Raw genomic sequence first — 113,728 nt, 5'->3', positions numbered from 1 at the left:
TCAACGACGACTTCTGATCATCTGGGCCGTTTGAGGACGGGGCCTCCGCCGACGATGCCGGAGGCCCTTCGTCATGTCAGCTTCTCGGCCCTGAAAGGCCGAGCTCACAGCTCTTCACCACACCTGGCGGGTGTGGTTCAGGCCGCGTCGTCGGCAGCGTGACTCACTGCCCAGACCGCCTCACCGCGCTGGGCGATGGTGCAGCCTGCGTTCACATCGGCATGCTCAGCGAAGCCACACGACGTGCAAAGAAAAGTGGACTGATCAGGCCGGTTGCCCCGGCTGATGTGATGGCAGCGGCTGCACTCCTGCGAGGTGTGTCGGGGATCGACGAACACCACCGGAACCCCGCCCAGGGCGGCCTTGTAGGAAACGAAGGCGCCCAGTTGCGCGAACGACCAGGAATGCAGCGTGACCCGCTGGGGCTTGCGGAGCCGTACCCTGTCGCGGATACCGCCCAGGTCCTCCAGGGCGATACCGCGGCAGGTGCGTTGAGCCTCGGCCACGATCTTCTTGGCGACGCGGTGATTGGTGTCGGCCGCAAAACGAGCCTCCCGGCCCGACAGCTCGCGCAGCAACCGTTTGGCGGACTTGGTGCCCTTCTTCTGCAGCTTGCGGCGCAGACGCCGGTTGCGGTGGCGGACCTGGTTGAGGTGTCGGCCTGCGTGCCGGTCGCCGTCGCTGGTGGTGGCGATGTTCACGATGCCCAGATCCACGCCCAGGAAGCCGACCGGGTCACCCAGTTCGGGCTCAGGGATCTCGCAGGTGGCGTACAGATACCAGTTACCGCCCCTCACCACCAGGTCGGACTCCCCACGCCGATGCTCGGTGAGCATCTTCCACCGGGCCGGCGAGCACTCGAACGCTATGTTCTTCACGCGGCCGCAGACGGTCCAGATCGAGACGGTACGGGCATCTGACTGCCAGGACAGGCAGCGGTCGTCGAACGGCTGGGCGGCGTCCCTGCGGAAGCGCACCGGCTTGGACTCCACCGCCCGGCGACGCCTGGAGCCCACCGGACCGTAGTTCCCGCCCTTCAGGTTCGCTTTCAACGCAGCATAGGCACCGGCGGTCTTACGCACCGCGTGCAGGGCGGGCTGGGCGGACAGGCCCATCGCCTTCACCTCTGCGTACACCAACCGCTGCAATGCCCGGCTGCTGGTGACGCCGGTGTCGAACGCGCGTCGGGAGACATGGTCGGCGGCCCGGTTGCAGGCGTGCAGCGTCTCCCGCAAAGCCACCACGGCGGCCTCGTCCGGGAGCAGCTTCACCTGCACCACCAGCTTCACACACCCAACGTAGCGTCTCGAACACAACACCGAGACGGGTTTCAGTCCCCGGCGTGCACAGAAGAGGACGAAGCGTCGTCTACGACCTGCATGTCCCTCTTGTCTTCATCACCCAATACCGGCGCGGAGTCCTCACCAACGACAAGAGGTATCAGCGCACTACCTGCGCAAAGAGTTCCACCAGCACGTCCGCCGCTACCTATAGGGGCGATCGCTTCTGGTCGCCGTCGTACTTCGCCGCGTCCTGCGGCGGCGCACCACCGACCATCATCGATGAAGTACATCGAACAGCAGAAGCGCCCCAACTAACAGGAGCTACCGGAGCTGCTGTTCGGGCAGACCCGGTGCGCGGCGCTTGCCCCCGCTCCGCGGGGAGCAGTTCCTCCGGGCCGTGGTGAACGGCCGGGATTCCTTGCTGGATCTCGTTGAAGATCGATTACGTCTCCTCGAGGCTGTCATGGCGTCCGGGTGGAGAGATCAGTAGCGCACACCTGATCCCTTCTTCCGGGAGCGAAGAACATGAAAGCACTCTGCGGCGCGGCCACGGCTCTGACCTGCATGGGGGCGATGGTCTCCCTGACCGCCTCCCCCGCCGCCGCCGGGCCCGATCCGCGGACCCTCGGGCCCTCGTTCGTCTACGACGACCGCTACGCGGAGGTACTGACCGCGGTGACCGTGCGCGCCACACAGCGGGCCACCGTCGTCACCCTGGAGGCCTCGAACTTCCCGCGCAGCGCGTACGGCCGCACCTTCGGGGCGCACGTGCACGTCGACCGGTGCGGGCCCCACCCCACCGACGCCGGCAAGCACTACCAGGTCCGCGACGGCAAGGGCTCGCTGCAGGACCGGGAGGTGTGGCTCGACCTCACCGTCGACCAGCAGGGCCGCGCCCTCGCCCGCGCCGAGCGCCCGTGGGCCATCCCGGCCGGCGCCGCCAACTCGGTGGTCGTGCACAGCAAGCCGACCGACAAGGGCGGCGACGCCGGAGACCCCGTCCTGTGCACCACCGTCCCCTTCGCGGGCCACCGGGCCAAGACCGCCAAGGAGCCCGGCAAGGCCGTCGAGAAGCACGTGAAGAAGGACGAGAAGTCCGCCTTCCGCGCCGACGCGAAGTCGCCCGAGCCCAGGGCCGAGCACCACGCGCACGACCACGAGGGCCGTGACCACCACGACCACGACGGACGGGACCACGAGGGACGCGACCACGACTGGCGCGGCCACGACGGGCGCGACCACGACTGGCGCGACCACGACTGGCGCGGCCATGACCACGAGGGACGCGACCACCACGACCATGACGGGTGGGACCACGACGGACGCGACCACGACTGGCGCGGCCACGACCGCGACCACGACGGGCGCGACCACGACTGGCGCGACCGCGACCACGACGGGCGGGACCACGACGGGCGGGACCGCGACTGGCGCGGCCACGACCACGGCCGTGACGGGCGGGACCACCGCGGGTACGAGGGGCGCGAGCACCACGAGGGGCGGGACCACCACGAAGGGCGGGACCACCGCGACGGTCGTGAGCACCGCGGGGAGGTGCGGCGCCAGGAGCCCCGGGAGCACCGCGAGCACGCGCGGGACCGCCGTGAAGGGCTCGCGGACCAGGCCCGCGCGCACGCCGACGCCCAGCAGAAGCAGTGGACGAAGCCCTACCAGAGCGTGCTGGACCTGGTCCGCGGCCAGTGGCAGGGCCAGCGGCTGGCCGGCGGCTAGAAGTTCGCCGTCACGTTCGCGATGACCTTGTCGATGCTGGCGGCGTCGCTGGCGTCGTAGGACTGGGCGTCCGTCGCCTCGGCGATCCGCTTGAGGCCGGCGTGGTCGGCTCCTCCGGAGAAGCCCACGGTGAACAGGCGGACGCCGCTCTCCTTGTCCAGCTTGCCGAGCAGGGTCTCCAGCGAGATCGAACCGGCGTCGTCGTTGACGCCGTCGGTGAGCAGGACCACGGAGTTGATGGCTCCGTCGACCCGCTGGTCGCGGACCTTCTCGAAGGCGGCCAAGGCGGTGTCGTGCAGCCCGGTGTCGGACACCGGCTGCAGGGCGCCGACCTTGGCCTTCAGCTGCGCCCGGTTCTGCGAGACGGGACCGATCGGCACCAGCTCCCGGTGGTCCCTGCTCCCGTCGAGCCGGGTCGCGAACTCCCACAGGCCGACCCGGTCGACGCCGATGAACTGGTCCATGGCCGAGACCAGCGAGGCCTTCGCCAGCTCCATGCGGGTCTTCCCGGTGCCGGGCACCTGCTCCTTCATCGAGCCCGACACGTCCACCACCCACAGCACGTTGGAGCGCTTGCGCAGCGCCTCCCAGCCGTCCAGCGCCCTGGCCAGCACGTCGGGCGCGGGCGGCGCGATCATCTGGGCGGGCTGGTCGGGCAGCAGCCCGTTCTCCTGGGTGATGGCGGGGGTCACCTGGTTGGCGTAGCCGCGGAAGGCGTCGCGGGCGAACCGCTCCTGGCCCTCGCCGCCGCGCAGGTACTGCAGGAAGTCGGCGGCCAGGGCGCGCTTGCGGGGCTCCATGGTCTCGAGCGCGACGTAGGGGTGGTCGGAGACGATCGACCCCTCCTTGGGGTAGATCGCCACCAGCGGCACCTTCGGCGGCGCGTGCCCGCCCTCGGCGGCGGGGTCGCCCGTCGGGTTGCCCTGGTTGTAGTACCGGACGGACATCTCCTCGACGGCGACGGCCGACACGTAGTTCAGCGCCTGCCCGGCGTCGTCCGCGCGCTGCAGGCCGGACAGGAACGTCAGCGTGGTGTCGCCGTAGTGGACGATGCTGCTCTCCACGTCGCGGACGAAGGAGCGCACGTCGGCGCGGTCGAGGTCGGCGGCGGTGAGCTCCTTCCCGCCGGTGGCGGCGAAGTAGGCGCCGGCGGTGGCGTTCAGCCCGGACGTGGAGTAGTTCGGGTTGGTCTTGCCGAGCTTGAACTTGCCCCACTCGGGGTGCTCGTACAGCCCCCAGCCCTTGGGGTCGCGGGCGAGCTTGAGGATGTCGGCCCAGCCGATCTGCGCCGACGGCCAGCCCATCGCCTCGGCCATCGGCCGGGGCATCGCGATGACCAGCGGGGAGACGGCGACGCCGGGCGTCTCGTCGGGGACGACCCCGCTGCGGCCCGCCTCCTGCAGGCGCTGGCGCAGCAGCGCCACCCAGGTGCCGGCGGCCGGGCTCCACACGTCGGGCTGGACGGAGCCGTCGGACGCCGGGTTCCAGCCGCGGGCCAGCGCGGTCATCGCCTCGCCGGAGGACTTGGAGGCCACGGCGACCTCGACGCAGACGCCGTCGAGGTCGCGACCGCTGTACCGGGCGGCGAGGTCCTTCATCACCCCGTACTTCTCGGGGGAGGACACGACGTTGAGCCGCACGCCGTCCGGGCCGCACGAGCCGCCCTTGCCCCAGGGGTCCAGCACCAGCACCACCGCGCCCACCCCGATCGCGATGCCCGCCACCAGCGCCGCCAGCGCGAGGACCAGCGGTCGGCGGCTGCGCGGGGCGGGCGGGACCGGAGGGTAGTACGGGGCGGGCGAGGGAGGGGGGGTGTACAACGGAGGCCTCCAGACCGGGGAGCAGGGCGCCGGGACCTTCTACGGCTTTGCGGAGTCTGACGCCAAAGTTATACAGCCGGTTCCCTGGAGGAACATCCCGAAATCGCCGGCCCTCGCCCGCCGCGGGTCAGCGTTCGGCCACCGCCCCGGACGCCAGGAGCTCCTCCACGTCCTTGAAGCCCAGGTCGGTCAGCACCGCGCGGGTGTCCCGGCCGGGCAGCGAGGGCGGTCCGGTGATCTCGCCGGGCGTGCGGGAGAAGCGCGGCGCGGGCGCGGGCTGCTTGGCGCCGTAGCCGGTGTCGACGAACACCTCGCGCTCGGTGTTCCACGGGTGCTCGGGGGCCTCGACCATGCTGAGGACCGGGGCGACGCACGCGTCGGACGGCACGAAGATCTCCGCCCACTCGTCGCGGGTCTTGGTCTTGAACTTCTCCGCGAACAGTGCCCGGTTCTTCTCCCAGTTGGGGATGTCGTACTGGCCGGCCTCCTCGGGGGAGATGCCGAGGCGCTCCAGGAACACCGCGTAGAACTGCGCCTCGATCGCGCCGACCGCCATGTACTCGCCGTCGGCTGTCTCGTACACGTCGTAGAACGGCGCGCCGGTGTCGAGCATGTTGGCGCCGCGCTTGTCCGTCCAGGTGCCCGAGGCGAAGAAGGCCTGGATGAAGGTGGTCAGGTGCGCGGTGCCGTCCACGATGGCGGCGTCGACGACCTGTCCCCTGCCGCTGGTCTTGGACTCCAGCAGCGCGGCCAGCACGCCGACGATGAGGTACATGCTGCCGCCGGCGAAGTCGCCGAGCAGGTTCAGCGGCACCTGCGGCGGACCGCCCGCCTTACCGATGGCGTGCAGCGCGCCGGTGATGGCGATGTAGTCGATGTCGTGCCCGGCGGTGTGGCTGAGCGGGCCCTCCTGGCCCCAGCCGGTCATCCGCCCGTACACCAGCCGCGGGTTGCGCTCGTGGCAGGCCTCGGGGCCGAGCCCGAGGCGCTCGGTGACGCCGGGGCGGAAGCCCTCGATCAGCACGTCGGCCTGTTCGACCAGGCGCAGGACGACCTCGAGGCCCGCCTCGCTCTTGAGGTCGACGGCGACCGAGCGCTTGGACCGGTTGGTCATGTCCTTCTCCAGGGCGGGGCCGCCGGGCCCCGCGCCGGGCCGGTCGATCCGGATCACCTCGGCGCCCAGATCGGCCAGCAGCATTCCCGCGAACGGGCCGGGACCGATCCCGGCCAGCTCGATCACACGCACTCCGGACAGCGGACCGGCCATGTGCACTCTCCTCGACTCGTCGGCTGACGAGGACAGTGTGCCATGTCGGATAAGTGCCGACTGACATCGCCCGGCCCCGGCGGACTCAGCCTTTCAGCAGGGCGATCTCGCGCTCCGGCGCCCGCTTGCCGCGGGGGCCGGGCACCGTCCACAGCGCGCCCTTGCGCCGCCCCTGGGACACGGCCATCTCCGTGCCCTTCTCGGCCGCGGCCAGGTAGAACCAGCGCCCGGCGGGCGAACGCCACCACAGGCCGGTCCTGCCGTCGGCGCAGTCGCGGGCCGGGATGCTCTCGCCGCGCCACACCAGCAGGCCCCGGCGCTCGAAACCGCCGCCGGGCAGCGGGTCGTGCCGGCACAGCAGCTCGCCGGTGCCGCCCTTGCCGGGCAGCCTGCCCCGCCAGTAGCGCACGTCCTGGGGCTCGGGCGGCGCGGGCGCCGCCGCCGGGGGCGCGGGGATGCGCACCGCCGCCACCGGCACGTCGCTCTCCTGGACCACCGCGACGCCGGCCAGCACACAGGTGGCGGCGCAGGCCGCCAGGACCGGCAGCCCCGAGCGGCGGCGGCGCCCGACCCGGACGGCGACGGCTGGCGCGACCACGCGCAGGTCGTCCATGGCGTCGACGCGCTCCAGCAGCTCCCGGCTGCCGGGGACGCCGAGGTCGGCCAGCAGCTCGCGCACCACGTGGCGGCGCATCCCGGCCACCCGGCTCAGCACGTAGGCCACCCGCTCCTCGGGACTCAGCGCCGCCAGCGCCGCGTTCCCCGGCGGGGCGCCCGCGCGCAGCCGGACCGCGGCCCGCAGCCGCCGCGGGGGGCGCATCGACTGCCGGAAGACCTGGACCCTGGCCTCGGCGTGGGCCTGCGGTCCCTGGGGGCGGCGGGGGAGGCTGCGCTCGACGATCCGCCGCGCCAGGACCAGCCGCGCCTCCTCGGAACCTCCTCCGGGGAGGATCAGGTACGAGAGCCGCACCAGCTCCCGGTGGCGCCTGTGGGCTGTGCTGTCCGTCATCGTGACCTCTCTGGACTCTGCCGAATCGACGGTCAGGCTAGGAAGAGGTCAGGTGGAGGCGTGCCGAATTGGGAGTTCGTTTACCCTGCGCGGCGGTGGTCCACGACGAAAGGTCTGGGCTTCGTGGGATTTGTCTGCCGCCTCGCCGCGCCCGGGGCGCCCGCGGGCTCTGCGGCCGCGGGCACCCCGGGCACGGGCGCTCCGGGCGCGGGCTCCTCGACCAGACCGAGGCGCAGCGCGGCCAGGAGCGCCTGCGCCCGGTTGGCGGCGCCGAGCTTGTCGTAGACGCGGGCGGTGTAGGTCTTGGCCGTCGAGTGGCTCAGGTGCATGCGGCGGGCGATCTCGGCGATGGGCAGGCCGTGCGCCATCAGCTGCAGCGTCTGCAGCTCGCGCGGGCTGAGCAGCCGCTCGCGCTCGCCGCGGCGGGCCAGCACGGCGGCCAGGCCGCGGGCGGTGAAGGAGGCGGGGGCGACGGCGGCGTGCCGGATGGCCGCCAGGAGCTCGGCCGGCCCGGCCGAGCGGGGGACGTGCGCGCTGGCACCGGCGTCCATCGCGCGGAACAGCGGGGCGTCGCCGTCGGAGGAGGCCAGCACCACCACGCCGGTCGCGGGGTGGCGCTCGCGGATCTCCCGGCACAGCCCGAGCCCGTCCCCGTCGGGCAGCGCGGCGGCCAGCACCACGGTGTCCGGCCGGTGCTCCTCCAGGTGGGCGCGCCCCTCGGCGAGGCGGGACGCCTCGGCGACGAGTTCGAGGTCGGGCTGCTGGGCCACCACCCCGGCCAGCCCGTGGCGGCGGAGCGTGCGGCCGTCGACCACGGCCAGCCGAAAACCCATCGGACCCCTTCACTCGCCTTGCGTCCCGGCAATTTCAAGATTAAACATTTCATTCGCCCGGAACGGTAGGGAATGTACGGCCGGTGACCCATCCGTGATCCCGCCGCGACCCCGCGGTCACCGCAGTCCCGAGCCGGACAGGTAGGCGATGATCCCCGGGCCCAGCAGCACCAGGAAGATCGCCGGGAACAGGCAGAAGACCACCGGGACGGTGATCTTCACCGCCAGCTTCTGCGCCCGCTCCTCGGCCCGCTGCCGCCGCTTCGTCCGCATCTCGCCGGCCTGCTCGCGCAGCACCTTGCCGATCGGGATGCCCAGGTCCGACGCCTGCACCAGCGCGCCGACGAACGTGCGCAGCTCCGGCACCGACGAGCGGTGCGACATGGCCCGCAGCGCCTCCTCGCGGGACTTGCCGATCTGCACCTCCTGCATGACCCGGACCAGCTCGGCGGCGAGCGGACCGCCGGTGCTCTGGCCCACCCGGGCCAGCGCCGCGTCGAAGCCCAGCCCGCTCTCCACGCTGACCACCAGCAGGTCGAGGATGTCGGGCAGGGTGCGGCCGATGCTCTCCTGGCGCTTCAGGCCCTGGTTGTACAGCAGCACGTCGGGCAGGAAGAAGCCCGCGGCGCCCAGGAGCAGCACCGGCAGCGGCCCGTAGACGGGGGCGCGCAGGAGCAGCAGCAGGCCGGCCGCCGCCCCGGCGACCAGGCCGCAGCCCTTGAACGACAGCAGCCGCTCGGGCGTCCAGCCGCCGGGGTTGCCCGCGCGGTCCAGCCGCTCCTGCATCCGCCCGGCCACGCCCGCCGGCGACAGCCGCAGCGCCAGCGCGCGGAACCGGCGCATGAGCGCGGACTCGCCGCCGCCCCGCGCCGGGGCGCGGCCCCGGCCCGCGTAGTCGCGCTCGATCGCGCGGACCGCCCCCGACACGCCCTCCTCCCCGTCCCGCCGTGCCGGGACCAGTGTCAGCACCAGCAGCACGAGGCCGAGGAACACCCCGGCCAGCCCGCCGTAGAGCACGCCCTCACCCATGTCAGGCCTCGATCCTGATCATCCGGCTGATCCAGAACCAGCCCACGGCCACCGAGCCCGCGCCGAACACCAGCAGCAGCACGCCCAGGGGCGACTCGAGCATCGGCGCCAGGTAGTCGGCCCGGAAGATCAGCAGCCCGGCGGCGAGCAGGATCGGCAGCGCGATGAGCACCTGCGCCGACAGGCGCCCCTCGGCCGACAGCGCGCGGATGTGGCGGCGCAGCCGCGAGCGCTCGCGCATCGTCTCCATCGTGGTCTCGATGACGTCCGCGAGGTTGCCGCCGACCTCCCGCTGGATCCGGATGGTCATCACCACCCAGCGCAGGTCGGGGCAGTCCATGCGGTCGGCGACCTGGTCGAGCGCGTCCTCGACGGAGACGCCGATCTTCGTCTGCGCCAGGGCGCGGGCCATCTCGACGCCCAGCGGCTGCGTCTCCTGGGCGCCCAGGCGCTCCAGCGACTGCGACACGGTGAACCCCGAGCGCAGGCTGCCCGCGATCATCGCCAGCGCGTCGGGGAGCTGGTCGGCGAAGGCCTGCACGCGGCGGTCGCGCGCGCCCCCCAGGACCGCTCTCGCGACGCCCAGGGGCAGCGCCAGGCCCAGGAGCAGCGCCACCGGGAGGCTCCCGGTGGCCAGCCACAGGCCGACGATCACCAGCAGGCAGGCCACGCCGCGCAGCAGCCCCCACTCGTGCGGCGCCAGGGCCCAGCCCGCCTCGTCCAGCCGTGCGGCGATCTTCTCGGTGCGGCCGCTGGCCCGCACCACGCGGCCGCTGAGCTCCAGCAGCGCGCCCAGGAGGCCGCCCGCCCGGCCTCCGGCGCCCGCCCCGCCGCCCCTTCCGCGCGGACGGTGCTCCTCGATCCGGTGGGTGATGTCCGAACGCGGCGTGAAGAAGGCGTCGGCGAGCAGGTAGACCGCGACCGCGATCACCACGAAGCACAGGCCGAGCAGCGCGCCGAGGGAGAAGTCCACCGCGTCGGCCGGGGGCGCGGCGCCCACCCGGCTCACCACGGCGCCTGCTCCTGGCCGAAGGCGTCGTGGGTCAGCGGGACGCCCATGTCGCTCAGCTTGCTCAGGAAGCGCGGCCGCAGCCCGGTGGAGCGCAGCGTGCCCTGGAACCGGCCGGACCGGTCGACCCCGGCGCGCATGTCGAACAGGAACAGGTCCTGCAGGGTGATGATGTCGCCCTCCATCCCCGACACCTCGGTCACGTGGGTGATGCGGCGGGTGCCGTCCTTCAGCCGCGCCTGGTGCACGATGAGGTCGATCGCCGAGGCCATCTGCTCGCGCACCGCGCGGACCGGCAGCTCCATGCCCGACATCAGCACCATCGTCTCCAGCCGGGAGAGCACGTCGCGCGGGGCGTTGGCGTGGACGGTGGTGAGCGAGCCGTCGTGGCCGGTGTTCATCGCCTGGAGCATGTCGAGCGCGGCGCCGTCGCGGACCTCGCCGATGACGATGCGGTCGGGCCGCATCCGCAGGCAGTTGCGCACCAGGTCGCGGATGGTGACCTCGCCGCGGCCCTCGACGTTGGCCGGGCGCGCCTCCATCCGGAGCACGTGCTCCTGGCGGAGCTGGAGCTCGGCGGCGTCCTCGATGGTCACGATGCGCTCGTCGGCGGGGATGAACGACGACATCGTGTTCAGCGTGGTCGTCTTGCCCGAGCCCGTCCCGCCGCTGATGACGATGTTGAGCCGGGCCCGCACGCACGCGGCGAGCAGCTCGGCGACCTGCGGGGTCAGCGTCCCGAAGCCGACGAGGTCGTGCACGGTCAGCGGGTCGCTGGAGAACTTGCGGATGGTCAGCAGCGATCCGTCGACGGCCACCGGCGGCACCACCGCGTTGACCCGGCTGCCGTCGGGCAGGCGGGCGTCGACCATCGGGCTCGACTCGTCGATGCGCCGCCCCACCCGGGAGACGATCTTCTCGATCACCCGGCGCAGGCTGCCCTCCCCGGCGAACGCGCCCTCGGCCAGGTGCAGCCTGCCGCCGCGCTCCACGTAGATCTGGCCGGGGCCGTTGACCATGATCTCCGAGACCTCGGGGTCGTTGAGGTAGGGCTCCAGCGGGCCGAGGCCGAGGATCTCGTCGAGCACCTCCTGCTGCACCCGGCCGCGGTCCAGCAGGGTCAGCGGGGTCTGCTCCTGCTCGATGACGTCCTGGAGCGTGGCGCGCACCCGCTGCTCCAGCTCGCCCTGGCTGAGGTTGGCGTCGTACAGCTTGGGCCCCAGCGCCTCCACCAGGGACTGGTGCACCCGGCGCTTGAGCCCGGCGAACGGGTCGACGGGGCGGCCCGTCCTGCTGCCCGTGCGGCCCGGCGGGGAGACCGCCAGCGCGGCGCCCGGCCGGGGCGCCGCCGGTTCGGCGCCCTCCTTGATGGCGGCGTTGAGACGGGCCAGCCGCTCCCCCAGCGTGCTCATCCGCGGCCCGCCTTGGAGCGCCGGAAGAACCCGCGCCGCGCCGCGCCGCGCACCGCCTCGTTGCCCTCGGTGACGGCCAGCGCCACCCGGCCGACCGCCTGGCTGAAGGCGTGGCCGGGGTCCTGGCGCACCAGGGGGACCCCGCGGTTGACCGACGCCGGCACGTCCTGGCTGTGCGGCAGGAGCACCGTCGCGGGGGCGCCGACGACCTTCTCGACGTCGGCGACGGACAGGCCCGCCTTGATGTCGGCGCGGTTGAGCAGGAACGAGCGCGCCCCCGCCGGGTAGCCCAGCAGGTCGAGCATGTCCAGGGTGACCCGCAGGCCTTTGAGGGCCGTCACCTCCGGGACGACCGGCAGCAGGTGCCGGTCGGCGACGTCCATCGCGGCCAGCACGTGCTCGCTGAGCTGGGAGGGGGTGTCGACGATGACCACGTCGAAGCTGCGCTTGAGCATGCCGAGCAGCTCGGTCACCAGCGGCCCGGAGATCTGCTCGGACTCCCCCGGCGAGACCGGCGCCAGCACCGTGGCCAGCCCCGTCTCGTGCCGCACCAGCAGCGACTGCACGCCCGTCTCGTCCATCCGCCCGGCCATCGGCACCGCGTGCACGATGGTGCGCTGCGGGCTCAGCCGCAACGTGATCGCCACGTCGCCGAACGCCAGGTCCAGGTCGACCAGGCACACCTGGAGGCCCTCCCGCTCGGCCAGCGCCACGCCCAGGTTGGTGGCCAGGACGGTCTTGCCGCAGCCGCCCTTGGCCGCGAACAGCACGACGATCCTGCCGTCGCGGCCCGGGGACGGCGCCGCCTCGGCGCGGCCCGCCCGCTGGATGCCGCGGGAGACCTCCCAGCAGCGGCGGCAGGCGTCCATCAGCGCCTGGAAGTCGCGGTCGGGCACCACCTCGCGCACGCCCGCCCGCATCGCCTCCCCCATCACGGCGACGTCCACCCGCTCGCGCACCAGCACCACCCCGACGTGGGGGTGGTCGGCGCGGCGGGCCGCGGCGAAGGTGATCGCGCCGGTGAGCTCCACGCTCGGACCGATGATGACGACCAGCTCCTCGGGGTCGGCGGCGAGCCGCTCGTCCACGGCCCGCAGGGTGCGCACCACGTGCGCGTGCTCGCGGAACCCCGCGGCCAGCCGCCGCGCGGCGGAGTCGTCGGGTTCACAGATGACCGGCATGCCTCCCCCGGTTCACTTGACGATGGTGAAGTTGCTGATGCCGGGGCTCTTGACGTCGAGCTCCGAGGTCTCGGTCTGCAGGCCCATGTACAGGGCGTTGCCCTCGCCCTCCCCGGTGCCCTGGGTCGCGCCGAGGATCAGCCGCTCGGCCTGCTCCTGGGTCACCGCGAGGGTGACCAGCGAGCGGTCGCCGCGGGGGTTCTGCTCGGTGCCGTCGGTGCTGGCCGGGCCGACCGCCAGCACCGGCACGTCGGACATGAGGATGCGGACCCGCTGCTCGGGGGTGCCGGCGCCGCCGCCGCGGGCCTTGACCTGGCGCAGCGAGATGAAGATGACCACCTTGCTGCCGGGCTTGGCGTAGCCGGCGACCCGCTGCGGTTCGCCCATCTCGACGGTGAGGGCGATCCTGCCCTCGGGGACGGCGAAGGCCTGGCTGGCCTCCTTCTCCTCCATCAGCGACCGGGTGATCAGCGCGCCCTCGCCGACGGCGGTGTTGACCACCAGCCCCAGGTGGGCCTCGGTGAGCCGGGAGAGCGCGTCGTCGGGGACGGCTCCGGCCGGGTAGTTGCGCAGCCGCAGGTAGCCGCCGTCCCGCAGCCCCGCCACCGGGGTGCCGGCGGGGATGGCGCGGGCGGCGACCAGCACGCTCACCGGGCGGTTGCGCTCGGCGGCCCGGTCGTCGGCGGTGCGCGCGTAGGCCAGGACGGCCAGGGTTCCCGCGCCCGCCAGCACCAGCGCGGCGATGATGGAGAGGAGCCGACGGTTCATGCGTCCTTCATTCGCTCGTCAGCCCGCCAGCTTGAGGCTGCTCAGGCCGTAGTTGCCCTGCCCGCCGAACGGGCCCTCGATCGTGTCCTTGACGAAGTGGCCGGTCAGGCACGGCGCGGGGGTGCAGGGCATCGGCCCCTGACCCAGGGGCGGGTAGCGGAAGCCGATGCCCAGGAAGGTGAGGTTCACCCCGGTGATGACGAAGGGCGCCAGGCCCACCGTGTGGTAGCGCTCGAACATCAGCAGGGCGGGTTCGGAGCCGTCGTAGACGGGGACGTGGACGATGCGGGGCTCGGCGGTGGTGCCGAGGATCAGCCCGCGCAGGAAGGCGAAGAGGTCGTCCGCGGCGACGAGGAGCTGGCAGCCCGTGGACAGCAGGCCCGCCGTGATCACCCCGACCAGGTTCTCCAGGTCGAAGCCGTAGTAGTCGCGGCCCGTCTCCAGCTCGTCGATGCAGGTGGCCCACTGGGGGCCGATGAAGAAACCGAGGTTGCCGCCGCCGCAGCCGGCGACGTCCTGGGAGAGGGTTACCTCATCCTCCTCTGGAGGGTTCCAAGGGAACTGAGTGGGTTTGGCGGCCACCCGGGTGCCGTTGCCGGTGAGCTGGTTCCAGGCGCACTGCGAGACCATGAACTTGAAGGCCTCCGGCGTGCTCAGCGCCGCGCCCCAGGCGACGCGGGCGCAGGCGGCGACCGTGGTGCCGGCGGCCTCGCCCGCCAGGGCGCGGGAGAAGACGGCGGGCAGCAGCCGGGAGCCGTCGGCCTGCCGGGTGCTGGCCTGGATCTCCAGGTAGTCGCCCGCGTCGGGACGGTCCCCCACGCAGCCCGAGAGGTTGTCCGGCGGGGGCAGGCACTCCCCGAGCAGGGCGGCGCCGCGCTGCCTCCCGCACGTCGGCAGGAGGTCCACCGCCCCGTCGGAGGCGTTGCGCTCGGCGACCGGCCGCGCTGCCGCCAGCAGCAGTTCGGGCGGGCACGGCTGGACGCCCGCCTGCCGGACGCAGGCGGTGACGGCGGCGAGCGCGGCGGCGTCGGCGGCGGTGTGCAGCTCCTCCCGCTCGGCGTAGATCCGGCCGACGTCCACGACGACGGCCGCCGCGCCGAGCAGCACGCCGCCGGTGAGCAGGACGGCGACCAGCGGTGCCATCGACCCGCGGTCCCCGCGCAGCCGGGTCATCAGTCCTCGCATGGCGCCTCCGCCCGCCCCCCGATTTCCATCGAGTCCCAGCCGGGGATGAAGCCCACGGCCGCCTCGGACTCGTAGCCGAAGTCCACGGCCGCGGTGCTCACCGTGCCGCCGTCCACCGGCGCGCACGGCCGGAAGCGCACCGCGCCGGGCGGCAGCTCGCGCTCCAGCAGCCGGTTGATGACCTCGCGCCCGGCCGCCGCCCGCGCGGCGGGGGCGCCCTCGCTCAGCAGGTAGGTGCGCAGTCCCTGGCGCGCGGCGTTCGTCGCGGTGATCTTCTGGTTCAGCCAGAGGCCGGTGTCGATCATGCCCAGGACGACGACCAGCAGGACCGGCAGGACCAGCGCGAACTCCACCGCGGCGGCTCCGGCCTCACGCTCGGGGGGACGCACGTTCACCTCCTGCCGGGATCGTTCCGATATGACGGTTCACTGGGATCACGGCGGTGTCGCCTCGGCGCTCACCTGGCCGGCCTTCCGGTCGACCAGCCCGTCCAGGCCGTCGCCCAGCGCCCGCGCCGCGCCGACGGCGGCGACCACCAGCAGCGCGCACAGCAGGGCGTACTCGACCGCCGTGGCGCCCCGATCGCCCCGGCGGCCGCTCGTTCCGGACGGTGTCACGGTCAGGGCGCTGCCGGCGCCTCGGGGGTGATCTCGTCGTTCACGTTCGTGAAGATGTCCACGATCGTCTCGCCCAGGGTGGCGACGATCGCGACGATCGCGACCGCGATGAGGGAGACGATGAGCGCGTACTCGACCGCGGTCGCGCCCCGGTCCCGGGAGAGCTCCTCGCCCCGTTCCAGGAGCGCGCGGTAGCCGGACTGCAGCAGGATCACTGCCTGACTGATCATTTCGGGGGGTCCTTCCGGAAGCCGCCCGGACGTTGTCACCGCCCGGACTCCGACAAAGGCCCAGCTTGGAGACTGTCCGGCTTTGAGGAAAGACACCTTTTGGACTTATGTCATCACCCGAACGGACGACATGTCACCCGAAAGGAGGGTTGTCAGAGAGGCCCATAACAGATCACGCTCCCCCCGCGCCATATCAATGTAGCGACAGTTCAGAGTGGGCGATGCTGAGATTGTTCTGAGTGGTACCAGGTAAACCGGTGGTTTGCGTTGGGCGTCTTTTGTCTGAGAATGGGCCCGACCCCTGGGAGGTCCACAGTGGTAGTGCGTGTCGTGGTGGTCGACGACCATGTGTTGTGCCGGCTCGGCCTCGCCCGGCTGGTCGGCGAGCAGCCCGATCTGGAGCTCGCCGCCGCGGCGGCGTCGGCCGAGGAGGCGCTGGAGCGGGTGCGGGCCGACCGGCCCGACGTCGTCGTCACCGCGGTCTCGCTGCCCGGCGGGGACGGGCTCGGCCTGACCCGGCGGCTGCGCGCCGACGACCGGATCGGCGTCGTCGTCCTCGGCGACTCCGAGGCCGAGGACACCCTGTTCCAGGCGATGGAGGCGGGCGCCAGCGCGTACGTCGACGCCTCGGCGCCCATCGCGCAGATGGTCGCGGCGATCCGCCACGCGGCCGTCGCGCCCGGCTCGTTCACCGCGGAGGGCCTGGCCGAGGCGCTGGAGCGCCGCCGCAGGGACCGCGAGCTGCTCACCCCCCGGGAGCGGGAGACGCTGGGCCTGCTCATGCAGGGCCTGCCGATCGCCCAGATCGGCCACTCCATGAACCTCAGCCCGCACACCGCCAAGACCTACACCGCCCGCATCTACGACAAGCTCGGCGTCACCAACCGCACCCAGGCGGTCATGGCCGCGCTGCGGCTCGGGCTGGTCCGCGACGGCGAGGACGACGCCAGGAGCTCCGGCTGCCGCGCCACGAGGCGCCGTTGAACCCCCTGCTCCCCGCGCTCGCCCTGCTCGTCCTGCTCGGCACCGCGGCCTGCCAGTCCAGGCCCGCGCCCGCGCTGCCCGAGGCGTCCCCGGCCGTCGACGAGGCCGCGCTCGAGCGCTTCTACCGGCAGAAGGCGCCGTGGCGGCCGTGCAAGGGCCACCGCGGCTTCCAGTGCGCCGACGTCGAGGTGCCGCTGGACTACCGGGACCCGGAGGCCAGGACGCTGCGGATCGCGGCGGTCCGGCTGAAGGCCGCCGGCTCCCGGCTCGGCTCGCTGCTGATCAGCCCCGGCGGGCCGGGCGCCTCCGGCGTGGAGGCCGCCTACGCCGCGCGCCGCTCCTTCACCCCCGCCGTGCGCGAGCGCTACGACATCGTGGGCTTCGACCCGCGCGGGGTGGGCCGCAGCAACGGCATCCGGTGCCTGGACGACGACCAGCTCGACCGCTACCACGCCACCGACTCCACCCCCGACACCCGGGCGGAGCGGACGCGCCTGCGCACGATGTCGCGCCGCTACGCCGAGGAGTGCCAGGACAAGGCGGGCTGGCTCCTGCCGCACATGGGCACCGGGAGCACCGCGCGCGACCTCGACGTCCTGCGCGCCGTGCTGGGCGACGACCGGCTGAACTACTACGGGACCTCCTACGGGACGCAGCTCGGCCAGGTCTACGCCGAGCTCTTCCCCGGCCGGGTCCGCCGGATGGTGCTGGACTCGGTGATCGACTCGGCGTACTGGGCGGGCGAGGTGCAGGAGCGGCAGCTCCTCGCCCTGGACGAGGAGTTCGACCTGTTCCTCGACAGCTGCGTCCGGCACGGGTGCGCGCTGGGATCCACCCGGGCGAAGGCCCGCGCCAACGTGTGGAAGCTGCTCGAGCGGACCGACCGGCGTCCGCTGCGCGCTCCGGACGGCCGGAGGGTGAGCGACACCGACATCCACACGGCGTCCGTCCTGCTGGCGATGGAGCCGCGGCTGTGGAGCACGGGCCGGCGCGCCTTCGCCGAGGCGGCGCGGGGCGAAGGCCGTACGTTCCGGCGGCTCGCCGACACCGCGCGGGGACGCTCGCCTCGCGGGCTCTACGACTCCAGCATCCCGGCCTGGATGGCCGTCACCTGCCTGGAGACCCCCGAGGAGATCCGCCGGGAGCGCGCCACCGACCGGCAGATCGCCCGGATGGCGGGAAGGTCGCCGGTCTTCGCCGACGTCAACACCACCATCGCCTGCTCGTACTGGAAACCCGCCTCAATACCTCAGAAAGCGATCAAACCACGCAATATCGGTCCGATTTTGCTGCTCGCCAACACCCGCGACCCGCGCACTCCGCTGAAGTGGGCGCAAGCCGTTGCGAAACGGTTCACCGGCTCGGCGCTCCTGGTCAACGAGGCGGCGGGACACGGCGTCTACGGACGCGGTTCCTGCGTGAACCGGGCCGTGGACGGCTATCTGATCGGCGGAACGGCGCCCGCCGCCGCGCGCTGCTCCGACAGGGGACCCGACTACTGACCGGCCGCGGGTCAATCCGGTGTGCACTTGTAACCCTATGGACCGGGACAATAGCCGTGAAAAGTTTTACGCTTCGCCAATGGAGTGGCTGGAGCGCATCACGAGGTTGCGGCGCTGGACCCGCGGCGGAGAACGGGACCCCCACAAGGCGCTCCTCCTGCTGTACGCGATCGGCCAGCTGCAGCGCACCGGCTTCAAGCCGATCCGCTTCCGCGAGGCCGAGCCCGCCTTGGAGCTGCTCTTCGCCGAGTTCGGGCCGCCCAAGCCCGTGGGCCCGGCCCAGCCCTTCCACCACCTGGCCACCGACGGCCTGTGGGAGGTCGCCGCGGCCGGCGGGCGGCCCAGCCCCGGACCCGACCGCGACCTGATGACCGCCGGAGACGTGCACGGCAGGCTGATGCCGGAGTTCGTCAAGGAGATGCTGGCCGACCCCGTCCTGCTGTCGCAGATCGTCCGCATCCTGCTGGACACCAACTTCGAGCCCGGCCTGCACCTGGACCTGTGCTCGGCGGCCGGGCTCCTGCCCGAGGTGGCGCAGACCGCCACGGTCGCCCGGTACCTGGAGGGCCACCTGCCCCGCGCCGAGCGCGACCCCACGATCCGGCAGAAGATCCTCGTCGCCTACGACTGCCGCTGCGCCTTCTGCGGCTACGAGGGCTGGATCGGCAACAGCGTGATCGGCCTGGAGGTGGCGCGGCTGCGCTGGTGGGCCTTCGACGGGCAGGACGACCTGACCAACTGCCTGTGCCTGTGCTCGCTGCACCACCGGTTGTTCGACAAGGGCGTGCTGGGCATCGTCCCGTCCGGCAAGATCCTGGTCTCCCGGCACTTCGTCGGCACCACCGAGGCCTCCAAGCGGATGGTGAACGAGCTGAACGGCCGCACCGCCAGCCCCCCGCAGCCGGGTTTCGCCCGGCCCGACGTGCGCAACATCGACTGGCACACCCGGCAGGTCTTCCGGGGACCCGCCCGGATCTGAACGCCTGGACGGCGCGACGCGTCATATCTTGGGCGCACGAAGGGCGGGAAAACAGAGCATGACGGAATTCAGTGACCTGTGGGAGTCGCAGGCCGATCCCGAGTTGTGGATCGTGGCGGCCGCGGCCGCGCTCGCCCTGTTCCTGGTGGCCTACGGGCCCGCCTGGCGGGTGTCGCGCAACGTGGTGACGATCGCCCACGAGGGCGGCCACGCGCTCGTGGCGCTGCTCACCGGACGCAAGCTCGACGGCATCCGGCTGCACTCCGACACCTCCGGCGTCACCGTCTCGCGCGGCAGGCCCGACGGGGCGGGCATGGTGCTCACCGCGCTCGCCGGCTACGCCGCGCCGCCGCTGCTCGGCCTGTTCTTCGCCTGGCTGCTGGAGCTCGGGCGGATCACCCTCATGCTGTGGGGCGCGCTGGTGCTGCTCGCCGGGATGCTGGTGATGATCCGCAACGTCTTCGGGGTGGTCTCGGTGCTGACCACCGGCGGGATCGTCTTCGCGATCTCCTGGTTCGCGCCGACCGACGTCCAGGCCGCCTTCGCCTACTTCGGCGCCGCCTTCCTGCTGCTGGCGGGCGCGCGGCCGGTGATCGAGCTGCAGCGGCTGCGCGCCCTCCGGCAGGCGCCGAGCTCCGACGCCGACCAGCTGGCCCACCTCACCGGGGTGCCGGGGCTGGTGTGGGTCTGCCTCTTCGGGCTGCTCGCCCTGGCCTGCCTGCTGCTCGGCGGGAAGCTGCTCATCCCCGCCGAGGCCTTCGGCACCTCCTTCTTCGGCGGGACGTCCCCGCTCTGACGCTCACCCGCCGGTCGTCCCGGGACCGGGGTCCGACGGCTCCGGCTCCGCGGGACGGGTGGCCTGCTCGGACTGCTGGGGCCGGGTCTGCTCGGGCTCGGGGGCGGGCACCGTCGTCCCGCCGGCCGGCTCGTCCGGCCCCGCCGCCTCGGCCGGCTTCTCCGTCCCGGTGGCCGGGGCCTCCTCGGCCTCCGCGGTCGGGCTCTTCTCCGGCACCCGCACGCCGGGCGTCGCGGACGGCTTCCCGGTGGCGCCGTCCTCCGTGGCGCTCTCCTCGGGAGCCGGGGAGTCCGTCGGGGAGTCCGTCGGGGTGCCGGTGGGCGTGCCGCTCCGCGTCGGGGTGACGCCGCCGCTCGTGGCGGGGCCGCTCGTGGCGGGGCCGGTGGTCTGTCCGCTTGTGGACAGCGGAGGCTCGGAGCGGGCGGCGGGCGGGATCGGCACGGCGGCGCCGTCCCGGTCGCCGCCGGACCCCGCGGGGCGTTCGAAGGCGGTCTCGGTCTCGGAGTCGACCAGCGTCAGACTCTTCACCTCTTGCTCCGGAGTCGCGATCACCGTCACTTTCCCGCCACTGAACTGTGGCCATGAAGCGCCGCGGAAATCGCTGTTCTTCGGATCTATTTCCGCATCAGGAGGGGTCAGGGGATTACCGCAGTTGCATTTCACCACCGGAACCCCGTGCCGGTCGACCAGCACCGCGATCCCCGCCTGCAGCACGGCGGGGATCGCCGTGGCCGTCCCGTCCCGGTAGCCGTGGTTGGTGACCAGGGTGTCGACGCGCAGCACGGCGGGCGTCAGGTCCGCCACGAAGCCGGGGATCTCCGCGACGGTGATGCCCAGGACGCCCGACCACGCCCCGGCCTTCTCCCCTCCCGCCTGCAGGAACTCCACCAGCGCGTCCTTGTCGCAGGCCGCGGCCTTGCGGGTGCCGCCGTAGAGGCCGGGGGCGTCGCCCTTCACCTGGCCGCCCGCCTCGGCCCTGCGGTCCACCTGCTCGTCGTCGTCGGCGTTGGCCGCCAGGGTGTAGGGATCGGGGCCGGGGTCGCCGACCGCGAGCCTGGTAATGGTCTTTCCGGCCTCCCCGCAGGCCGTCGCGGACATCAGCAGCAGGAAGGCGAACAACGCCGTCCGCGCCCTCGTGATCCTCGCGCTCACATCGAGCCCCCGTCCGGGATTGGTGCTCCTCTCCCTTCTGATGTCTCATAGAGAAGAAAAGTGCACAATGACCGTGAGGTTTTCGATAGGGGGACCGCACGTGCTGCCGCTGGAACCCGAGGACCCCGACCGGATCGGCGACTACCCCCTCCTGGGCAGGCTCGGCGCGGGCGGCCAGGGCACCGTGTTCCTCGGCACGGGCCACGGCGGGCGCGTCGCCGTCAAACTGCTGCACGCCCGGCTCAGCCACGACCCGATCGCGCGGGCGCGGTTCGTCCGGGAGCTGACGACGATCGAGCGGATCGCCGGGTTCTGCACCGCCCGGGTCCACGCCGCCGACCTCGACGGCGACCGGCCCTACATCGTCAGCGAGTACGTGCCGGGCGCCTCCCTCCAGCAGGTCGTGCGCGAGCAGGGGCCGCGCGCGGACGGGGCGCTCATGCGGCTCGCCGTCGGCACCGCCACCGCGCTGACCGCGATCCACCAGGCCGGGGTGGTGCACCGGGACTTCAAGCCGCCGAACGTGCTCATGGGGCCCGACGGGCCGCGCGTCATCGACTTCGGGATCGCGCGGGCGCTGGACAACGTCGGGCACACCATGACGGGGCAGCTGGTGGGCACCCCCGCCTACATGGCGCCCGAGCAGTTCACCGAGCACGTGGTGGGGCCGGCCTCCGACCTCTTCGCCTGGGGCTCGACCATGGTGTTCGCCGCGACCGGGCGCGCCCCGTTCGGCGGCGGCGACCTGTACGCGATGCTCAACCGGATGCGCGCGGAGGACCCCGACGTGAGCGGGCTGCCCGAGGAGCTCGCCCGCCCCGTCCTGGCCTGCCTGGCCCGCGACCCGGCGGCCCGGCCCACCGCGGACGAGCTGCTGTGGCGGCTGCTGGGAGAGCGCCGCGAGATCAGGCTCGCGCGGCCGTTCCCGCCGGGCGGCGTCACCGTGGACGACCCGGTGACCCCGGTGGAGGCGCCGGTCACCGAGGTGGAGCACACCGAGGACCTGGGCGGCCTCGCCGAGCCCGCCGGGACGCGGGCGGGGCGCGGGCCGCTGCGCCGCACCGTGCCCCTCTTCCTGGGGCTGGCACTGGTGTTCCTGGCGTCGCTGCTCGACATGGCGTCCCTGTCGGTGCTCTCCAGCGGCTCCGTCACCGAGCTCCGCCAGCAGTGGGCGCTGGTGCTGTCCCTGGTCTACACCTCGCTGGCGGTCATCACGGTGTTCGGGGTCATCGCGGCCTGGCGGGGGTTCGCCTCCGGGGTCTGGACGATCATCGTGGTCCGGATCGTCCGGGTGGCGGTGTGGCTGGCCACGCTCGGGCAGGTGCCGCCGCGCACCGAGACCATCGTCCTGCAGGTGCTCTCCCCCGTGCTGGTGATCGGGCTGCTGCTCCTGGCGCTGGCGCGCGGGCGGGCCTCGGCCGGCCGCTAGGGGACGGCCGAGCGGGGCGCCGCGACCGTGGCCATGGCGGGCCGCGGGACGTGGGGCTCGCCGCAGTGCGGGCCGTCCTCCCGCAGGTGGCCGACCTCCAGGGTGGCGTGGGCGATCTCGTAGCGTTCGCGGAGCACCCGCCTCAGGTCGCGGCGCACGGTGTGGCAGTCGCCGTCCGGATCGACCAGGACGCGTGCCGACAGCGCCGGATACCCCGACGTCACCTCCCAGACGTGCAGGTCGTGCACCTCCATGACGCGGGGGCGGCCGGCCATCGCCCCGCCGATCTCGGCCGGGTCCAGGCCGGCGGGCGCGGCCTCCATGAGCACCCGGCCCGCGTCCCGCACCAGGCCCCAGCCCGCCTTCACCATGAGAACGGCGACGACCAGCGACGCGACCGCGTCGGCGCGGTGCCAGCCGGTGAACAGCACGACGCCGCCCGCAGCCGCGGTGGCCAGGAACGCCAGCAGGTCGTTCAGGACGTGCTGGTAGGCGCCCTCGACGTTGAGGCTGGAGCGGTCGGCGCGGCTCATCAGCCAGGTCGCGGCCAGGTTGACCGCCACGCCCGCCAGCGCGGTGCCCAGCACCACGCCGCCCTCGACCTCGGGCGGGTCCAGGAGGCGGCGCGCGCCCTCGTAGCCGAAGGAGAGCGACAGCAGCAGCAGGGTGAGGCCGTTGAGCTGCGCGGACAGGATCTCGGCGCGCTTGAGGCCGTAGGTGTAGCCGCCCCTGGGCGGCGCCGCGGCGATCCGCATCGCCAGCAGTGCCAGCGCGATCGCGACCGCGTCGGTGAGCAGGTGCGCGGCGTCCGTGAGCAGCGCCAGCGAACCGGAGAGCAGGCCCGCCGCCACCTCCACCACCATGAAACCGGCGATCAGGGCGAGTGCGGCGACCAGCGGGCGGCGGTCCGCGCCGTGCCTCCCGTGACGCCCCAGAACGTGCCCGTGTCCGTGCCCCGTACCCATCCGCTCCCCCTTCGGCGGGGCCAGGATAGACGGCCGCGGATTTTGTCGGGGGGCATCGCTAGATTCGATTATGTGAGCGAACGATCGGGCTTCCCCGGAGGGAGCAGAGGGCAGGGGCCGACGCCTGCGCCTGTCGCGTCGTCTCAGAACACCGCAGGTCAGGAGGTATCCACGGAGCTTCCGGCGGAAATCGCCGGAGCGGACGGCGTCGCCGACGAGAAGCGGCGGCGGGCGAGGGCGCGCACGGCGGAGCGGCGGGACCGCATGGTCGACGCGGGCGTCGCGGAGCTCGCGCGGTGGCTGCGCGACCAGGTGGCCCACGGCCTGGCCGGCGCCGAGCGCGCCCCGCACGCCCTGTGGGACGAGGCGGCGCGGCGGCTGGTGGACGCCCAGGGTCCGGCGCTGGCCGACCCGGTGCGGGAGCTGGCCGCCGTCCCCGGCACCGGCGAGCACTGGCCGTCCCGGCTGCTGGAGGAGTACGGGCTGCTGCACCTGCTCGTCCGCGCCCACGGGCGGCGGGAGGAGCTCCCGCCCGGCCTGCGCGCCACCGTCCGCACCCGGGTCGGCTTCACCGCCGCCCGGGAGGAGGTCCTGGCCGGGCCGCACGTCCGCGACGACTGGTACGTCCTGGGCGTCCGCGAGAGCGAACGCGACGGCCTGCGCACCCGGCGCACCTGGCTGCGCGGCCTGTCCACCGGCCGCCCCGCCCTCGTCCTGGCCTACGGCACGTCCTCCCGCCCCCTGGACCCCCTCGACCTCCGCCCCGGCACGGCCGTGGACGCCTCCCTGGCGTTCCACCCCGACGCCCCGCCCCTGCGGGCCGTCCCCGCCACGCTGCACGCCCCGCCCCGGACCGCGCCTCCCCCCGGCTCCACCGTCCTGGAACTCCTCGACGAGCACGCCGCCGCCCTCGCCCAGGACCCCTGGCTCGACCGCTGGCCCGCCGCCCTGTCCTCGGTGCGCCTGGCCCGCTCCGACGGCCTCCACCTCATCGACACCGCCGGCGACGCCCTCCCCCTGCGGACCCCCGCCCCCTGGCGCCTCCTGTCCTTCTCCGGCGGCGCCCCCCTGACCCTCGCCGGCGAATGGACGCCCTCCGGCCTCCGCCCCCTGTCCGCCTGGCACCCCACCGAAGGCCTGGTGACCCTCCCATGACCCCCACCACCCCGCCCCGTCGCCCCCGTCCCCGCCCCCTCCTCTTCTTCACCCGCCCCGGCCTCCGGCCCCTCGTCTCCGCGGGCCTCCGCGTCTCCGCCGCCTCCCCCGGGCACCGGGGGAGCCCTGACGCCGTGGCGCCGCGTCCGGGCCCCCCGGCCTCGTCCGCTGCGCCCTTGCGCCGGATGAGGACCGCCGGCACGCCGACGTCTCCGAGCACCCTGATCCGGCCCGCGAGCCCGGTGGAGAAGCCCGGCATCGACTGCGCACCGATCTGGCCGGGCACTCCGGCTCCCGCCGGACACGGGCGCCGGGCGGCCAGGACGGACGACGTACGGGTACGGCAGGACGCCCCGGCACCCGCAAGACGCGAGCGTCGGACAGCCGGAGTGGACGGCATGCCGGTGCTGCCGAACGGCTCGGCACCGCGTGCACGACGCGGGCGTTCGAACCCGGTGGAGGAGAGCCGGGCCGACGGCATGCGGGTACGGCCGGACGCTCCGGCGCCGGGTACGGAACGCGGACACCTGGCGGCCGACGCCTGGCATGTGCCGGAGCGGCCGGGCGGCCCGGTGCCTGGGGGACTCGGGTGGCGGGCGGACGGGAGCCCGGTGTGATGAGCGTGTGGGAGGAGCATGTGACGGCGGCGCTGCTGGGGACGCAGCGGAAGGCGGCGCCGGAGCTGGCGGAGGTGCCGCTGGCGGAGGAGGACGCGGCGGCGCGGCTGCTGGACCAGGCCGAGCAGCTGGCGGTGCTGCGGCGGGCCGGGCGCAGGCCGGGGAAGGTCGAGGCGGGGCTGGTCGGCGCGCCCGCACCGGCCGAGACGCTGCCGGTGGTGCCGCCGGCGGCCGGGCGGCGGCTGGAGCGGCTGCTCGGCGGCGACCGGCCGCGGCTGCTGCCCGAATGGCTGGGCGAGGCGGCGGCGCGCGGGTACCGGGTGCCGGCGCGCAGCCTGCCCGACCTGCTGGACAAGGGGCGCGGGGACCGCGCCGTCCGGCCGCTCATCGCGCGGACGGCGGGGCAGCGGGGGGCGTGGCTGGCGCTGCAGAACGCGGACTGGGCCTACCTGCTCACCGAGTCCGCGGCCTCCGTCGAGGCCGTCGCCGACTGGGCGGGCGGCACCCGGGCGCAGCGGGTCGCCTACCTGACGGCGCTGCGGCTGAGCGACCCGGACGCCGCGCGCGAGAAGCTCCTGGAGAGCTGGACGCGCGAGACCGCGCCCGACCGGGCGGCGTTCCTGGCCACCTTCGAGCACGGGCTGTCGGGGGCCGACGAGGAGTTCCTCGAACGCGCGCTGGACGACCGCGGCAAGGACGTCCGGCAGCACGCCGCCGACCTGCTCGCCCGGCTGCCCCGCTCGGCCTACGCCCGGCGCATGGCCGAGCGCGCCCAGGGGCTGCTGCGCCTGGAGAAGCGCACCGTGCGGGCCCGCAGGCGGACGCGGATCGTCGTGGCGCTCCCCGAGGAGCACGACGACGCGATGGCGCGCGACGGCATCCCGTTCCACCCGCCGGGCTCCTTCTCCCCCTCGGCGGCCCGGACGGGGGCGCGCACCGCCTGGCTGCGCGAGATCCTCGCCCGCACCCCGCTCGACAGCTGGACCGAGGCGTCCGGGCTCACCTCCGGCGAGCTGGTGGCGCTGCCCGTCGCCGACGACCTCGCCCACGACGTGCACCTGGGCTGGGCGCGTGCCGCGCTGCGCCAGGGCGCCGCGGACTGGGCGCGCTCGCTGCTCGGCGAAGGCGCGCTCGTCGAGGAGGCCGAGGCCCCGGCCGGGCTGCTGGAGCTGCTGCCCGAGGACGAGCAGGACGCCGCCGCGGCCGAGCTCGTCCGCGCCGCCGAGGACCAGGCGCACCTGCTGCGGCTGCTGTCCCGGCTGCCCCCGCCCTGGACGGGCCCGCTGGCCGAGGCCGTCCTGGCCCTGCTGGAGTCGGTGCTGCCGGACGCCGACGCCACCCGGTTCGTCTCCCAGCTGTGCCGGCTGGCCGACGAGCGGCTCACGCCCGAGGCCGCGCCCCGGCTGCAGGCACTGGCCGACCGGTACGGAAAGTGGCCTCTGGTAGAACTCGCCGAGACCCTCCGGTTCCGGCACGACATGCTGCAGGAGCTCGCTGGACATCCTTGACGGGGCTTTCGCCGCGAACCTGGCTATCTGCAACTGCTCGGCCGCTCACCCGCCGGTCGCACCGAGCAAGAGACCGAGGAGACGAACGATGACCGACGGCACGCCCGAGGCCGCCACCGGCGTCCTGCGCCCGCACGCCGAGCAGGAGTACGCCGACGAGCTCGCCCGGCTGGCCGAGCTGGACGAGCGGCCGCGCCCGCCCGGCTGGCGGCTGTCGCCGTGGGCGGTCACCACGTACCTGCTCGGCGGCGAGCTCCCCGACGGGACGGCCGTCACGCCCAAGTACATCGGCCCCCGCAGGCTGATCGAGGTCGCCGTCGCCACCCTGGCGACCGACCGCGCGCTGCTCCTGCTCGGCGTCCCCGGCACCGCCAAGACGTGGGTGTCGGAGCACCTGGCGGCGGCGGTCAGCGGCGACTCGACGCTGCTGGTGCAGGGCACCGCGGGCACCCCGGAGGAGGCGATCCGCTACGGCTGGGACTACGCGCGGCTGCTCGCCGAGGGCCCGACCGAGAAGGCGCTGGTGCCGGGCCCGCTGATGCGGGCGATGCGGCGCGGCGCGGTGGCGCGCGTCGAGGAGCTCACCCGCATCCCCTCGGACGTGCAGGACGCCCTCATCACGATCCTGTCGGAGAAGACCCTGCCGGTCCCCGAACTCGACACCGAGGTCCAGGCCCGCCGCGGCTTCACCGTGATCGCCACCGCCAACGACCGCGACCGCGGCGTCAACGAGCTGTCCAGCGCGCTGCGCCGCCGGTTCAACACCGTGGTCCTGCCCGTCCCCGCCTCCCTGGAGGACGAGGTCGAGATCGTCTCCCGCCGGGTCGCCCGGCTGGGCCGCGCCCTGGAGCTCCCCGCCCCCGCGGCGGGCCTGGAGGAGATCCGCCGGGTCGTCACCGTCCTGCGCGAACTGCGCGCGGGCCGCACCGAGGACGGCCGCACCCGGCTGAAGTCCCCCAGCGGCACCCTGAGCACCGCCGAGGCGATCTCCGTCGTCACCGGCGGCCTCGCCCTCGCCGCCCACTTCGGCGACGGCGTCCTGCGCCCCGCCGACCTCGCCGCCGGCCTGCACGGCACCGTCGTCTCCGACCCCGCCGCCGACCCCGTCGTCTGGCAGGAGTACCTGGAGACCGTCGCCCGCGACCGCCCCGGCTGGCGCGACTTCTACCGGGCCTGCCGCGAGATCCTCCCCTGACCCTCCCGCCTCACCCCGTCCGCCCCCGCTCACCCTCCGGAGGTCCGCTTGACCGTCGAGGTCTTCGGCATCCGCCACCACGGCCCCGGCTCGGCCCGCGCCCTGCGCCGCGCCCTGGAGGCCTACCGCCCCGACCTCGTCCTGATCGAGGGCCCTCCCGAAGCCGACCCCCTGCTCGCCCTGGCCGCCGACCCCGCCATGACCCCTCCGGTCGCCCTCCTCGCCTACACCCTCACCGATCCCCACCGCGCCGCCTTCTGGCCCTTCGCCTCCTTCACCCCCGAATGGACCGCCCTCCGCCACGCCCAGGCCCGCCGCGTCCCCGTCCGCTTCATCGACCTCCCCGCCGCCCACACCCTCGCCGCCCCGCCCGAGGCCCTCGCCACCGCGCCGACGGAGCGGGCCCGGGTGGATCCGCTGGGGGTGCTGGCGGAGGTCGCCGGGTATGCGGACGCGGAGCGGTGGTGGGACGACGTCGTCGAACTGCGGGGGCGGGGGGACGTGTTCGGGGTGGTCGCCGAGGCGATGGAGGCGCTGCGGGAGGAGGCGGGGCCGGGGGGGCCGGAGCGGGAGGAGCAGCGTGAGGCCTGGATGCGGCAGGCGGTGCGGCGGGGCGTCCGGGAGGGGTTCGAGCGGATCGCGGTGGTGTGCGGGGCGTGGCATGTGCCCGCGCTGCGGGCGAAGGTGCCGGCGTCGCGGGACGCCGCGACGTTGAAGGGGCTGCCGAAGGCCAAGGTGGCGATGACGTGGGTGCCGTGGACGCACGGGCGGCTGGCCCGGGAGTCGGGGTACGGGGCGGGGGTGCGGTCGCCGGGCTGGTACCGGCACCTGTTCGAGGCCGTCGACCGTCCGGTCGAGCGGTGGCTCACCGAGAGCGCGCGGCTGCTGCGGGAGGAGGGGCTGGCCGTCTCATCAGCGCACGTGATCGAGGCGGTGCGGCTGGCCGAGGCGCTCGCGGCGCTGCGCGGACGGCCGCTGGCGGGCCTCGACGAGCTCACCGAGGCGACCGTCGCGGTGCTGTGCGAGGGCGCGGAGCTGCCGCTGGAGCTGATCCGGCGCCGCATGGTGGTGGGCGAGGCGCTCGGATCCGTCCCCGAATCCACTCCGATGGTCCCGCTCCAGCGGGACCTGCTCGCCCAGCAGAAGCGGTTGCGCCTGAAGCCGTCCGCCGATCCCCGTGAGGACGCCCTCGACCTGCGCAGACCCGTCGACCTCGAACGCAGCCGCCTCCTGCACCGCCTGCGCGTGCTGGACGTCGCCTGGGGCACGCCCGCCGCGGACGTCTCCAGCCGGTCCCAGGGCACGTTCAAGGAGGTGTGGGCGCTCGTCTGGCACCCGGAGTTCGACGTCCGGCTGATCGAAGCGGGCGCCTGGGGGACCACCGTCCATGACGCCGCGACGACGCGGATCCAGGCGGAGGCCGCGGATGCGCCCGGTCTTCCCGAGCTGACCGCGCTGGCGGAACGCGCCCTGCTGGCCGGGCTGGACGAGGCGCTGCCCGCCGTCATGTCCGCGCTCGCCGACCGCGCCACCGCGGACGGCGACACCGTCCGCCTCATGGAGGCGCTCCCTCCGCTGGTCCGCGCGCTGCGCTACGGCGACGTCCGGGGCACCCCCACCGGCCCGCTGCGCACCGTCGTGGACGGCCTGGTCGTCCGCGTCTGCCTGGGCCTCCCCCGCGCCGCGGCCTCCCTGGACGACGACGCGGCCCGCGCCCTGCTGGAGCGGATCGGCACCGTCCACGAGACCCTCGCGCTCCTCGACGAGCCCCCGCACACCGCCCGCTGGCTGGACGCCCTGGCCGCCCTCATCGACGCGCCCGCCCCGCACGGCCTCCTGGAAGGCCGCCTCACCCGCCTCCTCCACGACGCGGGCCGCCTCCCCGACCTGCCCGCCCGCCTGTCCCGCGCCGCCTCCCCCGGCACCCCGCCCGCCCATACCGCCGCCTGGCTGGAGGGCCTCCTCGCCGGCAACGCCCTCCTGCTCATCCACGACGCCGCCCTCCTCGCCCTCCTCGACTCCTGGCACCCGGCCGTCCCCGCCGACGCCGTCACCGCCGCCGTCCCCCTCCTCCGCCGCACCTTCGCCACCCACACCCCGCCCGAGCGCCGCACCCTCGCCACCCGCCTCCACAACCTCACCGCCCCCGCCCCGCCCCCGCCCGAAGACCTCGACCCGGCCCGCGCCGCCCCCGCCATGGCCACCGTCCTCTCCTTCCTCCCCCTCCGCCCCGCCCCCGAGGAGAAGCCGTGAACGACGAGACCGCCCCGACCGCCCGGGACACCGCCCTCTCCCAGGACGCTCACGGAGACGATGCGAACGCAGGGGCGAGCACTGCCGGGACCGACGCGAACCCCGGAATGACCGCTGCCGGGACTGATGCGAATGTGGGAATGACCCCTGCCGGGACCGACGCGAACCCCGGAATGACCGCTGCCGGGACCGATGCGAACGCGGGAATGACCCCTGCCGGGACCGATGCGAACGCGGGAATGACCGCCGCCGGAGCCGACGCGAACCCCGGAATGACCGCTGCCGGAGCCGACGCGAACCCCGGAATGACCGCTGCCGGAGCCGGGGCGGCCGGTCCGGAGGGCGCGGGGGACGCCGCCGCGGCCGGTGCCGCGGGTGAGGTGGAGCGGAGGCGGCGGTGGCGGATGGTGCTCGGGGAGGGGGCCGGGACGGGGGTGGTGCCGCAGGGGGCGGACAAGAAGATGGACGCGGCGCTGGAGGCGCTGTACGGGGAGAAGGCGGGGAAGCGGCGGGGCGGGCTGCAGGAGTCGGCGCCGCAGGTGGCGCGGTGGCTGGGGGACATCAGGGAGTACTTTCCGGGGCCGGTGGTGCGGGTGCTGCAGCAGGACGCCATCGAGCGGCTGGATCTGGGGCGGTTGCTGCTGGAGCCGGAGATGCTCGAGGCGGTGGAGCCGGACGTGCACCTGGTGGGCGTGCTGCTGTCGCTGGGCTCCGTGCTGCCGGAGCGGGCGCGGGAGACGGCGCGCGCGGTGGTGCGGCAGGTCGTGCGGCAGGTGGAGGAACGGCTGGAGCAGCGGCTCCGGTCGGCGGTGCGGGGGGCGTTGGAGCGGTCGGCGCGGGAGCGGCGGCCCCGCCGGCAGGCGGACGTCGACTGGCGGCGCACGGTGCACGCCAACCTCCGCACCTACCTGCCGGAGCGGCGCACCGTGGTGCCCGAACGGCTCGTGGGCTTCGGCCGGGCGGCGCGGGGCGTCCGGCGGGACGTGATCCTGTGCGTGGACCAGAGCGGCTCCATGGCCCCGTCCGTGGTGTACGCGGGGATCCTCGGCGCCGCCCTCGCCTCGGTGCCGGCGCTGCGGACGTCGTTCGTCGCCTTCGACACCGCCGTGGCCGACCTGTCCGGCCGCCTCCACGACCCCGTCGAGGTCCTGTTCGGCACGCAGCTCGGCGGCGGCACCGACATCAACCGCGCCCTCGCCTACTGCCAGAGCCTCGTCTCCCGTCCCTCCGAGACCGTCGTCGTCCTCATCAGCGACCTGTACGAAGGCGGCCCGCGCGAGGAGATGCTGCGCCGCGCCGCCGCCCTCCACCGCTCCGGCGTCCGGCTGATCGCCCTGCTCGCCCTCTCCGACGACGGCGCCCCCGCCTACGACCACGAGAACGCCGCCGCCCTCACCGCCCTGGGCGTCCCCGTCTTCGCCTGCACCCCCGACCGCTTCCCCGATCTCATCGCCGCCGCCTTGGAAGGCGGGACAGGACGGGGAGGGGGCCTGGCTCCCTAGGATGGAGCCGTGCGCGCGGGGTGTCGGCCCGGGCGCGGCGGTGACTTCTGGACGGGATGGGCGCTCGATGCGTAGCAAGGCCGAACTGGAGGAGGCGATCCGGTCGGGAGGGCGGGCCGTCCTGATCGTCAACACCCGCTCGCGGCGGGGGAGGCGCTGCTACGCCCAGGCGCTGCGGCTGCTGCTCAGAGCGGGCATCGGGTTCGTGCAGCTGCATCCGGTGAACGATCCGTCGCGGCTGCCGGAGATCTTCGAGCGGACGCTGGAGCTGAAGCCCGACCTGGTCGTGGTCGGCGGCGGGGACGGCACGCTCAAGGAGGCGGTGCGGCACCTGGCGTACCGGGACGTGGCGCTGGGACTGCTGCCGCTGGGCACCACCAACAACTTCGCGCGCGGCCTGTGGCTGCCGCTGGACGTGCGGGGCGCGGTCGAGGTGATCGGCTCGGGCAAGGTCGCGGACGTCGACCTCGGGGAGTTCGACCCGCGGACCGGCGAGCCGCCGGAGACGTTCGCCAACATGGTCAGCCTCGGCCTTTCGGTGCAGGTCGCCCGCTCCGTGCCGCACCTGCTGAAGCGGTACCTGGGCCGCTTCTCCTACCTGCTCACCGCGCTGTGGAAGCTCCCCCGCAACCAGGCGTTCCGGGCCACCGTCGGCATCGGCGGCGTGGTCCACGAGGTGTCCACCCACCAGCTGAACATCGCCAACAGCAGCCACCACAGCGGCCGGGTCATCGCCAAGGACGCCAGTCCCGACGACCGGCTCCTCGCCGTCTACCAGCTCGGCGACGAGGCGCGCCTGCGGCTGATGTCGGCGACCGCCCGGCACGCCCTGACGGGCCGCTTCCGCACCCTCGCCGAGCCCTCCTTCCTCACCACCAACGCCGTCGAGATCGCCACCGACCCGCCCATGGCCGTGGACGTCGACGGCGAGCTCCGCGCCCGCACCCCCGTCAGCGTCCGCCTCCTCCCCAACGCCCTGCGCGTCCTGGTCCCCCGCGAGTTCCCCGACACCTGAGGCCGCCCCGCGCACCGGGCCCGCCGATCCGCCGGGGCGGCGGAGGTTCCGGTCGTCCCGGGCGGCAGGGGGCGCCGGGCTCTGGACGGGGCATGGCGGGCGCCACAGTATGGGTAAGTGGATACTTTTCGAGTGGCGATCGTCGGGGCGGGGTTCGGCGGGATCGGGCTGTCCATCCTGCTGAAGCGGCTGGGGATCAGCCATGTGCTGCTGGACAAGGGGCCCGGGATCGGCGGGACGTGGCGGGACAACACCTACCCGGGGGCCGCCTGCGATGTGCCGTCTCCGCTGTACTCCTTCTCCTTCGAGCGCAGGACCGACTGGAGCCGCCGGTTCGCCGGGCAGGCCGAGATCCTCGAGTACCTGCGCGGATGCGTGGAGCGGAACGGGCTCGAACCGCGGCTGGACACCGAGGTGCGCGCCGCGGCCTTCGAGGACGGCCGCTGGCGGCTGGAGACCTCCGGCGGGCCCGTCGTCGCGGACGTGCTCGTCGCCGCCTGCGGCCAGCTCAACCGGCCGGCGATCCCCCGGCTGCCGGGCCTGGAGTCCTTCGCGGGCACGATGTTCCACTCCGCCCGCTGGGACCACGGCCACGATCTCGCGGGGCGGAAGGTCGCCGTCGTCGGCACCGGGGCCAGCGCCATCCAGTTCGTCCCCCGGGTGGCCGCCCGAGCCGCCCGCCTGGACGTCTACCAGCGTTCGGCCGCCTGGCTCGTCCCCAAGCCCGACCGCCGCCACGGCCGGCTCTCCCTGCGGCTGCGCTCCGCGTTCCCCCTGCTCCAGGACCTGGACCGGCTGGTGACCTACCTGCTGCTGGAATCCCGCGCCCTCGGGTTCGTCCGCTACCCCGCCCTGCTCAAGACCATGGAGTACGCCTACCGCCGGCGCCTGCGCAGGGAGGTCGCCGACCCCGAACTGCGCCGCAAGCTGCTCCCCGACCACCCCCTCGGCTGCAAACGCGCGCTCCTCTCCGACGACTACCTGCCCGCCCTGCAGAGGCCGAACGTCGACCTCGTCACCGACCCCATCGCAGAGGTGCGGCACGACGGCGTCGTCACCGCCGACGGCACGTTCCGCGAGGCCGACACCCTCATCCTCGGCACGGGTTTCCGCGCGTCGGAGTTCCTCGCGCCGATGCGCGTCACCGGCCGCGACGGCCTCACCCTCGACAAGGCGTGGGCCGACGGCGCCGAGGCGCATCTCGGCATGACCGTCCACGGCTTCCCGAACATGTACGTGCTGTACGGCCCCAACACCAACCTGGGCCACAACAGCATCGTCTACATGCTGGAGAGCCAGTTCCGGTACATCCTCGGCTGCCTTCAGACGGGCGGCGTGCTGGAGGTGAAGAAGGAGACGCAGAACGCCTTCAACAAGGACCTCCAGGAACGCATGCGCAGGACCGTCTGGAACGCCGGCTGCGACAGCTGGTACCAGACGGAGGACGGCAAGCAGGTCACCAACTGGCCGGGGTTCACCTTCGCCTACCGCAGGGCCACCCGGCGTCCCGATCTCCGGGACTTCACCGTGGAGCCATAAGGTAGGCGTATGCCGACCGCACTCATCACCGGGGCGACGGCGGGCATCGGCGCCGCCTTCGCCCGCCGGATCGCCAAGGACGGGCTCGACCTGGTCCTCGTCGCGCGCAACGTGGAGAAGCTCAACGAGAAGGCCGAGACCCTACGGCGGGACTACGGCGTGTCCGTAGAGGTCCTCCCGGCCGACCTCGCCGAGGACGACGGCATCGCCGCCGTGGAGGAACGGCTGCGCCAAGGCGTCGACCTTCTGGTGAACAACGCGGGCTTCGGCAACCAGGGGACCTTCCTCGAAGTCCCCGTCGAGGCGGAGCTGCGCATGCTGAAGGTGCACTGCGAAGCCGTCCTCCGCCTGACGTACGCGGCGCTTCCCGGGATGCGCGAACGGCACAGGGGCGGCATCATCAACGTCGCCTCCGTCGCCGCGTTCCTCACCCGGGGGACGTACGGCGCGTCCAAGGCGTGGGTCGTGAGCTTCAGCCAGTCCATCGCCCACGAAGTGAAGGACCCGAACGTCAAGGTGATGGCGCTGTGCCCCGGCTTCGTGCACACCGAGTTCCACGAGCGCGCGAAGATGGACACCTCGGGCATCCCCGAGGTGCTGTGGCTCGACGCCGACGACGTGGCCGAGGCGGCTCTCAAGGACCTGAAGAAGGGCGTGCGGGTCTCCGTTCCCAGCCCCCAGTACAAGGCGGTCGTCGGCCTCAGCAAATTCGTGCCGCGCAATCTCGTCGGAAAGGTCTCCTCGCGGACCGGAAGACGGTACGACTGATCTTCATGCGCTTCACCACCCCCCTCATCGCTCTTCTCGCCCTGCCCCTGGTGCTGTCCGCGACCCCGGCGTCCGCCGTCGCGGGCGGCACCACGGTCAAGGCCACCTCCTACCCCTGGCTGGGCGCCCTGCACTCCCAGGCGGGCTTCTTCCGCTCCGGCGGCCACTTCTGCAGCGGCGTTCTGGTGCGCGCCGACAAGGTGCTGACGGTCGCGCGCTGCGCCCGCCAGTTCAAGTTCACGCCCGGCCGCCTGGAGGTCACGTTCGGCCGTACGGACGTCAAGAAGAAGAACGGCACGACGTACCGCGTCAAGAAGATCTGGGTCCACCCCGGCCACCGGCTGGCCGACCTCGACGGCCTGGAGGTCCCGCGCAACGATCTCGCGGTCCTCACCCTCGCCAAGAAGGTCAAGAAGACCAAGCCGGTCAAGCTGGGAGACGTCACCGGTACGCGAGGGTTCGTCCTCGGCTGGGGCGCCACCGGCGAGACCGCGCTCCGCAACACCCGGCTCCGCAGGGCCCCGGTCCCCCTCGTCGACGAGAACGCCTGCCGCGCGGCCTACGGGAACGTCCTGGACTCCGGCATGACGTGCGCGGGTTCGAACGACGCCGCGGCCTGCCGGTACGACGAGGGCGGCCCGCTGGTCGTCCGGGTCAAGGCCGGTTCCCGCATGGAGGACCGGGTGGCGGGGCTGGCCTCCTGGGCGCGGGGATGCGCCCGCGCGGGGAGCCCGGGTGTCTACACCGATGTCTCCGCGTTCCGGGACATCCTCAAGAAACGGCTTTGAGCGCCCAGTCGGTAGAATCCAGGACGTGTCCCAGCCGAAGTTCGAAGTCCAGATGCTGCACGACCGGGTGATGATCAAGCCCGACAAGGAAGCCGAGCGCACCAGCAGCGGCGGCATCGTCATCCCCGCCACCTCCGACACCTCCAACCAGCTGGCCTGGGGCGAGGTCTGCGGCACCGGGCACCATGTGCGGACGGTCAAGGTCGGCGACCGCGTGCTCTTCCACCCCGACGAGCAGCTCGAGGTGGAGCTGCAGGGCGCCACCTACCTGGTGATGCGGGAGCGCGATCTCCACGCGGTCGCCAACGAGCGCCCCGAGCACGGCACCGGTCTCTACCTCTGACACGAAGGGGGCCGGACGCGAAGGCGTCCGGCCCCCCTTCCACGCGTTCGCTCAGGCGGGACGCGGGATGGACTTGTACTCCAGGTAGGCCTCCAGGCCCTCGGGGCCGAGCTCGCGGCCGAGGCCGGAGTTCTTGAAGCCGCCGAACGGGGTGTTGGGGTCGATGCTGTAGAGGTTGACGCCGCAGCTGCCGGTGCGCACGCGGCGCGCAACCTCGATGCCGTGCTCGACGTCGGCGGTCCACACCGAGCCGCCCAGGCCGTAGTCGCTGTCGTTGGCGATGCGGATCGCGTCCTCCTCGTCCTCGTACGGCAGGAGCGCCAGGACGGGGCCGAAGATCTCCTCGCGGGCGATGCGCATGTCGTTGGTGACGTTGCCGAAGACGGTGGGGGCGACGTACCAGCCGCGGTCGTGCGGCCGGTCGAGGCCGCCGACGAGCAGCTTGGCGCCCTCGTCCTGGCCGATGCGGATGTAGTCCTCCACCCGCTCCTGCTGGCGGCGGGCCACCAGCGGGCCGACCTCGGTGGCGAAGTCGGCCGGGTCGCCCACGGCCAGCCCGCCGACCATGGCCGCCAGCGCGTCGGCGACCTCGTCGTAGCGGCTGCGCGGCGCCAGGATGCGGGTCTGCGCGGCGCAGGCCTGGCCGTTGTTCATCAGCGAGGCGAGCTTGAAGCCCTCGATGGTGGTGGCGAGGTCGGCGTCCTCGAGGATGATCGCGGCGGACTTGCCGCCCAGCTCCAGGGTGCAGCGCTTGAGCTGGCGCCCGCACACCTCGCCGATCTGGCGGCCGGCCAGGGTGGAGCCGGTGAAGGAGACCTTGTCGACGCCGGGGTGGGCCACCAGGTGGGCGCCGACCTCGCGCCCGGCGGGCACGAAGTTGACCACGCCGTCGGGGATGCCGGCCTCCTTGACCCACTCGGCGAGCAGGTAGGCGTCCAGCGGGGTCTCCGGGGAGGGCTTGGCCACCACGGTGCAGCCGGCGAGCAGGGCGGGGGCGAGCTTGAGCAGCAGCGTGAACTGGGGGACGTTCCACGGGTAGATCGCCGCCACGACGCCGACCGGCTCCTTGGTGACGGTCACCGGGCCCTGCATGCCCTGCCGCTCCTCCTCCCAGGTGTAGGAGGAGGCGAGGTCGACGTAGTACTGCAGCACCATCTGCGGGATCGCGGACTGGGCGAACGCCGCGAACAGCGCGGGCGAGCCCATCTCCGCCACCACGAGGTCGGCCATCTGCTGGGTGTTGGCGGCGTAGATCGCCGACAGGCGGCCCAGCGCCTCGCCGCGCTCGGCGGGGGTCATCCGGGGCCACGGCCCGTGGTCGAAGGCCTGGCGCGCGGCGGCCACCGCCCGGTCGATGTCGGCGTTCGTGCCCTCGGGCACCCGTCCGATGACCTCTTCGGTGTGCGGGGAGACGACGTCGATCGTGCCCGTGCCCGCGGGCTCGACCCATTCTCCGCCGATGAAGAAGCGGCTGTACTCCTGCAAGGGTTCCTCCAACCAGGGGTGGGCGTCGGGAAGCATCGACCAAATGTTTGCTAGGTCGTTCCGTCAGCATCTCACGCGTGTCCTGATTGTCTCCAAGGTCGTCTCCCTTGTCGATACATGGGCCTAGACCGGAGTCTCAATCCAGCAGGTGCCTGTTCGGCTCCTTGGCGCGTTCGGCCAGCTCCGGCAGCTCCACGATCTCCGCCCCGGCCGCCTCCAGCGTCTCCACGCCGTCGCCCTCGACGAACAGGACGGGCTCGCGCCAGGCGAAGACCACCCGCCGGATCCCCCGCTCCAGGATCAGCCGGGCGCACGGCTTGGGCCGCGACAGCCTGCGGGCGCACGGCTCCAGCGAGCTGTAGACCGTCGCGCCGGCCAGATCCCGCCCCGCGAGCTTGGCCAGCGCCGCCTCCTCGGCGTGCACCTTCTCGTCCGTCTCCCGGGAGTGGCCCCGGGCCAGCTCGCGGCCCCGGGCGTCCACGACGACCGCCCCGACGGAGAAGGCGGTGTCCGACGGGGGGCACCGCCGCGCCAGGTCGCAGGCCAGCGCCAGCCAGTGCAGGTCGTCGTGTGCTCGGTCGGTGCTCACAGGTGTCCCATCGTGTAGCGCAGCAGTGCCACCTCGCCGATCTTGCGCACCTCGGCCAGCCGCATCGGATGCCGCGGGCTCTGCGGGAAGAGGCCGGGGTGGGTGAAGCGCGGCGCGCCCGGGTCGCCGATGAGGAACGGGGCGACCACCAGCTGCAGCTCGTCGGCGAGCCCCGCGGTGAGGAAGGCCGTGTGGACCGCGCCGCCGCCCTCGACCATGAGCCGCCGCACGCCCCGCGCGGCCAGGTCGGCCAGCAGGACGGCCAGGTCGACGCTCTCGCCCAGGTCCACGACGGTGGCGACGCCGCCCAGCCGGGCGGCGAGCTCCTCCGCGGCGCCCCCGGTGGTGTAGACGAGCTTGGGCGCGGTCCCCGTGGTGAAGAACCGCGACCCCGGGTCCAGGTCGCCGCCGCCGGTCACGGTGACCTTGACCAGGTCCTCGGGCAGGCCGCGGGAGACCCGCTCGGTCCGCCGGGACACCGACTTGATCAGCAGCGAGGGGTCGTCGTTGCGGACGGTGCCCGCCCCCACCATGATCGCGTCCACCGTGGCCCGCACGGCGTCCACCCGGTCCAGGTCCGCCGCGTTCGACAGCGTCAGCCGCTCGTCGGTCAGGTCGTCGATATAACCGTCCACCGACATGGCGCAGCTGAGCAGGACATAAGGGCGATCACTCACGGGCCCAGCGTACGGCTCCGCCGACCGCGCCGCCCCGTCAGGCGGTCGGGAAGGAGAAGAACCGGACCAGTTCCACCCGGGAGCGCACGCCCAGCCTGGCGAAGACGTTGCGCAGGTGGTGCTCGACGGTGCGGGGGCTGAGCGTCAGGCGCGCGGCGATCTCCCTGTTGGTGGCTCCTTCCGCGGCCAGGCGGGCGATCTGCTCCTGCTGGGCGGTCAGTTCCGCGGCGGGTTCGGGGTGCCGGGCCCCGATGCTGCTCACTCCCGACGCGCGCAGCTCGGCACGGGCTCTCGTGGCCCATCCGGACGCCTCGTAGTGCCGGAAGGTGTGCAGGGCGCGGCGCAGATGGGCGCGTGCGTCACTGGGGCGCCGCGCCCTTCTCAGCCATGCGCCGTACAGCAGCTGGGTGCGGGCCAGTTCGAACGGGGAGCCTCCCAGTCGGTGCAGCGCCAAAGCGGTGGTGAACTTCTCCTCCGCGACCTCGTCCTTCTCGGCCAGCAGCGCGTGGCAACGCCGGGACAAGGCCAGGCGTGCGGGGTTGGCGGTGGTCTCCGCCCACTGGTCGAAGAGGTTCAGGGCACCGGAGGCGGCTTCGTGCCTGCCCGACTGCACCGCCGCCTCCACGTACAGCGGAGTCGACATCACCCGTACGACCGGGTGGACGGTCATGACTTCCAGACGTGCCGCGGCCTCTCCCGGACGGTCTTCGAGCAGGTCGAGCGTGGCGCGGGCCCAGGAGACGTACGCTTCGGGACGGCTGAGGCCGCGTGTGGAGGCCGTCTGGAGCACCTGGGAGATGTGGCGCTCGGCGGTCTCCCGGTCCCCGCGCAGGGCCGAGAGCAGCGCGAGCAGGGTCAGGTGGTCGGCGGCCACGTTGCCTTGGCCCACCGTTCTCGCCAATGCCAGGCCCTCCATGGAGCGGGCCGTCGCCTCGGCGAACCGCCCGCGCCACACATCCGCTTGGGCGAGCAGGTGAAGAGCGGTGGGTTTCAGCGGGGAATGGCAGCCGTGGGCGGTGCGCACCGCACGGCTCGCGAGTTCGCGTGCAGCGGTGTCGTCGCCCAGCAGCATCGCTGCCGTGGCGGCCCAGATGTGGTCGAGACAGCTGACGGGAAGGGTGAGCAGCTTCCGCAGCGGCGGCGTGAAATCGATGTTCGCGAAGGCTGCGGAGGTTCCCTCGAAGTGCAGGGCGAGGAGCTCCGGGCCGGGTACGTCCTTCGCCTGGGATGCCAGCTCCAGATAGGCGAAGATGTCTCCGGCCAGGAAAGTGGCTTCCCCCGCGTTGATCAGGGCCTCCAGGCGGCGTTCGGAGGGCAGGCGTTCAGCCGCGGTTTGGAAGAGGGCGCGGGCACGTCCGGGTATACCGCCGAACAGCTCGATCTTGCCCAGCAGGAATTCGGCCTCTCCTGGCGGGACCGCCGGGTGTGCCTGGGCACGGCGGATCAGGTTCCGAGCCCGTACCGGGTCCCCGGAACGCCAGAAGGCTCCGGCCGCGCCGAGAAGGTCCGCAGGGTCTCCGGAGAGTTCCGCGGCGCGCAGCCACAGGCGCGTGGCCTCCGTGGAGTCGGTGTCCAAAGCCGCCGCGCGGAGATAGGCGGCGTCGCTGGGACGGCTGGTGACGGCCGTACGGTGCCAGATGCGGCGGGCGCTCTGGTCCGGACGGTCGAGTACGTCCGCCAGGAGACGGTGTGCGGTCTGTCTTTCGGCCAGTGGGGCGTCGGCGTACAGGACGCTGCGGATGAGGAGGCTGGGGACCGTTACGTGGTCTCCGTCGACGGTGAGCAGGCCCAGAGCGCGGGCGGGCTCCAGTTCTGCGAGGTCCAGCCCGGCCAAGGCGGCCGTGCGGGCGAGCGTGACGGTGTCCAGGTGCTCGTCCACCACGGCCATCAGCAGCAGAAGGCGGGCGGTTTCCGAGAGGCGGAAGAAGCGTCTGCGGTAGATGGCCCGCAGTTCGCTGCCGCCGGGAAGAGTGGCCGGAGGCGGCTCCGTGCCGGCGAGTTGCGCCGGAGTGAGGGCTTGTCCCAGCTCCAGGAGCGCACGGGGATTGCCTCCCGCCAGTTCCACCAGGATCGATTCCAGGTCCTCGGCGAGGTCTTCGACGCACTCGCTCAGGACCCGGCGGCTCGTCTCGTCGTCCAGGGGCTGCAGGGACAGGGACGGGATCGCGGCGAGGCGGTCGCGTTCGGGCGTGAGGATGTGTTCGTTGTGCGCGGCGAACAAAATGAGGATCGGCGAGCCCTCCACCCTGCGCGCGATGTAGGCGAGCGCTTCCAGGGATTCGGGGTCGAGCCAGTGCGCGTCGTCCGCAACGCACAGGAGCGGACGGTCCTCGGCCAGTGCGGTGAAGGAGCGCCGCACGTCGCGCAGGTCGTCCGGGACGGCGGGCAGGATCCGGCCCAGACCCGCGCGGGGAAGCCGCGCCTCCGCGCGGACGCCCGGGACGCCGAGTACCCGGAAATCGGCGCCCGCCCGGCGCACCGCCCAGCTCAGGAGGGTGCTGCGGCCGAGTCCCGGACCGCTCCGGACGGCGAGCGCCCCGCCGTGCCCGTTCCTGGCCTCGGCCACCAGTTCGGCCAGCAGATCCAGTTCCCGATCGCGTCCATGGACGGTCATCGCGCACCTCCCGGAGCCGGCGCTCACTACAACACGGGCCGTCCGGCCGGTCCAGGGTCCGCGGGCGGCACGATGCGGCCGCACATCCCCGATGGGCGCCTTTGTGCTCTTGCACAAGAAGCGTCCATACCGATCCGGTGTCGGTGGGGCGCCGGAGAAGCCGTACGACGGAAATTGTCAGTGGGGGTTGCTTAGGGTCATGGGTGTCATGAGACTTCTGCACACCTCCGACTGGCACCTGGGGCGGTCCTTCCACCGGGAAGACCTCCTGGGCGCGCAGGCCGCGTTCGCCGACCACCTGCTGGAGACCGTGCGCGCCGAGCGCGTCGGCTGCGTCCTGGTCTCCGGCGACGTCTACGACCGTGCGCTGCCGCCGGTCGACGCCGTCCGGCTGTACGACGAGACGCTGCGGCGGCTCGCCGCCCTCACCCGGGTGGTGCTCATCTCCGGCAACCACGACTCGGCCGTGCGGCTCGGCGTGGGCTCCGGGCTGCTCGACAGCGCCGGGGTGCACGTGCGCACCGATCCGGAGTCGGTGGGCAGGCCGGTCGTGGCGGAGGACGTGGCGATCTACCCCGTTCCCTATCTGGAGCCGGACTTCGTACGGTCCCGGTGGGGGCTGGCGGAGCGGTCGCACGCGGCGGCGCTCGGCGAGGCGATGCGCCGGATCCGCGCGGACGGCACGCCCGGGACGCGCGTCGTGCTGGCGCACGCGTTCGTGACGGCGGGGAACGCCGCGCCGGTGGTGAGCGAGAGCGAGCGCAACATCGCGGTCGGCGGGGTGCAGATGGTCCCCGCGAGCGTGTTCGACGGCGTCGGCTACACGGCGCTGGGGCATCTGCACGGGCGGCAGACGCTCCGCGAAGGCGTGCGGTATTCGGGATCGCCGATCGCCTACTCCTTCTCGGAGGAGAGGCAGAAGAAAGGTTCGTGGCTGGTGGACGTCGACGCGGGGGGGCTGCGGGACGTCGCGTTCGTCGAGGCGCCGGTGCCGCGGCCGATCGCGCAGCTGCGCGGCACGCTCGCGGAGCTGCTGTCCGATCCGCGCCATGAGGCCTACACCGGGCACTGGCTGAAGGTGACGCTGACGGACGCCAGGCGTCCGGCGGGCGCGATGGAGCGGTTGCGGGCGCGGTTCCCGCACACGCTGGTCCTGGGGTTCGAGCCCGACGCCGCGGCGAACGAGGGCGAGCGCACCTGGTCCGAGCGGGTCAAGGAGCGTTCGGGGGTCGAGCTGGCCTGCGACTTCCTGCACGAGGTCGGCGGCGATGAGGCGGGTCCCGCCGAGCGCGCGCTGCTCGAGGACGCTTTCACCCACTGCCGCCAGGAGGAGCGCGTACGCGTCCCGGCGCCGCGCGCCGGAGGGAAGGGGACGGCACGATGAGGCTGATCCGGCTGAAGGTCACCGCGTTCGGTCCTTTCTCCGGCACCGAGGAGGTCGACTTCCAGGCGCTCGGCGAGGCGGGGCTCTTCCTCATCAACGGCCCCACCGGCGCGGGCAAGACGAGCGTGCTCGACGCGGTGTGCTTCGCGCTGTACGGGCAGGTGCCGGGCGCGCGCAACGCGGTGAAGCTGCTGCGCAGCGACCACGCCGCGCCCGGCACCGCGCCCCTGGTCGAACTGGAGGCCGACATCCGGGGGCGCCGCTTCCGCTTCACCCGCTCCCCCGCCTGGGAACGGCCGAAGCTGCGCGGCACGGGCACCCGCATGGAGCAGTCGAAGATCCTCGTCGAGGAGCGGACGGGCGGCGAGTGGATCGGCCACACCAACCGCCTGGACGAGGCGGGCGACCTCGTCCAGCGGCTGCTGGGGATGACCGCGCCGCAGTTCAACCAGGTGGCCCTGCTGCCGCAGGGCGAGTTCGCCGCGTTCCTCCGTGCGGGCGCCGAGGAACGGCGGCGCGTGCTGGAGAAGCTCTTCGCCACCGAGGTCTACGCCGCCGTCGAGAAGTGGCTGGCCGACGAGCGCGCCCGGACCAACCGCGAGGCCGAGGCCCTGCGCGTGGCGGCCGCCGCGACCGCCGACCGCGTCGCCGAGCTCACCGCCGCCACCCCTCCCGACGGCTCCGCCGCCCTCCTCCTTCCCTGGGCCACCGAGCTGACGGCCCACCACCGCGACCTGCTGAGGGCGGTCTCGGATCTGCTCTCGGCCACCGAGGAGCACCTGGCCGCCGTCCGCCTCCGCCGCGACGAAGGCCGCGCACTGGCCTCCCTCCAGGAACGCCGCGCTCAGGCCGTCCGGCGCCGCGACGCCCTGGCCGCCCGCGCCGGAGAACGTACGACCTGGGCCGACCGCCTCGGCGTCGCCGACCGCGCCGGCCGCGTCCTGCCCTACGGCCGCGCCGTCACCGCCCGCCGCGAGTCCCTCGCCGAGGCCGCGTCCCGCTCCGGCGCCCTGCGCCGCCGCGTCACCGCCCTCGTCCCGCCCTCCTGCCTCTGCGACGCCCTGGACCACGCTCCCCCCTCCGGCACGGCCTCGTCCGCAGCGCCGGGTGACGCGGGACCGGGCGACGCGGGCCGGAGCGGGCACGCGTGTCCGCCGTTGGCGGAGGACACGCCGATGGAGGCGCTGCGGCGGGCCGAGCAGGTGTGGCGGGCGGAGCTGGCGCGGCTGGAGGCGCTGCGGGGTCAGGAGGCCAGGCATCGCGAGGTCCTGCGGGAGCTGACCGGGGGCCGGGAGCGGGAACGGCGCTGGACGGCCGAGGAGGAGCGGCTGCGTGCCGGGCTGGAAGAGCTGCCGGGCCGGGTCGCCGAGCAGCGTGCCGCGTTGGAGGAGGCGCGGATCCGGGCCTCGGGCGCCGATGCCGCCGCCAAGGACGTCGCCGACGCCGCGCAGGCGGTGGAGGACGCCCAGCGGCGCGACCTGGTGGGAGGTCGGCTGGAGCGGGCCGAGACGGAGCTGCGTGCGGCCGTCGACCTCGCCCAGCGGACCCGGGACCGGGTGCAGGAGCTGCGGGAACTGCGGCTGACCAGGATGGCCGCGGCGCTCGCCGCCGACCTCGTGCCGGGCGAGCCGTGCAAGGTGTGCGGCTCGGCCGAGCATCCGGCGCCCGCCGCCGGGTCGGCCGAGGTCCCCTCCCAGGACGAGGAGGTCCGGGCCGCGCGGGAGGCCGACGAGGCGCAGCGCGACCGCGAGGACCTCAACGGCCGGGTGGGGAGCCTGCGCGCCGAGTACGACCTGCTGCAGCAGCGCTCCGAGCTGCCCCGCGAGGCCCTCGCCGAGATCCTCGACGGCGCCAGGGCGGCGCTGGACGCCGCCCGGGGCGCCGTCACCCGCGCCGAGGCCCTCGAACAGCGGCTCAGGTCCGCCGAGACCGAGCTGGACACGGTGCGGCGGGCCCATGCCGACGCGGGCCGCGAGCTCGCCGAGACCAGGGCCTCGCTCACCGCGCTGGACGGCGAGGAGGGGAGGCTGCGTGCCGAACTGGACGCCGCGCGGGGTGCGGACTTCTCCCTGCAGACCCGGCTCGCCCGGTTGGGCGACGAGGCCGACCTGCTGACCCGCGCGATCGAGGCCGACGCCCGTGCCGCCGCGGCCCGCGAGGAGCTGGACGCCGCCGGGAAGGCGCTGTCCGAGGCCGTGGCGGCCGAAGGGTTCGCCTCCTCCGACGAGGCCGCCCGCGCCCTCCTCGCCCCCGAGGACCGCGCGCGGCTGGAGACCCTGGTCGGGGAGCACGACGCGGAGGCCGCCGCCGTCCGCGACCTGTTGTCCGACCCGGAGCTCGCGGCCGCCGCGACCCGCCCCGCGCCCGACCTGGCGTCCCTGGAGACGGCGGCCGCCGAGGCCGAGCAGTCCCGCACCGTCCTGGTCTCGGCCCGCGACCGCGCCTCCCACCGCAGCGCGCGGCTGGCGGAGCTGCTCGCCGACCTGCGCGCCCGGCTCGCGGAGTGGGCGCCCGCCGCCGAGGCCCACGAGCGCACCGCCCGGCTGGCCGGACTCGTCAACGGGCAGCCGCCCAACACCCTGCACATGCGCCTGTCCGCCTACGTCCTGGCGGCGCGGCTGGAACAGGTCGTCGCCGCCGCCAACGAGCGCCTCTCCACCATGTCCGCGGGCCGCTACCTGCTGAAGCACACCGTCGACAAGGCCGCGGGCGACACCAAGCGCGCCGGCGGCGGCCTCGGCCTGCGCGTCATCGACGGCTGGACCGGCCAGGAGCGCGACCCCGCCACCCTCTCGGGCGGCGAGTCGTTCATCTCCTCCCTCAGCCTCGCCCTGGGCCTGGCCGACGTGGTCACCGCCGAGGCGGGCGGCGCCGAGATCGCCACCCTCTTCGTCGACGAGGGCTTCGGCACCCTGGACGAGGACACCCTCGACGAGGTCATGTCCGTCCTGGACTCCCTGCGCGACGGAGGCCGCGCCGTCGGCGTCGTCAGCCACGTCGCCGAGCTGCGCACCCGCATCCCCGCCCAGCTGCGCCTGCACAAGTCCCGCGCCGGCTCCACCCTCACCGTCGTCGTCTGACCCGCCGCGCCGTCGGCGGGGGGCGGCGAGATGACAGGACCGCTACCAAGCGTTAGTTTGTTCCCCGTCGCCTCGGTCTCGCCAGGAGGGTTCATGTCCTCGCAGTCGCCCCTGATCCAGCGCCTGTTCGGGCCGGTCTTCCACAAGGTCGCCGGCGCCCGGTGGTTCCGCAGGCTCGGTCCGGGCGCCGTACCGAAACTGGACCAGGCGTTGCACAGGGTGACCGGCGGCCGCCTCATGCTGTCCCAGCTGCTGGTGCCGACCCTGTACCTGACCACCGTCGGCGCCAAGAGCGGCCAGGAGCGCCTCTCCCCCCTGCTGTGCATGCCCGAGGGCGACGGGTGGATCGTCGTGGGCAGCAACTTCGGCCGGGACAAGCACCCCGCGTGGACCGGCAACCTCCTGAAGACCCCCGAGGCCGTCGTCGAGTACGAGAAGAAGATCTACAAGGTGACCGGCGACCTCCTTCAGGGCGAGGACCGCGCCGCCGTGTGGATCCGCCTCGCCGAGATCTGGCCCGTCTACACCAAGTACCAGGCCGAGGTCGACCGCGAGCTGCGCGTCTTCCGCCTCACCCCCCGCTGATCCCCCGCGCCACGCGGAACGGCGCCAGGCCCCGCCCGATCGGGCGGGGCCTGGCGCCGTTCACGGCTCCGGTCAGGCCGCCGCGGCGGTGTCGCGGGTCGCCGTCCCGGTGGAGGCGGGCTCCAGGGCCAGGGCGAGGACCTCGCGGACGTCGGTGACGGGGTGGACGGACAGTTCGGACAGGACCTCGGCGGGGACGTCGTCGAGGTCGGGTTCGTTGCGCTTGGGGATCACCACGGTGGTGATGCCGGCGCGGTGGGCGGCCAGCAGCTTCTGCTTGACGCCGCCGATGGGCAGGACGCGGCCCGTCAGGGAGACCTCGCCGGTCATGGCGACGTCGGCGCGGACGGGGCGGCCCGACAGCAGCGACGCCAGTGCCGTCGTCATGGTGATGCCCGCCGACGGTCCGTCCTTGGGCACGGCGCCCGCGGGGACGTGGACGTGCACGCCGCGCTTCTTCAGGTCGCCGACCGGCAGTTCCAGTTCGGCGCCGCGGGAGCGCAGGTAGGACAGCGCGATCCGCGCGGACTCCTTCATGACGTCGCCGAGCTGGCCGGTGAGCGTCACGCCGGTGTCGCCGGTCTCGGCGTCGGCCAGGGACGCCTCGACGTACAGGACGTCGCCGCCCGTCCCCGTCACGGCCAGGCCCGTCGCCACGCCCGGGACGGCGGTGCGCCGCTCGGACTCCTTCAGGGAGACCTCCGGGGTGAACCGGGGGCGGCCCAGGTAGGGCACGAGATCGTCGACGGTGACGGGGAACTCCGCCTCGCCGAGCGCGGCCTTCGCGGTGGCCTTGCGCAGCACGCGGGCGATGGCCCGCTCCAGCGAGCGCACGCCCGCCTCGCGGGTGTACTCGCCCGCGATGAGCCGCAGCGCCTCCTCGGGCAGGACGACGTCGCCCTCCTCCAGGCCCGCCTTCTCCAGCTGCCGGGGCAGCAGGTGGTCGCGGGCGATGGTGACCTTCTCGTCCTCGGTGTAGCCGTCGAGGGTCACCAGCTCCATCCGGTCCAGCAGCGGGCCGGGGATGGTCTCCAGGGAGTTGGCGGTCGCCAGGAACAGCACGTCCGACAGGTCGAGCTCGACCTCGAGGTAGTGGTCGCGGAACGTGTGGTTCTGCGCCGGGTCGAGGACCTCCAGCAGCGCGGCCGTCGGGTCGCCCCGGTAGTCGGCGCCGACCTTGTCGATCTCGTCGAGCAGGACGACCGGGTTCATCGAGCCGGCCTCCTTGATCGCGCGGACGATCCGGCCGGGCAGCGCGCCCACGTACGTGCGCCGGTGGCCGCGGATCTCGGCCTCGTCGCGCACGCCGCCGAGCGCCACGCGCACGAACGAACGCCCCATCGCGCGGGCGACGGACTCGCCCAGCGACGTCTTGCCGACTCCGGGCGGGCCCGCGAGGGCCAGCACGGCACCGGAACGGCGGCCTCCGACGGCTCCAAGGCCGCGCTCGGCGCGCTGCTTGCGCACGGCCAGGTACTCGATGATGCGTTCCTTCACGTCGTCGAGTCCCGCGTGGTCGGCGTCCAGGACCTCACGCGCGCCCGCGATGTCGTAGGCGTCTTCCGTACGCTCGTTCCACGGCATTTCCAGGACGGTGTCGAGCCACGTGCGGATCCAGCCGCCCTCGGGTGAGGCCTCGCTGGAGCGTTCGAGCTTGTCGACCTCCTTGAGCGCCGCCTTCTCCACCTTCTCCGGAAGGTCCGCGGCCTCGATGCGGGCCCGGTAGTCCTCCTCCTCGCCGTCGCCATCGGCGTCGCCGTTGAGCTCGGAGAGCTCCTTGCGGACGGCCCGCAGCTGCTGCTTGAGCAGGAACTCGCGCTGCTGCCTGTCGATGCCCTCCTGGACGTCCTTGCGGATGGTCTCGGCGACGTCCAGCTCCGCCAGGTGGTCGCGGGCCCAGCCGATCACGAGGTCGAGCCGCTCCAGCACGTCGACGGTCTCCAGCAGCTGGATCTTCTGCTCGACCGTGAGGTACGGCGCGTACCCGGCCTGGTCGGCCAGGACCGAGGGGTCGTCGATCTGCTGGATGATGTCCACCAGCTGCCAGGAACCCCGGTGCTGCAGGATCGCCTGGACCAGCCCCTTGTACTCCTTGGCGGGCTTCTCCGCGCCGGCGGCCTCGGGGATCTCCACGACGGTCCCCTCGACCCACAACGCCGCGCCCGGCCCGGTCGTCCCGGTGCCGATCCGCACCCGGGAAACGGCCCTGACCACGGCCCCCTGCTCCCCGCCGGGCAGCCGCCCCTCCTGCTCCACCACGCCGAGCACGCCGATCGCCGGATACCTCCCGTCGCTGCGGGGCACCAGCAGCACCCGGGGCTTCCCGCCCCCGCCCGCCGCCCGCGCGGCCTCGATCGCCGCCCGGACCTCCCCGTCGCCCAGCTCCAGCGGAACCACCATGCCGGGCAGCACGACCGCGTCGTCCAGCGGCAGCACGGGCACCGTCAGCTTCTCGCTCATTCCACTCCCCAGTCACGTTTCTTGAGTCACTAGCACTCAAGAACCCAGAGCGAGGTTTCATTCCTTCCCGCTGTTCGCTCACAGCGATCGCCCCCGATTCCCGACGGACCTACAGTGATCTCCATGAGCGTCCCCCCGGCGGACGGTCCCCTGTCGGACCACGAGTCACGTCTCCTCATCGGCCTGCTCCGGCGCTTCTGCGACCACGAGATGGACCAAGGCGAGCGCTGGCGGCTGTCCACGGACCACGGACCGGTCCACGTCCTGATCCAGCGGGCTCCCCTCCCAGGCGTCCCCCTTTCGGACCATGACGATCTGGACGCCTGGCTCGCCGCCCATCCGGGTGAGACGGCGGACCGGGCGTGATCACCTGTAAGGGCTTCGCCCTGCTCCTGAGCGGCTGCTCCACCGCGGCGATTCCATCCCGCCGAACTCCGCCCTGGGGCGGCTTCCGTCCCTCATGAGGTTGCCGCGCGGGTCGCGCGGGCGGCCAGGTCGACGAGGTAGGCGCGGAGTTCCGGGGGGTCGTGGACCTCGAAGGGGCAGCCGAGGACGAGCAGTCTCGCCGCCAGCCATTCCAAGGTGTCGGAGGGGCCGTGCAGGCGGCAGGTGCGGTCGTCGATGCGGTGGAAGGCGTCGGCGGGGAGGCCGAGCTTCCGGGATGCCTCCGTCGCGGAAAGGCGGAGGGTCGCCACGACCTCGTAGGTGGGCGCCGAGGAGTACAGCTTGCGGGTGACGAACGCGGCGGCGTCCTCGCCCGGGGGTACGCGTGACGGAACCCGGACGCCGGTGGGGCGGGGTTCGCCGATGCGGTCGGTGCGGAAGACACGCCAGTCGTCGCGGTCGTTGTCGTAGGCCAGCAGGTACCAGCGGCGGCCGGAGGCCACGAGGCGGCACGGTTCGACCAGGCGCCTGGTGCGGGTGCCGTCGGCCGCCTCGTAGGCGAACCGCAGACGCTCCTGGGCGGCCGTGGCGCTGGCGAGCACCGCCAGGATCTCCGGATCCATGCTGGATTCACCGTTGCCGAGCACGGAGACAGTGGCGGCTCCCAGCGTGTTGACGCGGTGCCTCAAGCGCGGCGGGAGGACCTGCTCCAGCTTGGCGAGCGCGCGTACCGACGCCTCCTCGATGCCGTCCACGGGGTGGGAGGCCGCGGTACGCAGCCCCACGGCGATGGCCACGGCCTCCTCGTCGTCCAGGAGGAGCGGCGGCATGGCCTTGCCCGCGGCGAGACGGTAGCCGCCGGTGGTCCCCATCGTCGCCTGCACGGGGTATCCCAGCTCGCGGAGCCGGTCGACGTCGCGGCGGACCGTACGGGGGCTGACCTCCAGCCGTTCGGCCAGTTCGGTGCCCGGCCATTCGCGCGGGGTCTGCAGCAGGGACAACAACCGGAGCAGCCGGGCGGAAGTCGTGTTCACGGAATCCATCATGCCCGTCGATCTAGGACAGGACCTGACCTAGATCGTTTCTATTGTCGATCCTGTCAGCACGACCGACGAGGAGAACCATGAACAACGAGATCCGCCCGTTCCGCATCGACGTCCCGGAGACCGAACTGGCCGACCTGCACGACCGCCTGGCCCGTACCCGCTGGTCCCGCGAGCTCCCCGGAGACGGCTGGAGCCGCGGGGTCCCCGTCGCCTACCTCCGGGAACTCGCGGACTACTGGCGCGACGGATACGACTGGCGGCGGCAGGAAGCGCGGCTGAACGGCTTCCCGCAGTTCCTCACCGAGATCGAGGGGCAGGACGTGCACTTCCTGCACGTCCGATCCGCCGCGCCCAACGCGCTGCCGCTCGTCCTCATGCACGGCTGGCCGAACTCCTTCGTGGAGTTCACCGACCTCATCGGCCGGCTCACCGATCCCGCCGCGCACGGAGGCGACCCGTCCCAGGCGTTCCACGTCATCGTTCCGTCGGTTCCGGGCTTCGGATTCTCCGCTCCGCCGCGCGAGACCGGCTGGAGCACCGCCCGTACGGGACGCCTGCTGGCGGAGCTGATGCGCCGTCTCGGCTACGACCGCTACGGTGTCCAGGGCGGGGATCTCGGCGCGTACATCGCCCCGGAGATCGCCAAGGCCGCGCCGGACAACGTCGTCGGTGTCTACGTCATCGCCGGACTCGGCTTCCCCACGGAGAAGGACCTGCCGGAGATGACCGAGGAGGAGCAGACGGCCTTCGCGTGGATGCAGCAGCAGGAGTGGATGACCGGCGTGGACCATCACGCCTTGCTCCGCGCGGCGCCGCAGACGTTCGCCTACGGCTGGCATGACTCGCCCGTCGCCGCGCTGGCCTGGATGATGCAGAAGTTCAACGAGTTCAGTTTCGGCGGGAAGTTGCCGGAGGAGGCGCTCGACCGCGATCTGCTCCTCACCAACGTGAGCCTGTACTGGTTCACCGGGACGTTCGGTTCGTCGTCCTGGTTCATGTACGACAGCACCGAATTCGGGTGGCCGGAGGGGCAGAAGGCCGTCCCGACCGGGGTCTACAGCGGTGCTCCCGGCATCCGGCGGCTCGCCGAACGGCACAACACGATCATTCACTGGCCGGAAGGCAACCCTGGCGGGCACCACTTCGTGGCCATGGAACAACCCGATCACGTGGCCGCCGACATGCGTCTGTTCTTCGCCAAAGTCCGCTGAAACCGCTGGAAGGAGCTTCCTCGAATGAATGACGTCCCACGTTTCTCGTGGTCCGAGGTGTGTGCGCGTCGGTTGGCCCGGCATGGGCTGGCCGCTCCGGCGGAGGGCGTACGGCCCGTCGACGTCGTCTCCGCGATGGCGGGTACGCACGCTCAGGTCATGTCCTCGGCCGAGCTGGCCATCGGCCTGCGTACTGCTGGACAGACGCGCCTCGATGTTCGCGAGGCGTTGTGGGGCGACCGCAGCATCATCAAGACGTTCGGACCGCGCGGCACCGTTCATCTGCTGCCCGCTGAGGAGCTGCCGCTGTGGACGGCGGCCCTCTCGGCCGTCCCCGTGTCGGCGAGCACCTTTTCCGCTGCCATTCGGATGACCTCCGAGCAGACAGAAGAGGTGGTCGCGGCGATCACGAAGGTGCTGGACGGGAACGAACTCACCATCGACGAACTCAGCGAAGCGGTGATCGAGGCCACCGGACCGTGGGCGGGCGACCTCGTCATGCCCGCCTTCCAGGGCATGTGGCCGCGTTGGCGGCAGGCGCTTCACCTGGCCGGAGTCCGCGGAGCGTTGTGCTTCGGCCCCAACCGGGGACGCAAGATCACCTACACCAGCCCGCAGATGTGGCTTCCCGGCTTCCGCCCGGCCGAGACGCAAACGGGCTTGGCACATGTCGTGAAGCGCTACCTGCACGCGTACGGGCCTTCCACGCCGCAACGTTTCGCTCACTGGCTGAACGCGCCGGCACGCTGGGCCGTCGAGCTCTTCGACTCCTTGTCCGACGAACTCCAGCGGGTGGAGGTCGAAGGCGCTTCCGCGTGGGTGGCGCGCGGCGACCTGGAAGTACCGTCCGCTCCTCCGCAGGGCGTTCGCCTTCTCCCCTACTTCGACGGCTACGCCTACCGCGTGGGCAATCAGCCTCCCGCGCTTCTCTACCCCGGCCGTGCCGCCGAACGGGTGCTCCCGGGCAACTTCCAGGTCCTCCTGATCGACGGCGTCGTCGCGGGACTGTGGCACCAACGCCGCTCGGGCCGCCGCCTCCACCTGACCGTGGAATCCCTGGTCCCCCTGTCCCCCACCCAGCTCGACGACCTCGACCACCAGGCGGAACGCGTCGCCGCCGTCCTCGAAGCCAAGCCGCAACTGGTCCTCGGCCCGGTCACCGTGGGCGGCCACGCCTGACCTCCCGCGACGACCGCCTCCCGCCCCTCCTACAGTGATCGCGTGAGCGACCCCCTGCCCGGCCTCCCGCCTCGCCGTCCGTTCCGGCGAGTCGGGAGGCCGATCGTGACCGGCCGTATCCGAACCGCCCTCGCCCTGGCCAGCCTGCTGCTGGGTGGCTGCTCGACCGCGGCGGAGCCCGCCCCCTCGCCTTCCGCCCCGGTCCCGCTTTCCGCCTCGGTCCCGCCTTCTCCCTCGAAGCGCGCCGCTGCGCCGCCCTCCCCCGTGCCTGCGACGTTCCGGCCGGGCGAGCTCCGGACCGTACCCGACCCCCGGAAGCTCCTGTCCCGGGGTCTCCTCGAAGACCTCCGCTTCGCGGAGGATGACAGCTCGGAGTGCGAAGAGCACCAGCCGAACGACCTGATCGACGCATGGGGCTGCTATCTGCTCACCCCGAGCGCGGCCCCCTCGGACGGCGACCTCACCACGATCTTCACGGCTCTGCACCGTCCTTTCGACACGCAGAGCGCGACCGCGTTCGCGAAACAGGAATTCGCCGAACTGCCCGACCGCCGCACCGACTCGAGCTCGTGGACCGAGGCCTCCCTCGGCGACGAGGCCATGCGTTCCCGGGAGAACGCGGCGTACCGCGATGACAGCACGGTCGTCTTCCGCGTCAAGAACGTGACGGTCATGGTCTCGGTGAACATCGACGAGGACCGCGAAAGCGACGACTCCGCACGCTACGACGCGCAACAGCAGCGGGCCTGGCGGGTCGCTTCCGACCTGGCGCGCTCACTCGTCCGGCTCAGCCGGTAGTTCCCTATGCGTTTTCGAGACGGCCTGCAAGCATGGTCGGGACCTGAGGGAGGCGCGATGCGGACCATCCCGCTGCTGCTGGGACTGTCCCTGCTGGTGACGGCGTGCGGGGAGGAGCCGCCGCGGCCGCTGGCCATCCCCTCCATCGACCAGAGCACCGGATCCGACTTCGAGGTCTGCCCCGAGTCCGGAGTCCTCGTCCGGGAACTGGACACGAACGCCGCCATGGGGTTGCGGGCCATGTCCATCTCCCTGGTGAACTGCGGCGACGTCCCCCAGAAGTTCAACGGGTACCCGGAGATCGAGTTGTACGACGCCGAAGGCGATCCGATCACGGCGGATTTCCGGCACGGCAGCGGCGGTGTCGCCCAGGTCGAGTCCTTCGAAGCACCCGCCGCGCCGTTCACGCTGAAGCCGGGAGAGCTCGCCACGGCCGGAATCCTGTGGCGCAACCTCGTCGAAAACGTCACCAGGCCTCCGGTGACCGCCGACTCCATGGCCGTGGTGCCGCGTCCCGGCATGGACGCGCAACGCCTGACGGACCTCAACATCGACCTCGGCACCACCGTCAAGGTCGGCCTCAGCCCATGGAAGAAGAGCAAAGACCGGCAACGAACACGATCCAGCGCGCCCGAAGGCACATGACGTGATCGCCTTCCGCGCTCCCCGACCACGTTTCCTATGGTGGAGAGTATGGAGATCAGGTTCATCCGGCTGCCCGGAAACCGGTGCGAGATCAGCGTCTCTGACCGGGAGGGCCCGGATCTGCTGCTGCCCGCCGTGCGGGTAGGCCACTTCCTGCCGCACGACCTCATGCACGCCGCCGTCGAACGGAGCCTCGGCCTGGACGACGGCCTGTGGGGCGCGATCGCACGCGGAGCGATGATCGACGGCTCCACGTTCACCGAGGTCCGGCAGAACGGTGACACCGGCATGAAAAAGGCACTGAACCGAGGCGGAGACGGCATCATGGACGCCGAGATCAAGGTCCATTCCGCCTACCGCGCCTGGCGCGGCCTCCCCACCCACGCCGGCCGCGCCCCCTCCCCCCTGAGCCAGGACGAGCTGCTCCGCGCCCGCCAGGCCCTGGCCGAAGCCGCCCGGCAATGGGAGGAGACCCCCGAAGGCGACGCCCTCATCTGGCACTGGTGATCCCCCCGAGCACCCCGGCCGCCCACTCCGTCCCCTTCACCGGCAACGACCGCCACGAACAGCCCGCCGAAAGGCACGGACACCCGCCCATCCGCGCCCGCTCCCATCACCACCTCCTCCAACTCCTCCAACTCCTCCAGCACCTCCAATACCTCTGGCATCTCCGATATCTCTGGCATCTCTCGCTTCTCTGGTATCTCCGGCGCCTCCCGGCATCTCTGACGCCCCCAGAGCCGTCCACGCCACCAGCATTCACCGGCGTTACCAGCACCGCCGGCACCGGCCGCTAACGCCGCCTGCCCTGCCGCCGCCATCGCCGTCGGCGCCGCACCACCGAGCGCACCATCAGCTTGGATTCGCCTGCAGAGGATCTGCACCCTGCCGATGACCTGCGGAGGAAAGTTCGAGGATCCACGTTTACCCCAAGCTGAACCTGGGGTACTTAACGTCACGAGACGATGACACGGCGTTAGGAGAGGAAGGATCCGACCCAGAACCCAGAAATCCTGCGCAGCCCGCCCTCGGCAGGACCGAGTGCGTCCCGCCCGACCCCGGTCGCGTCCCCGACGACCGGCACGGGCACCACGGGAACACACCTCGGGCACTCGGTCCGCCGAGGACGGGCAACCCCAAGAGCAGGGCCCGGCGAAGCCGTATCCCCCAAGCCGCCGCGCCCTCCGCCGGCCCGGCCGTGTCACCCGCACCCGGGCCGGCGCCCCTTCCCCTCCATCCCCGACCACCCCAGCCCCACCGACTCCCTCTTCGACCCCACCCCCGCTCCCGCTCCACACGCACCCACGACCCGCGCCACGCATCGCCACCCGACCCGCACATCACCACCCGGACCGCGCACCACCGCACGGACTGCACACCACCACCCGGACCGCGCACCACCGCACGGACTGCACACCACCACCCGGACCGCGCACCACCACCCGGACTGCACACCACCACCCGGACCGCGCACCACCACCCGGACTGCACACCACCACCCGGACCGCGCACCACCGCACGGACTGCACACCACCACCCGGACCGCGCACCACCACCCGGACTGCACACCACCACCCGGACCGCGCACCACCACCCGAACTGCGCGCCACCACCCGGACTGCACACCACCACCCGGACTGCGTGCCATCACCCGGACTGCGTGCGTAACTCGTCGTGGGCTTTTCTCTGCGGGAGGGATACGGGTGGTCTGGTGTGGTGGTCGTCGGCTTCGCCCGTCGGGGGTCGGGGTGGTGCGGTCGGTTCTCTGTCCGGCCGCTCGGCCGTTCTCGGTTCTGCGGGGGTGCGTGGCGGGGAGGGCGGGGGCGGCTCGGATGTCACTCGGTTTCCGTAGCCTGTCGTCTGGTGGCTCGTCTTCGGAACGAAGGGTGATGTATGGACGCCGATGTCGTGGCCGTTCGGCTGCGCGAGATCTGCCTGGGGTTTCCGGAGGCCGTGGAGAAGCCCTTCGGGGGGCATACCGCGCCCTCTTACCGGGTGCGCGACAAGCTTTTCGCCATGACCGGCGAGGACGGGGTGAGCCTCACCTTCAAGGCTGCGGCGGGGGTGCAGGCGGCTCTGGTCGCGGAAGCGCCCGAGCGCTTCTTCGTCCCGCCCTATGTCGGGACCAAGGGGTGGGTGGGCGCTCGGCTGGACGTGGACCAGGACTGGGTGGAGCTCGCCGAGCTGCTGGAGGACAGCTACCGGCTCATCGCTCCCAAGCGGCTCTCCGCGCGGCTCGACGCGCCCGCCTCCGGCACCGGCTGAGTCGGGACGGAGAAGGCGGAGGGCCGGGTCCCCCGGTGGGGATCCGGCCCTGGAGAGGGGTGCTGGTCAGGCCTTGGCGGCCGACTGCTGGAGGGCGGAGACCTCCCGGGCCTCGGCGACGATCTTGCGTTCGATGAAGAAGGCGAGGAAGGGGACCAGGCCGGCGGAGACCATGATGAGGAACTTCTTCATGGGCCACTGGGCCTTGGTGTAGAGGTCGAAGGAGATGACCAGGTAGATCATGTACAGGAGGCCGTGGACCGGCGAGATGATCGCGGAGGGGGTCTCGTTGCCCGTGAGGAGACGGATGGGCAGGCCTACGAAGCACACCAGGATCAGCATGACGCCGACGACGGTGGCCAAGATGCGGTACCGGTTGATGGCCGCTTCCACGTGAGTCTCGCCTTTCTACTGCCGCTGGGAGTTGAGCCGGGCCAGGTAGCGGTTGTAGGCCGCCAGGCTCGGGTCCTCCGCTTCGGCTTCCTTGATCAGTTCGGCTTCGGTCTTGGGGACGACGGGTTCGGCGGGCTCGGCCGGCTCCCTGCCCACGCCCTTCAGCTCGTCGCGGATCATCTTGATCCACATCACGATCACGAAGATCGCGAACAGCGGCCATTCGAAGGTGTAGCCCCAGCTGCGGGCATTGCCGTCGGTGGCCCGTCCGAACTGCCACCAGCCGAACCACAGGAAGCCGAAGAACAGGATCACGGCGATGAGGTGGATGCCCAGCCAGCCTGGAGTCAGAAACCGTCTCACGGCTTGAGCGTACCGCCGCCTCCGAGGTATCCGTCCCCGCCCCCGGGCAGGACGCGGAGCGCTCCCCCGGCGGCCGCCCTCCGCGGATGATCTCCCGCCCGGCCGCACACAGGCGATCATCACGCGGCCACGGATCATGGACGGGCACCCGCCCGGTGGCACGCGAACGGCCCGCCGGACGATGACGGGCCCCGACGAGCGGCCACCCGCCGTCCCGGCGAAACCGGAAAGGGCGCGATCGCGGCCTTCACAGGGGCACGGTCGACGGCCGGATGACCGTGAAGCCATCCGATAAGTCGAACGCGGAGAGAAGGTCCGAACCAAAGGGGCGTGGAAGGTCGGGCGGGGCGCATGGGAAAAGGGGAAAAGGGGATGCGGGCACTCGCGTCACTGAGTTCCCGCTGACTATGCTGACGCGCACTTGACCGGCATTTCTGTACATTCCAGAGGGCGCACATGACGACCGTCGGCTCCGGGCAGGCGTGGACGGCCCAGCAGGGCGCCTACAGGGCGGCGGTGCAGCGCCGGGTGCTGGCCGTGCTCACCGCGGGGCAGGTGCTGGGCGGCATCGGGGTGGGGCTGGGCGTGGCGGCGGGCACCCTGGTCGCCCGGGAGCTGTCGGGGAGCGAGGTGGTCGGCGGGCTGGCGCAGACCAGCGCGGTGCTCGGCGCGGCGCTGATCGCCATCCCCGCCGCGCGGCTGTCGGCGGGGAGCGGGCGGCGGTCCGCCCTCTCCTTCGGGTACGGCATGGGGACGCTGGGCGCGCTGGTGGCGGCCCTCGCGGCGGCCTTCGGGTCCTGGCCGCTGTTCCTGGCGGGGCTGCTGCTCTTCGGCGGGGCGTCCGCCGCCGGTTACGCCGCCCGCTACAGCGCCACAGACCTCTCCCGCCCGGGCCACGCGGCCCGCGACCTCAGCATCGTGGTGTGGGCGTCCACCGGGGGCGCGGTCCTGGGCCCGCTGCTGGCCGGGAAGACCGACGCGCTCGGTGGGCACACGGGCGTCTACCTCCTGGCCACCGCGGTCTTCGCCCTCGCCGCCCTGGCGGTCTTCGTGGGGCTGCGCCCCGACCCGCTGCGGGTGGCGCATCTGGGCAGCGGCCGGGAGGAGATCCCGCCGGACCGCTCCCTGCGGACGGGGCTGCGGGTGCTGGGACGCTCTCCCAGCGCCCGGGTGGCGGTCATGGCGATCACGGTCAGCCACACCGCGATGGTGGCCCTGATGTCGATGACCCCGGTCCATCTCGACCACGGCGGCGCCGGGCTCGGCACCGTCGGGGTGGTGATCAGCCTGCACATCGCCGGCATGTACGCGCTCTCGCCCCTGGTCGGCTGGTTCGCCGACCAGTTCGGGCACGTTCCCGTCCTGCTGGGCGGCCAGGTCCTGCTGGCGCTGGCCGCGGTCGTGGCGGGCCTGGCGGCGCCGGAGTCGACGGCGCAGGCGGCGGTCGGGCTGGTGCTGCTGGGGCTGGGCTGGTCGTGCGGGATCGTGGCGGGCTCCGCGCTGCTCACCGAGTCGGCGCCGGTCGACCTGCGGCCGTCCGTGCAGGGCCTGTCCGACCTGCTGATGAACGGAGGCGCGGCGCTCGGCGGAGTGGTCGCGGGCGTGATCGTGGCGACCCTGTCCTACCCGGCCCTGTCCGCACTGCTGCTCCTGCTGACACTGCCCATGGGCACACTCCTCCTCCTGGCCCGACGACTCGCCGAACCCTGAACCCAACCTCCACGACATCCCGGGCACATCCCGAAGCCGCTACCGGTCCGGCAACCCGCCGAACCTTGAACGACACCGCCCCGAACGGCACCGCCCGGCCTCCGCGACACCCCAGGCACGTCCCGAAGCCAATACCGGTCCGGCAACCCGCCGAACCTTGAACGACACCGCCCCGACCTCCACAACGTCCCCGACCCGCCCCTGGAACCGCTACCGGTCCGGCCCTGAACGACACCACCCGGTCTCCGCAACATCCCGGGCGCGTCCCTGGAACCGCTACCGGTTCGGCCCCGAACGGCACCGCCCGGCCTCCGCGACAACCCGGACAAGTCCCGGAGCCGATGCCGGTCCGGCGGACCGTCGCGTCCTGGACGACGCCGCCCCGGCCTCCGCGACATCCCGGGTGCGTACCTGGAACCGATGCCGGTCCGGCGGGTGCTGGGCGGCTCCGAACCCAACCTTTGCGACGTCCCGGGCTTGCCTCCGGAGGGGGCGGGCAGCGTGAAAGAGACCGAAGGAGGGTCTCTCATGGAACTGCTGCCGATCATCACCACCTGTGAAGCGGACGCCTGCGCCTACAACCGCGACCGCACCTGCCATGCCGGTGCCATCACCGTGGGCGACACGGTGCGGCCGCACTGCGACACGTTCGTCGAGGTCGAGGCCAAGGGGGGCACCACCCGGCCCGGGCGCGTCGGGGCGTGCAAGGTGGCGGGCTGCCGCCACAACCACGCGCTGGAGTGCCGGGCCGAGGGGATCACCGTCGGCTATGTGAAGAACGAGGTCGACTGCCTGACCTACGAGCCCGCCTGATACCGCACGCCCGTCAGCTCGGACGAGACGTCCCACAGGCGGCGGGCGAGCTCCACGTCGTCGCCCGCGGGGTTGAGCCCGCCGACGACGGGCGTTCCGCGCATGACGAAGCGGGGACCGTAGACCTGGCCGCCCCGCGCGTGCGGGTCGGTCGCGGCGCGCAGCGTGGACAGGGCGCCGAAGGAGCTCGACAGCGCGACGGTGCGGCTGCCGAGCCAGTACGCCGCGGCCTCGAAGGGGTTGCGGCCCAGGCCGACGGAGGAGTCCATCAGGCCGGTCGCCGCGTACCCCGGGTGGGCGACGAGGCTGTCCAGCCCCTTGTACCTACGGTCGAGCTCCTTGGCGAACAGCAGGTTGGCGAGCTTGGAGCGGGCGTACCCGCCCCAGCGCGAGTACCGCTTCTCCCCTTGCAGGTCGTCGAAGTCGATGCGGCCCCCGTGGGAGGCGAAGCTGGAGACGGTCACCACCCGCGCCCCCGGCCGTTCCAGCAGCGCGGGCAGCAGCAGTCCCGTCAGCGCGAAGTGGCCCAGGTGGTTGACGCCGAACTGCATCTCGAAGCCGTCGGCCGTGGTCGCCCGCGGGATCGCCATCACGCCCGCGTTGTTGACCAGGAGGTCCAGCGGCTCCTTCACCCCGTCGGCGGCGAAGGAGCGCACCGAGGCCAGGTCGGCCAGGTCCAGCGGGGCGAGCGAGACCCGGCCGGGGTCGCCCACGGCCGCGGCGATCCGCCGCACCGCCTCCCGCCCGCGCTCGGGGTTCCGGCAGGCCAGCACCACCCGGGCCCCGTGCCGTGCCAGCTCCAGCGCCGTGTACAGGCCGAGCCCGCTGTTGGCACCGGTGACGACGGCCCGCCTCCCGGTCAGATCGGGAATGTCGGCGGCTGTCCAGCCCATGTGTCGCAACCCCTCGTCGGCGATGTGAGACGTGAATCTAGACCGATCACGCGACGGGGGGCAAGCAGGAACCGAACGTGGTTCAGGCCTGCGGGAGCGCCGCCTCGACCGCCGCCACCAGCGCGGGATCGTCCGGCTCGGTCCGCGGGTCGAACCGGGTGACGGAGCCGTCGGGGGCGATGAGGAACTTCTCGAAGTTCCACCGGATGTCACCGGTGTGCCCGGTGGCGTCCGGGACGTCCACCAGCTCCCGGTAGAGCGGATGACGGCCGGGGCCGTTCACCTCGATCTTCTCGGTGAGCGGGAAGGTCACGCCGTAGGTCGTCGAGCAGAAGCTCTGGATCTCCTCGGCACTGCCCGGCTCCTGGCCGAGGAACTGGTTGCAGGGAACGCCGAGAACGGTGAAGCCGCGCTCGGCGTAGTTCTTCTGCAGCTCCTCCAGCCCGGCGTACTGGGGGGTGAGCCCGCACTGCGAGGCGACGTTCACCACGAGCACGGCCTTGCCCCGGTACCGGGCCAGATCGGCCGGACCACCCTGCAGGGACTCGATCTCCACATCCAAGACAGACATGTCTCGATCTTAGTGAGCCCCTTTTCGGGGCGGCGTCGCCGCCACCCCTCCTCGAAGCGCTCGCCGCCGTCAGCTGCCTATGGAGCTGATGAAGACGCCGAGCTGGTTGCCGGCGTCCCCGATCGCGGAGAACGCGTTGTTCACCACGCCGGCGGCGGCCGTCGGCTGGCTGATCAGATAGAAGATCACGAAGGCGATGGCCACATAGCGGACCTTTTGATTCATCAGGCGCCGTCCCTCAGAGTACGCAGTGACACACTGACCCGATTCAGTTGTGCCCACCGTTGACAGTCCGCAAAGAGACTTTCATGTGGCCCCATCGCCACGCCGGTCGCCACCATCGTAAGTCCTTCCTGCGCATATGAAGAGCCCCGGTACCCAAAAGGACCGGGGCTCTTTCGTTACCGCCGCCTCAGGGGATGGCGCTCGTCATGAACGTCGAAAGGGAGTCGGCGGCACCGCCGAGTCCGTTGAGCGCCCCCTGGACCACACTGGCCGCCCCGTCCGGCTGCTTCACGATGTACCAAGCGACAAACGCGACACTGCCCCACTTGAGCCACTTCTTGAACATGACAGACCACACCTTCGGGATGCACTCTCGGTTACTGAGAGTGATTCCCCGGCCGCCGAGCGCGGCGGGCAGTGTGAAGTAAAGAAAGTCACCCGATGCCGTCGGGCAGGGGTCGATCATTTCGGATGGCCTCAAATAGCTTTTCGGACTTCGCCTTATCCCAGACCACATAGGAACCGGCGGCGGAGGAGGAACCGAAACGTCCGAAAGGCACGCTCAGCGTCTTTCCCTCGCCCCCCGAAAGGCCGCGCATCGCCAGCATCATCCGGCCCAGTTCGAACAGCGAGTCCCCTTCGTCCACCGTGAAATTCCCGGTGGAGTTCCACGCCAGGGGGACGCTGCGGAACGGGTTGAGCAGCGTCGCGGGCGAGGTCGCCTTGTCGATGAGCGCGGCGAAGAACTTCCGCTGGTTCTTGATGCGCTCCAGGTCGCCGTTGGCGTACTTGCGGGTGCGCACGTAGCCCAGCGCCTGCGCGCCGTCCAGCTCCTGGCAGCCGGCCTGGAGGTCGAGCCCGGCCTTCGGGTCCGCGATGGGCTTGTCCACGCAGATGTCCACCCCGCCGACCGCGTCCACCACGCCGACGAACCCGCCGAAGCCGATCTCGGCGAAGTGGTCGACGCGGATCCCGGTGGCCTGCTCGACGGTCCGCGCCAGCAGGGACGCGCCGCCGATGGCGTACGCGGCGTTGATCTTGTTCTCGCCGTGCCCGGGGATCGCGACGTAGGAGTCGCGCGGGATGCTCAGCAGCGTGGTGCCGCCGTCTCCGTGGTGCAGCAGCATGATGGAGTCGGTGCGCTTGCCCTGGGCGCTGCCCGTCCGCAGCTTCTTGCGGTCGGCCCTGGTCAGCCCCTTGCGGCTGTCGGAGCCGACGATGAGCCAGTTGGTGCCGGGCGTGTCCTCGGGGCGGCCCGCGTAGTCGGCGAGCGCCTCCTCCTTCTGCAGCCGTCCGTCGAGGCTGAGGTAGCCGGCGACGGAGCCGCCGAGCAGAACGGCCAGGACCACCGCGACCAGCCTGCCCGGACGGCGACGGCGCCTCCTGGGCGGCTCCTCGTCGTGCGCCGGGAACTCCGCGGTACGGGCGTGCGCCATCTTCACCCTCCATCCTGCCGCCGCTCGGGCGGTGGGCCTGCGCCACGCAAGCTGACGACAAACTATGAGATAGCGACGTTCCGCGCATCGACCTGACGCATCAGCCAGATAACCCTCTGTCGTACGGCAGGGCACGGACATCGTCGTGCTCGAGAGTGACACTGACCGGGAGCCGACTCATCAGCAAAGGTCAGGAGGGTGATGTTGCGCTCCCTTTGGTCACGACTCATGCGACCGTTCCGGCGCGAGAACAGGAAACGCCGGGCGGTCCCGGCGGACGACCTCCCCAAGCTCACCGAGCGCCCCTGGGTGGCGCACTCGGCGGAGCTGGCCGAGACGAAGGTGAGCACGGTGGCGCGGAGGCTGCCCTCCCTCGTCACCCGGTCGATGCGGCTGGCCTGGCAGGCCGGTCCGCGCGACACCCTCGCCGCCGTCGTGTGCAACCTGCTGGCCGGCGTGTTCACCGCGTTCGGGCTGCTGGCCACCACCGAGGTCCTGTACGCGCTGTTCGCCGAGGGCCCCACGCCCGAGCGGGTGCGCGAGGCGCTGCCCTCGCTGGCGCTCGTGGGCCTGGCCTTCACCCTGCAGGGCGCGCTGCAGAGCGCCGCGGGCTGGGCGCAGTCCCGGCTCGACCCGCAGATCGAGCGCGCCGTGCAGAACCGGCTGCTGGACCTCACCACCGGCGTCGAGCTGGCCGCACTCGACGACTCCGACTTCCTGGACGACCTGCAGCGCGCCGAGACCCGCGGCACGATGGCGGCGCCGCTGATGGTCGTCTACACCATCGACGTCCTCACCGGCCTGGTCGGCCTCACCGCCGCGGCGGGCGTGCTGGGCGTGCTGCACCCGGCGCTGCTGCCGCTGCTGCTGCTCACCGCGGTGCCGCTGTGCTGGGCCTCGGTGCGGGCCGCGCGCATGGGCTACTTCACCCAGCTCGCGCTGGCCGCGAGCCGCCGCAGGCGCTGGATCCTGTCGGACCTCATGACCAACCGCCACCAGGCCGCCGAGGTGCGCTCCTTCACCGTCCGCGACCTGCTGCTGCGCCAGTACGACGAGCTCTCCTCGCGGGAGCGCGACGTGGAGCTCGACCTCGCGCTGCGCCAGACCCTCACCCGGACGGCGGGCGACGCGCTGCAGGGCCTGGCCACGGTCGCCGTCTACGCCGCGCTGGGCTGGCTGCTGTGGCGGGGCTCGGTGCCGCTGGCCGTGGCGGGCGCGGCGGTCCTGGCGATCCGGACGGGCAAGACGTCGCTGGCCAACCTCGTGTACGCCGTCAACCGCTGCTACGAGAACGGCCTGTACTTCGCCGACTACCTCCACTTCTGCGACGGGGCGGAACGGCGCCTCCCCAAGCGGCAGGGGGAGCTGCTGGCGCCGCCCGGCCGGTTCGAGCTCATCCGCGCCGAGGGCGTCACCTTCACCTACCCCGGCGCGGACTCCCCCTCCCTGCGCGGGGTGAGCGTGGAGCTGCGGCGCGGCGAGGTCGTCGCGCTGGTCGGCGAGAACGGCTCGGGCAAGACCACCCTGGCCAAGATCCTCGCCGGGCTCTACGACCCCGAGGACGGCGAGGTGCGCTGGGACGGGACGTCGCTGTGGCGGATGGACCCGGCGCTGCTGCGCGAGCGGATCGCGGTCATCGCCCAGGACCACACGCACTGGCCGATGACCGCCCGGCACAACGTGATCATGGGCCGCCCCGACGTGCCCGAGGCGGTGGAGGCGGCGATCGCCTCCTCCGGCGCCGACGAGGTGATCGCCGCGCTCGCCCACGGCTACGACACCCTGCTGGACCGGCGGTTCGACGGGGGCGCCGAGCTGTCGGGCGGGCAGTGGCAGCGGCTGGCCGCGGCCCGCGGCTTCTACCGGGACGAGCCGCTGCTCATCTGCGACGAGCCGTCGGCCGCGCTGGACGCCCGCGCCGAGCACGCCCTGTTCGAGCGGATCCGGGCGCACGCCGCCGGGCGCACCGTGCTGCTCATCACCCACCGCCTGGCCAGCGTCCGGCACGCCGACCGCGTCTACGTGCTGGACCAGGGGAAGATCGTCGAGCAGGGCGACCACGCCTCCCTCATGGCCGCGGGCGGCCTCTACGCCGAGCTGTACGGGCTGCAGGCCGAGGCCTACCGGTGAGCCGGCGGGGCGGCGCGGCCGATCATGGAATCTCCGGCCGTACCGCCCCGTGCGAAGGCGTCACGAGCCCTTCCTCCTCCCGCATAAGGTGTTGCGGTGAGTTCCCCCCGGCTTCCCGAACACCTCGAGATCCTGCTGACCGACGAGCCCGTCTTCGACGTCTACGGGCACGGCCCCTGGCGCGTGCCGGACGGGCTGGTCGCGGAGCTGACGCAGCGTGCCACCGAGTTCGCCGCGGACGGGCGGGCCGCCGAGCTGAGCCAGCCCCTCACCAGCTTCTACGCCGAGAGCACCTCGGTGCTCGGCGCCGAGCTGTTCTCCCTGCTGACCTTCCTCATGGGCGCCTCGGCGGTGCGCGCCGGCAGCCGCGGCGACATGGACTACGAGCTGCTGCTGTCCTTCCTGGCCAACCCCGAGCCGCCGGTGCGCGACACCACCTCCTGGTTCAGCCAGTCGGGCCGCTGGCGCCCGCCCTCCCTGTGGCTGGCCGACCCGGCCGCGAACGACCCGGCCAAGCGCGAGCTGATGTTCCGGCTGGCCCGCGAGTCCCTCGACGTCTTCGAGGGCTTGGAGCCGCTGGAGGCGCGCCGCAGCGCCCTGATCGCCCTGCACGACCGGCGCGAGGAGGGCGACCTCACCGTCCCCCTGGGCGAGCTCGGCGAGCTGTGGGCCGGCCGCGCCACCGACGCGGAGCTGGCCGTCCTGCCGGAGCTCGCCGGCACCATGGGCTACCTGCAGTGGGCCTGCGAGGGCTTCACCGCCGCCCACGAGCGGCTCACCGGCGCGATCGCCGCCGATCCAGCCGAGACCGCGCTGGCCAAGGTCCTGCTGCAGGCCGGGCAGACCGTCCCGCCCGCCGAGCTCGCCATGGTGCTGGGCACCGCCGTCTACGAGACGGTCGTGAGCCGGATGGCGGCGCTGCGCGAGGGCTGGTCGACCGAGAGCTGGCAGCTGGAGCTGCGCGGATGGCTGTCGCGGCTGCTGGTGGCCGGGGAGGCCGACGCCTGCCGCGCCTGGCTGGACATGGCGGTCCGGATCACCGGCTGCGTCCAGGGCCTGCCCGACAGCGCCGCCCACCCCGCGATGCACACCCCCGTCCGCTGGTTCCAGGCCGACCTGCGCCGCCTGTTCGGGCGGCGGCGCCTGGTGCCCAACGCGCTGGCCGCGAGCCTGCGGCGGGCCGAGGCCGCCGCGGCCGCCGCCGAGGACGGCGAGGAGCCGTCCGAGCTCGCCGGCGAGGTGCTGCTCGGCCAGCCCGGCCTGGTCTCGGAGATCGACCGCGCCGTCCGGGAGGAGGGACCGGTGCGGCTGCTGGTCGCCGGGCCCGAGGGCACCGGCAAGGGCACCGGGGTGGAGGTGCTGCAGCGGGCGCTGACCGAGACCGGCCGGATCCGCGACGTCCTGTGGGTCTCCGACCAGGTCTTCGCCTCGCTGCACCTGTCGGACGCGGTGCTGTGGCTGCAGGCGCGGGTCAAGGAGTGCCTGGAGGGCCAGCAGCTGCTGGTCATCGAGGGCCTCGACAAGATCCTCACCTACGAGCGCTGCGGTCCGGCCGTGGTGGAGGAGCTGCGCCGCCTCCTGGCCCGCAACCACAAGCTGAACGTGGTGGCGCTGGCCCGGCCCGGCGGCGACGACCGCCTGTTCGCCGCCAACCCCGGCCTGGTGCAGGGCCTGCGGGTCACCCGCACCGGCGGCTTCGACGAGCACGCCTACACCGAGCTGTTCGTCCGCGCCGTGCGGGCCCGCGACCTGAACGTCGCGCGGACGGTGGCGGCCAAGGCCGGGGCGCTGCTGGCCCGCACCGCGCCGGTGCTGAACCTGCGCAACGCCCGGCTGGTGGAGTTCCTGGCCGACCAGGCCACGGCCGCCGCCCGCGCCCGGACGCCCCGGGCGATCAAGGTGCTGGCCAAGGACCTGCCGGCGCGGCTGGTGCCGGGCGACCCGGCCCGGTCGGCCGACCCGCTGGCCGAGCTGGCCGCGTGCGCGGGCATCGAACCGGTCAAGCGGGAGATCGCCGCGCTGGTCGCCGAGGCCAAGGCCGCACGGCTGCGGCGGGAGGCCGGCATGCCGGTGCCCGCGCGCGCCCGCCACCTGGTGTTCACCGGCCACCGCGGCACCGGCAAGACCACGGTCGCCCGCATCCTCGGGCGCATCTATGCCGAGCTGGGGGTGCTCTCGACCGGGCACCTGCTGGAGGTCGACCGCTCCGACCTGGTCGGCGAGTACACCAGTGAGAGCGGCCCGAAGGTGCGCCGGGTGGTCGAGCGGGCGCTGGGCGGCGTGCTGGTGATCGCCGACGCGCACACCCTGGCCGACTCCGACTCCCCGCGCGACCGGGAGGCCCTGGACGTCCTGCTGGCCGCCCTCCAGGCGCACGAGGACGAGCTCGTGGTGGTGCTGTCGGGTCCCGACGCCGCCGTCAACGGCATGCTCAAGGGCGACCCCGACCTCGCCCGCGTCTTCCCCAAGGTGGTGCGCTTCCCCGACCTCACCGAGGACGAGCTGGTCGAGGTGTTCCGCGCCAAGGCGGCCGAGAGCGGCTTCGTGCTGGGCGAGGGCGTGCTGGAGCGGGTGCGCGCGCTGCTGCGCGGCGGCCCGCGCGACACCAACGCCCGCCTGATGACGGGGCTGCTCGACCGCGCCATCGCGCTGCAGTCGCGCCGCGTCCTGGAGGACGGCGTCGTCGACGACACCGAGGCCCTCGACCTCATCCTGCCGGTGGACCTGCCCTCCAGCCTGACGGCCACCGGCCGGGTGGAGCTGCCGGGCGACCCGCTGGCCGAGGTGGACGCGCTGATCGGCCTGGAGCACGTCAAGCACGAGGTGCGCCTGCTGGTGGCCGAGGCGCGGGCCGAGCGGCTGCGCCGCGAGGCCGGCATCCCGATCGGCTCCCCCACCCGGCACATGGTCTTCACCGGCAACCCCGGCACCGCCAAGACCACCATCGCCCGGCTCGTCGCCGCGGTCTACGCCCAGCTGGGGCTGCTGTCGTCGGGCCACCTGGTGGAGGTCTCCCGCGCCGACCTGGTCGGCGAGTACATCGGCCACACCGCGCCGCGGGTGCGGGCGGCGGTCGAGCGGGCGCTGGGCGGCGTGCTGTTCATCGACGAGGCGTACTCCCTCACCCCCGCCGACGCGGCGCGCGACTACGGCCACGAGGCGATCGCCGAGCTGCTCAAGCTGATGGAGGAGCACCGCTCGGACCTGGTGGTGATCGTCGCCGGGTACGAGGGCGAGATGCTGCGGTTCCTGGACTTCAACCCCGGGCTCGCCTCGCGCTTCCCGACCGTGCTCGCCTTCCCCGACTACGGCGACGACGACCTGGTGGAGATCTTCGGCTTCATGGCCGACCAGGCCGGGTTCACCCTCGGCGAGGGCGTCGCCGAGGACGTCCGCGCCCTGCTCCAGGCCGCCCCCCGCGGCTCCTCCTTCGGCAACGCCCGCCTGGTCCGCAACATCCTGGACCGCGCCCGCTCCCTCCAGGCCCGCCGCATCACCGCCGAGGAGACGGTGGCCGACGACGCCGCCGTCCGCCTCCTGCTGCGCGAGGACCTGCCGGAGACCCCGCCCAAGCCCGCCGAGATCCCCATGGGCCAGTACCTGTAGGCCGCCCTCCCCGGACCGGGCCGCCGAGGCGGGCCGGGTCCGGACGGTCAGCGGTTCTTGCGGGTGTAGGCGCGGACGGCGAGCGGCATGAAGACCACGACCAGCAGGAGCGACCACAGGAGGGTCGCCTCCACCGGGTGCCGCAGGGGCCAGGCGTCCGCGGGCGCCGCGGGGTTGCCGAAGAGCTCCCTGAGCGCGGCGACCAGGGCGCTGACCGGGTTCCACTCCGCCACGGCGCGCAGCCAGGCGGGCATTCCTCCGGTGGGGACGAAGCCGTTGGAGACCATCGCCACCGGGAAGATCAGGGGGACGAAGGAGTCGGCCGTCTTCTCGTCCTTCACCATCAGGCCGAGCCAGATGCCGAGCCAGCCCAGGGCGACGCGCATCAGGAGGAGGAGGGCGAAGGCCGCGAGCGTCCGGACGGGTCCCTCGTGGGGGCGCCAGCCCACGGCCAGCCCGCACAGGGCCATGAGGACCAGGACCGGCAGGCCGGTCAGCAGGTCCGCGGCCGACTGCCCGAAGGGCATCGCCCAGCGGGCGATCGGCAGGGAGCGGAAGCGGTCCATGACGCCCCGCCCGGCGTCCGAGGCGCTGTTCATGACCTGGGCCATCACGACGCTGAAGGTCGTCATGGCGAACAGACCCGGCATGAGGTACTCGCGGTAGTTCCCTCCGCCGGGTACCTGGATGGCGCTGCCGAAGATGTAGCCGAACATCACCACCATGATGACCGGGAAGAGCAGGGCGCCGACGAGCTCGCCGGGGCGGCGCCGGAGCTGGGTAATGTGCCGGCCGAACATCGTCATGCCGTCGGACAGGGCCCAGGCGAGCGTGTTCACACGGTCTCCTTCGCGTGGTCGGTGAGTTCGAGGAAGACCTCGTCGAGGGTGGGGCGGCGCAGGGAGACGTCGACGGCCTCGAAGCCCGCGGCGTCCAGTTCGCGGACGACGTCCGGCAGGGTGACGTCGCCGACGGGCAGGCTGAACCGCGCCCCGGCCAGGTCGGGCTCGCCCCGGCCCGCCCGGCGGACGAGCAGCGCGGCGGCGCGCCCGGTGTCGGCGGGGTCGGCCAGGACGACGTCCAGGCGGGTGCCGATCCGGTCCTTGAGCCGGTCGGGGGTGTCGCGGGCGATGACCCTGCCGTGGTCGACGACGGCGATGTCGTCGGCGAGCTGGTCGGCCTCGTCCAGGTACTGGGTGGTGAGCAGGACGGTGGTGCCGCCGGCGACCAGGTCGCGGACGGCCTGCCAGATCTCGCCGCGGCTGCGCGGGTCCAGGCCGGTGGTCGGCTCGTCGAGGAAGAGCACCTCGGGGTCGACGACGAGGCTGGCGATGAGGTCGAGCCGGCGGCGCATCCCGCCGGAGTAGCCGGAGGCGGGCTTGTCCGCGGCCTCGGCCAGGCCGAAGCGCTCCAGCAGCTCGTCGGCCCGCCGCCGCGCCTCCCTGCGGCCCAGGTGGTGGAACCTGCCGAACATGCGCAGGTTCTCGCGGCCCGACAGGTACTCGTCGACGGCGGCGCTCTGCCCGGCGAGGCCGATGCGCCGCCGGACCTCCCTCGCCTGCCGGACGACGTCGAACCCCGCGACCCTGGCCCGGCCCTCGGTCGGTTCGGCGAGGGTGGCGAGGATCCGGACGGCGGTGCTCTTGCCCGCGCCGTTGGGTCCGAGGACGCCGCAGACGGTGCCGCGGGCCACCTCCAGGTCCAGGCCGCGCAGTGCGCGGGTGTCGCCGTAGCGCTTGTGCAGCCCTTCGGCGACGACGATCGGTTCTGACAACACCCCTCCAAATGGGTACGCAGTACGCAGTTACACGGCGACGGTAACCAACTGAGTACGTTGTACGCAAGTGGGAGGATGCAGGGGTGAGCGACGAGAAGGTGCAGCCGATCATCTGGGCCAGGCCGCCCCGGTCGTCCCGGGGGCCGCAACCCGCCCTCACCCTCGACCGGATCGCCCGTGCCGCCGTCGCCCTGTGCGACGCCGAGGGCCTGGAGGCGCTGACCATGCGCCGGCTCGCCGCCGAGCTGGGCACCGGCACGATGTCGCTCTACCGGTACGTGCAGTCCAAGAGCGACCTCGTCGACCTCATGGTCGACCTCACCCTCGAGGAGATCCCCCGGCCGTCGCACCCGGACTGGCGCGCCGGCCTGCACTGGTTCGCCCACCAGGTCCGCGCCCGGTCCCTGCGGCACCCGTGGACCGTCCAGGTCGACGCCCCGTACTTCTTCCTCGGCCCCAACGGCATCGAGTACGTCGAGTACCTCTACCGCATCGTCGACGGGATCGGGCTCGGCATCGACGAGATGATGCGGGCGGTCAACCTCGTGGCCGCCTACGCCGAGGGCGCCGTCCGCCAGGAGCTGGCGGACGTGCGGCGGGCCGCCGAGGCCGGGGCCACCCCGGAGGAGTGGATGCGCGCGCACGGCGCCCACTTCCACGCGCTGATGGACACCGGTCGGTACCCGCTGATGCGCCGGACGATGCTGGAGGCGGAGCAGCCGCACATGACGCCCGAGGAGAACTTCGAGTACGGGCTCCAGCGCGTCCTGGACGGCATCGAGAACTGGCTTCCCGAGTCGGAGCAGCGGGAACGCCCCTGAGGCGGATCAGCCGGGAGAGCGCAGGTAGTCCAGGTAGACGGGGCGCAGCGCGTCGGCCAGTTCGCCCTCGCCCGAGCCGAGGAAGTCGGTGACCAGGCCGAAGACGCGCATGAGGTCGGTCTCGCTGCGCTCCATGTCGCCGGCGGCCGCCTCCGCGGCGGGGATGTCGCTCAGCAGCCGCCAGAAGAAACCCGCGTCCTTGCGGTGCAGCGCGAGCCGCACCGCCCGGTCGTGCAGTTCCTCCGACGAAAGGTCCTCAAGACTCATCTGGTTCTCCGCCATGCCCGCGTCCTACCCCGGTCTCCCCCGCGGCAGACCGTGAGCGAGGCGACAGGGGGCCGCGTCACTTGGCGTCGGCGTAGCAGGGGACGGTGGCGGCCTCCATGGGGAAGACGACGGGGGTGGGGCCGAAGAGGAGGCGGGCGGCCTCGGACGCGGCGGTGTGCAGGGCGCGGGTGACGGCCTCGGCCTCCCTCTCGGGGGTGTGGACGATGACCTCGTCGTGCTGGAAGAAGACGAGGCGGGCGCCTTCGGGCAGACGGGGGCGCAGCAGCGCCATGAAGGCCAGCGCCCATTCGGCGGCGGTGGCCTGGACGACGAAGTTGCGGGTGAAGCGGCCGCGGGAGGCCGCGGCGGCGCGGCCCGCCTCGGTGGTGATGAGGTCGCGGTACTCGGCGGAGGCCGGGGGGCAGGTGCGGCCGAGCAGGGAGCGGACCATCTCGCCGCGCTCCCCCGCGCGGGCCGCGGACTCCACGTACTCGAAGGCGGCCGGGAAGCGCTGCTTGAGGACGGTCAGGAGCTGGACGGCCTCGCCCGTGCCGCCGCCGTACATGGCGGAAAGCATGGCGATCTTGGCCTTGTCGCGGGCGGAGGGGCCGCCGGGGGTGTCGGAGAAGACCGCGGCCAGGGCGGAGTAGAGGTCGCCCTGGGCGGCGGCCTCGGCGAAGGCGGCGTCGCCCGCCAGGGCCGCCAGGACGCGGGGCTCCAGCTGGGCGGCGTCGGCGACGACCAGGGCGTGGCCGGGGTCGGCGACCACGGCGCGGCGCAGGACCTTGGGGATCTGGAGCGCGCCGCCGCCCCGGGAGGCCCAGCGGCCCGAGACCACGCCGCCGACGACGTACTCGGGGCGGAAGCGGCCGCCCTTCACCCAGGTGTCGAGCCAGGACCAGCCGTGGGCGGTGTGCAGCCGGGCGAGCTCCTTGTACTCCAGGACCAGCGGGACCGCCGGGTGGGCGACGCCCTTCAGCACGTACGCGCGGGTGGAGGGGACGGGGAAGCCCGCCCCGGCGAAGGCCTTCACCAGCTGCTGCGGGGAGTCGGGGTTCACCGGGCCGCCGAACTCCGCGGTGATGCGGTCGGCGAGCTCCTGGAGCAGGCGGGGGCGCAGCCCGGGGGAAGGGCGCGGACCCAGCAGGCCGGCGAGCAGCTCGTCGTGCACGTCGGGCCGCCACGGCAGCCCCTCGTGGCTCATCTCCGCGGCGATCAGGCCGCCCGCGGACTCCGCGGCCGCCAGCAGCCGCAACCGCCCCTCCAGCCGGGCTGCCTGGGCGGCGTACACCGCCACGACCTCCTCGATCGGGGGCTCGACCGCCCCGCCGAAGAGCGACTGCTGCTCGCTCTCGGCCTCGTGCCGCTCCTCCGGGGGCGGCAGGCCGCGCAGCCGGGCCAGCGCCGCGGGCACCGACCGGGACTCCCCCATCCGGCCGTCGAACGCCAGCAGCAGCGCCTCGGCCAGCTCCAGGTCGTGGCAGCGGCCGACCCTGACCCCGGCGCGCAGCAGCCGGGGGTAGAGCCGGGCCGTGGACGTCCACACCCAGCGCGGCGCCGAGCTCCGCTCCCGCGCGGCGACGGCCGCCGCCAGATCGGGGACGGGCTCGGGCTCCCCGGCGGGCCGCCCGTCCCGCGACAGCGCCCGCAGGACACCGCCCTTCTCCCCGTCGGGCGCCACCGCGTAGAACATGTGTTCATTCTGGCGGGTGCCTCCGACATTCCCCCGCCCGGGACGCGCCGGGGACCGTCAGAGGGGGACGGCGAACAGGGCGCGGCGGCGGGGGTGCTCGGTGATGCTCCACAGGAGGCGTCCGGGCTCCCGGACGGTGAGGCCCTCGGGCCCGAAGGGGTAGGCGCGCGCCTCGGGCTCCTCGCCGGCCTGCCCGACCAGCAGGTCGCCGCGGACCGTGCCGGTCCCGGCCCGGCTGAAGTACCAGGTGTCCCCGTGCGAGACGGCGCCCTGGATCCTGCCCGCGGGCAGCCGGTAGGCGTCCTCGGCCGCGACGGTCCCGTCCCGGTGCGCCAGCGTCCCGTCGGACGCCAGCCGCCAGCGCGCCAGCCGGCCGGTCTCGCCGGACCGGTCCACGGACTCGCCGCAGACCAGGAGGTCGGGTTCGGCGGTGCGGTCGACGGAGGCGAAGGAGAACCGGGCGCCGGGCACGGCGGGCCGCCAGGCGTCGCACTGCGGGAGGATGTAGCGGTGGCCGTAGGCGTGGTAGCCGCCGTCCCTGCGGCCGATCCGGTTGCGGTCGCCGGTGCCGTCCTGGACCGACCGCAGGTCCAGGATCTGCCGCAGGTCGAACACCCGCAGCCCGCACGTGGCGTCGGCGACGTACAGGTGGTCGCGGCACCGGGCGACGCCGCCGGCGCGCGCCTCGATCGGCGAGTAGCCGCCGTCCGGCCGCCCGGTGACGGCCAGCACGTGCCGGTACCGCCCGCTCCCGGGGTCCAGGAAGGTCAGCCGTATCCCGCGCTCCTCGGTGGCCAGCTCGGGCTTCCAGCACCAGCTCGCGATGAACGCCTCGGAGCCGTCGTCCGGGGCGCAGGTGAGGCCTCTCGGGTACCAGTCGCGGGTGTCGTCGTCGGCGTCTTCGAGGGTGAACCAGTCGACCGGCCGGGGCTCCATCTGCCCGAAGGCCGTCGTCGTGCCCCGCCGGACGGCGGCGCGGTCGGCGTCGGCGAGCACCCCGGCCACCGTGGCCGCCTCGATGTCCCGGGCCAGCCGTGCCGCGCCCTCGGCCAGTTCCCCGGTCCTGCGGCGCAGGGCGAAGGGGTCGGAGGGCACCGGAGCCAGTTTCAGCATCGTCCGACTATGCACTGAAAGTGCTTTTCGTGCCACAAGATCGGCGCATTAAATGCCTCGCCGCGTCCGCCGGGGCCGGGTTACAGTGACCCCGGCCGCGAGGGACGCGGCGCACGTAGGAGGCGGGACCTGATGAAGAACGTCGTTGTGGCGGGCCGTTCCGAGGTCCTGTTCTCCCAGGCGCCCGCCTGACCTTTCGAAGCTCAGGCCGGCGCCGTTCCCGAAAGGCGCCACCTCAGTGGCTTTCTCTCTCATCTCGCTCGGCTTCGACGCGTTCTTCTCCGCCGCTCTGGAGCCGGGATACACCGCCGGGAGGGTCTCCCGGGTCGACCGCGGCTCCTGTGACGTGCTCTGCGAGCACGGCGAGCGCCGCCTTCCGTGGAGCGGTACGCTCACCCGCGCCGCCGCCCAGGATCCGGTCGCACTGCCCTGCGTGGGCGACTGGGTCGCCTTCGACACCGCGGTCCGCGGCGTGCTGCCCCGGCGCACGAGCATCGTGCGCGCCGGGGTGCGGCCCGGCGACTCCCACGGCCAGGTGCTGGCCGCCAACGTGGACGTGGTCTGCGTGGTGGAGCCCGCCCTGCCCGAGCCCGACCTCGGCCGGATCGAACGGCTGCTCGCCCTGGCCTGGGAGAGCGGCGCCCGACCGGCCGTCGTCGTCACCAAGGCCGACCTGGCCGACCCGGACGGCGGCCGCGCCGAGGAGGGCGTCGCCGCCGCTCCGGGCGCCGAGGTGCGCCTGGTCTCGGCGCGCACCGGGGCGGGCCTGGACGCGCTGCGCCCGGCGGCGGGCGAGACCGCCGTGCTGCTCGGCCGTTCGGGGGCGGGCAAGTCCACCCTGGTCAACGCGCTGGCCGGGACCGAGCTCATGGCGACCGGGGCGATCCGGGAGGCCGACGGGCGCGGCCGACACACCACCGTGCACCGGGAGCTGCTGCTCCTGCCCGGCGGCGGAATGATCATCGACACGCCGGGGCTGCGCGGCATCGGCCTGCACGAGGCCCGGGAGGGCCTGTCCCTGGCCTTCTCCGACGTGGAGGAGCTGGCCGAGGAGTGCCGGTTCACCGACTGCGCGCACGACGGCGAACCGGGGTGCGCGGTCCTGGCGGCCGTGGCGACGGGCGAGCTGCCCGAACGGCGGCTGGCCTCCTGGCGGAAGCTGCGCCGCGAGGCCGCCTGGTCGGCCTCGCGCACCGACGCCAGGCTGCGCGCGGAGCGCACCCGGGAATGGAAGATCATTCAGAAGTCGATGCGCGGCCGCAACCGCCCCTGACCCGGCGCGGCGGCGGGCCCTCTCTCCCGGGTCCGCCGCCGCGTCGGCGTCACAGCAGGTCGAGTTCGGGGCGCTTGGGCAGCCGGCCGTCACCGGACGACCGGCCCTTGATGCGGCGCTCCACCCACGGCAGGAAGTAGGTCTTGGCCCAGTAGAAGTCCTCGCGGGTGGACTCCTGCCAGGTCTTGCGCGGGTTCGCGGGCCACGGGGAGCGCCAGTCGCCCTCCACCGGGACGCCGAGGATCTCCGCGACGGCCAGGGAGAGCCTGCGGTGTCCCTCGGAGGTCAGGTGCAGCCGGTCCTCGTGCCAGGCGCCGTCGTGCGAGAGCACCGACATCGACCACAGGTCGACGACCTTCAGGTCGTAGCGGTCGGCGATGGAGCGGATGTGGAGGTTGAGGGTGGCGACCTTGCCGCGCCACTTGCCGTCGCCGCCGCGCCCGTTCATGTTGCGCTGCTTGGGGTCGAAGCCGGTGAAGACCACGACCTCGGCCCCGGCGGCCCGCAGCCGGCGCACGCAGTCCAGGTAGAGGGAGGCGATCACGTCCGGGTCGGCGCCCGGACGCAGCATGTCGTTGCCGCCCGCGGAGAAGGTGACCAGGTCGGGTGCCATCTCCACGGCGCAGGGCACCTGCTCTTCGGCGACCTGGCGCAGCAGCTTCCCGCGGATCGCCAGGTTGGCGTACCGCAGCCCGGGGCGGGCCGCGTCGATGTGCTCGGCGAGCCGGTCGGCCCAGCCGCGGAACCGGTCCGGTCCGGCGTGGTCGTTCAGGCCTTCGGTGAAGCTGTCTCCGAGCGCGACATAGGACTTGATGTCATTCACGGCGTTAAGCCTGCATGATGCACACAACCCTACGCGACCGTAGGGGAGGTGACCCCTCCCACGTCAGCGCAGGGCGATCCGCAGCTCGTGCTCGACCGGCGGGGAGAGCTCGTGCTCGCGGCAGCCCGAGACGCCCAGGCAGCGGATGCGCAGCTCGGCGGCGGTGACGTCGATGCGCAGGAAGCTCTTGAAGAAGGGCGGGTCGTCGCCGTCGAAGGCCTCGGAGAAGATCTTCCGGTAGGCCTGGCCCACGGGCAGGCGGAACCTGCGGGGGGAGCCCTGCCCGCCCTTGGGGACGCCCATCAGGATCGCGATGAGCTTCGCCCGCCGGGTCGGCCGCACCCGCTTCCCCTCCTCGCGGGTCGGCTCCAGGCCGAGGCGGTCGGCGACCGCCGCGGCGGCCTCGGGGTAGGAGATGTCGAAGAACCGCTTCAGCCCCAGGCGGCGCAGGCGGCGCCCGTACAGCCGGCTGTAGAAGACCAGCGAGTCGCCGCGCAGCGGGTAGCAGGTGAAGTCCTCCTCGGGCACCACGGTGGTGCGCCCGATGATGTGGGTGGCGTGCATGTAGGCGCCGGAGCCGCCCGCCACCAGGTACTCGATCCGCCGCCCGGCCTCGGCCTCCACGCGGTACCGCTGGTAGTTGTGGATGTCGCCGCCGATCACCGCGACGTAGCCCGACGAACGGACGATCTCGTCGACGGTGCCTCCGCCCTCGATCGGGCACGGCTGGTGCCGGTCGTTGCGGTAGAGGGGCTTGCCGGTGATCAGCAGCTTGGGCCGGGGGTCGGCCGAGACGCGGCGCAGCCACTCCCCCTGCTCGCGGTCGATGCCGCCGCTGATCCCGGTGTCGATGCCCACGATCCGCAGGGAGGGGCCGTCGATCATCCAGTACGGACCCGGCTGCACGGCCTGCTGCGCCGGAGCCGGGCGCAGCTTGCGCGCCTCGGCCAGCGCGCCCTCGTCCGCGGGTTCGGGGCGGCGCCACAGCCTGCGGGCCAGGAAGCCCAGGCGGCCCTTCCACCAGCCGCCGGGCGAGCCGTCGCCGCGCCGGTCGCAGAAGACCCGCATGAACCCCTCGAGCCCGTCGTACCAGTCGTGGTTGCCGGGCAGCGCGTAGATGGGCCCCTGGTAGCCCTGGTAGGCGTGGAAGAACTTGTGCGGGTAGTCGTTGATGCTCCCCGTCGGGTAGATGACGTCGCTGGCGATCACCATGAAGTCGGTGTCGGCGCCCGTCTTGAGCGCGGGCGGCACCACCGCGAACTGGGAGCGGTCGCCCTCGCCGGTGTCGCCCAGCAGCAGGAACGAGAAGTCGCCGGCCTCGGTGCGCAGCAGCTGGTCGCCGGGGGTCCCCACCCAGCGGCGCCGCAGGTCGTCCACCGGGTCGCCGAACCACCGGGCGATCACGTCGTTGCGCGAGCGCCACAGCACCGACGGCCTCAGCCACGACAGCGGGGCCTGCGGTCCGAGCGCCTCGAAGGTGCCGGGCTCCCGGCATCCCCAACCCGCGCCGGACGGTGACTGGTGTGAGTTGCGGGGGGACGTCTTCACCCGGCCAAGACGATCACGCGGAGGCGCCCGGAGACAAGTGTTCAGCGGGGATGGTGATGCTGTCCCGTCAGCGGTACGTGCTCCTCCCCCTCGGGCAGCAGGTCGGGCACGGTCTGCGGGCCCGGGTCCGGCGGCGCCGCGGGGCCGGGCACGGCGGCGGGCATCCCCTGGGAGAGGACCTCGATGAGGGCGCCCAGCTCGGCGGCCGGCAGGCGGAAGGTGGTGGTGCAGGTCTCCCGGTTCCACAGGCTGAGCACCACGAGGTCCACGTCGGGGTGCCAGGACAGCCGCAGCGCGCGGCCGTCGCCGCGTGCGTCGAAGAAGACCTCGCCGGAGCGCGGCAGCGCGTAGCCAGACATGCCGCCATGATCTCCCGGCCGCGAGAGGGCTGTCCAGCCCCCTCGGGCTCAGCCCACCCCGAAGCCGCGCGGGTCGTCGGAGGGCACGATCTCCCTGCCCAGCGGGGCGAGGGAGACCGGGATGAGCTTGAAGTTGGCCAGGCCCAGCGGGATGCCGATGATCGTGAGGCACAGCGCCACGCCGGTGGTCAGATGGCCCAGCGCCAGCCAGATCCCGGCGATGACGACCCAGATGACGTTGCCGAGCAGCGAGCCGACCCCCGCCGTGGGTTTGGAGACCACCTTCTTGCCGAACGGCCACAGCGCGAAGACGCCGATCCGCCACGCGGCGACCCCGAACGGGATCGTGATGATCAGGACGAAGCACAGGATCGCCGCGGCGAAGTAGGCGAGCGCCAGCCAGAAGCCGGACAGGACGAGCCAGATGAGATTCAGGACCGTGCGCATACCTCGAGACTACGGCCGGATCACGCGGAGCGCTCCCGGCAGGACACGCGCGGTCACCGGGAGGCGGCCGGGGAGCTCGCCGTCGCAGCCGTAGGGCAGGTCGCGGGAGGCCTCGATGCGGATCTCCTTCCCGCGCAGCACCTCGACCTGGGGCCGCCGGACGTGCGCGCCGGTCTCCAGCTCCCGCATCACCGTGGCGAACAGGAGCGGCGACATGTGACGGATGATCACGACGTCCAGGAGGCCGTCGTCCACGGAGGCGTCCGGCGCCACGCGGCGGTTGAAGCCGTAGTACCCGGAGTTGGCGGCGACCACCGTGTACGCGCGGTGCTCCCGGCGCTCGCCGTCCAGGGTGACGGTGTAGGTCACCGGCCGCCAGGTCGCGAACGCCCGCGCCCCGCCGAAGGTGTAGGACATCCTGCCCTTCAGCAGCCGCGTCTCGTTGGCGTAGAGGTTGGCCAGGGCGTCCACGCCGGTGTAGACGCTGCCGAGGCCCGCCTGCCCGTTGACCTCGATGAGGTCGGTCGGCCGCGACCGGCCGTGCAGCAGGAGCTCGGCGAGCTCCCGCGGGCCGATGGGCAGCCCGAGCTGGCGGGCGAAGTCGTTGCCCCGCCCGGCGGGCACGATGCCGTACTCGGCGTCGAGCCCGGCCAGGGCGCCGCCGACCCCGCCGACGATGCCGTCGCCGCCGACGCCCAGCACGGCGTCGCCGCGCAGGGCCGCGGCGCGGGCGAGCTCCCCGGCGTGGGCCAGGCTCCGGCTGTACTCGACCTGGAGGGAGGCGCCCGCGTCGCGCAGGATGCGGGCGAGCGCCATGAGCGTCCGGGCGGCGGAGGCGTCGCCCGCGGTCGGGTTCACGACCGCCGTGAAGGTCCTCACGGGACCAGGATGCCGGGGTTGAGGATCCCCGCGGGATCGAGCGCGCGCTTCACGGCCCGCAGGACCTCCACGCCCACCGGGCCGATCTCCCGGGCGTAGGCGGCCTTGTGCTCGGTGCCCACGCCGTGGTGGTGGCTGATCGAGCCGCCCGCCGCGATGATCGCCTCGTTGACGGCGGTCTTGGCCGCGTCCCAGTCGGCGTCCCGGGTGATCTGCCCGGAGACGACCGTGAAGTACAGGGAGGCCGCGGAGGCGTAGACGTGGGAGATGTGGCACATCACCAGGTGGCCGGGGAGCGCCGCCCGCACCGCGTCGTACAGCGCGGGGATGTTCGACCAGAACGTGGCGGTCTCCAGCGTCTCGACGAAGGCGCCCACGTCCAGCAGCGAGTCGCGCAGGTAGGGCGCGGCGAACCGGCCGTGCGCCCAGCTCTCGCCCGGCTCGGCGCCCAGGTCGGTGCCGCCGAGCGCGGCGAGGACGGCGCGCGTGCGGTCGCGGCGCGCCGCGACCTCCTCGGGCTCCCCCTCGTAGCCGACGATGGCCAGGCAGCCGGAGTCGCCCTTGCCGACGCTGCCGGCGCGGGCGAGGCCGATCAGCGTCTCGGTCTCATCCGACAGGCGCAGGACGGTCGGCATCGGGCCGTCCTGGGAGAGCCTGCGCAGCGCGGCCGTGCCCGCGGCGAAGTCGGGGAAGCTCCAGCCCTCGTACAGCCTGGCCTCGGGCACGGGCCGGATCCGCACCGTCAGCGAGGTGATGACGCCGAACGCGCCCTCGGAGCCCAGGACGAGCTGGCGCAGGTCGGGCCCGGCCGCGGACTTCTGCGCCCGGCCCATGGTGAGGGTGCCGGTGGGGGTGGCGACGGTCATCCCGACGACCAGCTCGTCGAACCTGCCGTATCCGGCGGAGGACTGGCCGCTGGAGCGGGCGGCGGCGAACCCGCCGATGCTCGCCCACTCGAAGGACTGCGGGAAGTGCCCGATGGTGTAGCCCCGCTCGGCCAGGAGCGCCTCGGCCTGCGGGCCGCGCAGCCCCACCTGGAGGGTGGCGGTGCGGCTGGTCTCGTCGACCTCCAGCAGCGCGTCCAGGCGGCGCAGGTCCAGCGCGACGAACGCGGGCGCCTGCGGGGCGAGCCCGCCGACGACCGAGGTGCCGCCGCCGAACGGGACGACCGCGAACCCGTGCTCGGTGGCCAGTTCCAGGACGGCCAGGACGTCCTCGTGGGTGCCGGGCAGGACGACCGCGTCGGGGGTGTGCGCGGTGTCGCCGCGGCGGATGCGCAGCAGGTCGGGCGTGGACTTGCCGCCGGTGTGCCGCACCCGAGCCTCGGCGTCCGTGCGCACCTCGGCGACCTTGCCGAGCGCGGCGAGCACCTCGGCGTCCAGCCGGGGCGGGGGCGGGACGATGGAGGCGAGGTCGACGGGCGGCTCGTCCCGGGGCGTGACGCCGAGCGCCTCGCGCAGCAGCGAGGTGATCGTCTCGGACAGGGGCGCGGCCTTGGCGGGGTCTCCCCAGCCCGACCACGAGATCTCCACGGGCACGTGTTCCTCCGCGTTCTTCGGATTCCGGACTCTTGTGGTTCACTGTGACACATGACGTCGATTCGTCACAACCATCGAGCGGGACAGCGGCCCGGCCGCACCGGCGAGGACGCCGTCCTCGACGCGGCCCGCGACTGCGTACTGGCCGTGGGCGTCCGCCGCACCACGCTCACCGACATCGCCCGCCGGGCGGGCGTCTCCCGGATGACGCTCTACCGCCGCTGGCCGGACGTGCAGACGATCGTCGGCGACCTGATGACCCGCGAGTGGCTCGCCCTCGCCGAGTCCGTCATGCCCGACGGCACCGGCGACGCGCGCGAGCGGCTCGTCGGCACCCTGGTGCGGGGCACGCGCGCCTTCCGCGCGCACCCGCTGCTGCGCAAGATCGTGGAGGTCGACCCCGAACTCCTGCTCCCCTACCTGCTCACCCGCACGGGGGCCAGCCAGGAGGCGTTCCTGGAGCTCATCGAACGCGAACTCGTCCGGGGGCACGCCGAGGGCAGCGTCCGCCGGGACGTCCCGGCCCGCCAGGCGCGCGCCGTCCTCCTGGTCGTGCAGGGCTTCGCGCTCTCGCTCCCCACGATGCTCGGCGAAGGCGACCTGTCCGCGGAGCGGTTCGACGAAGAACTCCGCCTCCTGCTCCACCGGTTCCTCACCCCCGAGGCCCCCGAAGGGAATCCGCATTGAACACCCTCGCCGCCACGAGCACCTCCCTCAACGCCTCACGGCGTGCCCGCGAGCTCGCCGCCGCCGCCGACGACGTCGCGGACGTGCTGGTGATCGGCCTGGGCGTCACCGGAGCCGGCGTCGCGCTCGACGCCGCCTCGCGGGGGCTCAAGGTGACCGCGATCGACGCGCAGGACCTGGCGTTCGGCACGTCGCGGTGGAGCTCCAAGCTCGTCCACGGCGGCCTGCGCTACCTGGCGTCCGGGCAGGTCGACGTCGCCTACGAGAGCGCGGTCGAACGCGGCGTCCTCATGGCGCGCACCGCCCCCCACCTCATCCGCGCGATGCCGTTCGTGATGCCGCTGACGCCGCTGGTGTCCCGCCGCGACGCGGCGCTGGCGGCCGTCGGCCTGCACGCGGGGAACGCGCTGCGCGCCGCCGCGCGCACTCCGCGCAAGGTGCTGCCCGGCCCGTTGCGGCTGTCGCGCGCCGAGACGATGGGGATGGCGCCGGGCCTGCGCGAGGACGGCCTGCGCGGCGCGCTGCTGTCGTGGGACGGGCAGCTGTGCGACGACGCGCGCCTGGTCACCGCGATCGCGCGCACCGCCGCCGGGCACGGAGCCCGGATCCTCACCCGCTGCAGGGCGATCGAGGTCACCGGCGAGGGCGTGCGCGTGCGCGACGAGCTGACCGGCGAGGTGAAGGACCTGCGGGCGCGCAAGGTCGTCAACGCCGCCGGCGTGTGGGCGGGCGGCCTGGTCCCCGGCATCGAGCTGCGGCCGTCGCGCGGCACGCACCTCGTGCTCGACGGGGCGTCGCTGGGCGGGCTCAGGGCCGGCCTCCACCTGCCGATCCCCGGCAGCCTCAACCGGTTCGCGCTGGTCCTCCCGCAGGACGACGGGCGCGTCTACGTCGGCCTGACCGACGAGCCCGTCGAGGAGATCCCGGACGTCCCCGCCGCCACCGAGAGCGACATCGGCTTCCTGCTGGACCTGCTCGGCACCGTCATGGACGCCACCGTCCGCCGCTCCGACGTGCTGGGCGCGTTCGCCGGCCTGCGCCCCCTGCTGAGCGCCGAGGGCCGCACCGCCGACATCTCCCGCCGCCACGCCGTCCTCACCTCCGCCGAGGGCGTCGTGACGGTCGTCGGCGGCAAGCTCACCACCTACCGGCGCATGGCGCAGGACGCCGTGGACGCGCTGGGCCTGGCCGCGGGACCGTCCCGTACCGCCGGGATCCCCCTGGTCGGGGCACCGGGGACCGTCTCCCCCGCGGCCCCCGTCCGGGTGCCGCTGCGGCTGGCCCGCCGCTACGGGGCCGAGGCGCCGCTCATGGCCGCGCTCGCCCAGGACGACCCCTCCCTGCTGGAGCCGGTGCTGCCCGGCCGCCCGTACCTCGCCGTCGAATGGGCATGGGCGCTGGCCCACGAGGGAGCGCTCGACGCGGCCGACCTCCTGGACCGCCGCACCCGGATCGGGCTGGCCGCCGCCGACGGCGCCGCGGCGCTCCCGGCGGCGGAGTCCCTGATCAAGACGATGACCGGGGACTGAAGCAGAACAAAAGATCTTTGAGGTGTGACGGCTCCTTGGCCGGGCAGAGCAGGTTAGGTTAGGGTGTCCTAACTATTTCTTCGGGGGAGGAGTGACGGCAGTGGTGCATCCGGCTTCCTGCGATCACTGCCCCGGCAGCCACACCGGTGAGCGCCCCTGCCTGGCCAGCGCGACCGTCAAGCCGCGCAGCTGGCTGCTGCTGGAGCATCCCGGGCCCTGGGCGCCCAAGATCGAGCAGATGGACGTCCCCCTGGTCGCCCAAGCCCTGCTGCACGGGGTGCGCCCCCAGCTCATCCGCCGCCCGGGCCGGCGGCCCTCCTCCGCCGCCACCCGCGTCTACGTCGGCTGGTCGGGCGACCACCCGTGGATGGAGACGCGCGTGGTCGGCGACCCCGCGGAGTTCGCCGAGCTGGACCTCGCCGCGGTCGCCCGCGGCAGGCGCCCCCATTTCGGCGAGCTCGTCGAGGAACCGGTCCTCCTGGTCTGCACGCACGGCAAGCGCAACGCCTGCTGCGCCCGTACGGGCGCGCCCCTGGCGCGCGGGCTGGCCCGGCGGTACGGCGGGATGGTCTGGGAGACCACCCACGTGGGCGGCGACCGCTTCGCCGCCAACCTGGTCTGCATGCCGCACGCCCTGTACTACGGGGGCCTCGATCTCGCCTCCGCGCGGGAGGCGATAGACGCCTATCTCCGGGGCGAGGTCTTTCTCGACCGGCTGCGCGGCCGCGCCGGACTGCCGGAGCCCGCACAGGCCGCCGAACATTTCATCCGTGAACGCACGGGATTGATGGGCATCGACGAGGTGCGCGTCACTTCTCTCACGGGAACCGGCCCTTATATGACCAGAGTCACAGCCGGTGGCGATCTCTGGTCGGGCACCGTCGAACTGGTGGAAAACCCAGGATTCTGCGGGCCGGAGTGCGATGTGAGCGTTCAGACATACCAAATGCGGGGGCTGGCCCTTCACACCGAAGCGGTGCTCGTGTAACCTCTCGGAGGCCCCAGTCGGGGATGCTGCGCCGCGAGCTTACCCATCATAGGGAACACAGCGGCAACTCCAGACGTTGTCAATGTCAGCGCCACTGAGCGCTAGCAACGTCTTTGTCCGAAATTGCTCAGAAAACAACTGAGGTGGGTGTTTCATGGCTCAGGTACGTCGGCAGGCTAACCTCCCCCGTCCCAGCTGGGGCTGGCAGGACGCCGCCGCGTGCCGGGGGGAAGACCTTGTGCTCTTCTTCGGCCCTGACGGCGAGCGTCAGCCCGAGCGGGAGATCCGCGAGCGCAAGGCGAAGCAGGTCTGCATGGGCTGCCCCGTCCGCACGGATTGTTTGGACTACGCCGTCTCCCGTCCGGAGAAGTACGGCACCTGGGGCGGGCTGAACGAGGACGAGCGCGCCTCCGAGCGTCGCCGCCGCATGCGCCGCGCCAACGCCGCCTGACGATCGGCCGCCGGACCCCGGCACTTCGAAGAACGTTCACGGCCCCGGTTGACCGGGGCCGTTTGCGTTCCGTTCACGAAAAACACAAAAGGCCCTCTCGAGAGGGCCTTTTGTGTTAGGTAAAACGTTCACCCGGCGAGCCAGCGCAACGCGTTCTCCCGGGTGATCACATCCAGGGTCGCCTCGTCGACTCCGCACGCGCGCAGGGCCGGCACGAAATCGTCGAAGACGGTGCCGTAGCCCGGACCGCCGTAGTGGGCGATCTGCTCCATCCGGCAGATCCCGCCGCCCAGCAGCAGCCGGTCGGCGTACCCGGCCTCGATGAGCTCCAGCACCGGCCGGATCGCCCGGTCGCCGGTGGCGGCCAGCCGCCCGAAGGAGACGTAGGCGCCCAGTTCGGCGAGCTTGCGGTGCACCGCGGGGTCCGCCGACAGGCTGTGCTGCCCCACGGCGACCCTGGCGGGGTCGAGGCCCGCCGACATCAGCAGCTCCAGCTGGTCCAGCCCGGAGCGCCCGTAGGTGGCCACGGACAGCCCCGAGGCCAGGGAGGCCTGGGCCGCGGCCCGCAGCGCGGTCTCCTCCGCCGGGGTGGGCTGCTCGCCCCAGCAGCCGACCTCGCCGATGACGCCGGGCAGGACGCTGGTGCCGTCCATGCCAAAGCCGATCTCGGCGATCAGCCGCTCGGCCATCCGGCCGGCGTCCAGGCCGCGGGCGCCCACCGGGTGGAAGGGCTCGGTGAAGAAGCCGGTGCCCGCCACGACCGCCACCCCGCTGCCCGCGCTGATGCGCGCCAGGGCGGGCGCGTCGCGCCCCATGCCCAGGCAGGTGAGCTCGACCACCAGGCCGAGCTCCCGCCGTTCGCGCAGCCGTACCAGCTCGTCGCAGACGTGGGACTCCTCGTCCAGCCAGCGCCGCGGCTCGGACTCCGCGCCGACCGGCCAGCGCAGGTCCATCCGCAGGTGCTCGTGGGCGAGCGCCCGGCCGGTGACGTCGGAGATCGGCAGGGGGCCCGTCACCGTGCGGATGCGGGCTTCAGTGGCAGGGACCGTCATGAAACGCGAGATTACGCGAGCTTTGCCGGAATTAGTGCAATTCGCGGCCATCCTTTACCGACCGGCCGCGGCCGTCCCTCAGTGGCCGCCGTGCTTCATCCGGGCCACCGCCCGGGCGCGCGAGGTGCCGGGAGCCGGCCACCTCCGGTCCACCTCGGCGTTCAGGCACGCCCCCACCAGGACCGCGAAGGCCGTCACGTACAGCCAGGCCATGAGGGCGATCGGGGCGGCCAGGGAGGCGCTCACCGAGACCCCGGTCAGCGACTCCGAGAGGTAGACCCGCAGCAGGAAGCTCCCGCCGATCCAGAAGACCACCGCCACGGCCGCGCCGGGCAGCTCCCGCCACCAGGCCGTGCGCACCGGGACGCTCAGGTGGTACAGCAGGCTGAGGAAGAGGATCGACAGGGTCAGCAGGACCGGCCAGTAGAGCATCGAGACCAGTCGCGCGGTGGCGGGGAAGGTCTCCCGCGCCAGCGCCGGGCCGGCGATCATCAGCGGGATCACCACCACCGCGACGACCAGCCCCACGATGTAGAGGAAGAAGGACCTCAGCCGGGTGCGGATGATCCCCCGGACGCCGTCCAGGCCGTAGGAGATCGTGATCGTGTCGACGTAGACGTTGAGCGCCCGGGACCCCGCCCACAGGGAGATCAGGAAGCCCACCGAGATGATCCCGATCCGCTCCCCCCGCACCACGTCGTCCACCAGCGGGATCACCACCTTGTCCACCACCGGCGCGGTGAGGAAGGTGCGCGACCGGGCGATGATCCAGCCGCTGATCTCGGCGACCAGGTCGGGTCCGAGCAGGCCGCTGAGGTGGCCCACGCTGGAGACCAGGCCCAGGAAGAGGGGAGGCAGGGAGAGCAGAGCCCAGAAGGCCGCCTCGGCGGCCAGCCCGGTGATCCGGTAGTTGAACGCGGTGACGGTGGTGCCCTTCGTCAGCGCCCACGACACACGGCACAGCGCGGCCACCCTCCGGGCGGCCGAGTTGGCGGGGGACTCCGCGACCTGCGGGGAAGCAGTCGTCACGCCGACCACCGTAGGCCCTTGCCTGCCCGGATCATGTCACCTTGCCCAAATAGATAGATCACACTCGGCGCGCCGCCTGACCGATTCGTACAGGCTCATCCTTTATATGAGGTTGCCCACACTCCTCAGGTTCGCCGCATGCGCAACCGTGGGTGACACTGGGTCATGGTCTGTGCTGCGTGCCGGGAGCGGCATCACGAGGACTGCAGGGGCGGGACCTGGTGCGACTGCCAGCACCGGCCGCCCGCCGAGCCCGTCGAGGAGGAGCCGGTCAACTGGGTGCGACAGGGGTGATCCGGGGATGTCCACATGACGGACGTGACTGGACAAGGGGCACGACGCCGTGTCAAAGTCGAGCCATGACTGCTGCCCGTGACCCGCTGCTGGTGATGCGCCGGCACGTGGACTTCCTCCGGGTCCGCAGCGCCATCTGTCGGTAACGCCCTGACCACGCCCCCGACGTTTTTCCGGGCGCGTGGCGACACCGGCGTGACCGCTCACCGATGCTCAGCGTCGAGCCTCCGAACACCGAGCCGGACACCGGGTCCTGCCACGCCGCCCTCCGTAAGCTTCACCCTCTGGAGAGGACGCGCGCCGTGCCACCCCGCAAGCGAGGTGAGGGCCAGTGGGCCCTCGGCTATCGAGAGCCGCTGAACAAGAACGAAGAGACGAAGAAGAACGACGACCCGCTGAACGTGGGCCGCCGCATCGTCGAGATCTACAGCAGGACCGGGTTCGACTCCATCGACCCCGCCGACCTGCGGGGGCGCTTCCGCTGGTACGGCCTCTACACCCAGCGCAAGCCCGGGATCGACGGCGGCAAGACCGGCTCCATCCCCGAGGAGGAGCTGGACGACCGCTACTTCATGATGCGGGTGCGCATCGACGGCCGCCAGCTGAGCCTCGCGCAGCTGCGGACCCTGGCCGACGTCTCGGTCAAGTACGCGCGCAACACCGCCGACATCACCGACCGGCAGAACATCCAGTACCACTGGATCGCCATCGAGGACGTCCCGGCGATCTGGGACGCGTTCGAGAAGGTCGGGCTGACCACCATGGAGGCCTGCGGCGACTCCCCGCGCGCCTTCCTGGGCTGCCCGGTCGCCGGGATCGACGAGGACGAGGTCATCGACGCCCGGCCCGTCACCGAGGACATCCGCGAGCGCTACATCGGCTCCAAGGAGTTCTCGAACCTGCCGCGCAAGTTCAAGACCGCCATCTCCGGGTGCGCCTCGCACTGCACCGTGCACGAGATCAACGACATCTCCTTCGTCGGCGTGGTCAACGAGGACGGGGTGGCCGGCTACGACCTGTTCGTCGGCGGCGGCCTGTCCACCAACCCGATGTACGCCGAGCGGATCGGCGTGTTCGTCCGCCCCGAGCAGGCGCACGAGGTCTGGAAGGGCGTCATCTCGGTCTTCCGCGACTACGGCTACCGGCGGCTGCGCAACCGCGCCCGGCTGAAGTTCCTCATGAAGGACTGGGGCCCGGCGAAGTTCCGCGAGGTGCTGCAGAACGAGTACCTGGGCTACGAGCTGCCCGACGGGCCGCCGCCCGCCGCGCCCAAGCCCTCGCGCGACCACGTGGGCGTGCACCGCCAGAAGGACGGGAACTACTACGTGGGGTTCGCCCCGCAGGTGGGCCGGGTCAACGGCGAGAAGCTGAACCTGATCGCCGATCTGGCCGAGAAGTACGGTTCGGGCCGCACCGCCCTGACCGCCGACCAGAAGATGATCATCCTGGACGTGCCGGAGGCCGCCACCGAGGCCCTCGTCGCGGAGCTGGAGCAGCACGACCTCCAGGTCAACCCCTCCTCCTTCCGCCGCCAGAGCATGGCCTGCACCGGCATCGAGTACTGCAAGCTCGCGATCGTCGAGACCAAGCAGCGCACGATGGACCTGGTGGACGAGCTGGAGAAGCGGCTGCCGACGTTCGACCGGCCGATCACCATCAACATGAACGGCTGCCCGAACTCCTGCGCCCGCGTCCAGACCGCCGACATCGGCCTGAAGGGCCAGCTCGTCGTCGACGAGGACGGCAACCAGGTCGAGGGCTACCAGATCCACCTGGGCGGCCAGCTCGGCCAGGCCTTCGGCAAGAAGGTCCGCGGTCTGAAGACCACCTCGGCCAACCTCACCGACTACGTCGAGCGGATCGTGCGCAGGTACGACGAGCAGCACTCCGAGGGCGAGACCTTCGCCCAGTGGGTGGGCCGCGCCGACGAGTCCGACCTCCAGTAGGCCGGAATGAGCGAGCGCGCCGTCCCGTTCTACTGCCCGTACTGCGGAGACGAAGACCTAGTTCCCTTCGAGGGGGACGGGACCTGGCACTGCCGGGCCTGTGCCCGCAAGTTCCGTGTGACTTTCCTCGGGATTGGAGCCCCCCGTTGACTCTGCTGGACGCGGAAAGACCGGCGACGGCGCGCCCCTCCCTGTCGCTGGAGGACATCGTCGACTCCGCCGCCGACGCGCTGGAGGACGCCTCGCCGCTGGAGATCGTGCGGTGGGCGTCGGCCACGTTCGGCGACCGGATCTGCCTGACGTCGTCGATGTCGGACGCGGCGCTGATCCACCTGGTCTCCAAGGTCAAGCCCGGTGTCGACGTACTGTTCGTCGACACCGGCTACCACTTCGCCGAGACCGTCGGCACCCGCGACGCCGTCGAGGCGGTGTACCCGGTGAACGTGATCAACGTCCAGCCCAGCCGCACCGTGGCCGAGCAGGACCGCGACCTGGGGCCGCGCCTGTACGGGCGCAACCCCGACCTGTGCTGCCACCTGCGCAAGGTCGAGCCGCTCGGCCGGGCGCTGGAGGGGTACATGGCCTGGTTCACCGGCGTGCGCCGCTCGGAGACCACCTCCCGCAAGGCCATGCGGGTGGTGGAGTGGGACCGCAAGCGCGAGATGGTGAAGGTCAACCCGATCCTGCACTGGTCCGACGAGGACATGGACAACTACATCGCCGACAACGGGGTGCTGGTCAACCCGCTGCACTACGACGACTACCCGTCGATCGGCTGCGAGCCCTGCACCTCCCGCGTCGAGCCCGGCGCCGACCCGCGCAGCGGCCGGTGGGCCGGCCTGGGCAAGGTCGAATGCGGTATCCACCTGTGAGCACACCGCCACTGGTGGCGGTGGCGCACGGGTCACGCGACCCGCGCGCCACCGCCGCCGTGGAGGCGCTCCTGGACCTCGTGCGCGCGCGGGGCCTGGACGTGCGCACCTCCTACCTCGACCACGCCCCGCCCTCTCCCGTGCGGGTGCTGGCCGGGCTGGGCGAGGCGGTGGTGATGCCGCTGCTGCTCACCGAGGCCTACCACAGCAAGATCGACCTCCCCGGGGTGCTGGCGGCGGCGCGGCGGCACGACCCGCGGCTGTCGGTGCGGGTGACCGGGACGCTCGGGCCGCACCCGCTGCTGCTGGACGCCCTGGAGCGGCGGCTGGCCGAGGTCGGCGTCCTGCCCTCGCCCGGCACCGGCGTGGTCCTGGTGTCGGCGGGGTCCTCCGACCCCTCGGCCAACGCCGTCATCGCCGCGACGGCCCGCGCCTGGCGGCGCCGCGGCTGGTACGACGCGCGGCCGGCGTACGCCTCGGCCGCCTCGCCCTCCCCCGCCGAGGCGGTGCGCGCCCTGTACGAGGCGGGCGCGTCCAAGGTGGCGGTCGCCTCCTACTTCCTGGCCCCCGGCCACTTCGCCGACAAGGTCCGCGCCGCCGCCGAGGAGGCCGGGGCGCACGCGGTCTCCCCCGTGCTCGCCGACGCGCCCGAGCTGGCCGAGATCATCGTCGAGCGCTACCGCGCCGCGCTGACCGACCGGGCGGTCCGCACCGCCGGCTGAGCGCCGCGCCGTAAGGCGGCACCGGTGACGCAGGAATTCCAGTAGGAAATTTCCGGTTTCACGTTCCAAAGCCGATTGATCTCTATAACGTTGATCACCGACGGAGGGTGGTCGCGGGACTCCGGGGCGCCCACGTCCGGAGAGACCCGTCCGAGTCGTAGAGATCGAGAGTCTTCATGTCTTCCGTCCTGACGCCGCCGGCCGACCGCCGGACCCGGCTCCTCCCGTGGGCGCCGACGGTCGTGCTGGGCCTCCTCCTGGCGGCGCAGGCGCTCCTCGCCGCGGACACGGCGGCGCGGACACTGGCCGCGGCGGGCATGGCCGCGGTGGCGGCCCTGGCCGCCTCGCTCGTCCTGGCGCGCCGACGGGAGGCCGAGGCCCGCGACCGGGCGCTGGCGGCGCGGGAACAGCAGTGGCAGCAGGCCTGGTCCGAGCTGCGCGCGGGCGCGCACGAGCTGGTGCGGGAACGGCTGCCCTCGGTGCTGGAGGGCGCGGAACCGCCGCCCGCCGCGCGCCCGCCGGCCGACCCGGTGCTGGCCGAGCTGCTCGACGAGGCGCTCGGCCTGGCGACGGGGGCCGTCAAGCGGGGCGCCGACCGGGAGGAGTCGCTGCGGCTGGTGGTCGTGGCGCTGGCCCGGCGCGCCCAGGCCGCCGCGCACCGGGTGCAGGCCGCCGTGTCGCTGCTGGCCGACCGGCACTCCGCCGACCCCGACGTCGTCGAGGCGTGCATGGCCGTCGACCACGAGGCCGCGCAGCAGGGGCGGCACGCGCAGAGCCTGGCGGTGCTGTGCGGGGAGTGGCCCGGCCAGCAGTGGCAGGAGCCCCTCGCGTTCGTGGACGTGGTGCGCTCGGCGGCCGCCCGCATCGTGGCGTTCCGCCGGGTCGAGGTGAGCGGCGAGCCCGACCTCGCCGCCGCCGCGCCGGTCGTCGAGCCCCTCATCCACCTGCTGGCCGAGGCCCTGGCCAACGCCACCCAGTCCTCGCCGCCGGGCAGCATGGTGACGGTGGCGGTGCGGACCGTGGAGCGCGGCGTGGTCGTGCAGATCGACGACGGCGGGGTCGGCATGGACGCCCACCGCCTGGAGGAGGCGCGGAAGATCGCCTCCGGCGAGCGGAAGGTCGGCCTGAGCCGGGTCGGGGAGATCCCGCAGACCGGCCTGGCGGTCATCGGGCACCACGTGCGCAGGCACGGCCTGACCGTGGACCTCACGCCCTCCCCGTACGGCGGGATCAGGGTCGTCGTGCTCGTCCCCGAGACCCTGGTCCGGACGCTGGAGCCGGCGGGCGCCCTGCGGACTCCCCCGCCGCACGAACCGCCGCTCCCGGGCGGCCCCCTCCCGTCCGCCCCGGACTCCGCGGCGACCACCGCCTCGGGCCTTCCGCTGCGGCGCCGACGCGAGAAGCGCGACGACGACGCCCCCGCTCCCCCGACGTTCCCGGCGCCGGAGCAGGCGGCGCAGGAACCCGAAGACGCGGCCCGGTGGGCCGGCGCTTTCTTCGCCGATCCCCCGGCGCAGGACCCCGAAGGTCAGGATGGAGTGCGGTAGATGGCGCAGGACGACACGTGGATGCTCGCCGAGGTCACCGGCGTTCCGAACGTACGGCATGCGATGGTGCTCAGCGCCGACGGCCTGGTGAAGGTCGCCTCCGCGGGCCTTCCGCGGGACGAGGCCGACCGGCTGGCCGCCGCCTGCGCCGGGCTCCACTCGCTGGGTCGGGGCCTGGCGGGCCGGTACGGCAGCGGCACCGGCGAGGTCCGGCAGGTCGTCGTGGAGATCGACGGCGGGTTCGTGTTCCTGCGCGCGGCGGGACGCGGCTCGCAGCTGGCGGTCGTCACCGCCGCGAACGTGGACCCCGCCCTGATCGCCCAGCAGATGGCCGTGCAGGTGCGCAAGATCGGGGAGAGCACCCTGGCCACGCCCGCTCGGGGAGACCTCGGTCGGTGACCGAAGGCGACTACCGCGACCAGCCGCTGCGGCCGTACGTGCTCACCTCCGGCCGGGCGCAGCCGAGCCGCAACTGGATCGGGGTGGACACGCTCCTGATCGCCGCGCCCGGCGCGGCGCCCCTCCCGGTGACCGCCAGCCGCCAGGAGGCCGCCCTGCTGCGGATGTGCTCCGGGCTGCTGTCGGTCGCCGAGGCCGCGGCGCACCTGGCGCTGCCCGTCAGCGTGGTGAAGGTGCTGGCGTCCGACCTGATGGACTCCGGCCGGCTGCAGACCCGTTCCCGCGCCGCCGGAGGAGTGGACCTGGCGCTGGTGGAGGAGGTGCTGAGTGGGCTCCGCGAACTCCGCTGACCGCCGCTACCTGCCGGAGACGGTCCAGCGCTCGGTGAAGATCCTCGTCCTCGGCGGTTTCGGCGTCGGCAAGACCTCGCTGATCGGCTCGGTCAGCGAGATCGAGCCGCTGTCCACCGAGGAGGTCATGAGCGACGCCAGTACGGGCGTGGACGACCTGACGGGGATCGGGCGCAAGGCCACCACCACGGTCGCGCTCGACTTCGGGCGGATCACCCTCGGCCGGCGGATCGTCCTCTACCTGTACGGCGCCCCCGGCCAGCGGCGGTTCTGGGACCTGTGGGAGGGGCTGGCCGAAGGCGCCCTCGGCGTGCTGGTCCTGGTCGACACCCGCCGGCTGGAGAGCGCCTTCGACGTGCTCGACCAGCTGGAGCGCATGCCGGGGCTGCCGTTCGCCGTCGCCGTCAACCACTTCCCCGACTCGCGCGCCCACCCCGTCGAGGAGCTGCGCGAGGCGCTCGACCTGCCCGCGCACGTCCCCGTCCTGGACTGCGTCGCCCTGGACCGCGCCACGTCCCTGGACGCCCTGACCGCCCTGACCGACCACGCGATGCGCGTCATGACCGCGCGGAAGGTGCGCACGTGACACTCTCCCTGTCCGAGACCACGATGACCGCCGACCCGGCCGCGGTGTTCGCCCGGCTGCGCGCCGAGCAGGGCCACGTCGCCTGGGTCGAGCTGGAGCCGGGCGTCGGCGCGTGGCTGGTGATGGGCCACGCCGAGGTCCTCGCCCTCGTCCGGCGGGAGCACCTGTACTCCCGCGACGCCCGCAACTGGCGGCTGCTCCAGGACGGGACCGTGCCGCCGGACTCGCCGCTCGGCCCGATGATGTTCTTCCGCGACAACGTCATCGGCTACGACGGCGCCGCGCACGGCCGGCTGCGCCGCCCCCTGGACGCCGCGGTCGACGCCATCGACCAGCGGCGGATGCGCCGTTCCGTCGCGCGGATCTGCGACCTGCTCATCGGCGACTTCGCCGTGCGGGGGCGCGCCGACCTCGTCGCCGACTACGCGGTGATCGTCCCGATGCTGGCCATCGCCGACCTGTTCGGCCTGGACACCATGCGCGGGCACGAGCTGCTCGTGGCGATGCAGGCGCTGTTCGGCTCCGCCGAGGACGCCCAGGAGGGCAACCGCCGCTTCGAGGAGCTGCTCGGCGCGGCGATGGAGGGCCGGAGGCGCGAGCCCGCCGACGACCTGACCACCGCGCTGCTGCACCACCCCGAGCTGCGCGGCGACTCCGAGGTCCTGCAGTCGATGGTGGTGATGGTCTCGGCCGGCTACCACACCACCATCTCCTGGATCGCCCAGTCGCTGCGGCTGATGCTCGTCGACCCGCGGTTCGCCGCGCGCGTCCGCGGCGGACGCCTCGGCGTGGACGAGGCGCTCGACGAGGTGCTGTGGCGGGACCCGCCCATGTGCAACATGCCGGCCCGGTACGCGCTGCGCGACACCGAGCTGGGCGGCCGGGCGATCCGGCGGGGCGACGCGCTCATCCTCGGCCTGGCGGCCGCGGGCCACGACCCGCGCGTCCACGGCGGCGACCCGGGCGCGGAACCCGGCAACCGCTCCCACCTCGCCTGGTCGGCGGGCCCCCACGCCTGCCCGGGGCGCGTGCCCGCCCGGCTGATCGCCCGCACCGCCGTCGAGACCGTGCTGAACCGGCTGCCGGGCGTGGCGCTGGCCCTCCCGGCGGCGCAGATCCCGCTCACGCCGTCGCCGTGGACCCGCTGCCCGGCCGCGCTGCCCGTCACCTTCCCGACCCCCGACCGCATTTCCGGAGGCAACCCATGACCGCTGAGATCCCCGTCGTCGTCCTCGACCCGACCGGAGCCGACCACCACGGGGAGGCGGCCCGGATGCGGGAGCTCGGCCCCGTGGTGCGGATCGTGCTGCCGGGCGACGTCCCCGCCTGGGCCGTCACCCGCCACGACCTCGTCGCCGACCTGGTGCGCGATCCGCGGGTCAGCAAGGACTGGCGGAGGTGGAACGAGATCAGGGAGGGCCGCATCCCCGAGGGCTGGCCGCTGATCGGCATGGTCGCGGTGACCAACATGGTCACCGCCGACGGGGCCGAGCACCACCGGCTGCGGCGGCTGGTGACCCAGACCCTCACCCCCGCCCGGGTGCAGGCGCTGGAGCCGCGCGTCACCGAGCTCGTCGCCGGCCTGCTGGACCGGCTGCCCGGGCACGCCGACGCCGACGGCGTGGTGGACGTGCGGACGCACTTCGCGGTCGAGGTGCCGATGCAGGTGATCTGCGAGCTGACCGGGGTGCCCGCCGAGCAGCGCCCCCGGCTGCGGGAGCTGGTGGACAGCATCTTCCGCACCACGACCCCGCCCGAGGAGGTCGTCCAGGTGCAGACCGACATCTTCCGGCTGCTCGGCGACCTGATCGCGCTGCGCACCGCCGAGCCGGGCGAGGACCTCACCAGCGCGCTGATCGCCGCCCGCGCCGCCGACCCCGAGGCCCTCAGCGACGAGGAGCTCGCCGGGACGCTGTGGCTGATGCTCGCGGCCGGCCACGAGACCACCCTCAACCTCATCGCCAACGCCGTCCGGGCGCTGCTCACCCACCCCGTCCAGCTGGCCCTCGTCGAGAACGGCGAGGCCTCCTGGGCGGACGTGGTCGAGGAGGCGCTGCGCTGGGACGCCCCGATCGGCAACTTCATGGCCCGCTACCCCCTGGAGGACCTGGTCGTCGAGGGCGTCACGATCCCCGCGGGGGACGCGATCCTCGCCCCCTACAGCGGGGTCGGCCGGGACGAGGCGCAGCACGGCGCCGACGCCTCGGTCTTCGACATCACCCGCACCCAGGCCAGGAACCTGGCGTTCGGGGGCGGTCCGCACGTCTGCCTGGGCGCCCCGCTGGCCCGGATGGAGGCGCGGATCGCGCTGGAGGCGCTGTTCGGCCGCCACCCGGGGCTCGCCCTGGCCGTCCCGGCCCGGAAGCTGACGCCGGTGGAGTCGTTCTTCTCCAACGGACCGCAGACCCTGCCCGTCACCCTCTAGCCCTCGTCCGGTCCGTGGCCCGTTGGATGTTACCGACGGGTCATGTACCGTGCGGGACATGACGCACGAGGTGTTCAACCAGGTTCCCCCGCTGGTCGACCATGATCTGGCCGATGATCCCGCGCTGCTGGACGGACTGCGGCGCGAAGGCGCGGGCTGGGCCGCCGAGGAGCTGCACGCCCTGGGCCGCCTCGCCGGGACCGCCGAGGCGCAGGAGCACGGGCGGCTGGCCAACGAGCACCCGCCCGTGCTGCACACCCACGACCGGTACGGGCACCGCGTCGACGAGGTGGAGTTCCACCCGTCCTGGCACCACCTGATGCGGACCGCCGTCGAGCACGGGCTGCACGCACGGCCCTGGAGCGACCCGCGGCCGGGCGCGCACGTGGCGCGGGCCGCGAAGTTCTACACCTGGCGGGTGGACGCCGGGCACGGCTGCCCCGTCTCGATGACGTACGCGGCCATCCCCGCCCTGCGCCTGCAGCCCGACCTCGCCGCGCAGTACGAGCCGCTGCTGACGTCCGAGGAGTACGACTTCGGGCTGCGGGCGCCGCTGGGCAAGCGCGGGCTCATCGCGGGCATGTCGATGACCGAGAAGCAGGGCGGCTCGGACGTCCGCGCCAACACCACAACCGCGGCCCCGCAGGCCGACGGCACGTACCGCCTCGTCGGCCACAAGTGGTTCACCTCCGCGCCGATGTCGGACGTGTTCCTCACCCTGGCGCAGGCGCCCGGCGGCCTGACCTGCTTCCTCGTGCCCCGCGTCCTGCCCGACGGCACGCTCAACCCTCTGCGGCTCATGCGGCTGAAGGACAAGCTCGGCAACAAGTCCAACGCCTCGTCCGAGGTCGAGTACCACCAGGCCCACGCCTGGCGCGTGGGCGACGAGGGCCGCGGCGTGCGCACCATCATCGAGATGGTCAACATGACCCGCCTGGACTGCCTCATCGGCGCCGCCGCCGGCATGCGCCAGGGCGTCACGGCGGCCGCCCACCACGCCGCCCACCGCGTGACCTTCGGCAAGGCCGTCGCCGAGCACCCGCTCATGCAGAACGTGCTGGCCGACCTGGCGGTGGAGTCCGAGGCCGCCACGACCCTCATGCTGCGCCTGGCGGGCGCCGTCGACCGCGGCGAGACCGGCTTCAAGCGCCTCTCCCTGGCCGTCGGCAAGTACTGGGTCACCAAGCGCTGGCCCTCCCACGCCGCCGAGTCCCTGGAGTGCCTGGGCGGCAACGGCTACGTCGAGGACTCGGGCATGCCCCGCCTCTTCCGCGAGTCACCCCTCAACTCCGTCTGGGAGGGTTCGGGCAACGTCGCCGCCCTGGACGTCCTGCGCGCGATGCTGAAGGAACCCGACAGCGTCACCGCCTTCTTCGAGGAGGTCGAGTCGGCCTCCGGCGCCGACCCCCGCCTCGACGCCGCCGTCCGCCGGGTCAAGGACTCCCTCACCGACACCGCCACCCTGGAACTCCGCGCCCGCCGCGTCGTCGAACGCCTCGCCCTCGTCCTCCAGGGCTCCCTCCTGGTCCGCCACGGCCACCCCGCCGTCGCCGACGCCTTCTGCGCCTCGCGCCTCGGCGGCGACTGGGGCGCCGCCTTCGGCACCCTCCCCCCGGGCCTGGACCTGGCCACCGTCATCGAAAGGGCGACTCCGAAGATCGGCTAGGCGTTCCCCGCTCCCTCCGGCGGTGTCAGAATCGGCGTGCAAGATTTCGCCAAGGAGTTCTGAAGGAGTGGCCGGCTGATGATGGGCCGTACGCATGCCCTGTCCGGAGCGGCGCTCTTCACGGCCGGGAGCATCCCCCTGGGGCTGCCCTGGCACCAGGTGCTGGTCGGGGCGGTGGCGTGCGCGGGAGCGGCGGTGCTGCCCGACATCGACCACCACGGGTCGCATGTGGCGCGGACGTTCGGGCCGCTGACGCGCGGGTTCGCGTGGGGCGTGGGGAAGGTGGCGGGCGGGCACCGCAACGGGACGCACTCGGCGCTCGGGGTGGGGCTGCTCGCCGCCGTGGTGTTCTTCGCCTCGGCCGTCTACGTCCAGGACGAGGTGACGTTCTGGATCGGGTGCGGCATCACCGGCACGATGCTGGTGGTGGGGCTGCTCATCGGGCTGTTCTCCAAGGGGCGCGGGAGGGCCGCCTACAAGAAGCCCTGGCACGGGTTCCTCGCGATCATGGCGTGCGCGCTGGCCGCCGCCGGGATCGGGGCGGGCACCTACTGGTACGGGCAGGACGCCGGGGTCGTGCTCGTGGGCGCCGTGCTGGTGCTGGTGCTGGCCGCGGCGATCCGGCCCCTGAACATCAAGGGGATCTGGGACGACCTGGCGCCCATCCCCATCACGTTCGCGCTGCTGTGGTTCCACGTCGACCTGTCGGTGCTGCCCTACGCGGTCGTCGTCGGCGTCGTCATCCACATCTGCGGCGACATGATCACCCGGGGCGGCTGCCCGCTCGGCTGGCCGTGGTCGCAGACCATGCACGGGCCCAAGTGGTTCCGCACCGGCGACAAGACCGAGAAGGGGCTCGTCTTCCCCGCGCTCGTCGTGATCCTGTGCGTCTCCTTCGGGGTGCACGTCTCGCCGTTCATCCTCGAGCACACCGAGGGGCTCCAGGTCACCCTGCCCGGCCGCTGAGCCGCGCCCGCCCCGAAAACACCCCTGACCTGCCGATACAGGTTTGAAGCACGGGGTCCGTTGAAAGGATCTCTACTACTTCTCACGGTGTTCGGGGGCGGCGGCCCGCGCCGACAGTACGGGCGGTTGACATGGCGATCAGTACACATCCGGACCGGGCGGGCGGCGGCGCGGCCGGCCCGGTGTGGGCCGCCACCCGGACGGGTCCCGCGCTGCTGGGGGTGGGAACCGCCGTCCCGGACACCTCCTACACCCAGTCCCGCCTGCTGGAGCTCTTCGGCGTCGAGGACGAGCGGGTGCGGTCGGTCTTCCTCAACAGCGCGATCGACCGCCGCCACCTGGCGCTGCCGCCGGTCGGCGCGGACGGCAGGCTCCGCGCCGAGAGCCAGGGCGAGCTGCTGGCCAAGCACAAGAAGCAGGGCGTCGAGCTGGGCATCCGGGCGCTGCAGACCTGCCTGAAGCGGATCGGCGCCGCCGTCGACGACCTGGGCTACCTCGTCTGCGTCTCCACGACCGGGCTGCTCACGCCGGGGTTCAGCGCGCTGCTCATCCGCGAGCTGGGCATCTCCGTGCGGTGCGGGCGGCTCGACGTCGTCGGCATGGGGTGCAACGCCGGGCTCAACGCGCTCAGCGCCGTCACCGGGTGGGCCTCCGCCCATCCCGGCGGACTCGCGGTGATGGTGTGCGTCGAGACGTGCTCGGCCGCCTACGTCTTCGACGGGACGATGCGCTCGTCGGTGGTCAACAGCCTGTTCGGCGACGGCGCGGCAGCCGTCGCGGTGCGCCTCGGCCCGGAGGGCGGGGGCCCGCAGGTCCTGCGGTACGCCAGCCTCATCATCCCCGACGCGATCGACGCGATGCGCTACGACTGGGACGAGGCGCACGGCAAGTTCAGCTTCTTCCTCGACCCGCGCATCCCCTACGTGGTCGGCGCGCACGCCGAGGAGGTCGTCGGCGACCTGCTGCGCGGCACGGGGCTGCGGCGCAGCGACATCGCGCACTGGCTGGTCCACTCCGGCGGCAAGAAGGTCGTCGACTCCATCGCGGTCAACCTCGGCCTCACCCGGCACGACCTGCGGCACACCACCGGTGTGCTGCGCGGCTACGGCAACCTCTCCAGCGGCTCGTTCCTCTTCTCCTACGAGCGGCTCATGCGGGAGGGCGCCGCCCGGCCCGGCGACTACGGCGTCCTCATGACGATGGGTCCGGGTTCCACGCTGGAGACCGCGCTCGTCCGTTTCTGACCCATCCATCACCAAAGGAAACAGACATGTCTTCGGCAGATCTCTCTTGCGGCACCGTGCTCGGCGTGGACGGCGGGCAGCCGCTCTCCCCCGCGCTGGTCGAGGAGATACAGGCGTTCTGCGACCGGGTGGAGGACACCCGCGACGCGTCGGCCGTGGTGGTGCGGCTGAGCGGGACCGGACCCGCGCCGGACTGGCCGGGCGCCGTCGGCGTCGACCTGGTGGGCAGGTGGGAGAAGGCGCTGCGCCGGCTCGAACGGGCGCCGGGCGCGAAGATCGCGGCCGTGGAGGGCCTGTGCGGCGGGGCCGCGCTGGAGGTGCTGCTCACCTGCGACTACCGGATCGGCTCCCCGGGCGCCCGGGTGGAGCTCCCCGTGCGGGACGGCGGCGTCTGGGCGGGGATGGCCGTGCACCGGCTCGTCGGCCAGCTCGGCGGCGCCGCGGCCCGGCGGATGGTGCTGTTCGGGGCGGTGCTCTCCGCCGAGCGGGCGCTGGACCTCGGCCTCCTCGACGAGCTCGCGCCCGACCCGCACGAAGCGGCCGCGCGGATGGCCGCGGAGGCCGCCCTGCTGGAGCCCGACGAGCTGGCGATCCGGCGGAGGCTCGTCCACGACGCGGCGGTGACCGGCTTCGAGGAGGCCCTGGGGATGCACCTGGCCGCGTGCGAGCGCACGCTGTCCCGGCTGCGCGGCGGCGTGAAGGGGCGTGCCCTGTGAGCGCCGGGCAGGTCGAGACCGGACGCCGGTGGGCGTGCCCGCGGTTCACGGGGTCGCTCGCCGAGGACTCCTGCGCGCTCGCGGCCGCCTCGGCGGAGGTCGACGCGCTGCTGGACGCGCTGCCCGCCGGACCCGCCAGGAACCCGGACCAGCGGAAGTCGGCGGCGGAGGCGCTCCTCGACCGGCGGCGCGTCCGCCACGCCTTCCTGCAGCTGCACGCCGAGACCGTCTACGACGAGCTGACCGGCGGGATGCGGGAGCGCCCGCGCCTGTCGGAGCTGGTGTTCGCCGCGGCCGAGGCCTTCCCCGGCCTGCTCCCCTGCCGCGAGCGCATGGCCGCCGAACGCGAACTCGCCCAGGCCGACAAGGACGGCCTGGAGATCGACCAGGGGTTCTTCTTCCACGCGGTGCTCGGCTCGCGGCGGGTCGGCCACCACCTCCTGGAGTCCATGCTCTACCCGACGCCCCGGGCGCTGGCCCTGCTCGACGAGTGGCGCCGCACCGGCGCGACGGCGTTCGGCTCGCTCCACCTGGAGCGGCTCGACGGCGTCGCCCACCTCACCCTGAGCGGCCACCGCCGCCTCAACGCCGAGGACGACCGGCTCGTCGACGACCTGGAGACCGCCGTCGACCTGGCCCTGCTCGACGACCGGGTGCGGGTGGGCGTGCTGCGCGGCGGGGAGATGAGCCACCCCCGCCACCGGGGCCGCCGGGTGTTCTGCGCGGGCATCAACCTCGTGGACCTGCACCGGGGCCGCATCTCGTACGTGGACTTCCTGCTCCGCCGCGAACTGGGCCACCTCAGCAAGCTGATCCGCGGGGTGCGCGCCAAGGACGCCTGGCCCCGCCGGACCGTGGACAAGCCGTGGATCGCCGCGGTCGACTCCTTCGCGATCGGCGGCGGCATGCAGGTGCTGTTCTCCGTCGACCACGTGATCGCCGCCGCCGACGCCTACTTCAGCCTGCCCGCCGCCCAGGAGGGCATCGTGCCCGGCATGGCGAACCTGCGGCTGACCGCGCTCGCCGGGGGCCGCCTGGCGCGGCAGGTCATCCTGGGCGGCCGCAGGATCTGGGCGCACGAGCCCGAGGCGCGGCTGATCTGCGACGAGGTGGTCGACCCGCACCGGGTCGGCGCCGCCGTCCAGGAGGCGGCCGCGCGGCTGGGCGGCCCCGCCGTGGTGGCGAACCGCCGGATGATCAATCTCGCCGAGGAGCCGGCCGAGGACTTCCGGCGGTACGCCGCCGAGTTCGCGCTCGAACAGGCGCTGCGCCTGTACAGCCACGACGTCATCACCAGGGCCGGCCGCTTCGGCGCGGACCGGGGCGGCTCGTGAGGCCCGTCGAGGCGCTGCTCTCGGTCCTGCGGGACGAGGGCGTTTCGACGGTGTTCGGGAATCCGGGCACCACCGAGCTGCCGTTCGTGGAGGCGCTGGCCGGGGCCCCCGACCTCACGTACGTGCTCGGCGTGCAGGAGGCGTCGGTCGTGGCGATGGCCGACGGCTACGCGCGTGCCGTGCGGCGTCCGGCGTTCGTCAGCCTGCACGCCGCGGCCGGGCTGGCCAACGGGCTGGTCGGGCTGCTCAACGCGAGCCGGTCGCGGACCCCGCTCGTCGTCACCGCGGGGCAGCAGGACCGGCGGCATCTGGTGCACGACCCCATGCTCTCGGGTGACCTGGTGGGGCTGGCACGCTCCGCGGTGAAGCACGCCGTCGAGGTGCAGCACGCCCGTGACCTGGCGGTCCTGCTGCGGCGGGCGTTCGCGGAGGCCGTCCGGCCGCCCGCGGGTCCGGTCCTGCTGTCGGTGCCGATGGACCTGCTGGAGGAGGACGGGCCGGTCGATCCGCCGCCGGCGAGGTCGCAGCTGGGCGGGGCCGGACCGGCCGCGGGCTGGCGGGAGGCCGCTGCGCTGCTGGCCGGAGCGGACCGGCCCGCGATCGTCGCGGGGGACGGAGTGGGCCGCGCCGACGCCCTGGCGGAACTCGTCGGGGTCGCCGAGGCGCTCGGAGCCGTCGTCTTCCACCAGCCGATGAACGACGGGCTCGGCTTCCCGACCACGCATCCGCTGTACGCGTCCGCGCTCGAACCCCGGAACTCGGCGATCCGCGCCGCCCTGGAGGGGCACGACGTGGTGTTCGTCGCCGGGGCGCGGGCGTTCACCGCGCACCACTACGAGCCCGGACCGCCGGTTCCCGAGGGGACGTCCGTCGTCCAGCTCGACGACGACCCGGCCGAGCCCGGCCGGGTGTTCCCCGTCGCGCTCGGCCTGACCGGCGGGATCCGGGAGACCCTGGCCGTGCTCGCCGAAGCGCTCGACGGCCGGGTGCCCCAGGCCTCCGGCCGGATCGCGGTGGCCGAGAGCGCGCACACCGCCGCCCGCGCGGCGTTGCGGGAGCGGGCGCTGGCCGGTTACGGCGACGCGCCGATGGATCCGCTCGCCGCCGTCCACGCCGTGGACGCCGGGCTGCCCGCCGACGCCGTCGTGGTGGAGGAGGCGATCACCTGCGGGGTGCTGCTGCGGCGGCTCCTGCCGCTGGAACGGCCGCGCTCCTACGTCCACACGGTCGGCGGCGGGCTGGGATCGGGGATCGGCATGGCCGTCGGCTCGCGGCTCGGCGACCCGTCGCGGCCGGTCGTCGCGGTGCTCGGCGACGGATGCGCGCTGTTCGGGCTCCAGGGGTTGTGGAGCGCCGCCCGCTACGACGTGCCGGTCGTCTTCGTGGTGATGAACAACGGCGAGTACCGCACGTTGAAGGACACGGTCGCGCGGCGGGGGCGGCTCGACGGCTTCGCGCCCGGCTGCCTGGACCTGCGGCCACCGGAGCTCGACTTCACCGAGGCGGCCCGGTTCTTCGGCGTGGACGCCGTCCGCGCCGGTTCGGCCGAGCAGGTCACCGAGGCCGTGGCCAAGGCCGTCGCGTCCGGCCGCCCCGTCCTGGTCGACGTCCCCGTCACCGGTCGTGAGGAGTGAGGCCGTGCCGCCGCGCGTGCTGTACGCCAAGGAAGGCCGTGTCGCGTACGTGACGCTCAACCGCCCGGAGGTGCTCAACGCGCTCGACCTGCGCACCCACGAGGAGCTCGCGGAGGTCTGGGACGACTTCGAGCGGGACGACGACCTGTGGGTGGGCGTGCTGTCGGGCGCGGGCGGGCGGGCGTTCTCGGTGGGGCAGGACCTCAAGGAGCTGGTCGCGCTGACCGAGGCGGGCCGGGCGCGGCCCGCGACGTTCGGCAGCCGCGGCAGGCCGGGCTGGCCCCGGCTCACCGAGCGGTTCTCCCTCGCCAAGCCGCTCGTCGCCAAGGTCGGCGGGTACGCCCTGGGCGGCGGGTTCGAGCTGGCCCTGGCCTGCGACATCATCGTCGCCTCCGAGGACGCGGAGTTCGGCCTGCCCGAGGCGCGGCTGGGGCTCGTCGCGGGAGCGGGCGGGGTGTTCCGGCTGACCCGCCAGCTGCCCTACCGCACCGCGCTCGGCCACCTCCTCACCGGCCGCCGCCTGTCCGCGGCACGCGCCTGCGAACTCGGCCTGGTCAACGAGGTGGTGCCCGCCGCCGAACTGGACAAGGCCGTCGAGGTCTGGCTGGAGGACCTGCTGGCCTGCGCTCCCCTGGCCGTCCGCGCGATCAAGGAGGCGGCGGCGACCTCCTCGGTCCTGCCGCTGGCGGACGCCTTCGCCACCCGCTACGTCTGGGAGGAGCGCCGCATGTGGAGCGAGGACGCCGCGGAAGGCCCCCTGTCCTTCGTGGAGAAAAGACCACCCCGCTGGAAGGGTCGTTGAGCCGCCGGCTCGGCGACAATGGAACCGGCGGGGGGAGCGGTTCGTTCTCTGCGCGTTCCTGACGAAAGAGGTTTCTCCATGGCGGTGGACGCGGCGGCGCGACCGGGTTTCCTGCGGCCGCTGGTGATCGGCGCGGTGCTGGTGACCGTCATGGGCCTGCTGTGGGGCGTGCCCTGGTGGACGCTCGTGGCCGCGCCCGGGTGGGGGACGGCGGGATTCGCCGCCGGATCGGTGCTGTTCGCGGCGGCCGCGGTCGCGATGCCCGGGCTCAAGTTCCTCGGGCACCGCGGCGGGCACGACGGCATGTCCGTGGCCGGGGACACCCTGATCGGGGTCGCCTGGGTGCTCTTCACGTGGTCCGTGCTGGGCAACGTGCTGCGCGCCGTGCTGGCGGCGGCCGGCGTCGAGCAGGCCGGCAGGGTCGCCGCCCTCGCCGTCCTCGCGGTCTCCGCCGCGCTGCTGGCCTGGGGGTACGCCGAGGCGATGCGGGTGCCCCGCGTCGAGAAGGTGGACGTGGTCCTGCCCAGGCTCGGCCCCGGCCTGGAGGGCACCCGCGTGGTCCTGCTGACCGACACCCACTACGGCCCGACCGACCGCGCCTCCTGGTCGCGCAAGGTCACCGAGGTGGTGAACTCCCTCGACGCCGACATCGTCTGCCACACCGGCGACATCGCCGACGGGACCGTCGCGCAGCGCCGCGAGCAGGCCGCCCCGCTCGCCGACGTCCGGGCGAAGGCCGCCCGCGTCTACGTCACCGGCAACCACGAGTACTACGGCGACCCCCTCGGCTGGATCGCCCACCTGGACGGCCTCGGCTGGCAGCACCTGCACAACCGCCACACCGTCGTCGAACGCGGCGGCGACCGGGTCGTCGTCGCGGACGTCGACGGCGCCACCGCCCACCACTCCGGCCACCCCGGCCACCGCGCCGACCTGGCGGCCGCCCTCGACGGAGCCGACCCCGCCCTGCCGGTCCTGCTCCTGGCCCACCAGCCCAAGCAGATCCCCGCCGCCGAGGAGGCGGGCGTCGACCTGCAGCTCTCCGGCCACACCCACGGCGGCCAGATCTGGCCGTTCAACCTCCTGGTCCGCCTCGACCAGCCGCACGTCGCGGGCCTGTCCCGCCGCAACGACCGCACCTGGCTCTACACCAGCCGCGGCACCGGCTTCTGGGGCCCGCCCTTCCGCGTCCTGGCCCCCAGCGAGATCACGCTCCTCGTGCTGCGCGGCGCTCCTACACTGGCCGGATGACCGCACTGACCCTGGGGATCGTCCCGTCCTCCTTCGTGATCGAGCACCTGCCGCACACCACCCTCCCCGAGGACGACGACTGGATCGCCCTGGTCCGCGCGCCCGAGGGCCTCACGGTCGTGCGGGACGCCGCCCCGTGGGCCGAGGCCGAACGCTGGACCGGCCTGTACGCCACCGGCCACGACCTCGACGCCCCGGGCCTGCTCGCCTCCGTCGTCGCCCCGCTGGCCGAGGCGGACGTGCCGGTGTTCGTCGCCTCCACCTTCCACGGCGACCTCGTCCTCACCCCGGAACGCCTGCGGAAGACCGCCGTCTCCGCGCTGGAGGCGGCGGGCCACAGAGTCCTTCCCTGACCCCGCCCGGATCCGCGGCGTCCGGGAGAGCACCTCGGAGGTCCCGCGTTCACTCCGGGAGGGCGCGGGTGCGGGAGATCTCGCCCAGCCAGCGGGCGGAGGGCTTCGGGGTGCGGGTGAAGGTGCGGCGGTCGACGGCGATGAGGCCGAAGGTGGGGCGGTAGGAGCCCCACTCGTAGTTGTCCAGGGCGCTCCAGTGCAGGTAGCCGCGGACGTCGGCGCCTTCGGACATGGCGGCGGCCAGGCCTGCCAGGGCGCCGCGGGTGTAGGCGACGCGGCGGGTGTCGTCGGCGGTGGCGATGCCGTTCTCGGTCACCAGGATGGGGACGCGCGGGCCCACGACCCGGGCGGTGTGGCGGACGGCCTCGCCGAGGGCGGCCGGGTGGTACTCCCAGCCGGTGAGGGTCTTCTCCGCGCCGTCGGGGACGGGGAGCGGGCCGTCGGCTGAGACGCGGGTGCGGGTGTAGGACTGGACGCCGATCCAGTCGTCGTCGCGGGCGGCCTCCAGGAAGCGGTCCTCGCGCGGCCAGGCGTGGGCGCGGCAGACCTCCTCCGCGCCGGGTTCGGGCTGGTAGACCTGGTTGGCCACCGTCCAGCCGACGCGGAACTCCGAGGAGACGCCGCGCAGGGCGTCACGGGCGGCATGGTGGGCGGCGATCAGGCCCTCGCTGAGGGCGGTGTCGGGCTCCAGCAGCTTGAAGTCGACGTTCGCGCCGCCTTGGCGGATCGCGGTGTGCATCAGGGCGATCATGTTGGGCTCGTTGATGGTCGCGACGTAGCGGACCCGTCCTTCGAGGATGGGGGCGACGGCCTCGGCGTAGGCGGTGAACCGCTGGACGGCGTCGGGGGCCGTCCAGCCTCCGGCCGCGGAGAACCAGCGGGGCGAGGTGAAGTGGTGGAGCGTGACCACGGGCTCCAGGCCGCGGGCGTGCGCGCCTTCGACCATCCGGCGGTAGTGGTCCAGCGCAGCCCGGGAGAAGCGGCCGGGCTCGGGTTCGATCCGCGCCCACTCGACGCTGAAGCGGTAGGCGGTGAAGCCGAGGTCGCGCAGCAGGTCCATGTCCTCGGGCCAGCGGTGGTAGCTGTCGGCGGCGTCCCCGCTCGGCTCCTCCACCCCGCTGCCCTCGCGGTTCTCGAACACCCACCAGTCGCTGTTGACGTTGTTGCCCTCGATCTGGTGCGCGGCCGTCGAGGCCCCGAACAGGAAGCCCTCGGGGAAGGTGAACGTGTGCTCCGGCATGCCCGGCTCCTCGCCTGCGGGAAATGAAAACCGTACAGTGAATGGTTTTGAGAGTACACTCCCGCCATGAGCACCGAAAGACGCAGCGCCCTCCCCCGCCCCTGGAGGGTCGTCACCGCGGAGCCGGAACTGCGCGGCACCGCCGGCACGCTGGAATCCCTGCTGGCTCCCCACCTGGCAGGACCGGCTCCGGACGGCCGGGCGCCGGGGACCGTCCGCCTCGTCCTGGGCGAGTGCGGCACGGGCCCCGAGGTGCTGGGCGTCTCACCGCGCGGGGACGAGCGGCCGGACGAGCGCCACGAACTGCTGGTCGCCCCGGACGAGATCGTCTGCACCGCCCGCACCCCCGAAGGCGTCTTCCGCGCCGCCGTCGCCGCGGTGCGCGGGCTGGCCACCGCGCCGGACGGGGTTCCCGGCGGCGGCCGCGTGCAGGACGGCCCGCGCTACGCCTGGCGCGGCCTGCTGGTGGACCCGGCCCGCCGCTTCCTCCCGGTCGAGGACGTGCGCCGCCTGATCGACCTGGCCGCCCTCCACCACCTGAACGTGCTGCACCTGCACCTCACCGACAACGAGGGCTGGCGCCTGGAGATGGCCGGCCGCCCCCTCCTCACCGAGGGGCAGGAGGGGGCCTTCTACACCGCGGCCCAGTACCGGGAGCTGCAGGACTACGCCGCCGCCCGGTTCGTGACGATCGTCCCGGAGATCGACCTGCCGGGCCACACCTTCGCGGTCATGCGCGCCTACCCGGATCTGGGGACGATGCCCCGGCCCTCCTGGATGCCGGCCGACGCGCCCGTCACTCCCCCGCTGGACCCGCACGACCCGGCCTCCCGCGCGTTCGTCGCCGAGGTGCTGACCGAGACCGCCCGCCTCACCGACGGCCCGTACGTCCACATCGGCGGAGACGAGGCCTTCGGCATCGACGGCGAGTCCTTCGCCGAAGCGGTGCGGTTCTCCCGGGCGGCCGTCCGGGCGGCGGGCAAGCGCCCCCTGGGCTGGCAGGAGTCCGCCCGCGCCGGTACCACTCCCGAGGACGTCTGCCAGTGGTGGGTGGACGTCCCGATGATGGACCTCCCGGCGAACGAGGAGGAGCGCGCCGCCCGCCCCGACATCCTCAAGGCCGGTCACACGATGGCCTTCATCGTCGCGCTGAAGCGCTTCTTCACCCCCACGAACGACGACTTGAAGCGCATCACCGACGGCGGAGGGCGCGTCCTTCTGTCCCCGCAGTCCCACCTCTACCTGGACCGCCCCTACGACTCCTCGGTCGTCCCGGAGGAGCACCGCGAACGGTCCGCGCGGCTGGGCTTCAACTACCGCCCGCGCGACGTACGCCACGCCGCGGCCTGGGACCCCGCCTCCTACGGACTCCTCCCCCACCAGATCGCCGGGATCGAGGCGACCGTCTTCGGCGAGTCGCTCCAGGATCTCGACGACCTCACTTTCCTGCTGCTCCCCCGTCTCGCCTCGGTCGCCGGCACCGCCTGGACCGGCTCCCCCGAGCCGTGGGAGGCCCATCGCGAGACCCTCTCCGGCCTGGCCCGCCTGTGGCGCGAACGCGGCCTGGACTTCATGCCGTCGACCGAGGCCGACTGGAGCTGAGCGCGCGGAGGGCGGCCACCCCGAGGTGGCCGCCCTCCGTCGGCGGTCAGGTGGTGAGGCCGCTCAGGAGGCCCCCGTCTCCTGGGCGAGTTCCCGCCTGCGCCTGCGCTGCTCGTGCACGTCGGCCACGGGTGCCGACAACATGAGAGCGCGCGTGTAGGGGTGTTCGGGACGGGCGGTGACCTGGTCGGCCTCGCCGGTCTCCACGAGTTCTCCCTGATGGATCACCGCGACGCGATGGCTCATGGCGCGGACGACCGAGAGGTCGTGGGAGACGAAGAGGTAGGAGACGGCCGTCTGGTCCTGGATCTCCAGGAGGAGTTCCAGGACCGTGTGCTGGGTGGTGAGGTCCAGCGCGGAGACCGGCTCGTCGCAGACGATGAGCTTCGGACGCAGCGCCAGGGCCCGGGCGATCGCGACGCGCTGGCGCTGGCCTCCGGAGAACTCCCGGGGCAGGCGGTCGGCGGCGTCCGCGGGGAGCCTGACGCGTTCCAGCAGCTCGCCGACCCTGCCTCGGGCCTCGCGGACAGTGGTCCCCTGGGCGATCAGGGGCTCCATCAGGGTGTCGCCGATGCTGAAGGACGGGTTCAACGAGGTGTACGGGTCCTGGAAGATCACCTGGAGGTCGCGGCTGAGCTCGCGGCGCCGGCGCGGCGCGGCGCGCTCGATGCGCTCCCCGTCGAAGGTGATCGTCCCGGCCTGGACGGGGACGAGGCCGAGGACGGCCCGCCCGATCGTCGTCTTGCCCGATCCCGACTCCCCGACCAGGCCGAAGGTCTCGGCGGGGCGGATGTCGAAGGAGACGCCCTTCAGCACCTTGGTGCGGGTGCGGCGGCGCGCGGCGAAGGAGACCTCCAGCCCGTCGACCTCCAGCAGCGGACGCTCCGGTTCGTGCATGTTCATGCGTTCGCCTTTCGCGGTCGCCAGGCCGGGCGGGCGGGGACGTGGTCGAGCACCGCGTCCAGGAGCCCGCGGGTGTACGGGTCGGCGGGCGCGTGCAGGACCTGCTCGGCGGTGCCGCTCTCCACGATCCGCCCCTCGCGCATGACGGCGACGCGGTCGCACAGGTCGGCCACGACGCCGAGGTTGTGGGTGACCAGCAGGACGCCGAGGTCGCGTTCGCGCTGCAGCCTGCGCAGCAGCTCCAGGATCTCGGCCTGGACCCGGACGTCGAGCGCGGTGGTCGGCTCGTCGGCGATGAGCAGCCGCGGCTCGCACGACATCGCCCCCGCGATGAGCACCCGCTGGGCCATGCCGCCGGAGATCTGGTGCGGGTAGGAGCGGAACGCCCGCTCGGGGTCGGCGATCTCCACCATCCGCAGCAGCTCCAGCGCCCGCGCGGCCGCTTCCTTGCGGGAGAGGCCGAGTTTGCAGCGGATCGGTTCGACGAGCTGGGCGCCGATGGTGAACGCCGGGTCGAGGTTGCTCATCGGCTCCTGCGGCACGTAGGCCACCACGTCTCCGCGCAGGGCGCGGTGCCGCCGTTCGGGCAGCCCGACGACCTCCTGCCCCTCGATGAGGACGCTGCCGCGGGACACCCGTCCGCCTTCGGGCAGGAGCCCCAGGACCGAGAAGGCGGTCTGGGTCTTGCCCGACCCCGACTCCCCCACCAGCCCGACGACCTCCCCGGGCCGCACGTCCAGGTCCACCCCGTGGACGACCTCGCGGTCGCTCCCGTCCGGGAGGGTGTAGGCCACGGCCAGGCCGCGCACCGACAGCAGGGCGGCGCGCTCGTCGCGGGCGGCGGGCTCCGGCGCGACCGGGGCCTCGGCCGTGCGGCGGACGGCGCGGCCGGTGCTCCCGCCGCGGCCCTCCAGCACGTCGGGCAGCGCGGCGGCCAGCAGGACGAGCGCGCCGCTGGTCAGCCCGAGCGCCAGTCCCGGCCAGAGCAGCAGCAGGGGCGCGCGCTGGATGTTCTGGAAGGCCTCGTTGAGCATGGCGCCCCAGGTGGGGGCGCCGTCGTGGCCGCCGAAGCCGAGGAACTCCAGGCCCGCCTGCAGCCCGATCGCCACGCCCGCGACCAGCGCGGTCTGGATGATGATCGGGCCGCGCACGACGATCAGGACGTGCCGGGAGATGATCCGGGCGTCGCGCAGGCCGGAGACCCGGGCAGCGTCGACGTACAGTTCGCCGCGCACCTGGACGACGATGCCGCGCACCAGCCGGAAGAAGGCGGGCGCGACCAGGAACCCCAGCACGACCATGAGCACCCAGGCGGTGGAGCCGAGCACCGCGCGGGAGGCCAGCAGGACGACCATCGCGGGCAGCGCCATGATGAGGTCGGAGACCCAGCTCGCGACGCCGTCGAACCAGCGGCCGTAGTACCCGGCGGCCAGCCCCGCCGGGACGCCGAGCAGCAGCGCCACCGCCACCGAGAGCACCGCCCCGCCGAGCGTGGTCCGCCCGCCGTACAGCAGCCGGGACAGCACGTCGCGTCCGGCGGAGTCGAAGCCGAACGGGTGGCCGCCGGACGGCCCGCGGAAGGAGTCGCGCAGCTCGGAGGCCCCGGGCCCCTGGGCGGCCAGGACCGGTGCGAGCAGCACGGCCAGGACGATGAGGCCCAGGACGAGCGCCGAGGCCAGGCCGAGCGGGTGGCACAGCAGCCTGCCCGGTACGCCCCTGCGGGGCGCGGGTGTGCCGCTCATGAGGTCCTCGCCTTCGGGTTGAGCCAGCCGATGAGGATGTCGACGACCAGGTTGATCAGGACGACCCCGATGACGGTGAACACGACGAGCGCCATGATCACGGGGATGTCGCCGCGGGTGGTGTAGCTGACCGTCATGCTGCCGATGCCGGGCAGCCCGAAGATCTGCTCGACCAGCACCGCGCCGCCGAGCAGGCCGACGAACTGCATGCCGAGCACGGCCAGCGCGGGCGCGGAGGCGTTGCGCAGCACGTGCCGGAACACGATCCGGGCCGGGGAGAGGCCGCGGGCGCGCAGGGTGCGCACGTAGTCCTGGCGCAGCACCTCGATGACCGAGCCGCGCACCTGCTGGGAGACCCCGGCGATCGAACCGATCGACAGCGAGAGCACCGGCAGGGTGACGGCGGACAGCCAGCCGGAGGCCGACTCGGTCAGCCCCGTGTAGCCGATCGCGGGGAACCACCGCAGCTGGACGGCGAACACCAGCACGATCACCAGCGTCACCAGGAAGCCCGGCAGGGCGTACCCGGCCACGCCGAGGACCTGCACGAACCGGTCGACGGCGCCGCGCCGCACGCCGGCCCAGACGCCGAGCAGGAACGAGGCGACGGCCGTGATGAGGGTGACGCTGACCATCAGGCTGGCGGTGACCGGCAGCCGGTTGCGCAGGGCCTGGGTGACGTCCTCGCCGCTGAACCAGGAGGTCCCGAAGTCGCCGCGCAGGGCGTGCGCGAGCCAGTCCAGGTACTGGACGAGGACCGGCCGGTCCAGGCCGAGCTCGTGGTTCTTGGCCGCGACCTCCGCCTGGCCGGCCCCGCTGCCCAGGAGCTGGCGGGCCACGTCGAGGTCGGGGATCGACAGCAGCAGGTACGCCAGCAGGGAGATGACGAAGAGGAGGAACACGCCGGCGGCGAGCCGGCGTGCGATGAACGTCAGCATGATGTCCGGATCAGGCGGGGCTGTAGTTGTAGATGGACGGGACGGCCATGCCCGACTGCGGCGTCGCCTTGACGTCCTTGTCGGACACCAGCAGGTAGCTCATCCGGTAGAAGGGCAGGTACCAGCCCTGCTCGACGAGGTGCTCGTTGAGCGCCTTCAGGTCGGCCTCGGCCGCGTCGGGCTTCGCCTGGATGGAACCGACCAGCTTCTGCACCGTGTCGTCGGTGGTGCCGAACATGTTGAAGGTGCCGGGCAGGACCAGGGTGCGCAGCACGATCCCGTCGACGGTGTCGAGCCCCATGTTCATGACCATGCCCGAGTACTCCTTGTTCACGAAGACCTTCTGGAGCACGGCGGCGTCGGGGGCGTCCCACACCAGTTCGACGCCGACCTTCTCGAAGTCGGACTTCAGGGACGAGGCGAGGGCGTCGTTGACGATGGCGGTGACCCGCGGCAGGTGGAGCTTGAAGCCCTTCTCGTAGCCGGCCTCCTTCAGCAGCGCCTTGGCCTTCTCCGGGTCGTGCGGGTAGGCGGTGTCCAGCGCCGGGTCGTAGGCGGCGGTCTCGGGGCCGAACACCTGGGCGGTGACCTCGCCGCGGCCCTGGCGCAGCGCCGAGAGCATGGTCTCGCGGTCCACCGCGTGGTTGAGGGCCTGCCGGACGCGGGCGTCGCCCAGCGCGGGCGTGACCTTCCCGCCGCGGTCGAACAGCAGGATGCCCTGGAAGTCGAAGTTCACGTCGGTGGTGGTGACGTTCGGGTCGGACTTCATGCTGACCTGCTGGCCGACGTCCTGGAGCAGGGCGGTGTCGATCTGGTCGGTCTTGAGGCCGTTGACGATGGCCGTCTCGTTGTCGAAGACGGACATGGTGACGGTGCCGTAGGGCGGCTTCTCACCCCAGTAGTCGGGCGAGCGGGTGTAGACCCACTTGGTGCCCACGACCGTCTTGGCCGCGTCGAGCCGGTAGGGGCCGGTGCCGACCGGCTTGGTCTTCAGCTCCTCCTCCTTGGCGAAGGCCGCGGGGCTGGCCATCAGCCCGGCGGAGTCGCTGAGGTAGAACAGCAGGCCGGGGTCGGGCTGGGCGAGGACGAGCTTGACATGGGCGGCGTCGACGACCTCGATGGAGGTGACGGCCGCCAGGTCGGTGGCGTCGGCGCCGCCGCCCTTCTTGAACCGCTCGAGGTTGGCCTTGACCGCCTCGGCGTCGAACGCGGTGCCGTCCTGGAACTTCACGCCGGTGCGCAGCGTCAGGGTGAGCTCGGTGCCGGCCTCGTCGAACGACCACTCGGTGGCGAGCATCGGGCTGTAGGTGCCGTCGGGCTCGCGCTTGACGAGGGTGTCGTACACCGCCTGGAAGAACGGCAGGGCGCTGCCGTTGGCGACCTTGGGGTCGAGGCTCTGCGGTTTGGTCAGCGTCGCGATGTCCAGGGTGTCGTCGGATCCGCCGGACCCGCCGCCCGTGTCGGCGCATCCCGACAGGGCGAAGGCTGCGGTGAGGGCGGCGGCGACCAGGGTGGT

Annotated in this window: 104 protein-coding genes (2 of these 104 cut by a window edge); 57 read left to right on the top strand and 47 right to left on the bottom strand. The window is 73.1% G+C overall.

Features of this window, described 5'->3' with window-relative positions:
- Nucleotides 1-17, top strand: partial view of a phosphoenolpyruvate carboxykinase (GTP) gene (locus ABD140_RS06700; protein WP_344237863.1) — the 3' end only. Its footprint begins 1,807 nt before the window's first position; only the last 17 of its 1,824 coding nucleotides appear in the window; the start codon falls outside the window, past its left edge; it ends in the stop codon at nt 15-17.
- Nucleotides 18-137: 120 nt separating this feature from the next.
- On the opposite strand, the gene ABD140_RS06695 is transcribed toward ABD140_RS06700, so the two are convergent.
- The gene (locus ABD140_RS06695) at nt 138-1,289 is read right to left on the bottom strand and encodes an RNA-guided endonuclease InsQ/TnpB family protein (RefSeq protein WP_344237861.1); all 1,152 of its coding nucleotides are present in this window, start codon (nt 1,287-1,289) and stop codon (nt 138-140) included.
- A 519-nt stretch (nt 1,290-1,808) separates the two neighbouring features.
- Here ABD140_RS06695 and ABD140_RS06690 point away from each other — a divergent pair.
- Nucleotides 1,809-3,014 (top strand): hypothetical protein, encoded by a 1,206-nt coding sequence (locus tag ABD140_RS06690; protein ID WP_344237859.1) that lies wholly within the window; start codon nt 1,809-1,811, stop codon nt 3,012-3,014.
- On the opposite strand, the gene ABD140_RS06685 is transcribed toward ABD140_RS06690, so the two are convergent.
- The 13 genes from ABD140_RS06685 to ABD140_RS06625 all read right to left on the bottom strand — a co-directional run bounded on the left by ABD140_RS06685 (nt 3,011) and on the right by ABD140_RS06625 (nt 15,374).
- Nucleotides 3,011-4,834: a substrate-binding and VWA domain-containing protein gene (locus tag ABD140_RS06685; RefSeq protein ID WP_344237857.1), complete on the bottom strand. Its 1,824-nt coding sequence runs from the start codon at nt 4,832-4,834 to the stop codon at nt 3,011-3,013. The genes ABD140_RS06690 and ABD140_RS06685 overlap by 4 nt on opposite strands.
- A 127-nt stretch (nt 4,835-4,961) precedes the next feature.
- Nucleotides 4,962-6,101 (bottom strand): CaiB/BaiF CoA transferase family protein, encoded by a 1,140-nt coding sequence (locus tag ABD140_RS06680; protein WP_344237855.1) that lies wholly within the window; start codon nt 6,099-6,101, stop codon nt 4,962-4,964.
- Between the two features lie 85 nt (nt 6,102-6,186).
- Nucleotides 6,187-7,110: a hypothetical protein gene (locus ABD140_RS06675; protein ID WP_344237853.1), complete on the bottom strand. Its 924-nt coding sequence runs from the start codon at nt 7,108-7,110 to the stop codon at nt 6,187-6,189.
- An 80-nt stretch (nt 7,111-7,190) separates the two neighbouring features.
- Nucleotides 7,191-7,943 carry a LuxR C-terminal-related transcriptional regulator gene (locus ABD140_RS06670; protein WP_344237851.1) on the bottom strand — a complete coding sequence of 251 codons (753 nt, stop codon included), beginning with the start codon at nt 7,941-7,943 and terminating at the stop codon, nt 7,191-7,193.
- A 117-nt stretch (nt 7,944-8,060) separates the two neighbouring features.
- Nucleotides 8,061-8,972, bottom strand: a complete 912-nt coding sequence (locus ABD140_RS06665; RefSeq protein ID WP_344237849.1) for a type II secretion system F family protein — start codon at nt 8,970-8,972, stop codon at nt 8,061-8,063.
- Nucleotide 8,973: 1 nt separating this feature from the next.
- Nucleotides 8,974-9,981 (bottom strand): type II secretion system F family protein, encoded by a 1,008-nt coding sequence (locus ABD140_RS06660; protein ID WP_344237847.1) that lies wholly within the window; start codon nt 9,979-9,981, stop codon nt 8,974-8,976.
- On the bottom strand, nt 9,978-11,393 hold the full coding sequence (locus tag ABD140_RS06655) for a TadA family conjugal transfer-associated ATPase (RefSeq protein WP_344237845.1): 1,416 nt from the start codon (nt 11,391-11,393) through the stop codon (nt 9,978-9,980). The genes ABD140_RS06660 and ABD140_RS06655 overlap by 4 nt, the downstream gene beginning before the upstream one ends.
- The gene (locus ABD140_RS06650; RefSeq protein WP_344237843.1) at nt 11,390-12,574 is read right to left on the bottom strand and encodes a CpaE/TadZ family protein; all 1,185 of its coding nucleotides are present in this window, start codon (nt 12,572-12,574) and stop codon (nt 11,390-11,392) included. Before ABD140_RS06650 ends, ABD140_RS06655 begins: the two co-directional genes overlap by 4 nt.
- Nucleotides 12,575-12,586: 12 nt before the next feature.
- Complete coding sequence (cpaB, locus tag ABD140_RS06645; RefSeq protein WP_344237841.1) at nt 12,587-13,342, bottom strand: Flp pilus assembly protein CpaB; 756 nt, start codon at nt 13,340-13,342, stop codon at nt 12,587-12,589.
- Between the two features lie 18 nt (nt 13,343-13,360).
- Complete coding sequence (locus ABD140_RS06640; RefSeq protein WP_344237839.1) at nt 13,361-14,527, bottom strand: pilus assembly protein TadG-related protein; 1,167 nt, start codon at nt 14,525-14,527, stop codon at nt 13,361-13,363.
- The gene (locus ABD140_RS06635) at nt 14,515-14,916 is read right to left on the bottom strand and encodes a TadE family protein (protein WP_344237837.1); all 402 of its coding nucleotides are present in this window, start codon (nt 14,914-14,916) and stop codon (nt 14,515-14,517) included. The genes ABD140_RS06640 and ABD140_RS06635 overlap by 13 nt, the downstream gene beginning before the upstream one ends.
- Before the next feature lie 45 nt (nt 14,917-14,961).
- Nucleotides 14,962-15,144: a hypothetical protein gene (locus ABD140_RS06630; RefSeq protein WP_344237835.1), complete on the bottom strand. Its 183-nt coding sequence runs from the start codon at nt 15,142-15,144 to the stop codon at nt 14,962-14,964.
- A 2-nt stretch (nt 15,145-15,146) separates the two neighbouring features.
- Nucleotides 15,147-15,374 carry a Flp family type IVb pilin gene (locus ABD140_RS06625; protein ID WP_344237833.1) on the bottom strand — a complete coding sequence of 76 codons (228 nt, stop codon included), beginning with the start codon at nt 15,372-15,374 and terminating at the stop codon, nt 15,147-15,149.
- 315 nt (nt 15,375-15,689) lie between these two features.
- On the opposite strand from ABD140_RS06625, the gene ABD140_RS06620 reads away from it, so the two are divergent.
- The 4 genes from ABD140_RS06620 (at nt 15,690) to ABD140_RS06605 (ending at nt 19,635) form a co-directional block, all read left to right on the top strand.
- Entirely contained in the window at nt 15,690-16,358 is a 669-nt protein-coding gene (locus tag ABD140_RS06620) for a response regulator transcription factor (RefSeq protein WP_344237831.1), read from the top strand.
- Entirely contained in the window at nt 16,355-17,860 is a 1,506-nt protein-coding gene (locus ABD140_RS06615) for an alpha/beta hydrolase (RefSeq protein WP_344237829.1), read from the top strand. Before ABD140_RS06620 ends, ABD140_RS06615 begins: the two co-directional genes overlap by 4 nt.
- A 79-nt stretch (nt 17,861-17,939) precedes the next feature.
- Entirely contained in the window at nt 17,940-18,839 is a 900-nt protein-coding gene (locus ABD140_RS06610; protein WP_344237827.1) for a phosphorothioated DNA-binding restriction endonuclease, read from the top strand.
- 58 nt (nt 18,840-18,897) lie between these two features.
- Nucleotides 18,898-19,635 (top strand): M50 family metallopeptidase, encoded by a 738-nt coding sequence (locus ABD140_RS06605; protein WP_344237825.1) that lies wholly within the window; start codon nt 18,898-18,900, stop codon nt 19,633-19,635.
- A 3-nt stretch (nt 19,636-19,638) separates the two neighbouring features.
- Here ABD140_RS06605 and ABD140_RS06600 read toward each other — a convergent pair whose 3' ends face one another.
- Complete coding sequence (locus ABD140_RS06600; RefSeq protein ID WP_344237823.1) at nt 19,639-20,787, bottom strand: DUF6777 domain-containing protein; 1,149 nt, start codon at nt 20,785-20,787, stop codon at nt 19,639-19,641.
- A gap of 67 nt (nt 20,788-20,854) precedes the next feature.
- Here ABD140_RS06600 and ABD140_RS06595 point away from each other — a divergent pair, with 67 nt between their 5' ends.
- Nucleotides 20,855-22,216 carry a serine/threonine-protein kinase gene (locus ABD140_RS06595; protein ID WP_344237821.1) on the top strand — a complete coding sequence of 454 codons (1,362 nt, stop codon included), beginning with the start codon at nt 20,855-20,857 and terminating at the stop codon, nt 22,214-22,216.
- On the opposite strand, the gene ABD140_RS06590 is transcribed toward ABD140_RS06595, so the two are convergent.
- Nucleotides 22,213-23,181 carry a cation diffusion facilitator family transporter gene (locus ABD140_RS06590; RefSeq protein ID WP_344237819.1) on the bottom strand — a complete coding sequence of 323 codons (969 nt, stop codon included), beginning with the start codon at nt 23,179-23,181 and terminating at the stop codon, nt 22,213-22,215. The genes ABD140_RS06595 and ABD140_RS06590 overlap by 4 nt on opposite strands.
- 72 nt (nt 23,182-23,253) lie before the next feature.
- Between ABD140_RS06590 and ABD140_RS06585 the strand changes: the two genes are divergently transcribed.
- The 10 genes from ABD140_RS06585 to ABD140_RS06540 all read left to right on the top strand — a co-directional run bounded on the left by ABD140_RS06585 (nt 23,254) and on the right by ABD140_RS06540 (nt 35,864).
- Entirely contained in the window at nt 23,254-24,336 is a 1,083-nt protein-coding gene (locus ABD140_RS06585) for an SWIM zinc finger family protein (protein ID WP_344237817.1), read from the top strand.
- 616 nt (nt 24,337-24,952) lie between these two features.
- On the top strand, nt 24,953-26,461 hold the full coding sequence (locus ABD140_RS06580; protein WP_344237815.1) for a DUF5691 domain-containing protein: 1,509 nt from the start codon (nt 24,953-24,955) through the stop codon (nt 26,459-26,461).
- An 88-nt stretch (nt 26,462-26,549) separates the two neighbouring features.
- Nucleotides 26,550-27,656 carry an ATP-binding protein gene (locus ABD140_RS06575; protein WP_344237813.1) on the top strand — a complete coding sequence of 369 codons (1,107 nt, stop codon included), beginning with the start codon at nt 26,550-26,552 and terminating at the stop codon, nt 27,654-27,656.
- A 48-nt stretch (nt 27,657-27,704) separates the two neighbouring features.
- Entirely contained in the window at nt 27,705-29,909 is a 2,205-nt protein-coding gene (locus ABD140_RS06570; RefSeq protein WP_344237811.1) for a DUF5682 family protein, read from the top strand.
- A 404-nt stretch (nt 29,910-30,313) separates the two neighbouring features.
- Nucleotides 30,314-31,411 (top strand): VWA domain-containing protein, encoded by a 1,098-nt coding sequence (locus ABD140_RS06565; protein ID WP_344237924.1) that lies wholly within the window; start codon nt 30,314-30,316, stop codon nt 31,409-31,411.
- Between the two features lie 67 nt (nt 31,412-31,478).
- Nucleotides 31,479-32,426, top strand: coding sequence for a diacylglycerol/lipid kinase family protein (locus tag ABD140_RS06560; RefSeq protein WP_344237809.1), 948 nt, complete (start codon nt 31,479-31,481; stop codon nt 32,424-32,426).
- A gap of 117 nt (nt 32,427-32,543) precedes the next feature.
- Nucleotides 32,544-33,965, top strand: a complete 1,422-nt coding sequence (locus tag ABD140_RS06555; protein ID WP_344237807.1) for a flavin-containing monooxygenase — start codon at nt 32,544-32,546, stop codon at nt 33,963-33,965.
- A gap of 9 nt (nt 33,966-33,974) precedes the next feature.
- Nucleotides 33,975-34,733, top strand: a complete 759-nt coding sequence (locus tag ABD140_RS06550) for an SDR family NAD(P)-dependent oxidoreductase (protein ID WP_344237805.1) — start codon at nt 33,975-33,977, stop codon at nt 34,731-34,733.
- A gap of 5 nt (nt 34,734-34,738) precedes the next feature.
- Complete coding sequence (locus tag ABD140_RS06545; RefSeq protein WP_344237803.1) at nt 34,739-35,521, top strand: S1 family peptidase; 783 nt, start codon at nt 34,739-34,741, stop codon at nt 35,519-35,521.
- 25 nt (nt 35,522-35,546) lie between these two features.
- Nucleotides 35,547-35,864: a GroES family chaperonin gene (locus ABD140_RS06540; protein WP_344237801.1), complete on the top strand. Its 318-nt coding sequence runs from the start codon at nt 35,547-35,549 to the stop codon at nt 35,862-35,864.
- Between the two features lie 51 nt (nt 35,865-35,915).
- On the opposite strand, the gene ABD140_RS06535 is transcribed toward ABD140_RS06540, so the two are convergent.
- The 4 genes from ABD140_RS06535 to ABD140_RS06520 form a co-directional block, all read right to left on the bottom strand.
- Nucleotides 35,916-37,349 (bottom strand): aldehyde dehydrogenase, encoded by a 1,434-nt coding sequence (locus ABD140_RS06535; RefSeq protein WP_344237799.1) that lies wholly within the window; start codon nt 37,347-37,349, stop codon nt 35,916-35,918.
- A gap of 136 nt (nt 37,350-37,485) precedes the next feature.
- A complete protein-coding gene (locus ABD140_RS06530; RefSeq protein WP_344237798.1) occupies nt 37,486-37,938 on the bottom strand; it encodes a cytidine/deoxycytidylate deaminase family protein in 453 nt (150 codons plus the stop codon).
- Complete coding sequence (locus ABD140_RS06525; protein ID WP_344237796.1) at nt 37,935-38,615, bottom strand: RibD family protein; 681 nt, start codon at nt 38,613-38,615, stop codon at nt 37,935-37,937. Before ABD140_RS06525 ends, ABD140_RS06530 begins: the two co-directional genes overlap by 4 nt.
- A gap of 37 nt (nt 38,616-38,652) precedes the next feature.
- The gene (locus ABD140_RS06520) at nt 38,653-41,229 is read right to left on the bottom strand and encodes a LuxR C-terminal-related transcriptional regulator (protein ID WP_344237794.1); all 2,577 of its coding nucleotides are present in this window, start codon (nt 41,227-41,229) and stop codon (nt 38,653-38,655) included.
- Between the two features lie 208 nt (nt 41,230-41,437).
- Between ABD140_RS06520 and ABD140_RS06515 the strand changes: the two genes are divergently transcribed.
- The 3 genes from ABD140_RS06515 (at nt 41,438) to ABD140_RS06505 (ending at nt 46,278) form a co-directional block, all read left to right on the top strand.
- Nucleotides 41,438-42,613 carry an exonuclease SbcCD subunit D gene (locus tag ABD140_RS06515; protein ID WP_344237792.1) on the top strand — a complete coding sequence of 392 codons (1,176 nt, stop codon included), beginning with the start codon at nt 41,438-41,440 and terminating at the stop codon, nt 42,611-42,613.
- Nucleotides 42,610-45,693 carry an AAA family ATPase gene (locus tag ABD140_RS06510; protein WP_344237791.1) on the top strand — a complete coding sequence of 1,028 codons (3,084 nt, stop codon included), beginning with the start codon at nt 42,610-42,612 and terminating at the stop codon, nt 45,691-45,693. Before ABD140_RS06515 ends, ABD140_RS06510 begins: the two co-directional genes overlap by 4 nt.
- A 93-nt stretch (nt 45,694-45,786) precedes the next feature.
- Complete coding sequence (locus ABD140_RS06505) at nt 45,787-46,278, top strand: nitroreductase family deazaflavin-dependent oxidoreductase (RefSeq protein WP_344237789.1); 492 nt, start codon at nt 45,787-45,789, stop codon at nt 46,276-46,278.
- A gap of 72 nt (nt 46,279-46,350) precedes the next feature.
- On the opposite strand, the gene lon is transcribed toward ABD140_RS06505, so the two are convergent.
- Nucleotides 46,351-48,738: an endopeptidase La gene (gene lon / locus ABD140_RS06500; RefSeq protein WP_344237787.1), complete on the bottom strand. Its 2,388-nt coding sequence runs from the start codon at nt 48,736-48,738 to the stop codon at nt 46,351-46,353.
- A gap of 123 nt (nt 48,739-48,861) precedes the next feature.
- On the opposite strand from lon, the gene ABD140_RS06495 reads away from it, so the two are divergent.
- Nucleotides 48,862-49,104, top strand: coding sequence for a hypothetical protein (locus ABD140_RS06495; RefSeq protein WP_344237786.1), 243 nt, complete (start codon nt 48,862-48,864; stop codon nt 49,102-49,104).
- Between the two features lie 92 nt (nt 49,105-49,196).
- On the opposite strand, the gene ABD140_RS06490 is transcribed toward ABD140_RS06495, so the two are convergent.
- Nucleotides 49,197-50,156 carry a helix-turn-helix transcriptional regulator gene (locus ABD140_RS06490; protein WP_344237784.1) on the bottom strand — a complete coding sequence of 320 codons (960 nt, stop codon included), beginning with the start codon at nt 50,154-50,156 and terminating at the stop codon, nt 49,197-49,199.
- A gap of 89 nt (nt 50,157-50,245) precedes the next feature.
- Here ABD140_RS06490 and ABD140_RS06485 point away from each other — a divergent pair, with 89 nt between their 5' ends.
- The 6 genes from ABD140_RS06485 to ABD140_RS06460 all read left to right on the top strand — a co-directional run bounded on the left by ABD140_RS06485 (nt 50,246) and on the right by ABD140_RS06460 (nt 56,266).
- On the top strand, nt 50,246-51,379 hold the full coding sequence (locus tag ABD140_RS06485) for an epoxide hydrolase family protein (RefSeq protein ID WP_344237782.1): 1,134 nt from the start codon (nt 50,246-50,248) through the stop codon (nt 51,377-51,379).
- Nucleotides 51,380-51,451: 72 nt separating this feature from the next.
- On the top strand, nt 51,452-52,558 hold the full coding sequence (locus tag ABD140_RS06480; RefSeq protein WP_344237780.1) for a winged helix DNA-binding domain-containing protein: 1,107 nt from the start codon (nt 51,452-51,454) through the stop codon (nt 52,556-52,558).
- Nucleotides 52,559-52,663: 105 nt separating this feature from the next.
- Nucleotides 52,664-53,356 (top strand): hypothetical protein, encoded by a 693-nt coding sequence (locus ABD140_RS06475; protein WP_344237778.1) that lies wholly within the window; start codon nt 52,664-52,666, stop codon nt 53,354-53,356.
- Between the two features lie 57 nt (nt 53,357-53,413).
- The gene (locus ABD140_RS06470; RefSeq protein WP_344237776.1) at nt 53,414-54,001 is read left to right on the top strand and encodes a DUF4232 domain-containing protein; all 588 of its coding nucleotides are present in this window, start codon (nt 53,414-53,416) and stop codon (nt 53,999-54,001) included.
- A gap of 48 nt (nt 54,002-54,049) precedes the next feature.
- Nucleotides 54,050-54,508: a hypothetical protein gene (locus ABD140_RS06465; RefSeq protein WP_344237774.1), complete on the top strand. Its 459-nt coding sequence runs from the start codon at nt 54,050-54,052 to the stop codon at nt 54,506-54,508.
- Nucleotides 54,509-55,894: 1,386 nt separating this feature from the next.
- On the top strand, nt 55,895-56,266 hold the full coding sequence (locus tag ABD140_RS06460) for an MmcQ/YjbR family DNA-binding protein (protein ID WP_344237772.1): 372 nt from the start codon (nt 55,895-55,897) through the stop codon (nt 56,264-56,266).
- A gap of 66 nt (nt 56,267-56,332) precedes the next feature.
- Here ABD140_RS06460 and ABD140_RS06455 read toward each other — a convergent pair whose 3' ends face one another.
- Both ABD140_RS06455 and ABD140_RS06450 read right to left on the bottom strand, forming a co-directional pair.
- Nucleotides 56,333-56,659: a DUF3817 domain-containing protein gene (locus ABD140_RS06455; RefSeq protein ID WP_344237770.1), complete on the bottom strand. Its 327-nt coding sequence runs from the start codon at nt 56,657-56,659 to the stop codon at nt 56,333-56,335.
- Nucleotides 56,660-56,674: 15 nt separating this feature from the next.
- Nucleotides 56,675-57,022 (bottom strand): hypothetical protein, encoded by a 348-nt coding sequence (locus ABD140_RS06450; protein ID WP_344237768.1) that lies wholly within the window; start codon nt 57,020-57,022, stop codon nt 56,675-56,677.
- Nucleotides 57,023-57,478: 456 nt separating this feature from the next.
- Between ABD140_RS06450 and ABD140_RS06445 the strand changes: the two genes are divergently transcribed.
- A complete protein-coding gene (locus tag ABD140_RS06445) occupies nt 57,479-58,732 on the top strand; it encodes an MFS transporter (RefSeq protein WP_344237766.1) in 1,254 nt (417 codons plus the stop codon).
- Between the two features lie 528 nt (nt 58,733-59,260).
- Nucleotides 59,261-59,545 (top strand): DUF1540 domain-containing protein, encoded by a 285-nt coding sequence (locus ABD140_RS06440; RefSeq protein ID WP_344237764.1) that lies wholly within the window; start codon nt 59,261-59,263, stop codon nt 59,543-59,545.
- Here the strand turns inward: ABD140_RS06440 and ABD140_RS06435 are convergent.
- From ABD140_RS06435 to ABD140_RS06415, 5 genes are all read right to left on the bottom strand, one after another.
- Nucleotides 59,530-60,438 carry an oxidoreductase gene (locus ABD140_RS06435; protein WP_344237762.1) on the bottom strand — a complete coding sequence of 303 codons (909 nt, stop codon included), beginning with the start codon at nt 60,436-60,438 and terminating at the stop codon, nt 59,530-59,532. The genes ABD140_RS06440 and ABD140_RS06435 overlap by 16 nt on opposite strands.
- An 82-nt stretch (nt 60,439-60,520) precedes the next feature.
- Nucleotides 60,521-61,009, bottom strand: a complete 489-nt coding sequence (locus ABD140_RS06430) for a glutathione peroxidase (RefSeq protein WP_344237760.1) — start codon at nt 61,007-61,009, stop codon at nt 60,521-60,523.
- Between the two features lie 69 nt (nt 61,010-61,078).
- The gene (locus ABD140_RS06425) at nt 61,079-61,234 is read right to left on the bottom strand and encodes a hypothetical protein (RefSeq protein ID WP_344237758.1); all 156 of its coding nucleotides are present in this window, start codon (nt 61,232-61,234) and stop codon (nt 61,079-61,081) included.
- A 187-nt stretch (nt 61,235-61,421) separates the two neighbouring features.
- On the bottom strand, nt 61,422-61,580 hold the full coding sequence (locus ABD140_RS06420) for a hypothetical protein (RefSeq protein ID WP_198653353.1): 159 nt from the start codon (nt 61,578-61,580) through the stop codon (nt 61,422-61,424).
- An 88-nt stretch (nt 61,581-61,668) separates the two neighbouring features.
- Nucleotides 61,669-62,670, bottom strand: coding sequence for an LCP family protein (locus tag ABD140_RS06415; RefSeq protein ID WP_344237753.1), 1,002 nt, complete (start codon nt 62,668-62,670; stop codon nt 61,669-61,671).
- A gap of 228 nt (nt 62,671-62,898) precedes the next feature.
- Here ABD140_RS06415 and ABD140_RS06410 point away from each other — a divergent pair, with 228 nt between their 5' ends.
- Both ABD140_RS06410 and ABD140_RS06405 read left to right on the top strand, forming a co-directional pair.
- On the top strand, nt 62,899-64,800 hold the full coding sequence (locus ABD140_RS06410) for an ABC transporter ATP-binding protein (RefSeq protein ID WP_344237751.1): 1,902 nt from the start codon (nt 62,899-62,901) through the stop codon (nt 64,798-64,800).
- A gap of 96 nt (nt 64,801-64,896) precedes the next feature.
- Complete coding sequence (locus ABD140_RS06405; RefSeq protein ID WP_344237749.1) at nt 64,897-68,406, top strand: AAA family ATPase; 3,510 nt, start codon at nt 64,897-64,899, stop codon at nt 68,404-68,406.
- Nucleotides 68,407-68,453: 47 nt separating this feature from the next.
- Here ABD140_RS06405 and ABD140_RS06400 read toward each other — a convergent pair whose 3' ends face one another.
- Both ABD140_RS06400 and ABD140_RS06395 read right to left on the bottom strand, forming a co-directional pair.
- Nucleotides 68,454-69,245 carry an ABC transporter permease gene (locus tag ABD140_RS06400; protein WP_344237747.1) on the bottom strand — a complete coding sequence of 264 codons (792 nt, stop codon included), beginning with the start codon at nt 69,243-69,245 and terminating at the stop codon, nt 68,454-68,456.
- The gene (locus ABD140_RS06395; RefSeq protein WP_344237745.1) at nt 69,242-70,180 is read right to left on the bottom strand and encodes an ATP-binding cassette domain-containing protein; all 939 of its coding nucleotides are present in this window, start codon (nt 70,178-70,180) and stop codon (nt 69,242-69,244) included. Before ABD140_RS06395 ends, ABD140_RS06400 begins: the two co-directional genes overlap by 4 nt.
- Before the next feature lie 86 nt (nt 70,181-70,266).
- Here ABD140_RS06395 and ABD140_RS06390 point away from each other — a divergent pair, with 86 nt between their 5' ends.
- Nucleotides 70,267-71,004 (top strand): TetR/AcrR family transcriptional regulator, encoded by a 738-nt coding sequence (locus ABD140_RS06390; protein WP_344237743.1) that lies wholly within the window; start codon nt 70,267-70,269, stop codon nt 71,002-71,004.
- 6 nt (nt 71,005-71,010) lie between these two features.
- Here ABD140_RS06390 and ABD140_RS06385 read toward each other — a convergent pair whose 3' ends face one another.
- From ABD140_RS06385 to ABD140_RS06375, 3 genes are all read right to left on the bottom strand, one after another.
- Nucleotides 71,011-71,286 (bottom strand): hypothetical protein, encoded by a 276-nt coding sequence (locus ABD140_RS06385; protein WP_344237741.1) that lies wholly within the window; start codon nt 71,284-71,286, stop codon nt 71,011-71,013.
- Nucleotides 71,287-71,347: 61 nt separating this feature from the next.
- Nucleotides 71,348-72,964 (bottom strand): bifunctional 3'-5' exonuclease/DNA polymerase, encoded by a 1,617-nt coding sequence (locus tag ABD140_RS06380; RefSeq protein ID WP_344237739.1) that lies wholly within the window; start codon nt 72,962-72,964, stop codon nt 71,348-71,350.
- A gap of 57 nt (nt 72,965-73,021) precedes the next feature.
- Nucleotides 73,022-74,077 (bottom strand): hypothetical protein, encoded by a 1,056-nt coding sequence (locus tag ABD140_RS06375; RefSeq protein ID WP_344237737.1) that lies wholly within the window; start codon nt 74,075-74,077, stop codon nt 73,022-73,024.
- Between the two features lie 238 nt (nt 74,078-74,315).
- On the opposite strand from ABD140_RS06375, the gene rsgA reads away from it, so the two are divergent.
- The gene (rsgA, locus tag ABD140_RS06370; RefSeq protein ID WP_344237735.1) at nt 74,316-75,350 is read left to right on the top strand and encodes a ribosome small subunit-dependent GTPase A; all 1,035 of its coding nucleotides are present in this window, start codon (nt 74,316-74,318) and stop codon (nt 75,348-75,350) included.
- A gap of 49 nt (nt 75,351-75,399) precedes the next feature.
- Here rsgA and ABD140_RS06365 read toward each other — a convergent pair whose 3' ends face one another.
- The 6 genes from ABD140_RS06365 to ABD140_RS06340 all read right to left on the bottom strand — a co-directional run bounded on the left by ABD140_RS06365 (nt 75,400) and on the right by ABD140_RS06340 (nt 80,944).
- Nucleotides 75,400-76,173 (bottom strand): SGNH/GDSL hydrolase family protein, encoded by a 774-nt coding sequence (locus ABD140_RS06365; protein ID WP_344237733.1) that lies wholly within the window; start codon nt 76,171-76,173, stop codon nt 75,400-75,402.
- Between the two features lie 63 nt (nt 76,174-76,236).
- Nucleotides 76,237-77,721, bottom strand: coding sequence for a metallophosphoesterase family protein (locus tag ABD140_RS06360; RefSeq protein ID WP_344237731.1), 1,485 nt, complete (start codon nt 77,719-77,721; stop codon nt 76,237-76,239).
- Nucleotides 77,722-77,762: 41 nt separating this feature from the next.
- On the bottom strand, nt 77,763-78,080 hold the full coding sequence (locus ABD140_RS06355) for a hypothetical protein (RefSeq protein WP_344237729.1): 318 nt from the start codon (nt 78,078-78,080) through the stop codon (nt 77,763-77,765).
- 48 nt (nt 78,081-78,128) lie between these two features.
- On the bottom strand, nt 78,129-78,527 hold the full coding sequence (locus tag ABD140_RS06350; protein ID WP_344237727.1) for a YccF domain-containing protein: 399 nt from the start codon (nt 78,525-78,527) through the stop codon (nt 78,129-78,131).
- A 9-nt stretch (nt 78,528-78,536) separates the two neighbouring features.
- On the bottom strand, nt 78,537-79,406 hold the full coding sequence (locus ABD140_RS06345) for a diacylglycerol/lipid kinase family protein (RefSeq protein WP_344237725.1): 870 nt from the start codon (nt 79,404-79,406) through the stop codon (nt 78,537-78,539).
- Entirely contained in the window at nt 79,403-80,944 is a 1,542-nt protein-coding gene (locus ABD140_RS06340; protein WP_344237723.1) for an FAD-binding oxidoreductase, read from the bottom strand. The genes ABD140_RS06345 and ABD140_RS06340 overlap by 4 nt, the downstream gene beginning before the upstream one ends.
- Before the next feature lie 51 nt (nt 80,945-80,995).
- Between ABD140_RS06340 and ABD140_RS06335 the strand changes: the two genes are divergently transcribed.
- The 4 genes from ABD140_RS06335 to ABD140_RS06320 all read left to right on the top strand — a co-directional run bounded on the left by ABD140_RS06335 (nt 80,996) and on the right by ABD140_RS06320 (nt 84,599).
- Nucleotides 80,996-81,631, top strand: a complete 636-nt coding sequence (locus tag ABD140_RS06335; RefSeq protein WP_344237721.1) for a TetR/AcrR family transcriptional regulator — start codon at nt 80,996-80,998, stop codon at nt 81,629-81,631.
- Nucleotides 81,628-83,160, top strand: a complete 1,533-nt coding sequence (locus tag ABD140_RS06330) for a glycerol-3-phosphate dehydrogenase/oxidase (protein WP_344237719.1) — start codon at nt 81,628-81,630, stop codon at nt 83,158-83,160. The genes ABD140_RS06335 and ABD140_RS06330 overlap by 4 nt, the downstream gene beginning before the upstream one ends.
- A 103-nt stretch (nt 83,161-83,263) precedes the next feature.
- The gene (locus ABD140_RS06325) at nt 83,264-84,148 is read left to right on the top strand and encodes a ferredoxin family protein (protein ID WP_344237717.1); all 885 of its coding nucleotides are present in this window, start codon (nt 83,264-83,266) and stop codon (nt 84,146-84,148) included.
- 154 nt (nt 84,149-84,302) lie between these two features.
- Complete coding sequence (locus tag ABD140_RS06320; RefSeq protein WP_106399257.1) at nt 84,303-84,599, top strand: WhiB family transcriptional regulator; 297 nt, start codon at nt 84,303-84,305, stop codon at nt 84,597-84,599.
- A 128-nt stretch (nt 84,600-84,727) separates the two neighbouring features.
- Here the strand turns inward: ABD140_RS06320 and ABD140_RS06315 are convergent, their stop codons facing one another.
- Nucleotides 84,728-85,651, bottom strand: coding sequence for a phosphotriesterase family protein (locus tag ABD140_RS06315; protein WP_344237713.1), 924 nt, complete (start codon nt 85,649-85,651; stop codon nt 84,728-84,730).
- Between the two features lie 78 nt (nt 85,652-85,729).
- Nucleotides 85,730-86,680: a YihY/virulence factor BrkB family protein gene (locus ABD140_RS06310; RefSeq protein WP_344237711.1), complete on the bottom strand. Its 951-nt coding sequence runs from the start codon at nt 86,678-86,680 to the stop codon at nt 85,730-85,732.
- Between the two features lie 596 nt (nt 86,681-87,276).
- Between ABD140_RS06310 and ABD140_RS06305 the strand changes: the two genes are divergently transcribed.
- The 19 genes from ABD140_RS06305 (at nt 87,277) to ABD140_RS06215 (ending at nt 105,787) form a co-directional block, all read left to right on the top strand.
- Nucleotides 87,277-88,920 carry a nitrite/sulfite reductase gene (locus ABD140_RS06305; RefSeq protein WP_344237709.1) on the top strand — a complete coding sequence of 548 codons (1,644 nt, stop codon included), beginning with the start codon at nt 87,277-87,279 and terminating at the stop codon, nt 88,918-88,920.
- Between the two features lie 6 nt (nt 88,921-88,926).
- Nucleotides 88,927-89,070 carry an Insertion element protein gene (locus tag ABD140_RS06300; RefSeq protein WP_344237707.1) on the top strand — a complete coding sequence of 48 codons (144 nt, stop codon included), beginning with the start codon at nt 88,927-88,929 and terminating at the stop codon, nt 89,068-89,070.
- Nucleotides 89,067-89,792 (top strand): phosphoadenylyl-sulfate reductase, encoded by a 726-nt coding sequence (locus ABD140_RS06295; RefSeq protein ID WP_344237705.1) that lies wholly within the window; start codon nt 89,067-89,069, stop codon nt 89,790-89,792. Before ABD140_RS06300 ends, ABD140_RS06295 begins: the two co-directional genes overlap by 4 nt.
- Nucleotides 89,774-90,514: a sirohydrochlorin chelatase gene (locus ABD140_RS06290; protein WP_344237703.1), complete on the top strand. Its 741-nt coding sequence runs from the start codon at nt 89,774-89,776 to the stop codon at nt 90,512-90,514. The genes ABD140_RS06295 and ABD140_RS06290 overlap by 19 nt, the downstream gene beginning before the upstream one ends.
- 176 nt (nt 90,515-90,690) lie before the next feature.
- Nucleotides 90,691-92,061, top strand: coding sequence for an ATP-binding protein (locus ABD140_RS06285; protein WP_344237701.1), 1,371 nt, complete (start codon nt 90,691-90,693; stop codon nt 92,059-92,061).
- The gene (locus tag ABD140_RS06280; protein ID WP_344237699.1) at nt 92,062-92,460 is read left to right on the top strand and encodes a roadblock/LC7 domain-containing protein; all 399 of its coding nucleotides are present in this window, start codon (nt 92,062-92,064) and stop codon (nt 92,458-92,460) included.
- Nucleotides 92,457-92,810, top strand: a complete 354-nt coding sequence (locus tag ABD140_RS06275; RefSeq protein WP_344237697.1) for a DUF742 domain-containing protein — start codon at nt 92,457-92,459, stop codon at nt 92,808-92,810. Before ABD140_RS06280 ends, ABD140_RS06275 begins: the two co-directional genes overlap by 4 nt.
- The gene (locus ABD140_RS06270; RefSeq protein ID WP_344237695.1) at nt 92,788-93,396 is read left to right on the top strand and encodes a GTP-binding protein; all 609 of its coding nucleotides are present in this window, start codon (nt 92,788-92,790) and stop codon (nt 93,394-93,396) included. The genes ABD140_RS06275 and ABD140_RS06270 overlap by 23 nt, the downstream gene beginning before the upstream one ends.
- The gene (locus ABD140_RS06265; protein ID WP_344237693.1) at nt 93,393-94,604 is read left to right on the top strand and encodes a cytochrome P450 family protein; all 1,212 of its coding nucleotides are present in this window, start codon (nt 93,393-93,395) and stop codon (nt 94,602-94,604) included. The genes ABD140_RS06270 and ABD140_RS06265 overlap by 4 nt, the downstream gene beginning before the upstream one ends.
- Nucleotides 94,601-95,821, top strand: coding sequence for a cytochrome P450 family protein (locus tag ABD140_RS06260; RefSeq protein ID WP_344237691.1), 1,221 nt, complete (start codon nt 94,601-94,603; stop codon nt 95,819-95,821). The genes ABD140_RS06265 and ABD140_RS06260 overlap by 4 nt, the downstream gene beginning before the upstream one ends.
- A 58-nt stretch (nt 95,822-95,879) precedes the next feature.
- Nucleotides 95,880-97,487: an acyl-CoA dehydrogenase family protein gene (locus ABD140_RS06255; RefSeq protein ID WP_344237689.1), complete on the top strand. Its 1,608-nt coding sequence runs from the start codon at nt 95,880-95,882 to the stop codon at nt 97,485-97,487.
- 78 nt (nt 97,488-97,565) lie between these two features.
- The gene (locus tag ABD140_RS06250; RefSeq protein ID WP_344237687.1) at nt 97,566-98,453 is read left to right on the top strand and encodes a metal-dependent hydrolase; all 888 of its coding nucleotides are present in this window, start codon (nt 97,566-97,568) and stop codon (nt 98,451-98,453) included.
- A 131-nt stretch (nt 98,454-98,584) separates the two neighbouring features.
- Nucleotides 98,585-99,697 (top strand): 3,5-dihydroxyphenylacetyl-CoA synthase DpgA, encoded by a 1,113-nt coding sequence (dpgA, locus tag ABD140_RS06245; protein WP_344237685.1) that lies wholly within the window; start codon nt 98,585-98,587, stop codon nt 99,695-99,697.
- Nucleotides 99,698-99,723: 26 nt separating this feature from the next.
- Complete coding sequence (gene dpgB / locus ABD140_RS06240; RefSeq protein ID WP_344237683.1) at nt 99,724-100,413, top strand: enoyl-CoA-hydratase DpgB; 690 nt, start codon at nt 99,724-99,726, stop codon at nt 100,411-100,413.
- Nucleotides 100,410-101,747: a (3,5-dihydroxyphenyl)acetyl-CoA 1,2-dioxygenase DpgC gene (gene dpgC / locus ABD140_RS06235; protein ID WP_344237681.1), complete on the top strand. Its 1,338-nt coding sequence runs from the start codon at nt 100,410-100,412 to the stop codon at nt 101,745-101,747. The genes dpgB and dpgC overlap by 4 nt, the downstream gene beginning before the upstream one ends.
- Nucleotides 101,744-103,381 carry a thiamine pyrophosphate-binding protein gene (locus ABD140_RS06230; RefSeq protein WP_344237679.1) on the top strand — a complete coding sequence of 546 codons (1,638 nt, stop codon included), beginning with the start codon at nt 101,744-101,746 and terminating at the stop codon, nt 103,379-103,381. The genes dpgC and ABD140_RS06230 overlap by 4 nt, the downstream gene beginning before the upstream one ends.
- A 4-nt stretch (nt 103,382-103,385) precedes the next feature.
- Complete coding sequence (gene dpgD, locus ABD140_RS06225) at nt 103,386-104,183, top strand: enoyl-CoA-hydratase DpgD (protein ID WP_344237677.1); 798 nt, start codon at nt 103,386-103,388, stop codon at nt 104,181-104,183.
- A 78-nt stretch (nt 104,184-104,261) separates the two neighbouring features.
- On the top strand, nt 104,262-105,434 hold the full coding sequence (locus ABD140_RS06220; protein WP_344237675.1) for a metallophosphoesterase: 1,173 nt from the start codon (nt 104,262-104,264) through the stop codon (nt 105,432-105,434).
- Nucleotides 105,431-105,787 carry an ACT domain-containing protein gene (locus ABD140_RS06215; RefSeq protein WP_344237673.1) on the top strand — a complete coding sequence of 119 codons (357 nt, stop codon included), beginning with the start codon at nt 105,431-105,433 and terminating at the stop codon, nt 105,785-105,787. Before ABD140_RS06220 ends, ABD140_RS06215 begins: the two co-directional genes overlap by 4 nt.
- Before the next feature lie 49 nt (nt 105,788-105,836).
- Here the strand turns inward: ABD140_RS06215 and ABD140_RS06210 are convergent, their stop codons facing one another.
- Nucleotides 105,837-107,027: a glycoside hydrolase family 1 protein gene (locus ABD140_RS06210; protein WP_344237671.1), complete on the bottom strand. Its 1,191-nt coding sequence runs from the start codon at nt 107,025-107,027 to the stop codon at nt 105,837-105,839.
- 66 nt (nt 107,028-107,093) lie between these two features.
- Here ABD140_RS06210 and ABD140_RS06205 point away from each other — a divergent pair, with 66 nt between their 5' ends.
- Nucleotides 107,094-108,629, top strand: coding sequence for a family 20 glycosylhydrolase (locus ABD140_RS06205; RefSeq protein ID WP_344237669.1), 1,536 nt, complete (start codon nt 107,094-107,096; stop codon nt 108,627-108,629).
- A 63-nt stretch (nt 108,630-108,692) separates the two neighbouring features.
- On the opposite strand, the gene ABD140_RS06200 is transcribed toward ABD140_RS06205, so the two are convergent.
- The 4 genes in view from ABD140_RS06200 to ABD140_RS06185 are tightly spaced (at most 10 nt apart) and all read right to left on the bottom strand, a layout consistent with a single transcriptional unit that may run on beyond the window.
- Nucleotides 108,693-109,532, bottom strand: a complete 840-nt coding sequence (locus tag ABD140_RS06200) for an ABC transporter ATP-binding protein (protein WP_344237667.1) — start codon at nt 109,530-109,532, stop codon at nt 108,693-108,695.
- A complete protein-coding gene (locus ABD140_RS06195) occupies nt 109,529-111,274 on the bottom strand; it encodes a dipeptide/oligopeptide/nickel ABC transporter permease/ATP-binding protein (RefSeq protein WP_344237665.1) in 1,746 nt (581 codons plus the stop codon). Before ABD140_RS06195 ends, ABD140_RS06200 begins: the two co-directional genes overlap by 4 nt.
- Nucleotides 111,271-112,212 (bottom strand): ABC transporter permease, encoded by a 942-nt coding sequence (locus ABD140_RS06190; RefSeq protein WP_344237663.1) that lies wholly within the window; start codon nt 112,210-112,212, stop codon nt 111,271-111,273. The genes ABD140_RS06195 and ABD140_RS06190 overlap by 4 nt, the downstream gene beginning before the upstream one ends.
- A 10-nt stretch (nt 112,213-112,222) precedes the next feature.
- Nucleotides 112,223-113,728 carry the 3' portion of an ABC transporter substrate-binding protein gene (locus ABD140_RS06185; protein WP_344237661.1) on the bottom strand. It continues 18 nt past the right edge of the window, so 1,506 of the gene's 1,524 nt are visible here — the last part of the coding sequence; its start codon lies beyond the right edge, outside the window; its stop codon occupies nt 112,223-112,225.

This window comes from Actinocorallia libanotica (assembly GCF_039525175.1).
In the GTDB taxonomy this organism is placed as follows: Bacteria; Actinomycetota; Actinomycetes; order Streptosporangiales; family Streptosporangiaceae; genus Actinocorallia; species Actinocorallia libanotica.
Note: the sequence above shows the minus strand (reverse complement) of the source record. Positions and strands in the feature narration are given on the sequence as shown.

Excerpts from the sequence above, each read along its gene's own strand:
- ABD140_RS06280 (WP_344237699.1), top strand. The coding sequence starts at position 92,062 with ATGGCGCAGGACGACACGTGGATGCTCGCCGAGGTCACCGGCGTTCCG.
- ABD140_RS06300 (WP_344237707.1), top strand. The coding sequence starts at position 88,927 with ATGAGCGAGCGCGCCGTCCCGTTCTACTGCCCGTACTGCGGAGACGAA.
- ABD140_RS06495 (WP_344237786.1), top strand. The coding sequence starts at position 48,862 with ATGAGCGTCCCCCCGGCGGACGGTCCCCTGTCGGACCACGAGTCACGT.
- ABD140_RS06575 (WP_344237813.1), top strand. The coding sequence starts at position 26,550 with ATGACCGACGGCACGCCCGAGGCCGCCACCGGCGTCCTGCGCCCGCAC.
- ABD140_RS06505 (WP_344237789.1), top strand. The coding sequence starts at position 45,787 with ATGTCCTCGCAGTCGCCCCTGATCCAGCGCCTGTTCGGGCCGGTCTTC.
- ABD140_RS06510 (WP_344237791.1), top strand. The coding sequence starts at position 42,610 with ATGAGGCTGATCCGGCTGAAGGTCACCGCGTTCGGTCCTTTCTCCGGC.
- ABD140_RS06195 (WP_344237665.1), bottom strand. The coding sequence starts at position 111,274 with ATGAGCGGCACACCCGCGCCCCGCAGGGGCGTACCGGGCAGGCTGCTG.
- ABD140_RS06355 (WP_344237729.1), bottom strand. The coding sequence starts at position 78,080 with ATGTCTGGCTACGCGCTGCCGCGCTCCGGCGAGGTCTTCTTCGACGCA.
- ABD140_RS06545 (WP_344237803.1), top strand. The coding sequence starts at position 34,739 with ATGCGCTTCACCACCCCCCTCATCGCTCTTCTCGCCCTGCCCCTGGTG.
- ABD140_RS06560 (WP_344237809.1), top strand. The coding sequence starts at position 31,479 with ATGCGTAGCAAGGCCGAACTGGAGGAGGCGATCCGGTCGGGAGGGCGG.
- ABD140_RS06205 (WP_344237669.1), top strand. The coding sequence starts at position 107,094 with ATGAGCACCGAAAGACGCAGCGCCCTCCCCCGCCCCTGGAGGGTCGTC.
- ABD140_RS06210 (WP_344237671.1), bottom strand. The coding sequence starts at position 107,027 with ATGCCGGAGCACACGTTCACCTTCCCCGAGGGCTTCCTGTTCGGGGCC.
- ABD140_RS06425 (WP_344237758.1), bottom strand. The coding sequence starts at position 61,234 with ATGAATCAAAAGGTCCGCTATGTGGCCATCGCCTTCGTGATCTTCTAT.
- ABD140_RS06215 (WP_344237673.1), top strand. The coding sequence starts at position 105,431 with ATGACCGCACTGACCCTGGGGATCGTCCCGTCCTCCTTCGTGATCGAG.
- ABD140_RS06675 (WP_344237853.1), bottom strand. The coding sequence starts at position 7,110 with ATGACGGACAGCACAGCCCACAGGCGCCACCGGGAGCTGGTGCGGCTC.
- ABD140_RS06320 (WP_106399257.1), top strand. The coding sequence starts at position 84,303 with ATGGCTCAGGTACGTCGGCAGGCTAACCTCCCCCGTCCCAGCTGGGGC.
- ABD140_RS06290 (WP_344237703.1), top strand. The coding sequence starts at position 89,774 with ATGCGGTATCCACCTGTGAGCACACCGCCACTGGTGGCGGTGGCGCAC.
- ABD140_RS06485 (WP_344237782.1), top strand. The coding sequence starts at position 50,246 with ATGAACAACGAGATCCGCCCGTTCCGCATCGACGTCCCGGAGACCGAA.
- ABD140_RS06200 (WP_344237667.1), bottom strand. The coding sequence starts at position 109,532 with ATGAACATGCACGAACCGGAGCGTCCGCTGCTGGAGGTCGACGGGCTG.
- ABD140_RS06435 (WP_344237762.1), bottom strand. The coding sequence starts at position 60,438 with ATGGGCTGGACAGCCGCCGACATTCCCGATCTGACCGGGAGGCGGGCC.
- ABD140_RS06605 (WP_344237825.1), top strand. The coding sequence starts at position 18,898 with ATGACGGAATTCAGTGACCTGTGGGAGTCGCAGGCCGATCCCGAGTTG.
- ABD140_RS06410 (WP_344237751.1), top strand. The coding sequence starts at position 62,899 with ATGCGACCGTTCCGGCGCGAGAACAGGAAACGCCGGGCGGTCCCGGCG.
- ABD140_RS06590 (WP_344237819.1), bottom strand. The coding sequence starts at position 23,181 with ATGGGTACGGGGCACGGACACGGGCACGTTCTGGGGCGTCACGGGAGG.
- ABD140_RS06690 (WP_344237859.1), top strand. The coding sequence starts at position 1,809 with ATGAAAGCACTCTGCGGCGCGGCCACGGCTCTGACCTGCATGGGGGCG.
- ABD140_RS06520 (WP_344237794.1), bottom strand. The coding sequence starts at position 41,229 with ATGACCGTCCATGGACGCGATCGGGAACTGGATCTGCTGGCCGAACTG.
- ABD140_RS06460 (WP_344237772.1), top strand. The coding sequence starts at position 55,895 with ATGGACGCCGATGTCGTGGCCGTTCGGCTGCGCGAGATCTGCCTGGGG.
- ABD140_RS06250 (WP_344237687.1), top strand. The coding sequence starts at position 97,566 with ATGATGGGCCGTACGCATGCCCTGTCCGGAGCGGCGCTCTTCACGGCC.
- ABD140_RS06595 (WP_344237821.1), top strand. The coding sequence starts at position 20,855 with ATGACCGTGAGGTTTTCGATAGGGGGACCGCACGTGCTGCCGCTGGAA.
- ABD140_RS06375 (WP_344237737.1), bottom strand. The coding sequence starts at position 74,077 with ATGCTGAAACTGGCTCCGGTGCCCTCCGACCCCTTCGCCCTGCGCCGC.
- ABD140_RS06415 (WP_344237753.1), bottom strand. The coding sequence starts at position 62,670 with ATGGCGCACGCCCGTACCGCGGAGTTCCCGGCGCACGACGAGGAGCCG.
- ABD140_RS06655 (WP_344237845.1), bottom strand. The coding sequence starts at position 11,393 with ATGAGCACGCTGGGGGAGCGGCTGGCCCGTCTCAACGCCGCCATCAAG.
- ABD140_RS06285 (WP_344237701.1), top strand. The coding sequence starts at position 90,691 with ATGTCTTCCGTCCTGACGCCGCCGGCCGACCGCCGGACCCGGCTCCTC.
- ABD140_RS06610 (WP_344237827.1), top strand. The coding sequence starts at position 17,940 with ATGGAGTGGCTGGAGCGCATCACGAGGTTGCGGCGCTGGACCCGCGGC.
- ABD140_RS06515 (WP_344237792.1), top strand. The coding sequence starts at position 41,438 with ATGAGACTTCTGCACACCTCCGACTGGCACCTGGGGCGGTCCTTCCAC.
- ABD140_RS06565 (WP_344237924.1), top strand. The coding sequence starts at position 30,314 with ATGGTGCTCGGGGAGGGGGCCGGGACGGGGGTGGTGCCGCAGGGGGCG.
- ABD140_RS06255 (WP_344237689.1), top strand. The coding sequence starts at position 95,880 with ATGACGCACGAGGTGTTCAACCAGGTTCCCCCGCTGGTCGACCATGAT.
- ABD140_RS06380 (WP_344237739.1), bottom strand. The coding sequence starts at position 72,964 with ATGTTCTACGCGGTGGCGCCCGACGGGGAGAAGGGCGGTGTCCTGCGG.
- ABD140_RS06470 (WP_344237776.1), top strand. The coding sequence starts at position 53,414 with ATGCGGACCATCCCGCTGCTGCTGGGACTGTCCCTGCTGGTGACGGCG.
- dpgA (WP_344237685.1), top strand. The coding sequence starts at position 98,585 with ATGGCGATCAGTACACATCCGGACCGGGCGGGCGGCGGCGCGGCCGGC.
- ABD140_RS06430 (WP_344237760.1), bottom strand. The coding sequence starts at position 61,009 with ATGTCTGTCTTGGATGTGGAGATCGAGTCCCTGCAGGGTGGTCCGGCC.
- ABD140_RS06465 (WP_344237774.1), top strand. The coding sequence starts at position 54,050 with ATGGAGATCAGGTTCATCCGGCTGCCCGGAAACCGGTGCGAGATCAGC.
- cpaB (WP_344237841.1), bottom strand. The coding sequence starts at position 13,342 with ATGAACCGTCGGCTCCTCTCCATCATCGCCGCGCTGGTGCTGGCGGGC.
- dpgB (WP_344237683.1), top strand. The coding sequence starts at position 99,724 with ATGTCTTCGGCAGATCTCTCTTGCGGCACCGTGCTCGGCGTGGACGGC.
- ABD140_RS06315 (WP_344237713.1), bottom strand. The coding sequence starts at position 85,651 with ATGACGGTCCCTGCCACTGAAGCCCGCATCCGCACGGTGACGGGCCCC.
- ABD140_RS06625 (WP_344237833.1), bottom strand. The coding sequence starts at position 15,374 with ATGATCAGTCAGGCAGTGATCCTGCTGCAGTCCGGCTACCGCGCGCTC.
- ABD140_RS06350 (WP_344237727.1), bottom strand. The coding sequence starts at position 78,527 with ATGCGCACGGTCCTGAATCTCATCTGGCTCGTCCTGTCCGGCTTCTGG.
- ABD140_RS06260 (WP_344237691.1), top strand. The coding sequence starts at position 94,601 with ATGACCGCTGAGATCCCCGTCGTCGTCCTCGACCCGACCGGAGCCGAC.
- ABD140_RS06445 (WP_344237766.1), top strand. The coding sequence starts at position 57,479 with ATGACGACCGTCGGCTCCGGGCAGGCGTGGACGGCCCAGCAGGGCGCC.
- ABD140_RS06190 (WP_344237663.1), bottom strand. The coding sequence starts at position 112,212 with ATGCTGACGTTCATCGCACGCCGGCTCGCCGCCGGCGTGTTCCTCCTC.
- ABD140_RS06670 (WP_344237851.1), bottom strand. The coding sequence starts at position 7,943 with ATGGGTTTTCGGCTGGCCGTGGTCGACGGCCGCACGCTCCGCCGCCAC.
- ABD140_RS06440 (WP_344237764.1), top strand. The coding sequence starts at position 59,261 with ATGGAACTGCTGCCGATCATCACCACCTGTGAAGCGGACGCCTGCGCC.
- ABD140_RS06335 (WP_344237721.1), top strand. The coding sequence starts at position 80,996 with ATGACGTCGATTCGTCACAACCATCGAGCGGGACAGCGGCCCGGCCGC.
- ABD140_RS06385 (WP_344237741.1), bottom strand. The coding sequence starts at position 71,286 with ATGGCGGAGAACCAGATGAGTCTTGAGGACCTTTCGTCGGAGGAACTG.
- ABD140_RS06220 (WP_344237675.1), top strand. The coding sequence starts at position 104,262 with ATGGCGGTGGACGCGGCGGCGCGACCGGGTTTCCTGCGGCCGCTGGTG.
- ABD140_RS06420 (WP_198653353.1), bottom strand. The coding sequence starts at position 61,580 with ATGTTCAAGAAGTGGCTCAAGTGGGGCAGTGTCGCGTTTGTCGCTTGG.
- ABD140_RS06680 (WP_344237855.1), bottom strand. The coding sequence starts at position 6,101 with ATGGCCGGTCCGCTGTCCGGAGTGCGTGTGATCGAGCTGGCCGGGATC.
- lon (WP_344237787.1), bottom strand. The coding sequence starts at position 48,738 with ATGAGCGAGAAGCTGACGGTGCCCGTGCTGCCGCTGGACGACGCGGTC.
- ABD140_RS06665 (WP_344237849.1), bottom strand. The coding sequence starts at position 8,972 with ATGGGTGAGGGCGTGCTCTACGGCGGGCTGGCCGGGGTGTTCCTCGGC.
- ABD140_RS06580 (WP_344237815.1), top strand. The coding sequence starts at position 24,953 with ATGAGCGTGTGGGAGGAGCATGTGACGGCGGCGCTGCTGGGGACGCAG.
- ABD140_RS06650 (WP_344237843.1), bottom strand. The coding sequence starts at position 12,574 with ATGCCGGTCATCTGTGAACCCGACGACTCCGCCGCGCGGCGGCTGGCC.
- ABD140_RS06640 (WP_344237839.1), bottom strand. The coding sequence starts at position 14,527 with ATGCGAGGACTGATGACCCGGCTGCGCGGGGACCGCGGGTCGATGGCA.
- ABD140_RS06550 (WP_344237805.1), top strand. The coding sequence starts at position 33,975 with ATGCCGACCGCACTCATCACCGGGGCGACGGCGGGCATCGGCGCCGCC.